Genomic DNA, 110,588 nt, shown 5'->3' with positions numbered 1-110,588 from the left:
GTCCAGAGCCCGGCCCCGGTCAGCCACCCCTCGGGCGCCGGGAGATGGGTCAGCCGCCGCCCCGTCGGCTGCCAGATGCCGACCCAGCTGTTGCCGAACGGCCCGTCGACGCGCAGCGCCACCGCGCAGTTCTCCGGCATCAGCGCCTGCCCGGGCTGGATCGCGAACGGCGTCACCGTGCAGTCCGGCACCCTGAGGCTCTCCGGGAAGCGCACCGGCAGCGTGCTGCCGAGCACGCCCCAGCCCCATCGTTCCTGCCCCGGCGAGGGCGCGTCCGAGGAGAGGAGCAGCAGCCCGCTGTCGGGGTCGGCGAGCAGCAGCCGGTCGTCGCTCCCGGCCGCGATCTGCAGCAGCGGCGAGACCTCGGCGCGCTCCAGGTCCACCACGACCGTCTTGACCGGTCCGCCGCCGAGATCCCGGTCCAGCGCCAGCATCCGCCCGGCGCGGTCCAGCCACACCCCGCCCGAGCAGCGCCCCGGCACCTCGGCGACCCCCTCGGGCCCGAACGGCCCGCCCGCCACCAGCCACACCACACTCGACCGCGGCCCGACCGCGAGGGCGTACGCCCGCACGCCCCCAGGTGCGGGCGGCAGCAGCGTGAGCCGGGTGCCGGGCTCGGGGCACTCCACCGCGCCCAGCGGCAGCTCACCGGTGCCGGGGCCGGTCGGGTACAGCAGCGAGAAGGCGTGCCGGCGCTCGACCAGCCGGTGGATCAGCACCCGGCCGTCGGACAGGGGCTGCACCTCGGTGCCGGGCTCCTCCGGCTGGTTGCCGGGCAGCGGCACCGCGTACGGCTCCGGGCCGTCCAGCGTCCAGCGCTCCGGGAACCAGCAGTCGCCGGCCGGCGCGAGCCGGGCCGCGTACGCGCCGTCCGCCGTCACGGCGAACGCCGTCCCCGGTACTCCGTCGGCCCCGCCCGTGGCCGCGGGTTCGATCGCACAGGCCGTCATCGCTCGGTCACCTCCGGTCACGAAGCTAGTTTTCGCTCGCACAGGCGTGGGACGGTCGGGCCCGGCTTCACACATACGGGTGGTGCAGAAGCGATTCACCTGAGGAAAGCGGGGCCTTTGTGCTGAGCCGGGCCAGACCGGACGGATGCGGTACGGCCGCCCGGACCAGCCAGGTAGCCTTACCTTCGTGCCCCGTCTGTCTGAAGTCATCGCCGCACTGGAGAACCTGTGGCCCGCCGAGCGGGCCGAGTCCTGGGACGCGGTCGGCACGGTCGTGGGCGACCCCGGCCAGGAGGTCACCCGGGTCCTGTTCGCCGTCGACCCCGTGCAGGAGATCGTCGACGAGGCGGTGAAGCTCGGCGCCGACCTGCTGGTCACCCACCACCCGCTCTATCTGCGGGGGACGACCACGGTCGCGGCGACCCACTTCAAGGGCCGTGTCGTGCACACACTGATCAAGAACGACATCGCGCTGCACGTCGCCCACACCAACGCCGACACGGCGGATCCGGGTGTCTCGGACGCCCTCGCGGGCGCGCTGGACCTTCGTGTCGTACGACCCCTGGTGCCGGACCCCACCGACCCCGAGGGCCGCCGCGGTCTCGGCCGCGTGTGCGAGCTGGACCACCCGCTGACCCTCCGCGAACTGGCCGCGCGCGCCGCCGAACGGCTGCCCGCCACCGCCCAGGGCATCCGGGTGGCCGGCGAGCCCGAGGCCGTCGTCCGCACGGTCGCCGTCAGCGGCGGCTCCGGCGACAGCCTCTTCGGGGAGGTGCGCGCCGCCGGGGTGGACGCCTTCCTCACCGCCGACCTGCGTCACCACCCGGCCTCCGAGGCCGTCGCCCACAGTCCCCTCGCGCTGCTCGACGCGGCGCACTGGGCCACCGAATGGCCCTGGTGCGAGCTGGCCGCGAGCCAGCTCGACGAGATCTCCGACCGCCACGGCTGGGACCTTCGCGTCCACGTCTCCAAGACGGTCACCGACCCCTGGACCGCCCACGCGGCGTCCACCACCACGTCTAACTAACAGGAGCCCCCAACTGAACGCCGCGCCCGCCGACCAGATCCGACTCCTCGACGTCCAGGATCTCGACGTCCGCCTGCAGCAGCTCGCGCACAAGCGGAGGTCGCTGCCCGAGCACGCCGAGATCGACTCGCTGAACAAGGACCTCACCCAGCTGCGCGACCTGCTCGTCGCCGCGCAGACCGAGGAGAGCGACACCGCCCGCGAGCAGACCAAGGCCGAGCAGGACGTGGACCAGGTGCGCCAGCGCGCCGCCCGCGACCAGCAGCGCCTGGACTCCGGCGCGGTCACCTCGCCCAAGGACCTGTCCAACCTCCAGCACGAGATCGCCTCCCTCGCCAAGCGCCAGGGCGACCTGGAGGACGTGGTCCTGGAGGTCATGGAGCGCCGCGAGGCCGCGCAGGAGCGGGTGACCGAGCTGACCGAGCGGGTCGCGTCGGTGCAGTCGAAGATCGACGACGCGAGCGGCCGCCGGGACGCCGCGTTCGAGGAGATCGACGGCGAGATGGCTACGGTGACGAAGGAGCGCGAGGTCATCGCGGGCAGCATCCCCGCGGACCTGCTCAAGCTCTACGACAAGCTGCGCGAGCAGCAGGGCGGCATCGGCGCCGCCAAGCTGTACGCCCGCACCTGCCAGGGCTGCCGCCAGGAGCTGGCGATCACCGAGCTGAACGAGATCCGCTCGGCGGCCCCGGACACCGTGGTGCGCTGCGAGAACTGCCGCCGCATCCTGGTGCGTACGGCCGAGTCGGGTCTGTAAGAGTCGGTAAGGGGCTTCAGGGGTGCGGGAGTTCATCGTCGAGGCGGACGGCGGGTCACGGGGCAACCCCGGGCCCGCCGGTTACGGCACGGTGGTCCGTGAGGCGACCACGGGCGAGCCGCTGGCGGAGGTGGCCGAGTACATCGGCGTCGCCACCAACAACGTCGCCGAGTACCGGGGCCTCGTGGCCGGTCTGCGCGCCGTCCACGCCCTCGACCCGGCCGCGATGGTGCACGTCCGCATGGACTCCAAGCTCGTCATCGAGCAGATGTCGGGCCGCTGGAAGATCAAGCACCCCGACATGAAGCCTTTGGCGACGGAGGCGAAGTCGATCTTCCCCCCGGAGCAGGTCACGTACGAGTGGATCCCCCGCGAGCAGAACAAACACGCGGACCGCTTGGCGAACGAGGCGATGGACGCGGGGTCGAGGGGCGAACAGTGGTCGCCCTCGGCGTCGACGGCAGCGCTGAAGACCACGTCGGGCGCCGCCGCACCTGCCAGCGAGCAGCGCCCGACCACCCCCGACGAGCAGCACGTCTCGACACCGGGTTGGGGCAGCGCCCCCGACCTCGGTGCACCGGCGACTTTCGTGCTGCTCCGGCACGGCGAAACCCCCCTCACCCCCCAGAAGCGCTTCTCCGGCAGCGGCGGCACCAATCCCTCCCTCTCCGCCGCTGGCCGCGAACAGGCGCGCCGCACGGCCGAGGCACTCGCCCGGCGCGGCACCATCCAGGCCGTCATCGCCTCCCCCCTCACCCGCACCCGCGAGACCGCGGCCGTCGTCGCCGCCCGCCTCGGCCTGGAGGTGACGATCGAAGACGGCCTGCGCGAAACGGACTTCGGCGCCTGGGAAGGCCTCACCTTCGGCGAGGTCCGCGACCGCTACCCCGACGACCTGAACGCCTGGCTCGCCGACCCGGAGGCCCACCCCACCGGCGGCGGTGAGAGCTTCGCCGAGACGGCCACCCGGATCGCCGCCACCCGCGACAAGCTGGTCGCCGCCCACGCCGGCCGCACGGTCCTGCTGGTCAGCCATGTGACCCCGATCAAGACCTTCGTCCGCCTCGCCCTCGGTGCCCCGCCCGAGTCCGTGTTCCGGATGGAACTGTCGGCGGCCTCCCTGTCGGCGGTGGCGTACTACGCGGACGGCAACGCGAGCGTACGGCTCTTCAACGACACGTCCCACCTGCGTCCCTGAGTCCGGCGAGCCCCGCCGCGCCCCGCGCCAGCTCCTCGATCCGCGCCCAGTCCCCGGCGGCCACCGCGTCCGCCGGGACCATCCAACTGCCGCCCACACAGCCGACGTTGGGAAGGCAGAGATACTCGGGCGCGTTCGCCGGACCGATCCCACCCGTGGGACAGAAACGCGCTTGCGGCAACGGCCCGGCCAGCGACCGCAGATACGCCGCACCGCCCGCCGCCTGAGCCGGGAAGAACTTCATCTCCCGGACCCCGCGCTCCAGCAGCGCCACGACCTCCGAGGTGGTCGACACCCCGGGCAGGAACGGCACCCCGGACCCGCGCATCGCCGCCAGGAGTACGTCCGTCCACCCGGGGCTGACCAGAAACCGCGCCCCCGCCGCCGTACCCGCGCTCACCTGCTCCGGCGTGATCACCGTGCCCGCGCCGACCACCGCCGAAGGCACCTCGGCGGCGATCGCGCGGATCGCGTCCAGCGCCGCCGGTGTCCGCAGCGTCACCTCGATCGCCGGCAGCCCGCCCGCCACCAGAGCCCGCGCCAGCGGTACGGCGTCGGCGGCGTCGGAGACGACCACCACTGGCACGACGGGGGCGAGATCCAGCACGGAGGCAGCCGAAGAGGAGGGCAGCGGTGAGGTCATGGCCTCATCGTGCCCAGCAGGTGCACCACACGCAATGAACGTTGCACATGCTGCAATGACGTGAAGGTCTTAGTGGATCTCCTCCACCAGGACGTCCAGCGACCACGCCCTGCCCGCCCTGCCCGGCGCCTCCGCCTCCACGACGTACCCCAGCTCCCGCAGCACCCCGACTAGCTCGGCGGGGTCCTGCGGAGCGGCGCCGGCTGTCAGCAGGCTCCGTACCATCCGGCCCTTGGTCGCCTTGTTGAAGTGGCTGACCACCTTCCGGGTCGGCGCGTGCAGCACCCGTACGGTCGCCGTGCGCCCCGCGAGCTCGCCCTTCGGCTTCCAGGCCGCCGAGTACGCGGAGGAACGCAGATCCAGCACCAGCCCCTCCCCGGCCGCCCCGGGCAGCACCTCTGCCATCGGCGCCCGCCAGTGCCCGGCCAGCGCGCCGAGCCCCGGCAGCTTCACGCCCATCGAGCAGCGGTAGGAGGGGATCGGGTCCGTGACCCGCACCGCGCCCCACAGCCCGGAGAACACCAGCAGCGAGTCCGCCGCCCGCCTGCGCGCCGCCGCGTCCAGCGTGGCCAGGCCGAGGGCGTCGTAGAGCACGCCGGTGTAGATCTCCCCGGCGGGGCGGGCGCCGGCCGTCGGCAGGCCGGCGTTCTTCGCGATCTCGCCGCGCAGCCCCTCGCTCAGCCCGAGCACCTCGCGCGCCTTCTCCTCGTCACCGGTGCACAGCTCGACCAGCTCGGTGAGCGCTGCCTGCCGTGCGGCGGTCAGCCCCGGCAGGGACAGCGAGGAAAGCTCCAGCGGGGCGCCCTCGCCCGAGTTCGCCTTGCCTTCCGAGGGCGGCAGCAGGACCAGCAACACGTACTCCTTACGTAGACCTCCGCGACAGGGTACGGCGTGCCGCCCCGGCGCCCCCGACCCACGCTCGCTGTATGCCCTGCCGCAAGATCCGCGTGACCGGTGCCCCCGAGGCGCCGTCGTGGCCGTCGTGGCCGTCGTGGCCGCCCTGCGCGCCGAACTCGGCATCCCGGACGCCTTCCCGCCGCAGGTACAGGCGGAGGCCGAGCGCGCCGCGAAGACGCCGCCCGCCCTGCCGTCGTACGACGCCACGGACATCCCCTTCTTCACGCTGGATCCCCCGGCCGCCACCGACCTCGACCAGGCCACCCACCTCGCCCGGCAGAGCACCGGCTACCGGGTCCGGTACGCCATCGCCGACGTCGCCGTCTTCGTCGTACCCGGTGGAGCGCTGGACACGGAGGCGCACCGCCGGGTGAACACCCTGCACACGGCATGGTCATCCTGGAGATCCACGGCCGGTTTTCGCGCGGACGCCGACCTGGACGCGGCATGGAAGCGGGGCCTGAAGGCGTTGCACCGCCAGGGAAGGGGTGGTGCCGCATGACGGAACAGGCACGGTGGACCAGGGCGAGACTGGGCCGGTGCGGCCCGCCGCTGGACCTGCTGACCGCGAACTTCCGACGGCACACCTACGCCCCGCACGCCCACGACGAGTACACGATCGGCGTCTGCGTGGGCGGCTCCGAGGTGATCGACTACCGGGGCGGCCACATCCGCACCGGCCCCGGCACGATCGTCGTCCTCGACCCCGGTGAGATGCACACCGGCGGCCCCGGCAACGCCACCGACGGCTACGCCTACCGGGCCCTGTACGCCGAGCCGTCCCTGCTGACCGACGGCACCCTCGGCGGCCTCCCGCACTTCCGCGAACCACTCCTCGACGACCCCGAACTGGCCACGGCCCTCCGCCTCGCCCACACCGAACTCAGCGCCTGCCCCGACCCGCTGGAGGCCGAATCCCGCCTGCCCTGGCTGCTGACGGCCCTGGCCCGCCGCCACTCCACCGCCAGGTCCCTGTCCGACGAGATCCCCGGCGCGGGCGCGATCGCCCTGACGGTCCGCGACCGGCTCGCCGACGAACTCACCGCGCCACCATCGCTGGCCGGCCTGGCCGCCGAGCTGGGCCTGTCCCGCTACCAGCTCCTGAGGGCCTTCCGTACGACGATGGGCATACCGCCGTACGCCTGGCTGGCCCAGTACCGGGTGCACCGGGCACGGGGGTTGCTTGAGGCGGGCCTGCGCCCGGCGGAGGTGGCGGGACTGGTGGGCTTCGCCGACCAGGCGCACCTGACCCGCTGGTTCCGCAGGGTGCTCGGGGTGACGCCGGCGGCATACCGCAACAGCGTTCAAGACGCCAGGTGAGGGACCGGCCGAAACTCGGCGTATGACTGCACGCGGCTGGTTCCTGTTCTCCCTCATGGGAGTGATCTGGGGCATCCCCTATCTCATGATCAAGGTGGCGGTGGCCGAGGTGTCCCCGCCGGTGCTGGTGTTCACACGCTGTGCGCTCGGCGCGGCCCTCCTGCTCCCGTTCGCCGTACGCCAAGGGGGCCTGCTCGCGAGCGTGCGCACCCACTGGCGCCCCATGCTGGCCTTCGCGTGCCTGGAGATCATGATCCCCTGGTTCACCCTCACCGACGCCGAACGGCACCTGTCCAGCTCGACATCGGGCCTGCTGATCGCCGGGGTGCCGATCGTGGGCGTGATCGCGGTCCGGCTCCTCGGCGACACCGAACACCTGGGCGCCCGCCGCCTGACGGGCCTCGCCCTCGGCCTGGCAGGCGTGACGGTGCTGACCCTGCCCCATCTGACCGGCGGCGACGCCCGCTCCCTGGTGGAGGTCCTGGCGACGGTCGTCGGCTACGCGACGGCTCCGCTGATAGCCGCGCGCCGGATGAAGGACGTCCCGTCGCTCCATCTGACATCGGCCTGCCTGACCCTGGCGGCGGTGGTCTACGCCCCGGTGGCCATCGCGACGCGCCCGTCCTCCGTCCCCTCCTCCTCCGTCCTCGCGGCACTGGCGGGCCTGGGCGTGCTCTGCACGGCGGTGGCGTTCGTGGCGTTCCTGGAACTGATCAAGGAGGCGGGCCCGACGCGGGCGACGGTGATCACGTACGTCAACCCGGCGGTGGCGGTGGCGGCGGGCGCGGTCTTCCTGAACGAACGCCTGACCGCGACGGTCCTGATGGCCTTCGCCCTGATCCTGACAGGCTCGGTCCTGGCGACGGCGGCTGCGGGTCCGCGCCGCTCCCGGCGCCCGGTACCATGGTCGACACGGCAGACGAGCCGGGCGGACGGCCGCGTGGAGTCCCCCTAGGGGGCTTCCCGAGGAACGTCCGGGCTCCACAGGGCAGGGTGGTGGCTAACGGCCACCCGGGGTGACCCGCGGGACAGTGCCACAGAAAGCAGACCGCCCGGGGCTGCGGCCCCTGGTAAGGGTGAAACGGTGGTGTAAGAGACCACCAGTGCCCAGGGTGACCTGGGCAGCTAGGTAAACCCCACCCGGAGCAAGGTCAAAAGGAAACACTCCGGTGTTTCTGCGCGGACGCTCGAGGGCTGCCCGCCCGAGTCCGCGGGTAGACCGCACGAGGCCGGTGGCAACACCGGCCCTAGATGGATGGCCGTCGCCCCGGGGGCCGCGAGGCCCCCGGGGAACAGAACCCGGCGTACAGCCCGACTCGTCTGCCACTCAGGGCTTCTGACCAGTAGAAACACCGGTCAGAGTCCGTCACCGTCCACGTCGAAAAGCCGACGGTTTCCAGGGCGGCATCGGCGCGTGCCGCCACCTGCGGGTCGAGCTCGATCGTGGGCGCGCCGCGCGCCCGCTGCCCAGCCCCTGCTGGAGGTGGCCTGCCGGATCGCCCGGCGGGGCGACAGCGCACTGTCCACCCGCCACTGGGTCGCGGCGGGATGTGTCGAAGCCTTCGACGGGCCTGGATCACGCCGAGTTGCCGGGCCGCAGCGGACGTGCGCTCACACGCGCCAGATGCCCCTCGAACACCTCCCGCGCCTGAGGTGTCAGCGTGCGCAGGGCCACCAGCGCCGTGATCACCACGTCGCACAGTTCCGCCTGGACGTCCTCCCAGGTGTGGGTGATGCCCTTGCGGGGGTTCTGGCCGGTCGTGCCGATGATCGCCTCGGCCACCTCGCCGACCTCCTCCGAGAGTTTCAGGACGCGCAGGAGGAGGCCCTCGGTGCCCGGGTGGGTACGGGTGGCCTCCAGGCGGGACCAGAGTTCGTCGATCGTCGGCCAGAGGGCGGCGGCGGTGCCGGTGGTGTCCTGATCGGTCATGCCGGGCAGCTTCCCATGCCCCGGCCCTGCGCCGTACCGGACCGCCTTGTCTCCGGCCCTGCGCCGTACCGGACCGCCTTGTCTCCGGCCCTGCGCCGTACCGGACCGCCTTGTCTCCGGCCCTGCGCCGTACCCGCCGCCCTGTCCCGGCGCCGCGCCGTACCGGTCACCCATTCGAGTCACTGCGCCGTACGGCTACTGTTCGAACAGCACCTCCTGCTCGCCCTCCGCCTTCGCCCGTACCCGCTGGTTGCGTGCCCCGATCACCACCGCCGTCGCCGCCGCCGTGACGCCGAGGGCCACCGGCACCATCCAGCCCCGGTCGAAGACGTGGCCCAGTGCGTGGTCGAGGGAGAGGCGGCCGGGGCCCGTCACCGCGAGGCCGGCTGCCGCCAGGCCCAGGCTCGCGGCGTGCTCGTAGCCGCCCTCCTGGGCGAAGAAGCCGTGGGGCATGTGGACCATCGCCGCCCCGGCCATCGCGCCGGCCGCCGCCGCGCCCGCCGCCGGGGTCGCGAGGCCCACGGCGAGGAGGGTGCCGCCGCCGGCTTCCGCGAGGCCCGCCGCCATGGCGCTCGCCTTGCCGGGCGCATAGCCGACGGACTCCATGAACTGGCCGGTGCCCTCCAGTCCGTGCCCGCCGAACCAGCCGAACAGCTTCTGCGCGCCGTGCGCGGCCAGCACCCCGCCGGTCCCCAGCCGGAGCAGCAGCAGGCCCAGATCACGTCGGTCGAAACAGCTCACGGTGACTCCCAAGCGGAGAAGCGGAGAAGCGGAGAAGCGGAGAGACGGAGAGGCGCAGGGGCTCGTGTGTCCACCGTCGCAGGTCCGACACCCGTCGGCCCGCCGTGGATGGCGTTCGGGTGGCGGGGCCGGGGCGGCGGTGTGACTCTGGCGCCATGACGATTCAGCCAGCCAAGCTCAGCGATCCGGCCGTCCGGGCCTTCGTGCACGCCGTCAACTCGCACGACAGAGAAGGCTTCCTGGCGCTGCTCGCCCCCGGCGCCACTATGGCCGACGACGGCTCCGACCGTGACCTCGCCGAGTGGATCGACCAGGAGATCTTCTCCTCCCACGGCCACATGGAGGTCGACAACGAGTCCTCCGGCGGCCGCGCCCTCATCGCCCGCTACCGCAACGACACCTGGGGCGAGATGCGCACCAAGTGGATCTTCACCGTGGAGGACGACGGGCGGATCTCGCGGTTCGAGACCGGGCAGGCGTAAAGGCTGGACCAGCGAGGACTTCAGGCCTGCCCCCCTGTGTCATCACCCGGTCCGGGATCTGGCTGGTCTTGCTGCTCGACTTCGCGTCGAACTGGAATCTCGGCCCCTGCGAGCTGCCCGCCGTCGGCGCCGGCCGGGCCTTGGTGACGGTCATGTCGGTGCCGAGGCCGTACAGCGATTTCAGGACCTTGTCCTGTGCCTGCGTCATGCCGGCCGACACCGAGTTGACGGTGATGACCAGCGCGATACCGAGCGCCAGACCCATCGCGATGACCAGAGCGGCCTTCTTGCGGCGGCTCAGCTCGCGGTTGAGACAGATGCCAAACCTCCCGTTCCTCAAAGGTTCTTGGCGCCCGCTGTGGGCGCTGCCACAAACCAGGGAGGACCTTTGAACCGCCCTGGGCAAAAGGTGTGCAAGTGCTGAGAAATGCGGGTAACTCATCGCAATTTCATAAGGTGGCAAATTCCACGGCGATGGCGGGCCCGCGGTGCGGAATCCGCTGCTGGGCGCGGTGTACCGTCCCCGGGTGCGCGAATGTTCCCGGCTCAGCCGACGTGCCGTCCTCGGACTGACGGCCGCCGCCCTCCCTCTGTCCGCGACCACCCCCGCGTCCGCCGCGACGGTGATCGGCGGCGAGCAACTGGCCCTTACCGGCGTCCAGGTGCGCGGTGCCTCCGGGCTGCCGCAGAAGCTCACCGCCCGCTCCTGGCTGATCGCCGACTGCGCGAGCGGCGAGGTGCTCGCCGCGTTCAACGCGCACCGGCGGCTCCCGCCCGCGTCCACGCTGAAGATGCTGTTCGCGGACACCGTGCTGAAGAAGTTCGACCGCACCCAGCGGTACACCGTCAAGGACTCCGATGTCGCCGACGTCCCGTTCGGCTCCAGCCTGGTCGGCATCAAGCCCGGCATCACCTACACCGTCGAGCAGTTGTGGCAGGGCGTGTTCCTGCGCTCCGGCAACGACGCCGTGCACGTGCTCGCCCATATGAACGGCGGCATCGCCAGGACCGTCGCCGAGATGCAGGCGAAGGCCGCGGACCTGCAGGCCCTGGACACCCATGTGGTCAGCCCCGACGGCTTCGACCACCCGGGTCAGATCTCCTCGGCGTACGACCTCACGCTGTTCGCCCGCCACGGCCTGAAGAACGCCGACTTCCGCGGCTACTGCGGCACGCGGACCGCCGACTTCCCGGCGGGCGGCAAGAAGACCTTCCAGATCCAGAACACCGACCGCCTGCTGACCGGGGCGTGGGGCCTGAAGACGTACGACGGCCTGATCGGCGTCAAGAACGGCTACACCAGCCATGCCGGCAACACCTTCACCGGCGCGGCCACCCGGGGCGGGCGCACCCTGCTGGTCACCGTGATGCATCCGGCCACCGGCAGCAACGCCGTCTACGAGCAGACCGCCGCGCTGCTCGACTGGGGCTTCGACCGCGGGCGTTCGGCGCGGGCGGTGGGGACGCTGGTCGATCCGCTGAGCGAGGGCGGGGCGAAGGCGAGCCCGGAGCCCTCGGGGGAGGCGGCGGCCGGCGCGCCGGACTCGGGCTCCGGTGGCCCCTCCACCGGTCGGCTGGTGGAGGGCGCGGGAGGTACGGCGCTGCTGCTTGCGGCGGCGGGGGCGCTGGTGGTCAAGCGGCGGCGCAGGGCGGTCGCGGCGGCGGCGACGGCCGAGGCGGCGCAGAGGTCAGAGCGGGCCGAGGGAGCCGAGGGGGGCGCGGAGCCCGGCGGCCGGCACCGGCGCTGAACAGTGCGGCGGCCGTTCCACCGACCGGCGTGCACCTCGCGTCCCTTGGCGAGGTCCACCCCCAACTCCGGTCGGGTGGAACGGCCGCCGCCTTCCCCCCTCGGTGGTGGCTGTGGAACCGTCGCGCTTCAACTGTGAAGCTCTCGTGAAGGGAAGTTGAGCATATAGGCCCGACGGGCCGCAATACCGCGGATGTTCGAATTCCGGTTGTGGTAATGGGGTCAACCCCGCCCGATGTACGGCATCGCCGTCGCCAGCACCGTCGCGAACTGCACGTTCGCCTCCAGCGGCAGCTCGGCCATGTGCCGCACGGTCCGAGCCACGTCGGCCACGTCCATCACCGGCTCCGGGACCACCTCGCCGTTCGCCTGCAACGCACCGGTCCGCATCCGGGCCGTCATGTCGGTCGCCGCGTTGCCGATGTCGATCTGCCCGACGGCGATGCGGTGCGGCCGCCCGTCCAGCGACAGCGACTTGGTGAGGCCGGTCAGGGCGTGCTTGGTCGCGGTGTAGGCCACCGAGAGCGGGCGCGGCGTGTGGGCCGAGATGGAGCCGTTGTTGATGATCCGGCCGCCCTGCGGATCCTGCTCCTTCATCCGCCGGTAGGCCGCCTGGGCGCACAGGAACGCCCCGTTGAGGTTGGTGTCCACCACGTGCCGCCAGGCGTCGTACGACAGTTCCTCGACCGGCACCCCGCCCGGCCCGAACGTCCCCGCGTTGTTGAACAGCAGGTCCACCCGCCCGAACCGGTCCACCGTCGCCGCGAACAGCGCGTCCACGTCCTCGGGCCGCGACACGTCGGTGCGTACGGCGAGGGAGGCGCCCTCCGGCACCAGCGCCGCCGTCGCCTCCAGTGTCTCGGTGCGCCGGCCGGCCAGCGCCACCGACCAGCCGGCCCCCAGCAGTTCCAGGGCGACGGCCCGCCCGATGCCGGAGCCGGCGCCGGTCACCACCGCGATCTTCGATTGCCTGTCGGTCATGGCACCGCAGCGTAGGCGGCAAGTCCGTCATGCGGAATGCCATGTCCGCCATACGGTTATCCGGCGGCGACGGCCACCGCCGCTCCGGGATACCGGTTCACACCGTCACCGCTACCGCGTCTCCCGGATACCGCACCCCGATCCGCTCCCGCACCGCGTCCAGCGTCCGCATCACCGCCAGCGAACCCTCCAGCGGCACCAGCGGCGACTCCTTCTCGCCCGCCCGCAGCGCCCGCATGACCTCGATCGCCTCGTGCCGCAGGGTGGTGCGCGGCCCGTCGGCCGGGGCGGCGGCGAACTCCTCCGGATCGCGGCCGTCGCGGCGCAGCACGAACCGCTCCGGGTGGAAGAAGCCGGACGGCACATCGATCCGGCCGCGCGAACCGGTCACCGACGCCGTGCCGCCCGTACCGCCGACGATCGAGCAGTGCAGCGCGGCCATCGCCCCGCTCTCCCAGGACAGCACCGCGCCCGTCTGCAGATCGACGCCCTCCGGCGACAGCAGCGCGCTCCCCGCCACCGCGTCCGGCTCACCGAGCAGCAACTGTGCGAACGACACCGGGTACACGCCCAGGTCCAGCAGTGCCCCGCCGCCCAGCGCCGGATCCCGCAGCCGGTGCGCCGGCGGGAAGGGACCGGCAAGGCCGAAGTCGGCCTGCACGGTGCGCACTTCGCCGATCGCCCCGTCGTCCACCAGCGCCTTCAGCCGCCGGACCAGCGGGTTGCAGTACATCCACATCGCCTCCATCAGGAAGCGGTCGTGCTGCCGCGCCAGCGCGACGAGTTCCTCCGTCTCGCGCAGGTTCAGCGTGAACGGCTTCTCGCACAGCACGTTGCGGCCCGCCTCCAGGCACAGCCCGGCCGCCGCGCGGTGCGCCGAGTGCGGAGTGGCGACGTAGACGACATCGATGTCCGGGTCCGCCGCCAGCGACTCCCAGTCGCCGTAGGCCCGCGCCGCCCCGAACCGCTCCGCGAACGCCTCCGCCGACTCCCGGCGCCGCGAGGCCACCGCCGCGATCTCCGCATCCGCCAGATCCACCAGGTCCGCCGCGAACGCCGCCGCGATCCCGCCCGTCGCCAGGATCCCCCAGCGCACCTTCCGCTCCACCATCGCCCCACCCATCGGTCATGTGTGCCCTGGCAGTGTGTACGAGCTGAGAGCATAGGTGCCGGTCGCTCTCGTCGGGCGGCCGCTTCACCAGAGGGAGGGGACGGATGCGCGAGCCCGCGGCGGCATCGACACCTCAGGCACGGCCCACGTCCGTGCCCGCCCGGCCGTCCGCCGCCACCCGCCGCACCGGCCTGCTCGTCACGCTCGTCCTCGGCGGCCTCACCGCGACACCACCGCTCGCGATGGACATGTACCTCCCGGCCCTGCCGGAGGTCACCGGGTCCCTGCACGCACCCGCCGCCACCGTCCAGCTCACCCTCACCGCCTGCCTGCTGGGCATGGCCCTCGGGCAGCTGGTCGTCGGCCCGATGAGCGACCGCTGGGGCCGCCGCCGCCCGCTGCTCGCCGGTCTCGCCGTCTACCTCCTCGCCACCGCCCTGTGCGCCCTCGCCCCCGACGCCGAGACGCTGGTCGCCCTCCGGCTGGCCCAGGGCCTCGCGGGCGCCGCCGGCATCGTGATCGCCCGGGCCGTCGTACGCGACCTGTACGACGGTGACGCCATGGCCCGCTTCTTCTCCACCCTGATGCTGATCTCCGGGGTCGCGCCGATCGTGGCGCCGCTGATCGGCGGGCAGATCCTGCGGGTGACCGACTGGCGGGGCGTGTTCGTCGTCCTGACGATGGTCGGCGTCGCGCTGGCCGTGCTCGTCCGGCTGCGGCTGCCGGAGACCCTGCCGCCGGAGGAACGGCACGACGGGGGAGTGGGGGCGGCCCTGCGCGCGATGCGCGGCCTGCTCGCCGACCCGCCCTTCACCGGCTACATGCTGACCGGCGGCTTCGCCTTCGCCGCGCTGTTCGCGTACATATCCGCCTCCCCCTACGTCATCCAGGAGATCTACGGCGCCTCCCCGCAGACCTTCAGCCTGCTCTTCGGCCTCAACTCGGTCGGCCTGGTGATCGCCGGGCAGGTCAACGGCAAGCTACTGGTCGGCCGGGTCGCCCTGGAGAAGGTGCTGGCCTGCGGCCTCGCGGTGATCGTGCTCGCCGCGGCCGCCCTGCTGCTGATGTCCACCGGCGCCCTCGGTGAGGTCGGTCTGCCGCCGGTCGCCGCCGCGCTCTTCGTCCTCATGTCCGCCATGGGCATCACCCTCCCCAACGCCCAGTCGCTCGCCCTGCTGCGCACCCGGCACGCCGCGGGCTCCGCCTCCGCCCTGCTCGGCACCTCCTCCTTCCTCGTCGGAGCGGTCGCCTCACCGCTCGTCGGCGTCGCCGGAGAGCACACCGCCGTACCCATGGCGGTGGTCCAACTGGTGGGAGCACTGGTCGCGGCGGCCTGCTTCATGGGAATGTGCCGTCCCTGGAGCACACGTGGGAACACACGTGCGGGGTCGGAGGGAGACGAGAACTGAGCGCACCGAGACTGCGCGCCGACACACCGGAACGGGCCGGGCTCGATCCCGCCGAACTCGGGCACCTGGTCGGCGAGGTGCACGCACTCACCGCCGGAGACCGCCCCTGGGCGGCCGGCGCCGTCGTGCTGGCCGCCCGCGGACCCGTGATCGCCGTGGCCGAGGCCGCGGGCTGGGCCGTCCGCTACTCCGGCTACGACCCCGAGACCGACAACGGTGTCGAACTGCCGCCCGCCGCCCGCGTCCCGGCCACCGTCGACACGCCCTTCGACCTGGCCTCCCTCACCAAGCTGTTCACCTCCGTCGCCGCCGTGCAGCAGATCGAGCGCGGCACCCTCGGCATGGACGCCCGGGTCGGCGACTACCTGCCCGACTTCCACGCCGCCGCCGCGCACGGCATCACCGTGCGGCAACTGCTCACCCACACCTCCGGGCTGCGCCCCGAGCTGCCGCTGTACGACTGCCCCGACGACGCCAGCCGGCTGGCCCTGCTGCGCGCCGAGGCCCCGACGGGTGAGCCGGGGCGCCATCTGTACTCGGACCTGAACATGCTCGTCCTCCAGTCCGTGCTGGAGCGCATCACCGGGCGTAGCCTCGACGTCCTCGTCCAGGACGGCATCACCCGGCCGCTCGGCATGACGGCGACCGGCTTCGGACCCTGCCCCGGCGCGGCCGCCACCGAGGACCAGCGGCGGCCCTGGGCCAAGGCGGACCGGGGGATGCTGCGGGGCGTGGTGCACGACGAGAACGCCTGGGCGCTGGGCGGCGTGGCCGGGCACGCCGGGCTCTTCTCCACCGCCCGCGACCTGGCCGTCTTCTGCCGCGCCCTGCTCGCCGGCGGCTCCTACGGCCCCGCCCGCATCCTCGGCCCCGACTTCGTCGAGCTCCTGCTCACCCCGCCGGGGCTGGGCTTCGCCGTCGACCAGCCGTGGTTCATGGGCGAACTCGCGGGCAGCGGGGCGGCCGGGCACACGGGTTTCACGGGTACGTCGCTCGTCCTCGACCCGAGGACGGACACGTTCCTGATCCTGCTGGCCAACACGGTGCATCCGCGGCGCAGGCCTGCGGACAGCGGGCCGAGGGCGAGACTTGCGACACGGCTGGCGAGGGCGGTGATCTGAGTCCGGCCCTCCGGCCGACGGTCGGGGGTCTGGGGGCGGAGCAGGCCCGGCCCCACACCGCCCAGCCATACAATCGGCAGGTGAACGACACCCTCCGTAGCACCCTCGCGGAGCTTCTCGACGGACTCCCGCCCACCCAGGCCGCCGGAGCGGTGGAACGGCTGATCGCCCACTACCGGGGCGACACCCCCACCCACGCCCCGATCCTCCGCGACCGCGCCGACGTGGCCGCCTACGCCGCCTACCGCATGCCCGCCACCTTCGAAGCGGTCCACTCGTCGCTGGAGGCGTTCGCACGGGCCGTCCCCGACTGGACACCCGGCAGCCATGTCGACGTGGGCGGCGGCACCGGCGCGGCGACCTGGGCCGTCACCGCGACCTGGCCCGGCGAGCGCAGCGTCACCGTGCTGGACTGGGCCGAGCCCGCCCTCGCCCTCGGCCGGGAGATCGCCGCCGCCAACCCGGCCCTGCGCGGCGCCCGCTGGCAGCGCGCCCGGATCGGCGCCGACCTCACCTTGGACGACACCGACCTCGTCACGGTGTCGTACGTCCTCAACGAACTCTCCGCGCCCGACCGCGCCGCCCTCGTCGACGCCGCCGCGACCGCCGCGCAGGCCGTGGTGATCGTGGAGGCCGGCACCCCGGCCGGCTACGCCCGCGTCATCGAGGCCCGCGACCGTCTGATCCGCGCCGGACTGCACGTCGTCGCCCCCTGCCCGCACAGCGCCGCCTGCCCCATAGAGCCCGGCCGGGACTGGTGCCACTTCTCCGCCCGGGTCGCCCGCTCCTCGCTGCACCGCCAGGTCAAGGGCGGCACCCTGCCGTACGAGGACGAGAAGTTCTCGTACGTCGCCGCCACCCGCCTGCCCGCCGCGCCGGCTCCCTCCCGGGTGATCCGGCGACCGCAGATCCGCAAGGGCCAGGTGCTCCTGGACCTGTGCGAGGCCGGCGAACGGCTGGCCCGTACGACGGTCACCAAACGCCACGGCCCCCTGTACAAGGCCGCCCGGGACGCCGAGTGGGGAGACCGGTGGCCGCCGGAGGACTCCCCGCGGGAGCCGTCCGCGTAGCCGCCGCGGCTTGTTAGCGTCGCCCCATGGTCAACAAGCCGGCCCCCGACGCCACCCGCCGCAGCGAGAAGTCCCGCAGAGCGATCTACGCCGCCGCCCTCGCCCTGGTCGGCGAGTTCGGGTACCCGAGGACCACCGTCGAGGGGATCGCCGCGCGGGCCGGGGTGGGCAAGCAGACGATCTACCGCTGGTGGTCCTCCAAGGCGGACGTCCTGCTGGAGGCGTTCCTCGACCTCTCCACGCAGGCGGCCCAGGACGCGGGACAGGTGCCGTACACCATCCCGGACACCGGCGACCTCGCCGCCGACCTCAAGGCGGGGCTGCGGATCACGGTGGACCAGTTGCTCGACCCGCGCTTCGCGGTACCGGCCCGCGCCCTGGCCGCCGAGGGCCTGGTCAACGAGCCGCTCGGCCGCCAGGTCGTCGCGGGACTCCTCGAACCCCAGCTCCAGCTGTACGTCGACCGGCTGCGCGCCGCGCAGGACGCCGGGGCGGTACGGGCCGACGTCGATCCACGCATCGCACTGGAACTGTTCGTCTCGCCGCTCGCGCAACGCTGGCTGCAACGGACCGGGCCGATCTCCTACGACTACACGGACACGCTGGTCGACTACGCGCTGCACGGAATCGGGACCCCAGACACCCCCAAGCGCACGAAGATGGGACGATAAGGCACACTGTCCGCACACCAGCGAGGCGACGACCAGACTGAGGGGATAGATGAGCGCGACGTTCGGCGGCCGGTCCGGCCGGCAGGGCAAACTCTCCCAGTGGCTGCGCGGACGCCGCCCGAAGGAGGCCGCCGACGACGGGGGCCGTGAGGCCCTGCTGCTGGCCGCCGCCGCCGCGGGCCTGCCGCTCGCCCCCGCCGCGCACCCCGCCCCCGGCTACCGCTGTTCCTGCGACCGCGTCGGCTGTCCCACCCCGGCCCGGCACCCGGTGTCGTTCGCCTGGCAGACGCAGTCCACCACCGATCGCGCGCAGATCGAGCGCTGGTCCCGGCACCAGCCGCAGGCCAACTTCATCACCGCGACCGGAATGGTCCACGACGTCCTCGACGTCCCCTTGGCAGCCGGGCGGGAGGCCCTGGAGCGGCTGCTCGCCTCCGGCGTCGAGGTGGGTCCCGTCGCCGAGAGCGACGACGGCCGCATGCTGTTCTTCACCCTCACCCGCGGCACCCCCGAGGACGAGGACGAGTGGTGGCCGTGCGAGCTGGACTGCCACCCGGAGACCATGGACGAGCACCCGGGGCTGCGCTGGCACTGCCGGGGGTCGTACGTCCTGGTGCCGCCCGCTCGGCTGCCCGGTGACGATCAGCAGGTGCGGTGGGCGCGCGGGCCGGAGCATGCGCTGCCCGATCCCCTGAGCCTGTTGGAAGCGCTCACCGATGCGTGTGCGCGGTTCGCTGCCGCGGGCGCCGGCCATCAGGGTGCGGCCTGGCCACTGCGGCACTAGGCGCCGACCGGGGTGCCGGGCGGGGCACTCTACTCGCCCTGCGCCGAGGTGAGACCCGGCACCCGCCCCAGCACCGACACCTTGCCGCTGCCCGCCGGGTCCAGGGCCACCTCCGCCGACATGAACTCCAGCGTCAGGGACTGTTTCACCTCGCCCTTGGTCAGGGCCTGGACGTCCTTGCTCTGAGGGGGCACCGTCGTGCCGGTGGCGGCGGTCTGCTTCTCGTAGTGGTGGGTGGTGAAGAACACCAGCGCCCCGCCGTCCGCCGTGCGCAGCGCCACCGGTGCGTAGCCGCCGTTCGTCAGCGGCGCGTCGATGAACTGGGTGACCAGGCCCGGCTTGCGGGCCCGCTTGGCCCGGTCGGCGCGCTCGACGCTGGTGTACCTGCCGGCGGCGAAGGCCTGGCCGCCCTTCTTCAGGTACGTCGTGTACTCCTGGCTCAGCTTGCCGGGCGCGACGGCGAGTTGAGCGGACCCGGCCGGCACCGCCTCGGCCCAGCCGTCCTGGTCCGTCTTGAACTGCGGTACGGCGGCGGGCGCCACGAGGGTGATGTACGCCACCCGCCAGCGCTGGCCCAGGTCGCCCCGGGTGAACACCATCAGCCAGCGCGCCGTGCCGGTCTTGTTGCCCTGGGCGTCGGCGACGAACCAGCGCGGCCAGCCCGTCTTCTTGGGGATCGTGATCTTCACGTCCGACAGCTTCAGCGGCACGTGGTTCGGGTTGCCCGAGGGGCTGTTGGCGTGCCCGGCCTTCAGCCGCGCGGCGGTGATGTCGCCGAACGGGCCGGTGAGGTAGGGCGCGTCCAGGGAGTTGTCGTAGGCCTTGTCGGCGTTGTTGTACGCGGCCGTGAACGCGGTGAGCGCCTTGGCGGCCTCGGCGCGGGTGGCGGCGGGGAGCACCTCGCGCTCCCCGTGCACCACCACGCATCCGCTCGCCGTCAGCGACAAAGCGGTCAGCGAGGCCGCTATGAGTGCGTTCCGGTCACGCCTGCGGAGCCTGCGCGGGCTGCGATCCCTGCTCATCCGGTCCCTTCACCTTCCCCTTTCCGGAGGCGAACCCTACCGGGGCCAGGAAGATCGCGAGTGTCGGGATCAGGTACAGCAGCCACACCGTGACCTGGAGGACGGTCGGGTCGGGCTGGAAGTTGAACACGCCCTTCAGCAAGGTGCCGTACCAGCTGTCCGGCGGGATGGTGTCGCCGATGTCGAAGGCCAGGCTGGTCAGGCCGGGCAGCCAGTTCGCCTCCTGCAGGTCGTGGAAGCCGTAGGCGAGGACGCCCGCCGCGACCACGACCAGCATGCCGCCGGTCCAGGTGAAGAACTTCGCCAGGTTGATCCTCAGGGCGCCCCGGTAGAACAGCCAGCCGAGGAGTACGGCCGTGGCGAGGCCCAGCGCCACGCCGATCAGCGGGCGCGGGGTGCCGTCGGACGCCGCGTGCACCGAGGCCCATACGAACAGCGCGGTCTCCAGGCCCTCCCGGCCGACGGCCAGGAAGGCGGTGGCGACCAGCGCGCCGGTGCCCATGGCGAGGGCCGCGTCCAGCCTGCCGTGCAGCTCCGACCTCAGGTGCCGGGCGGTGCGCCGCATCCAGAACACCATCCACGTCACCAGGCCGACGGCGATGACGGAGAGGGAGCCGCCGAGTGCCTCCTGCGCCTCGAACGTCAGCTCCTGGGAGCCGAATTCGAGGGCGCAGCCGAAGCCCATCGCGATGGCGATCGCGATGCCGATGCCGATCCAGATCGGCCTGATGGCCTCCCGGCGGCCGGTCTTGACGAGGTAGGCGATCAGGATGCAGACGACGAGCGACGCCTCCAGACCCTCGCGCAGGCCGATCAGGTAGTTGGAGAACACGGGCTACGCCTCCTCGGCAAACAGCGTGCGGCCCCACCAGTCGCCGGAGTCCCGGACGCCGGGCGGTATCGCGAAGACCGCCGAACCCACGTGCTGGATGTACTCGCCCAGAGCGTCGTGCGACGACAGCTTGCGCTGCAACGGGATGAAGCCCTTGCGCACGTCCCGCTGATAGGCAAGGAAGAACAGGCCGGCGTCGAGACGGCCGAGGCCGTCGGTGCCGTCGGTGAAGGAGTAGCCCCGGCGCAGGATGGTGATCCCGCCGTTGGCGTCCGGGTGCGCGAGCCGTACGTGCGCGGTCGGCTTCATCGCCTTCAGGAACGGCGCGTCGTGCTCCTCGGCCTTGCCGACCGGGGCGCCCTCGCGCTTGTCCCGGCCGAACACGTCCTCCTGCTCCCGCAGTGAAGTCCGGTCCCATGTCTCGATGTTCATGCGGATGCGCCGGGCGACGAGATACGACCCACCGGTCATCCAGGCCGGGCCGTCGCCGTCCCCGACCCACACGTGCTTGCTCAGCCGGTCCGTCTCCGTGCCCGCGATGTTGCGGGTGCCGTCCTTGAACCCGAAGAGGTTGCGCGGGGTCTGCGCGTCCGGGGTGGTCGAGGAGGTCTTGCCGAAGCCGAGCTGGGACCAGCGCACGGCGACCTTGCCGAAGCCGATGCGGGCGAGGTTGCGGATGGCGTGCACGGCGACCTGCGGATCGTCGGCGCAGGCCTGGATGCATAGGTCGCCGCCGGTGCGGGCCTTCTCCAGGTTGTCGCCGGGGAACCCGGGCAGGTCGGCCAGGGCCCCGGGCCGCCGGTCGGTCAGCTGGAACCTGTCGAACAGCGACGGCCCGAATCCGATGGTCAGCGTCAGCCGGGACGGCTTCAGCCCCATCGCCTCGCCGGTGTCGTCCGGCGGGGCCTCGGCGAGCCCGTCGAAGGCGCCCTCGCCGACGGGCTTTCCGGCGGTCATCCGCCGGGCCGCCGTCGTCCAGTCCTTCAGCATCCGGACGAACTCCTCGCGGTCGTCGGTCTTCACGTCGAACGCGGCGAAGTGCAGCCGGTCCTGCACCGGGGTGGCGATGCCCGCCTGGTGGGCGCCGTGGAACTCCACCGGGCCGCCTGCCTCGGCGGCCGCCGGGTCCATGTCGTTGCCGGCCTCGGCCATCGCCACGGCCCCGCCGGCCGCGGCGGCGCCGAGCGCGAGCCCGGCACCGCCCCAGCCGATCAGCGCGCGGCGCGACGGACCGCTGCCGTCGGTCTGCTCGGTCATGGCTGCTTCACCACCGCGGCGGCGAGCTTGGACAGCGGCTCGGCGAGCGCGTTCACCGCGTCCGACAGCTCCTTGCGCTGGTCCTTGGTGACCTCGTCGTAGGAGACGAAGTCGTACGACGCCTTGTCCGTGCGGTACTTGTCGAGCAGCGCGTTCAGTGCGGTGAACTGTTTGTCCAGTTCTCCGGTCAGCGCCGGGTCGTTCTCGGCGGCGACCGGCTTCAGCAGTCCGTAGGCCTTCTGGGCGCCCTCGACGTTGCCCTTGAAGTCGACCAGGTCGGTGTGCGCGTAGCGGTCCTCCTCGCCGGTGACCTTGCCGGTGGCGACCTCGTCCAGCAGTTCCTTGGCGCCGTTGGCCATGGAGGTCGGGGTGATCTCGGCCTTGCCGACCCGCTGCTGCCAGTCCTTCAGGTCGGTCACCAGCTGGCCGGCGAGCGCCTTCTCCTCCGCGCCGATCTTCTTGTCCTGCCAGAGGGCCTTCTCCAGCCGGTGCCAGCCGGTCCACTTCTGGCCGTCCTCCAGGCCGTCCTCGCGGACGTCGACCTTCGGGTCGATGTCCCCGAAGGACTCGGCGACCGGCTCGGTGCGTTCCCAGCCGAGGCGGGAGAGGCCGTAGGCCCGCTTCGCGGCGTCCAGGTCGCCGGCCCTGACCGCCCGGGCGAAGGCCTCGGCCTTCGGCAGCGTCTCGTCGGCCTGGTCCTGGGCGTACTGCCGGTACGCGGCGACGGCTGCATCCAGCTTGGGGTCCCGCTCGGCGGTCGTACCGCCATCGGTGACGGTGAGCTTCTGCCGGACGCCGTGGCCCTTCATGCCGGGGCGGCAGGCGATCTCGTACGATCCCGCCTTCACCTCGGCGGTCAGCGTGTACCTGGTGCCCGGCCCGATGTTCTCCTTCTCGGAGACGATCCGGTCGTCCGGGAAAAGGATCTCGATTTCGGTGGCCTTGGCGCCCTTGTTCTCGATCTTCAGCGTGACCTGGCCGGCCGGGACCGACTTCGCCGAGGTGTCGCACGTGGAGTCGGCGGCGGTGACCTGGATGGCGTCGCCGTCCTCGGCGTCGCTCTTCGCGGTGCAGGCCGAGAGGGCGGTCAGGGCGGCCACCGTGGTGGCGGCGGTGACGGTCAGTCGGGCGGCTCGCATGCGGGCTCCTGGCGCATCTGGTTTGGTGAGGCTGCCCTAACTTACCTGAGTCTTACCCGGCTCATACCCTTCGGGGTGGTGATCCAGGTCTCAAGAGCGTTCATGCGGCCGAGAGCGCCGCTGTGTGCGAAAGGCGTTCGATGGGTGGGAGGTGCACACTTCTGTAAGGTGGTGTGCATGACGGAGTTGACCTACTCGATCGTCGAAGCCCGTGCCCGCCTGGGTGCCATCGCGCGCACGGTCAGCGCCACCCGCGAACCGGTGGCCATCACCGACCACGGGCAGACCGTCGCGATACTGATGAGCCCCGCCGACGCCTTGGAGCTGGAGGAGTTGCGGGCGCTCGCGGCCTATCGTGCGCGCCAGGCCCGGGCCGAGGATGCCGGTGTCCCGCACGACGAGGCCTATCGGCGCGTGTTCGGCGAGGGTGAGGCGTGAGGTTCGAGGTCATCTGGGAGCCCGAGGCCCTCGTCCAGGCAGAGCGCTTCGCCAAGGACGACCCGCATGGGGTGCGGCAGGTGTTCAGCGCTGTCGACCGCCTCGGCGACAACCCGCGACCCGATGGCGCGTTCGGCGGCGCGGACCTGCTGCGCATCCACGTCGGCGCCTACCGCGTGATGTACGAGGTCAGCGACCGGCAGATCCGCGTGTCCGTGATCCACCTCGCGCGCGTGCGCTGACAGCGCCGACGGTGGGAGGGTGGCCGGCATGGGGAGCGCGCGCAGGGAGCTGTTGGGAGCCGGTGGCCTGGTGCTGGATGTGCGGCAGCGTCCGGGACCGCCGCCGCTCCGCTTTGAAGCGGCCGACGGCGGCAGAATGCTGCTGCGGCAGGGCGGGCGCGTCGTACTGCTGGGCCGGGTCGAGGAGTGGAACCAGGGGGTGCATCTGCACCGGTACGAGAACTACCGCCCACCCCTGCCGCCGATTCGCTCAGCGGCGATGCGAGGTTCCGTCAACTGGGTGCACATGTATGCGCGGTGGATGGAGGAGGCGGAGGAAGGCCCCCTGCACGACTCGCGCTGGCACCTGAGGGCGCGCGACGAGTTCCCGCCGTACGTCTGGCATGCGGAGGACTTCGTCCGGGACTGGCCCGCCTGCCATCTCGACTGGTCCGGTATGAGCTGGCACGGTGTCGTACCCCTGCGCCCGCTCTCGCCGCCGGACGCCGGGCGGGTGAAGGCCTACCGCAAGCACGCCCGTGACGGCACCCTGGCGCCGGTTCTGCTGTGGTGGGTCACCGCCCTCGACGGCTGGCTGCTCCTGGACGGGCACGACCGGGCCGTCGCGGCGCTCGCGGAGGGGCGGACGCCGCCCTGCGTGGTGCTGACCCGTCTGCCGGACGACGAGGACTGGCGTCGCACCGCCGAGGAAGTGGCCGACTGGCACGAGACGAGGCTGGCGCGGCTCGCCGCCCGCCCCGCCACCCGCGGCGTCGAGCGGCAGCGGGAGACCATGCTGCGGACGTACGCCGGCACCCTTTCCTCGCTGCCCTACGAGCCGGCCCGCACCTACTCCTGGCCCCTGCCCGGCGGCGCCCCCGCCTGGGACGCGCTCGCGGTTGCCGTGATGTTTCAATTCCCCCGTGACTGACTACGACGTACTCCGCGTCTTCTGCGGACCGAACGGTGGCTACGGCAACGAGCTCGGCGTCGTCCGCGACGGCTCGGTGCTGCCCGAGCGGAGCGACCGGCAGGAGCTGGCGGCCAAACTCGGCTTCAGCGAGACCGTGTTCGTGGACGACCCCGAGCGCGGCGTGATCGACATCTACACGCCCACTCTGCGGCTGCCCTTCGCCGGTCACCCCTGCGTCGGCACCGCCTGGCTGCTCGACGTGCCCGAACTGGTCACGCCCGCCGGGATCGTCGGCGCCCGGCTGGACGGCGAGTTCAGCTGGATCGAGGCGCGCGCGGAGTGGGCGCCGCCGCGCACCCTGCGCCAGTACGGCAGCGCCGCCGAGGTCGACGCCCTGGACGTACCGCCGCCGGGGGAGTGGATCTACGCCTGGGCCTGGGAGGACGAGGCGGCCGGCCGGATCCGCGCCCGCGCCTTCCCCGGCCGGAACGACGGCATCGACGAGGACGAGGCCACCGGCGCCGCCGCCCTCCTCCTCACCGACCGGCTGGGCCGCGCCCTGAACATCACCCAGGGCAAGGGCTCCCAGATCCTGACCGCGCCCCAGCCGGAGGGGTGGGTGGAGGTCGGGGGCCGGGTGTTCCTGGAGCGTTAGCCGCCCCCGAACGCTAGGCGCTCAGCGGGAACTCGTCCCCGAGCGCCCGGAACACCGCCGTGTTCAGGGCGAAAGCCCGCTGGCACTCCCCGACCACCCGCTGCTTCTCCAACTCGTCCACGTCCACGGCGTCCAGCAGCTCACGGTAACTCCGCTTGAACGCGGCCGGGTTGGAGACGGCCTCGAAGACGTAGAAGCGGACGCCGTCGCCCTTCTTCGCGAAGCCCCAGGTCTTCTCCGCCCGGTCGCGGATGATCTGGCCGCCGGACAGGTCGCCCAGATACCGGGTGTAGTGGTGGGCGACATAGCCGCCGGGCCAGCGCTCGGCGCACGCGCGGACCCGGGCCGCGTACTCCCGCGTGGCGGGCAGGGCGCTCAGGGTCGCCCGCCACTCCGGCCCCCGCAGATGCGCCAGGTCCCGCTCCAGCGCCGCCAGCCGGAACAGCTCGGGCCGGACGAACGGCCCCGCCACCGGGTCCGCCGCCAGCCGTCCGGCGCCGCTCTCCAGCGCCTCGTACACGAACCACAGCTGCTCGGTGTAGCGCGCGTAGGCGCTCACGCCCAGCCGGCCGCCCAGCAGGTCGCTCATGAACGACGATGTCTCCGCCTCCACGTGCGCCTCATGGGACGCGGTGCGGATGAGGGTCGAGAAGGAGGAGTCCATCAGGCCGTCCCATCTTGCCGACATCCTGTCGGTAAAAGAGTACAAGAGAAAGCCCGCCCTCGCAGAGGGCGGGCCGTGCGGTCGTGGCAGAGGCGAGCGCGGCGCTACGGCAAGGTGAGAATGTCCGCGCCGGTCTCCGTCACCACCAGCGTGTGCTCGAACTGGGCCGTCCGCCTGCGGTCCTTCGTCACGACCGTCCAGCCGTCGTCCCACATGTCGTACTCATGGGTGCCCAGCGTCAGCATCGGCTCGATCGTGAACGTCATGCCCGGCTGCATCACCGTCGTCGCGTGCGGGCTGTCGTAGTGCGGGATGATCAGCCCGGAGTGGAAGGACGTGCTGATGCCGTGGCCGGTGAAGTCACGGACGACTCCGTAGCCGAAACGCTTGGCGTAGGACTCGATGACCCGGCCGATGACATTGATCTGCCGGCCCGGCCGGACCGCCTTGATCGCGCGGTTCAGGGACTCCCGGGTCCGCTCAACCAGCAGCCGGGACTCCTCGTCCACGTCCCCGACCAGGTAGGTGGCGTTGTTGTCGCCGTGCACCCCGCCGATGTACGCCGTCACGTCCAGGTTGACGATGTCCCCGTCCCTGAGGACCGTCGAGTCCGGGATGCCGTGGCAGATGACCTCGTTGACCGACGTGCACAGGGACTTCGGGAAGCCGCGGTAGCCGAGCGTGGACGGGTAGGCGCCGTGGTCGCACATGTACTCGTGGGCGACCTTGTCCAGCTGGTCCGTGGTGACCCCCGGCGCGATGATCTTCGCGGCCTCCTCCATCGCCTGCGCGGCGATACGGCCGGCGGTCCGCATCGCCTCGATGGTCTCCGGGCTCTGCACCTCCGGGCCGGTGTACGGCGCCGGCGCGGGCTTGCCGACGTACTCGGGGCGGCGGATGTTTCCGGGGACCGAGCGGGTGGGGGACAGCTCCCCCGGTACGAGCAGCGACTGGCCAGACATGCGGCGAGTCTATCGAGCGGAGTTGGGGGATCATGTCGTTGGCGAGAGGAGCTGTCCATGCCCCTGTTCAAGAAGCGCACCGTCGGCAAGCCGGGCGAGTGGTTCTACTGCCTGGAGCACAAGAAGGTCGAGGAGGGCCCGGAGTGCCCGGGCAAGGACCGCTTCGGGCCGTACGCCTCCCCGGAGGAGGCCCGGCACGCGATGGAGACCGCCGCCGAGCGCAACCTCCAGTGGGAGAACGACCCGCGATGGCACGACGCGCCGGCCGGCGGGAGCAGCGACGAGGAGTGATCACGCCTGAGTGGGTACGGCGGCGGCACGGCGCTCGCGCATCCGTACCGCGTGCTCGTTGGTGCGGGCGTCGTACGTCATGAGTCCCGGCAGGCACAGCGCGAGCAGTCCCATCACGCCCGCGCACGCCAGCCCGCCGGAGACGACGGAGGTCCGCACGCCCGCCCAGGCGGCCAGGCCGCCCGCCCGGACCTGGCCGAGCTGCGGGCCGACCGAGTAGGACAGCAGTTCGATCCCGGCGAGCCGGCCGCGCAGCTCGTCCGGGATCGTCTGGTTCCACATGGCCGACCGGAAGATCCCGCTGACCATGTCGAAGCCACCGCCGACGGTCAGGAAGAGCAGGACCAGCCACACGTTCCCGCACAGGCCGGCCGCCGCGACCGCGAGACCCCAGCCGGCCGCCGACAGCACCACCATCAGACCGTGCCGGTGGATCCTCGACGCCCAGCCGCTGGTCAGACTCACCAGCATCGCGCCGGCCGGCACGGCGGCGTACATCAGGCCGAGCGCCCAGTCGGCGTGCAGCTCGTCGGCGAGGAACGGCAGCACCGCGAGCGGCATGGCCAGGAACATCGCCGCGAGGTCGACGACGTAGGTGCCGAGGAGCTCCTTGCGGCTCCAGGCGTACCGGGCGCCTTCCAGGATCGCCTGCAGAGAGGGCTTCGAGGCCTCGTGGGAGGCGGGGGAGGGGGTGATCCGGACGATGTACGCCAGCGAGACGACGAAGGTCAGCAGGTCGGCGCCGTACGCCCAGCCGAGGCCCGCGTAGGCGACGACCACGCCCGCGAGTGCCGGTCCCGCGACTCCGCCGACGGTCCAGCGCAGGGAGTTCAGCGAGGCCGCGGCGGGCATGTCGGCGTGGGCGACGATCCGGGGCCACAGGGAGTCGAGGGCCGGGCGCTGGACGGAGACCAGGGCGGAGGAGAGGGCGGCGACGGCGTACAGCGGCCAGACCGCCGGGTGCGGGAGCAGCGCGTTGACCAGCAGGGCTGCGCTGAGCAGGCCCTGCCCGGCCTCCGTCCACACGATGAGCTTCCGCTTGTCGAGCGCGTCGGCGAGGGCACCGCCGTAGAGTCCGCAGATGATGAGCGGCAGCAGCTCTACGGCCCCGATCGCGCCCACCGCTGCGGTCGACTCCGTCAGGTCCTTCAGCTGGACCGGCAGCGCGACGAAGGTCAGGAAGCTGCCGAAGTTGCTGATCAGGCCCGACTTCCTGAGGCGGCGGAAGTCCGCGGAGGCCTTCCAGGGTGAGAGGTCGGGGAGGAGGGCGCGGGTCACTGAGGCATGTTCTGCGGGCCGGGATCACCGGGCAACTGTTTTTCCCCGACGGCACGGCCGGCCGAGCAAGGTCACCAGGGGGCAGGTGGCGGGGCCGTCAGGATCTCCGCCAGCCTCGACAGACGGTCCCGGAAGCTCCGCCGAACCCTCGGAGAGGCCCCGCCCCCGTTCTCGCCGGCCGCCGCGCTGACCAGGTGCTGGACGGTGTCCAGGTCCAGCTCCGCCCCCTCTGGTACGGACAGGGAGTCATGGGCCAGCGCCGCGAGGTCGCCGGCGCAAGGCCCGAGGGCCAGCACGGTCACCCCGGCCCGGCGGGCGTCGTGCACCCGCTCAAGGAGCGGCGCGGGCTCCGAGGGAGCCACGACCAGCAGGGTCTCACCCCGCCGCGCCGCTTCGATCCGGCCGGGCCCCACGGCCAGATGGGCCGGGTCGCAGGGGCGCGCGTGATGTCGTACCAGGGTCGGCGCCAGCTCGGGCGTCCCCGACCACGCGGCCTCGTCCACCAGATGCGCCGCCAGATGCCACGGCTCGTACTCCGGCGTGCCCACCAGCAGCAGCCCGCCCCCGTGCGCCACCACCGACCCGCGCAGCACCCCCGCGAATCTCCGGGTGGCCTTCAGCCACTCGGTCCCGGCGAGCACTTCCCGCAGCAGCGCGACCCGTACGGCGTCCATGCGCCCGCATCCTGCCGCAACCGGTCACTCTTGACGCGGAGTTCACCCCGAACTCGCCCAACTATCCAGGCGCCGGGTTCACTCCTTGGGGTGGTGGGTTTGGAACATGTGGTGGGACGTCGCACGGATGTGTACGTTCGGTAATCGTGAAGCTGGTGGTGCAGGTCAAGCTCATACCGGATGCCGGGACACCTTCCGCTGTCGTCGGTGCGGCCTCGCTGGGCCGGCCGATGTCGTCGCCGGGGTCAGGGGCAGTCGGGGGCCTAAACGGAGCTCTGCCGGACCGAGCCAACACGCTCGGCCCCTGACGGCCGAGTAGTTGACCGCCTACGAGACCATCACCTTCCGCCGGGTGCCCGTGGGCGCCTCACTTGAGCGTGCCGCAAGCGCCACGGACGTAGGCTCGCCCCATGACCTCTACCGACAGTGCACAGACCCCGGCCAAGGCCCCCGCCAAGGACCCCTGGGACCTGCCCGACGTCTCCGGCCAGGTCGTCGGCGTGCTCGGCGGCACCGGGCCGCAGGGCAAGGGCCTCGCCTACCGGCTCGCCCGGGCCGGCCAGAAGGTGATCATCGGCTCCCGGTCCGCCGACCGCGCCCAGGCCGCCGCCCAGGAGTGCGGCCACGGCGTAGAGGGCGCCGACAACGCCGAGGCCGCGCGCCGCAGCGACATCGTGATCGTCGCCGTACCGTGGGACGGCCACGGCGACACGCTGAAGGCACTGCGCGACGAACTGGCCGGCAAGCTCGTCGTGGACTGCGTCAACCCGCTCGGCTTCGACAAGAAGGGCGCCTACGCGCTCAGGCCCGAGGAGGGCAGCGCCGCCGAGCAGGCCGCCGCCCTGCTGCCGGATTCCCGGGTCGCCGCCGCCTTCCACCACCTGTCCGCCGTGCTGCTCCAGGACCCGGAGATCGAGCAGATCGACACCGATGTGATGGTGCTGGGCGAGGAGCGGGCCGACGTCGAGATCGTGCAGGCCCTCGCCGGGCGCATCCCCGGCATGCGCGGCGTCTTCGCCGGGCGGCTGCGCAACGCCCACCAGGTCGAGTCGCTGGTCGCGAACCTGATCTCCGTCAACCGCCGCTACAAGGCACACGCCGGGCTCCGCGTCACCGACGTCTGAGCGGATGGGGGACACTGTTCGTCGTAGCAGTGTCCCCCGCAAGGAGCCGACCCCCATGCCCCGCATCGCCCTCTACGCCCTCGTCGTCTGCGTGCTCGCGGTGGCCGCCGCCGTCGTCTCGTTCGTCCAGGGCAGCTGGCTGGGGATCGTCTGGGTGCTGCTGGCGGGCCTGACGTCCAACATGACCTGGTACTACGTCAAGCGCGACCGGGCCGGCGCCGCGCAGGGCAAGTCCGTCACGGGCTGACCTGGCAGATCTCGGGCGTGCCCTGCCAGAAGCGGTACAGCTCCTGGCCGCAGTAGCGCGGGAAGTCGCCCACGCCCAGATGACGCAGGATGGCGTCGATCAGGTCGAAGAACACCGTGTTGACCGACGGCACCCACAGCAGCGCGAACACGAACAGCAGGCCGAACTGCGCGAACGGCTCCACCTGCCGCTTCACCCTGTACGACAGCCAGGGCTCGATGACGCCGTAGCCGTCCAGGCCCGGCACCGGCAGGAAGTTCAGGATCGCCGCCGTCACCTGGAGCAGGGCCAGGAACGCCAGCGCGTACTGAAAGCCGGCGGGCACGCCGTCCAGCGCGTGCAGCCAGAAAGGTGCCGTGCACACCGCCGCGAACAGCGCGTTCGTCAGCGGGCCCGCCGCCGAGATCAGGCTGTGCCGCCAGCGGCCCCGGATCCGGCCGCGCTCGATGAACACCGCGCCGCCGGGCAGACCGATACCGCCCATGATCACGAAGAGCACCGGGAGCACGATGCTCAGCAGCGCGTGCGTGTACTTCAGCGGGTTCAGGGTCAGATAGCCCTTCGCGCCGATCGTGATGTCGCCGCTGTGCAGGGCCGTGCGCGCGTGCGCGTACTCGTGCAGGCACAGGGAGACGATCCAGGCGGCCGTCACGAACAGGAACACCGCGATGCCCGGCTGTGCCGCATACCCCGTCCAGGTGGCCCAGCCCGTCACCGCCGTCACGGCCAGGATCCCGACGAACACGGGACTGACCCGGCGGTCGCCGCGGCGAGTGGTGGCGGTGGTCATCGGCGGGCTCCTGTGCGGTGGGGACGGTGCGGAGTGCGACCGTACCGGCCGCGCCCACGCGGGGGAAACGTCTCGCACTCGCCGTCCGGTTCCTGGACCCTGGGGGGATGCCACGGATGAGGGTGTTCTACGACGACTGGCAGATGGAGTGCTGCGGCGCCCCGTTCGCGGTGGGCGACGAGGTGTCCTGGAAGCTGGTCGCCTACGACGCCGAAGCCGTCCGGGAGGGCCGTGGGTACGGCGCCGAGGCGTGGGTGGAGAACCACGGCGGTCCTGACCGGCCGACCACCGGCAGGGTCCACGCCGTCGACCTGGTCCGCGAGGAGTACCGCTTCCGCCTGCCCGATCCGGAGCCCGAACCCGTGGAGCCGCCGCGGGGAGTCGTGCTCCGGAGCACGGGACGCGGCCTCGAACCGGTGCCCGGCACTCTCACGCTGGAGTCCTCCGACAGCTGTCCGAGGTGGTTCGAGGAGGTGGACCGCGGCACGGTGGACGGCCTCGGGAGGGTGCGCCGCACCCGGGGCGCTCTCGTCACCCTGGACGTCCCCGATGGCACGCCGCCGCAACCCGGTGACCATCGGTGACCGCACCGGCGACAATGGACCCCGTGCGCTTTTCGCTGCTCGGCACCACCCAGGTACTCCGCCCCGACGGCACGGCCGTCCCGGTCGGCGGGGCGCGGCTGCGTGCCCTGCTGGGCGTGCTCGCGCTCCGGCCGGGGCGAACCGTGCCCGTGGGCGTGCTGGTCGACGAGGTCTGGGGCGCGGACCCGCCCGCCGACGCCGCCGGGGCCCTCCAGGCGCTGGTCGGCCGGCTGCGCCGTACCCTCGGCGCGGACGCCGTCGCCTCCGCCGAGGGCGGCTACCGGCTCACCGCCGCGCCCGACGACGTCGACCTCACCCGCTTCGAGCGGCTGACCGGCGACGGCCTTCGGGCCCTCGCCGACGGCGACCCGGCCAAGGCCGCCACCGTCCTGGACGACGCGCTCGGCCTGTGGCGCGGCCCCGCGCTCGCCGACCTGCCCGACCACCACGCCGAGGCGGCCCGCTGGGAGACCCGCCGGCTGGACGCGCTGCGCGCCCGGCACACCGCCGCCCTCGCCCTCGGCCACGCCGAGCAGGTGCTGCCCGAGCTGACCGCCCTGTGCGACGACCATCCGCTGGACGAGCCGCTCCAGGCGCTGCGGCTGCGCGCCCTGCGCGACGCCGGCCGCCCGGCCCAGGCGCTCGCCGCCTACGAGGACGTACGACGGCTGCTCGCGGACCGGCTCGGCTCCGGCCCAGGCCCCGAACTGCGCGCCCTGCACGCCGAGCTGCTGGCCGCCGAGGAACCCCCGGCGCCGCGGCCCGGGCCGGCGGCCGTGGGCAATCTGCCCGCCCGGCTCACCTCCTTCGTCGGCCGGGAGACCGACATCGAGGCCATCGGCGCCGATCTGGCCGCCGCCCGCCTGGTCACCCTGCTCGGTCCGGGCGGCGCAGGGAAGACCCGGCTGTCCCAGGAGGCCGCCGAGGCGGTACGGCACACCGTCCGGGACGGGGTGTGGCTGGCCGAACTCGCTCCCGTGGACGACCCCGAGGCCGTACCGCAGGCCGTGCTCACCGCCATCGGTGCCCGTGACACCGTGCTGCACGGCGCCGGCGCCGAGAGCATCCGCGCGGTCACCGACCGGCACGACGACCCCCTCGAACGGATCGTGGAGCACTGCGCCCGGCGCCGGATGCTGATCGTCCTGGACAACTGCGAGCATGTGATCGAGGCCGCCGCCCACCTCACCGAGCGGCTGCTGGCCCGCTGCCCCCAGCTGACCGTCCTCGCCACCAGCCGAGAACCCCTCGGCGTGCCGGGGGAGCTGGTGCGCCCGGTGGAGCCGCTTCCGGAGCCGGTCGCGCTGCGGCTGCTCGCCGACCGGGGCGCGGCGGCCCGGCCCGGATTCCGCGTCCAGGACGACCCCGGGGCCTGTGCGGAGATCTGCCGGCGGCTCGACGGACTCCCGCTCGCGATCGAGCTGGCGGCGGCCCGGCTGCGGATGCTGAGCCCACGCCAGATAGCGGACCGCCTCGACGACCGGTTCCGGCTGCTCACCTCCGGCAGCCGCACCGTCCTGCCCCGCCAGCAGACCCTGCGGGCCGTCGTGGACTGGTCCTGGGAGCTGCTGGACGCGGACGAGCGGGACGTCCTCGCCCGGCTGTCGGTCTTCGCGGGCGGCTGCGACCTGGCCGCCGCCGAGGCCGTGTGCGGGCCCGTCGCGCTGGACGCGCTCGGCTCCCTGGTCGACAAGTCCCTGGTGGTGGCCGCCCCTTCGCCCGACGCCGGGATGCGCTACCGGCTCCTGGAGACCGTCGCCGAGTACGCCGGCGAACGGCTCGACGAGACCGGGCACCGCAGCGAGGCCGAGCGCGCCCATCTGACGTACTACCGCGAACTCGCCCGCACCACCGACCTGTTGCTGCGCGGCCCCGAGCAGCGCACCGCCATCGACCGGTTCCAGCTGGAGTACGAGAACCTGCGCACCGCGCTGCGGCACGCCGTCGCCGCGGGGGACGAGCAGGAGGCGCTGTGCCTGGTGCTGTCCCTGGTGGTCTTCTGGCAGATGCGGGACCAGCGCATCGAGACCCGCGCCTGGTGCGAGGAGGTCATGGCGCTCGGCCCCGAGCCCTTCGCCGCACCCGTACGGCCGGCCCTGCCGCTGTGGCAGCGCTGCACCGACGCCCCGCCCCCGTACACCGGCGAGGTCCTCGCCGAGGCCCGGCGCGGTGTCCACCTCGCCCACCTCGCCTGCATGGACCACGACCTGGAGTCGTGGCAGACGCCCGAGGCACAGGCCAAGCTGCGCGCCATCGCGGAGGCCTACGAGCCCGGCCTGCCGCAGACCTGCCGGGTGCCCGGCCTGCTCTGGTTCTTCGCCGTCATGCTGACCGGCGGCGCCGAGCAGATGTGGGCCGCCATCGACGCCTGCGTCCAGACCTGCCGCGACACCCCCGGGTTCGAGTGGGACCTGGCCAATACCCTGCAGCTGCGCGCCAACCTCCTCGCCAACCGCGCCGAATGGGCCGGCAACGCCACCCGCGACGCCGAGGAATCGCTGGAGATCTTCCGCCGCCTCGGGGACGTCTGGGGCCTCGCCGAGGCGTTGTCCGCCCGCGGCGAGGCCCACGAACGCCAGGGCGCCTACCGTGAGGCCGCCGCCGACTACCGGGCGGCCATCGGACACGCCGAACGCCTGGGCGCCCGCGGCCAGGTGGCCATTCTCCACGCCCGCCTCGGCAGCGTCCTCATGGAGACGGGTGACCTCGAGCGGGGCGAGCAACTGCTCCGGGACGTCGTCGCGAGCCAGGAGGGCTCCCACAACGAGGCGATGCCCGCCGCCCGGCTGTTCCTCGCCTGCTGGCTCGGCCTGACGGGCCGTACCGCCGAGGCCCGGGAGCAACTGCGGCTGCTGCGCGAGGAGTTCAAGATCGCGCACTTCGTCGTCTTCGACTCCATGATCCTCTGCCAGGAGGCCTGGCTGGACGCTCTCGACGGCCAAGCCGAGGCCGCTCTGGACCGGTCCCGGCGGGCCATGCGCCTCGCCCGCGACCCGCTGACCCAGACCATCGCCCCGCACCTGCACTGCGTGTGCCTCACCGCCGCGGCGATGGCCCTCGCGGCCCTGGACGGCGGCAACCGCGCCGCCGACGCCGCCCGCTGCCTGGGCGCCGCCCACGCCCTGCTGCCGGCCGGCCACATCCTCTCCGGCGTCGAGCTGCGGTGCCGCGACCTGACCGAGGCCCGGATCCGTCAGATCCTGGACGAACCCGACTACCGGGCCGCGTACGCCGAGGGCGGTGGCCTCTCCCTCGCGGAGGCCACCGCCCTGGTCTGACGCACGGCGCGGGCCGGCTCAGGTCTTGGTGCGGAACTTGTGGATCGCGACCGGCCCCATGACCGCCGTGATCGCCACCGACCAGGCCACGGTCACCCACAGGTCGTGCGTCACCGGGCCGCCGATCATCAGACCGCGGGCCGCGTCCGCGAGCGTGGACAGCGGGTTGTAGTCGGTGAAGTGCTGCAGCCAGCCCGGCATCGACTTCGTCGGCGCGAAGATCGACGAGCCGAACTGCAGCGGGAACAGCACCAGGAAGCCCATCGCCTGCACGGACTGCGCGTTCTTCAGGATCACGCCGAGGGTGAGGAACACCCACATGATCGAGGAGGCGAACAGCGCGGACAGTCCGACGGCCGCGAACAGGCCGGCCCAGTGGTGGATGTGGAAGCCGACCAGCACGGCGACGACCATCAGGACGGCCGTGGCGAACAGCATTCGGATCAGCTCGACGGCGATCTTCGCGAACAGCACGGACCCGCGCCCGATCGGCAGCGACCGGAAGCGGTCCATGACGCCGCTGTTGAAGTCCTGGCTGAACCCGGTGCCGACGCCCTGGGACAGCGTCATGCTCATCATGGCGATCATGCCCGGGATGACGTACTGCACGTACTGGCCCTGGCCGCCGCCGAGCGCCTGCCCGATGGACCCGCCGAAGACGTACACGAACAGCAGGGTGAAGACGACCGGCATCAGCAGCGCGTCGAACATCGACTCCGGGTCCTGGCGGATCCAGAGCAGATTGCGGCGGATGAGGGCGCCGGTGTGCCGCAGATGTCCGCGCAGCGGGATCCGGACGTCGGCGGTGGCGGTGGCGGTGGCGGTGATCGTAGGGGCGGCGGCGCTCATACGGCGACCTCCTCGCGGGAGTCGGCGGGCGTGGTGTCCTGGGGGGCACTGGCACGGTGGCCGGTGAGGGACAGGAACACCTCGTCCAGGCTGGGCAGTTCGGTGGTGATGGCGGAGATCGTGATGCCGCGCGCGGTGACGGCACCGACCACGGCGGTCAGCTGCTCGTCGCTGAGGATCGGCACCAGCAGGGTCCCGGCCTCGGTGTCCACGGTGGTGGTCGCGAGCCCGGTGATGCCCAGTTCGTCCAGCATGGCGGCGAGCGGGCGCAGTTGCTGCGGGTCGACGGGCCGGACGCGGAGGGTACGGCCGCCGACGCGGGCCTTCAGCTCCTCGATCCCGCCCGTGGCGATGACCTTGCCGCGGTCGACCACGGTCAGCTCGGAGGCGAGCTGCTCGGCCTCCTCCATGTACTGGGTGGTCAGCAGCACGGTGACGCCGTCGCCGACCATCGCCTTCACCTCGTCCCACACCTCGTTGCGGGTGCGGGGGTCGAGTCCGGTGGTCGGCTCGTCGAGGTAGAGGACGGCCGGGCGCCCGATCATCGAGGCGGCGAGATCGAGTCGCCGCCGCATACCGCCGGAGTACGTGCTCGCCGGCCGCCTGGCCGCCTCCGTGAGGGAGAACCGCTCCAGCAGCTCGTCGGCACGGGCGCGGGCGTCCTTGCGGGACAGGTCCAGCAGCCGGCCGATCATGTACAGGTTCTCCCAGCCGGGGAGCTTCTCGTCGACGGAGGCGTACTGGCCGGTGAGCCCTATGACCCGGCGCAACTGGCGGGGCTGCCGTACGACGTCGTAGCCGGCCACGGTGGCCTGGCCGGCGTCCGGGGTGATCAGGGTGGACAGGATCCGTACGAGGGTGGTCTTGCCGGCGCCGTTCGGACCGAGCACGCCCATCACGGTGCCCTCGCGCACGTCCAGGTCGACACCGTCCAGCGCCTTGGTCTCGCCGTAGTGCTTGACCAGTCCCCGTACCGTCACTGCGTGGCTCGCGCCGACGGGGTTTTCATGGATTCGCGTCATGCGGAAGACGGTGCCAGGGGCCACCGACAAACCACCGACAGGCCGCCGACAGCCACCGACAACTCACCGACGACCACCGCAACCATCAATTGAGGAACCACGACGGCGAGCAACCACCTCTCCGAGAGCGGCGCCGGTTCAGGCGCAAAAAGGGCAGCCCCGCTGACGGGGGAAGATCAGCGGGGCTGCCGGGGTGTTGCCGCGATGGCTCAGTGGACGGAGTGTTCCTCCAGCGGGAACGCCCCGGAGACGACCTCCTCGGCGAACGTCTTCACCGCGTCGCCCATGACCTCACGCAGGTCGGCGTACTTCTTGACGAACTTCGGCACCCGGCCGGGGGTCAGGCCCAGCATGTCCGTCCAGACCAGGACCTGCGCGTCCGTCTCGGGCCCGGCGCCGATCCCGACCGTCGGGATGTGCAGCACGCGCGTCACCTCGGCCGCCAGCTCCGCCGGGACCAGTTCCAGGACGACGGCGAAGGCGCCGGCGTCCTGCACGGCCTTCGCGTCGCGCAGCAGCTGCTGTGCCGCCTCCTCGCCCCGCCCCTGCACGCGGTAGCCCATCGCGTTGACGGACTGCGGGGTCAGCCCGATGTGCGCCATGACCGGGATGCCGGACTCGACCAGCAGCCGGATCTGCTCGTGCGACCGCTCGCCGCCCTCCAGCTTGACCGCGCCGACCCCGGCCTCCTTCACCAGCCGGGTCGCCGAGCGCAGCGCCTGCACCGGGCCCTCCTGGTAGGAGCCGAAGGGGAGGTCGCCCACGATCAGGGCGCGCTGCGTGCCGCGTACCACGGCCGCCGACAGCATGGTCATCTCGTCGAGGGTGACGGGCACGGTCGTCTCGTACCCGAGGTGGCAGTTGCCCGCCGAGTCGCCGACCAGGAGCACCGGGATCCCGGCCTCGTCGAAGACGGACGCGGTCATCGCGTCGTAGGCGGTGAGCATGGGCCACTTCTCGCCCCGCTCCTTGGCGAGGGCGATGTCGCGGACGGTGATGCGGCGAGTGCCCTTCCCCCCGTACAGCGTCTTGCTGCCGTCGGAGGGCTTGTTCTGGGCAGCCGAAAGCTGCGTCATGGCAACGGCTCCTTCAGTCATCTCGAGGCGCCCTGACGGCGTCCCCGGATCGCCTCCATGGTGGCACCTCGTGCCAGTCAGGGCCAGGGGGACCGCCTGTGATCCACAACCGTGGCTGAGACCGAGCTGTGTAAGGCCTTGGTAAAGGACTAAGATACGAGACCGTTCCGTATCGAAATGGTCGTAGGCTCGAACACATGACAAGTCCCGTCCCTGCCTCCCGGATACCGGAAGCGGTGCACCGGCGCCGCTGGGCGATCCTCGGCGTGCTGATGCTGAGCCTGCTGATCGTGGTGCTCGACAACTCGATCCTGAACGTCGCCATCAAGACCATCTCCAGCCCCGCGCCGACCGGCCTCGGCGCCTCCCAGGGGCAGATCGAGTGGGCGATCAACGCCTACACCCTCGTCTTCGCCGGCCTGCTGTTCACCGCGGGCCTCATCGGCGACCGCCTCGGCCGCAAGAAGGTGCTGCTCGGCGGCATCGCCGTGTTCGGCATCGGCTCCGCCCTGGCCGCCGAGTCCGGCTCGCCGGGCCAGCTGATCGCCTTCCGCGCCCTGATGGCCCTCGGTGCCGCCTTCGTCATGCCCGCCACCCTCGCCGTCCTGATGAACGTCTTCGAGCGCGAGGAGCAGCCCAGGGCCATCGGCATCTGGGCCGGCGGCGTCGGCCTCGCCATCGCCATCGGGCCGATCACCGGCGGCGCGCTCCTCGACCACTTCTGGTGGGGCTCGGTCTTCTTCGTCAACGTGCCGATCGTGATCGTCGCGCTGATCCTGATGACCTGGCTGGTGCCCGACTCCCGCGACCCCAAGCCCGGCCGCCTCGACCCCGTCGGCGTCGTCCTGTCCGTCGTCGGCCTGGTCCTGCTGGTCTACGGCATCATCAAGGGCGGCGAACTCGCCGACTTCACCGACGCCAAGGTGCTGGCGACCATCGTCGCCGGTCTCGCCGTCCTGACCGGGTTCGTCATCTTCGAGAAGCGCAGCGACCACCCGTCGCTCGACGTCACCTACTTCAAGAACAAGGTCTTCTCGGCCGCCATGAGCGCCATCGCGCTGGTCTTCTTCGCGCTGATGGGCGTCACGTTCTTCGGTGTCTTCTACACCCAGAGCGTGCGCGGCTACTCGCCGCTGGAGTCCGGTGTGCTGATGCTGCCGCTCGCCTGCTCCCAGCTGATCTTCGCGCCGCGCGCGCGGCTGCTGGTCGACCGGTTCGGCAACAAGGCCACCACCACCGCCGGCCTGGTGCTGATCGCCGCCACGCTGGCCGCGTTCGCCACGTTCCAGGCCGACACCCCGATCTGGATCCTGGAGGTCGTCTTCTTCCTCATGGGCACCGGCATGGCGCACATCATGACGCCGACCTCGGTCGTCATCATGCAGGCGCTGCCGCGCGAGAAGGCGGGCTCCGCCTCCGCGCTCAGCAACACCTTCCGCCAGGTCGGCGGCGCGCTCGGCATCGCCGTACTCGGCTCGGTGCTCGCCACGTCCTACCGGAACGGCATCGAGGGCAAGCTCGGCATGCTGCCGCCCGCCCTGCGCGACAAGGCGGCCGAGTCCATCGAGGCCACCCTCGGCATCGCCGGCAAGCTCGGCCTGCGGGGCAAGGCCCTGGTCACCCCGGCCGACGACGCGTTCCTGCACGCCATGCACGTCACCGCCCTGTGCGGAGTGGGTGTCGCGCTGATCGGCGCCATGGTGACGGCCCTGTTCCTGCCCGGCAAGCCGCCCGCCGCTCAAGCGGGCGAACGGGAGGCGGAGTTGGTCGCGGCCGCGGACTGACGCGGACCGACCGGCCACGGTTCAGACCGGGATTCCACGGGGGAGGGCGGTGGCTGCGGGACAATTCCCTCAGCAGACTGAGAGGACGGACGACGTGAGCCTTGCCGAGAGCCGGCCGCGACCGGACGGGCCCGTGCGGGGACGCCCCCGCAGCGAGGCCCTGGAACGGACCATTCTGGAAAGCGTGATGAAGCTCCTGGAGGACGGCGTACCGCTCGCCGAACTCTCCATGGAACGCGTCGCGCGCACGGCCGGGGTCGGCAAGGCCACCATCTACCGCCGCTGGAGCGGCAAGGAGGAACTGTTCGTCGACGTCGTACGGGCCGCCGAACCCCCCGACCCCGAACTCCCCGGCATCTCCCTGCGGGACGACCTCGTCGTGCTGCTGGAGTCCATGCGCCAGCGCGGACTCGTGCACCGCTCCTCGGCGCTCCTGCACAACGTCTACGCGCAGATGAAGCACAGCCCGAAGGTCTGGTCGGCGTACCAGGCCAGTGTCATCGCGCCGCGCCGCGAACTCGGGATGGAGGTGCTGCGCCGGGGCCGGGAGAACGGCGAACTGCGGCCGGACGTCGACCTGGACCTGGCCAACGACCTGTTCGTCGGCCCCATGCTCGTACGCACCGTCCTGCGCCCCGAGGGCGACCTGCCCGAGGGCCTGGCGGAACACATCGTCGACACGGTCCTGGAAGGCCTACGGCCCGTCAGCTCGACAGCCTCGTAGCACTTATGTGCGCGTTTCGTCACAAACCCCTGGTGCCCCGGGGGTAACGGAACTCCCTGTCCCGCTTCCTTCGTCCTCGTCTTCCGTACGGCCGTCATGGGACGGCGGGAGCGGAGCCGATCATCCCCTAGGGTCGGAAGAACACGGGGGAACGACGGTGTGCACGGCAGGCAGTGAGGCAGACGGTATGGCGCAGCAGGCGTACATGACGGAGACGGACAACGGCGGCTCGGGGCCCGAGCGACCCGGATCCCGGCTTCGGCGCCTGCTGCACCGCCTGCTCGCCGGCTGGCGCGGCGACCCACGCATCTGGCGCCGGGGCATCGTCCTCGCGGTCCTCGCCCTCCTGCTCGCCCTGGTGATGCTGCTGCACTCGCGCATCCCGAACCGGGTGGGCAACCTCGGCAGCCTCACCGAGACGTTTCTGCCGTGGCTGGGCCTCGCCATCCCGGTGCTGCTGCTCCTCGGGCTGCTGCGGAGGTCGGCGACCGCGCTGATCGCCGTACTCCTTCCGGCGATCGTGTGGCTGAACCTCTTCGGCGGGCTGCTCACCGACAAGACCGGTTCGGGCGGCGACCTGATGGTGGCGACCCACAACGTCAACGCCGAGAACCCCGACCCCGCCGGGACCGCCCGCGAGGTGGCCGCCTCCGGCGCCGACGTCCTCGCCCTGGAGGAGGTCCCGGGGACGGCCGTGTCCACCTACGAGAAGGCGCTCGCGCCGACCTTCAAGTACCACGGGGTCGAGGGCACGGTCGGCCTGTGGAGCAAGTACCCGATGAGCGATGTGCGGGCGGTGGACATCAAGCTCGGCTGGAAGCGCGCGATGCGGGCCACCGTCGCCACCCCGCAGGGCCCCGTCGCCGTGTACGTCGCCCACATGCCCTCGGTGCGGGTGAAGGTGAAGGCCGGGTTCACCGCCCGGGAGCGCGACAAGAGCGCCGACGCGCTCGGCGAGGCCATCGCCGACGAGCCGCTGAAGCGGGTGGTGCTGCTCGGCGACCTGAACGGCACGATGAACGACCGTTCGCTCAACGCCGTCACCTCCCAGATGCGCTCCACGCAGGGCGCGGCGGGCAGCGGCTTCGGGTTCAGCTGGCCGGCGGCGTTCCCGATGGCGCGGATCGACCAGATCATGGTCAGGGGTGTCGAACCGGAGAGCTCCTGGACCCTGCCGCGCACCGGCAGCGACCATCTGCCGGTGGCTGCGCGTGTGAAGCTGGACACGTCGTCGTAACCCGCTGGAATACTGGGCCTGAGAGGCTTTGTTCCGTAGCTGAACATATGCTGTGACGGAACTCCGCTCTCGTTGACTCTCACGTTGAAAGGCACAGGCCCTTCATGCCCCTGGCCCTGCTCGCTCTGGCCGTCGGCGCTTTCGGCATAGGTACGACCGAGTTCGTGATGATGGGCCTGCTGCCCGACGTCGCGGACGACCTGCACATCTCGATCCCCACCGCCGGGCACCTGGTGTCGGCGTACGCGCTGGGCGTGGTGATCGGCGCCCCGCTGCTGGCCGCGCTCACGGCCCGCATGTCCCGCCGCACGGTGCTGATCGCCCTGATGGCGCTGTTCGTCGCGGGCAACGCGCTCTCGGCGTGCGCCCCCGGCAACGACTCGCTGCTGGCCGCCCGCTTCCTCAGTGGCCTGCCGCACGGTGCCTTCTTCGGCGTAGGAGCGGTCGTCGCCACGACCATGGTCCCGCCGGAGCGCAAGGCCCGCTCGGTCTCCCTGATGTTCCTCGGCCTGACCGTCGCCAACATCGCGGGCGTGCCGGTGGCCACGCTGATGGGCCAGCACCTGGGCTGGCGGGCCACCTTCCTGGGCGTGAGCGCGATCGGCCTGGCGGCGATCGCGTCGCTGGCGCTGCTGATCCCGCATGACCGGGGGCAGGCCGCCTCGTCGACGGGCCTGCGCGGCGAGTTGGCCGCGCTCAGGTCCGTGCCGGTCTGGCTGGCACTGGGTACGACGGTGGCGGGCTTCGGCGCGCTCTTCGCGGCGTACAGCTACGTGACCCCGATGCTGACGGAGTCGGCCGGGTTCGCGGAGGGCAGCGTGACGCTGCTCCTGGCCCTGTTCGGGGTGGGCGCCACGGCGGGCAACCTGCTGGGCGGCCGCCTGGCGGACCACTCGCTGCGGGGGACGCTGTTCGGCGGGCTGGTGTCACTGGGGGTCGTGCTGCTGCTGTTCCCGGTGCTGATGCGGGCGGAGTGGAGCGCGGCGCTGGTGGTGACGCTGCTGGGTATGGCGGCGTTCATCACGGGTTCGCCGCTTCAGCTGATGGTGATGGAGAAGGCTTCGGCGGCCCCGTCCCTGGCATCCTCCGCCAACCAGGCGGCCTTCAACCTGGCCAACGCCGGCGGTGCCTGGATCGGCGGCCTGGCGCTCGCGGCGGGCTTCGGTACGACGTCCCCGGCGCTGGCCGGCGCGATGCTGGCGGTGCTGGGGCTGGGCGTGGCCGGCGTGGCGTACGCGGTGGACCGCCGCCGCGGGACTCCGTCGGTGGGGCGGGAGAGGGTGGTTGCCGCCCACTTGCCGGAGGAGTCGGGGGTGTTGCACCACTGACCTCGTTTGCCCACCCGCCCACCCGACTCGGTCGGCCGGGAGGCGAGCGACGGGTCGGCTGCCGCCGGGCCAGGCTTGCCAGTTGCCGTTGGGCCGCTCGCTTCTCGGTGATTGTCGGGCTTCCGTGAGGTCAGTCAAGGGTGGCCCGGAGGGTCATCGGCGAAGCCGACGCGTAGCGCCCTTGACGCACCTCGCGGAAGCACGACACTGGCCAAGAAGCGGGCGGCCCCACGGCAACTTCATAGCTCGCACCAGACCGTCTTCCTGTCCGCCCACTGCTCCACGCCCCACCGCTCGGCGAGCGCGTCGAGAAGAGCCAACCCCCGCCCTGACTCCTCCGCCTCCGTGGCGGACAGCAGGACAGGCAGGGCACCCGGCGCGGGGTCGGTCACCTCGATGCGGGTACGGCCGTGATCCGCCGCCGTACCGATGACGCGTACGGTCACCGGTGTGCCCTCGCCCAGGTGGTCGATGACGTTCGTCAGCAACTCCGTCGCGCACAGCCGGATGTCGTAGCTGTGCTCACGGAGTCGGTGCCGCAGCTCCGGCGCGGCCTTCGGCGTGGCGAGCAGGCGGAGTTCGAGCACCGTCCTCACCGGCCCGCCGTCTTCCTGAGCGCGGCGGCCAGCGCCCGCGCCGTGGCCGTGTTGCAGTTTCCGAGCGTGACGAGTCCGGCGGGGGGCGTGTACGTACTCGCGAAACTCGGCAGATCCACGCGGAGGGACGGGAGCGTGATGCCGTGCAGGGCTAGGGCCGAGCGGAGTTCCTCCACGCAGAGGGTGACGTCGTAGGCGGTGGGGGAGCGGTGGTCGGGCATGGACTCCTGCGCCCTTCTGTGCGGTGTGTGACGAACTCCTCACAGACTGTCCCTCTGCTGGCTACCGTAAAAGTGGTTTCGCGTTCGCGACCGGCGCAGCGAAAGGTGAGCGATGGCACGGCGCAAGGACATCGACGGCTCGATGAGCGTCCCGACCTTCTACGGCGCGGAGTTGCGCTGGAAGAGGGAGGCGGCGGGCCTGTCGCTGGAGGCGTTCCTCGAAGGCAGCTTCTACGGCAAGACCTACCTCAGCGACATCGAGCGCGGCGAGCGGAGGATGCCGCTCGACCTGGCCCGGCATGCGGACCGGGTCCTGAAGACCGACGGCTTCTTCGAGCGGCATTGCGAGGATGTGCGGAAGGCGCGGCGAGGGCCCCATGCCGCGTACTTCGAGAAGGTCCTGGAGGCCGAGAAGTACGCGGAATCCATTGAGGAATGGTGCCCCATCACCTTTCCTGGGCTGCTCCAGACGGCGCCGTATGCACGAGCGCTGGTCCGGTCGGCCCACCCGGCGACCTCCGACGAGTGGGTCGAGGAGAAGGTGACCGCCTGGCTCGCTCGTGCCCGCCTCTTCGAGGAGGACCACTCCACCCCGGAGTACTGGGCGATCCTGCACGAGTCGCTGATCACGGACCCGGTCCTTCCATCGCTGGAGACGGCCGAGCAGTTGGACCGGGTCGTGGAATTGGCCGAGCGGCGCCGGATCACACCGCAAATCGTCCTGCGGACGTGCGGTGCGTATCCCCTGATGGCCGCCTCCATCAAGGTCATGACGTTTCCGGACGCGCCGCCGCTGCTCTACGTCGAGGCGTCGTACAGCGGGGACACCATCGACGATCCGGCCCTCGTGAAGCAGTACCGCAAGGCATACGATCGGCTCAGGGCCGTCGCGCTGTCACCAGACACGTCCCTCGCCATGATCAAGGCAGCGGCAGAGGATTACCGAAATGGCAAGCAACCGGATCGACTTGAGTGACGCTCTCTGGTTCAAGAGCAGCTACAGCAATGGTGACGGCGGGGATTGCGTCGAGATCGCGAGCGACTTCCCCGGTGCCGCCCTCTGGCGAAAGTCGAGCCACAGCAACGGTGACGGCGGCACCTGTGTCGAAGTAGCCGACAACATTCCTGGCCTAGTCCCCGTCCGCGACTCCAAGACCCCCAGCGGCCCGGTCCTCTTCCTTCCCCCCACCGCCTGGGCCCCCTTCATCACCGCCCTGAAGTCCACGTAACGCAAAGGGGGCGTGAGGTCCTCAGGACCCCACGCCCCCCGCCCCTCAGCGGAGCGTCAGCGCTGTGTCAGTGCCTCTTGTACGACTGCACGTACCCGTTCGCCGGCGAGCCGACGCCCGTCACGTCGTCGTAGCCCTTGACCGCCGACAGGGAGCTGTCCTTGCCGAGGCTGCGGGCCGAGTAGAGCAGGCCGCCCGACGCGTCGAAGCCGTTGGCGAAGTCCACGCGGGCGACCGCCAGGCCGGAGCCGGTCGGGTTGTCCGTGACGTCGTGGAAGACGCCCTTGTCGTACTTGGCGTAGATCGTCGGGTTGGCGAAGCCGATCGCCTTGCCGCCGCGCGCCTCCTGGGCCAGAGCCTGGACCGCCGCGATGACCGGAGCGGCGAGCGAGGTGCCGCCGATGCGGTACTCGTTGTACTGCTGCGATCCGTCCGGGAAGGTCTGGGTCTGGCCGACCAGGAAGCCGGTGTTCGGGTCGGCGATGGCCGCGATGTCCGGGACGACGCGGTTGCCGTCGGCGCTGTTGGCCTTGGCGAGCGAGTCCGGGACGACGCCCTTCTGGTAGTACGGCTCGGCGACCGTCTTGCTGGTGCCGCCGCCCGCGCCCGAGGTGAAGGCGCCGGGGAAGTTGGTCCAGCTCTTGCCGTCGGCCGACAGGGTCGCCTTCTCGGTGCCCCAGCCGGTCTCCCACTCGTACGTGTCACCCTTGCCCACGGCCAGGGACGTACCGCCGACCGCCGTCACCCAGGCGGAGTTGGCGGGGGTGTCGACCTGCTTCGTGCCGGTGTGGGCGACCTCGTCGCCGTTGTCACCGGAGGAGAAGTAGAAGCCGATGCCCTGCACCGCGCCCAGCTGGAAGACCTGGTCGTAGGCGGCCGCGAGGTCCGGGGTCTGGTTGGCCTCGATGTCGCCCCAGGAGTTGGAGACGATGTCGGCCAGGTGGTTGTCCACGACCTTGCTGAGCGAGTCCAGCAGGTCGTCGTCGTAGCAGGAGGCCGCACCGACGTACGTGACGTCGGCGTCCGGAGCCACCGCGTGCACGGCCTCGACGTCGAGGGTCTCCTCGCCGTACCAGCCGGCCGCGCCGCACTCCTTGGTCTTGGTGTAGTTCTTCGGCAGCGCCTGGTGCAGCTGGCTGGTCTTCCAGGCCGCGTCACCGTGCTTGACCGCGTACGTGCCCGCGTCGTAGGCGATCGTCGGGGACGCGTAGGCGTCCGTGATCGCGACGCGGACGCCCTTGCCGGTGTAGTCGCCCGCGCCGTAGGCGGCGCGCAGCTGCTTGCCGGTGTAGCCCTTGATCGCGTACGGGATCTTGCCGCCGTACGCGTCCGGGAGGGTCGTCGCGATGTTCGAGCCGAAGTACGAGGAGAACGGCCCGGAGTTCTTGAACACGGCGTCCGGCGGCGGGAGCTGGTCGTCGTGGTTGGCCTTGTGTGGGGCATTGTCCAGGCCGGTGACGGTCAGGACGGTGCCCTTGAGGCCCTCCGGCACGGTTGCCGTCTGCGCCGGGGCGCGGTAAGTCGCCGAGCCCTTGGTGTAGTTGTGCAGCTGGGTGCCGAACGCCTTCTCGGCGGCGGCCACGTCACCGGAGACGGCGACGTAGTGCTGGGTGACCTCGGTGACCTTCAGGCCGGCCGACGTCAGCCAGGACTTGACGGCGGCCACCTGGGCCTTGGTGGCCCCGAAGGCGGCCTGCGCCTTCTTGGCGCTCAGGTACTTGCCGTAGAGCGGCGAGCTGGGGTCGGACACGGCCTTGGCGTAGCCGGCGAGGCCCGCCGCGTTCTTGCCGGCCAGGTAGACCCGGGCGTTCACCTGGGCGCTGTTCGAGGTCGCGCCCTTGTCCGCCTTGGCCGTGGCCCACAGCGGCTTGGTGCCCTTCAGTGCCTCACGAGCGGGGCTGTCCGCAGCGTGTGCCGCGGGTATGCCCAGCGCCAGCGCGCCTGCGACCATGGGCAGTGTCGCTGCCATGCTCATGGCGCGCAGCTTGGCGCGGTTGGATCTCATAGAACCCCCTGCGATGCGGTTCGCATGCATGTAGTGGTCGATACGTCATGCATCCGCGTGCCGGCCCGCGGCGGTTCGGCCAGCCGTATGGATCACACGATGGGGGTCACTCTTTCGATGAACCGTTCATGCCAGGGGAACGGAATGGTCAAGAGAAGCTCAAGTAACCGTCAGGTAGGGCGATTTGTGGCTTTTATCCTTACGGGCGGATTACGAAACGGCTTGCCCGCTGTTCACGAGCGCGGTTCGGCTCCGTTCACGAACGCGGTTTGGCGCCCCGCTCCTTGAGCATCTGGGCCATCACCTGGAGCTCGGACTGCTGCGCGTCGACCATGCCCTGCGCGAGCCGCTTCTCCACGCCGACGGTGCACTTGGCGACACAGCCCTCGGCCATGTGGATCCCGCCCTTGTGGTGGTCCGTCATCAGCTGGAGGTAGAGGATCTCGGCCTGCTCGCCGTTCAGCGACTGGAGCTTCCTCAGCTCCGTGTTCGTCGCCATGCCCGGCATCAGCGAGCCGTCCCCGCGCTCGGGCATGTCGCCCATGCCCATCCAGGCCATGGGCGGTTTCGGCGACACCTTCGGCAGCTCCCACAGGTCCAGCCAGCCGAGCAGCATGCCGCGCTGGTTGGCCTGTGTCTGCGCGATGTCGTAGGCGAGCCGCCGCACTTCCGTGTTCTTCGTGCGGTCCCGGACGATGTACGACATCTCGACGGCCTGCTGGTGGTGGACCGCCATGTCCCGGGCGAAACCGGCGTCCGCCGATTCGGCGGTCGGCGTCCGCACGGCCGAACCGCCGCTCGTGTCCTCGGCGACCGCGTAGGTGATCGCGCCGGCCGCCACGAGCGCCGCCGCCGCGGCCCCGGCGATCCAGCCCACGTGCCGGCGCTTCACTACATCGCCCCGCTGGTGCAGGCGGCGCCCGGCTCGGGGGTCTGCTTGCCCTGGACGTAGGTGGCGAAGAACTTGTCCACCTCGGGGTCGCCGGCGCTCTTGACGGTCACCTGGTGGCCCCAGGCCGACAGGATCAGCGGCGCCGCCTGGTCCTCGTACGGGCTCATCAGCGAGTACGGCGTCTTCTTCACCTTCGCCGCCAGCGCGTCGACGTCGGCCTTGCTCGCCTTGCTGGTGTACGTCACCCAGACCGCGCCGTGCTCCAGCGAGTGCACGGCGTTCTCGTCCTGCAGCGGCTTGGTGTAGACGGTGCCGTCACAGGTCGCCCAGACCGGGTTGTGGTTGCCGCCGACCGGGGGGTGCATCGGGTACGACACCTTGGTCTGCACGTGCGTCCGCGCCAGCTTGCCGGACCAGACCTGCACGCCGTCCTTGTCCGTGGTCCACTGCCCGGAGTCACCGGAACTCCCGGCGGCCTTGGAGTCGCTCGCCGTGTCCTTCTTCTTCCCGGACTGGGAGTTCACGAGGACGACACCGCCGACCACGAGGCCGGCGACGACCACCACGCTCGCGGCGATGGTCAGCACGCGGTTGCGGCGCTCGCGCGCACGCTCGGCACGGCGCATCTCCTCGATGCGCGCCTTGCGCGCCGCGCTGCTGTTCTTGGCGGAACCCATGAGGTGTCCTTTGGGGGAAAGGGCCGGCAACGGGAAGGGTGGGGCCCGCTGATCGTAGTGGGGAAGGGGGCGACTTCCGAAGGCAGGGCGCGGCAAAGGAGGCGGCCGAGCAATAATTTGAACCGTGGATGCGCATTACCTAGGCTTGTGATATGCGGCTTCTGCGCTCCACCGACCTGGCCCTGCGCGTCCTGATGCGACTGGCCGTGGCCGCCGAGGCCACGCCCACCACCCGCCAGGTCGCGGCGGACATGGACGTGCCCTACACGCACGCCGCGAAGGTCGTCGCCGAACTCCAGCACCTGGGCCTCGTCGACGCCCGGCGCGGCCGGGGCGGTGGCCTCGCCCTCACCGCCAAGGGCCGTTCCGCCTCGGTCGGCGCGGTGGTGCGCACCTTCGAGGGTGAGGGCGACGTGGTCGACTGCGAGGGTACGGCGGGTACGGCCCCGTGCCCGCTGAACTCCGCCTGCCGCCTGCGCGGTGCGCTGCGCAGGGCCCAGGAGGCGTTCTACGCGGCGCTGGACCCGGTCACGATCGACGAACTCGTCACCGACCCGACGGGCCCGCTGCTGCTGGGCATCTCCCGGGGGCCGCGGGGCGGTTGACGCCGGTGGCCGAAAGTCGACGCGCTGGAAGGCCTGGGGATATCGCCGGTGAACTGGAAGTGCCGAAGCGCGAGTTGACCCGCATCCCGCACGCGCGTACGGCGGATGTGGTCCGCCGTGTCCTCGCCGGCTCGGTCAACGCGATCGAGCAGGACGACGACGGAGTCCGGGTCGGCTATGAACGCGCGGAACCTGTCGTCTGCCTGCCTGGCCCACCTCGACCGCTGGTTCGAGGGCCGGTTCGTGCTGGTGGGGCGACGCCGGTCACTGCGTCGCCCCACCTCGGGCATGGGCACCTCTCGGGCCCTGGTCTCGCGCCCGCGCCCCCGCCCCGGTGATCCGGAGGCCGTAGGGCCGCAGGCGTGCCGCTGCTCAGCCCTGGGCCAGCCACAGGTCCGGGCCGAACACCTCGTAGTGGATGTCGGCCGGGGCCACGCCCTTCTCGATCAGCTGGGTGCGCACCGCGCGCATGAAGGGCAGCGGGCCGCACAGGTACGCGCGCGTGCCGGCCGGTACGGCGATGTCGGCGAGGTCGACCAGGCCGGCGCGGGTGCCCGGCTCGGCGTTCCGCTCGTAGAAGAAGTGCACGGACGCGTCCGCGAGCTTCCCGGCGTACGTCTCGTGGTCGGTGCGCAGGGGGTGGTCGGCGGGGGAGCGGTCGCCGTGGACGACGGTGACCGGGCCGCCGTGGCCGCCCGCCGCGAGGTCGGCCAGCATCGCGATCATGGGGGTCACGCCGATGCCGGCGGAGGCGAGCAGCATGGGGGTGTCGGCACCGGCGTCCAGGACGAGGTCGCCGTACGGCTCGGACAGGTCCAGGACGTCACCGGCGCGCACGCGCGCGTGGAGGTGGTTCGAGACCTCGCCGTCGGGGGCGTCGTCGCCGGTCACCCGCTTGACGCTGAACTGGCGGAGCGACTCGCCGGGCGCGCCGGAGAGGCTGTACTGCCGTATCTGCCGGGCGCCGTCGGGCAGCTCGACCTGGACGGAGACGTACTGGCCGGCGCGGAAGTCGCGCACCGGGCCGCCGTCGGCCGGGCGCAGCCGGAAGGTGACGACGTCCGCCGTCTCCTCGACGCGCTCCACGACCTCCCAGGGCCGGCGCTCGGTGCTGCCGCTCTCCTCGTACAGCCGCTTCTCGATGGCGATGAGCGCGTTGGCCATCAGCCAGTAGACCTCGGTCCAGGCGGCGGCGACCTCGGGCGTGACGGCCTCGCCGAGGACCTCGGCGATGGCGGCGAAGAGGTGCTCGTGCACGATCGGGTAGTGCTCGGGGGCCACGCCCAGGGAGGCGTGCTTGTGCGCGATGCGGCTGAGCATCGCGTCCGGCCGCTGGTCCGGGTGGTTGACCAGGTGCGTGGCGAAGGCGGCGATGGATCCGGCGAGGGCCTGCTTCTGGGCGCCGGAGGCCTGGTTGCCTCGGTTGAACAGGTCACGCAGCAGTTCGGGGTGGGCGGCGAAGAGGCGGGCGTAAAAGCGCTCGGTGATCTCGCCGATGGCCGCGCCGACGGCGGGAAGCGTGGCACGGACGGTGGCTGCGGACTGTTCGGTCAGCATCGGATCTCCTCGGATCTGGTCGGATCTCTTCACATCCCGGCTGATCGAAACGCTATGAAAAGTTGTATCTGAGATGCAAATTATCGAGACGTGCTTTCCCTCACGTCCGAAGCGGATCGGCCATTACGCATACCGGTCCGAGCAGGCAAGATGGGCGACATGGCAGTACATCTGCCGTACGAGAGGCGTTCAGGCCGAAGACGTATCCGCGATCAAGGTCCGCAACGCGCATGAAATGGTGTTGTGGTGGGATGCTCAGGTGCCCGACCGCCTCCCGCAGGACGGGGGACAGGCGGCCTGACCAGCAAGGATGGGGTAGCGGAAGATGGACAAGCAGCAGGAGTTCGTGCTCCGTACGTTGGAGGAGCGCGACATCCGGTTCGTACGCCTGTGGTTCACGGACGTGCTGGGCTTCCTCAAGTCCGTCGCCGTGGCCCCCGCCGAGCTGGAGCAGGCCTTCGACGAGGGCATCGGCTTCGACGGCTCGGCCATCGAGGGCTTCGCCCGCGTCTACGAGTCCGACATGATCGCCAAGCCGGACCCCTCCACCTTCCAGGTCCTGCCGTGGCGCGCGGAGACCCCCGGCACCGCCCGGATGTTCTGCGACATCCTCATGCCGGACGGCTCCCCGTCCTTCGCGGACCCCCGCTACGTGCTCAAGCGCGCCCTGGCCCGCACCTCCGACCTGGGCTTCACCTTCTACACCCACCCCGAGATCGAGTTCTTCCTGCTGAAGGACCGCCCGCTGGACGGCTCCCGCCCCACCCCGGCCGACAACTCGGGCTACTTCGACCACACGCCCACCAACGTCGGCATGGACTTCCGCCGCCAGGCGATCACCATGCTGGAGTCGATGGGCATCTCGGTGGAGTTCTCCCACCACGAGGGCGCGCCGGGCCAGCAGGAGATCGACCTGCGCTACGCCGACGCGCTCTCCACGGCGGACAACATCATGACGTTCCGCCTGGTCATGAAGCAGGTGGCGCTGGAGCAGGGGGTGCAGGCGACGTTCATGCCGAAGCCCTTCTCCGAGCACCCGGGCTCCGGCATGCACACCCACCTGTCCCTCTTCGAGGGCGACCGCAACGCGTTCTACGAGTCCGGCGCCGAGTACCAGCTCTCCAAGGTCGGCCGCTCCTTCATCGCGGGCCTGCTCAAGCACGCGGCGGAGATCTCCGCGGTCACCAACCAGTGGGTGAACTCCTACAAGCGCATCTGGGGCGGCTCCGAGCGCACGGCCGGCGCCGGCGGCGAGGCCCCGTCGTACATCTGCTGGGGCCACAACAACCGCAGCGCCCTGGTCCGCGTCCCCATGTACAAGCCCGGCAAGACCGGCTCGGCCCGCGTCGAGGTCCGCTCCCTGGACTCGGGCGCCAACCCCTACCTGGCCTACGCCGTGCTCCTGGCCGCGGGCCTGAAGGGCATCGAGGAGGGCTACGAGCTTCCGCCGGGCGCCGAGGACGACGTCTGGGCCCTCTCCGACGCCGAGCGCCGCGCGATGGGCATCGAGCCCCTCCCGCAGAACCTCGGCGAGTCCCTGACCCTCATGGAACGCAGCGACCTGGTCGCCGAAACCCTCGGCGAACACGTCTTCGACTTCTTCCTGCGCAACAAGCGCCAGGAGTGGGAGGAGTACCGGTCCGAGGTCACGGCCTTCGAGCTGCGGAAGAACCTGCCGGTGCTGTAGCGGCAGGTCAGAGGGAAGCACGCCGACACCCGGGCCGTGGGAGGGCCGGAGATCGTCGATTCGCCGCTCCGAGCGCCCTAGCATGCTCACTGCTCAGGGATTTCCGCGGACAGGACGGAGTCGGCGACGTGCCCTTCGCGGAGCCGGCGGGCGGCGGTGCGCCCGGGCGCACCGGACCGGCCTCGGCGGTCGCCCGGCGGTCCCCGGCGCCGCTGCTGGCCGTGTGCGCCGGGTACTTCATGGTCATCCTGGACGTCACGATCATCAACGTGGCCGTGCCGGTGGTGGGCCGGGAGCTGTCGGCCTCGCTCACCGGTATCCAGTGGATCACGGACGGGTACACCCTGGTCTTCGCCGGGCTCCTGATGACCGGCGGCGCGCTGGGCGACCGGCTGGGCAACCGGCGCGTCTTCTGCTGCGGTGTCGCGCTGTTCACGGTGTCCTCGGCCGCCTGCGCGCTCGCGCCGAGCGCCGCCGTCCTCGTGGCTGCACGCCTGGCGGAAGGGGGCGGCGCCGCGCTGATTGTGCCCGGCTCCCTCGCCCTGCTCCAGCAGGCCTATCCGGCGCCGGCGGCGCGCTCGCGCGCCTTCGGGCTGTGGGGGTCGATGGCGGGCATCGCGGCCTCCGCCGGACCGCTGCTCGGCGGGCTGCTGGTGTCCACGGTGGGCTGGCGGTGGGTCTTCCTCATCAATCTGCCCGTCGGCGCGGCCTGCCTGCTGCTGACACTGCGGTACGTCGCGCCCTCGCCGCGCAACGCCGCCCGGGCCCTGGACTGGCCGGCACAGTGCACCGTGGTCGCGGCGGTGGCCCTGCTGACCGCCGCGCTGAACGAGGCCGGACGGCGCGGCTGGTCCGATCCCGCCGTACTCGCCGGGCTGGGCCTGGCCGTGCTGGCCGTCGCGGCGTTCGCCCTGCGTGAGTGGCTCGCCCGGTCTCCCGCCCTTCCGCTGTGTCTGCTGCGATCGCGCCCGATGGGCGGTGCCGCCGTCGTCGGCCTGCTGTTCAACTTCGCCTTCTACGGCATGGTGTTCACCGCCAGCCTGGACTTCCAGCGCCGGCGCGGCCTCAGCGCCCTGGAGACCGGTCTGGCGCTGTTCCCGGCGGTGGCGATGACCATGTTCGCCTCCGTCCTGTCCGGACGGCTGAGCCGCGGCACCGGCGATCGCCCCCTGGTGGTCTCCGGGATGCTCCTGGGCGCCCTGGGGCTGGCCGGGTGGGCGGCGGCGGGACCCCGTCCGGCCTACGCCCTGCTGGTGGCCCCGATGATGGCCACCGGGTTCGGCACGTCCTTCGCCCTCACCGGCTCGACCGCCACCGTGATGGGCGCCGCACCGCCGGCATACGCGGGGGCCGCCTCCGCCCTGTTCAACACCACCCGTCAGATCGGCAGCGCCACCGGCGTGGCCCTCGGCGGCAGCCTGCTGGCGGCCGGCGCCGGAGTGCGCATCAGCATGGCCGTCGGCGCCCTCGCCTACCTGACCGCCGCGGCCCTCGCCTGGCGGTGTGTACCGGCGAAGGCGGACGTGGGCGACCGATGACCGGGGGCGCCGCGCCGGCTCGTCCGGGCGTCAGGGGACGTACGCGGGCGACACGGCAGCCGTACTGATCCGCCGAGCCACCCCCGACCCGTCCGCGGGCACCTGGTACAGATCGGCGCCGTAGTCACCCGGCAGCGCGTACACAACCGTACGGCCGTCCTTCCACACCACCTGGTCGTCCACACTCCGCCGCTCGGCCAGCGGGGTCTCCCGCATGGTCCGCAGGTCCAGGACGTACAGATGCCAAGGGGCGTCCTTCGGCAGGCCCTCGACCCGCTTCTTGTAGGCGATCCGGGTGCCGTCGGGTGACAGGGACGGGCACTCGACGTTCGCGTGCAGGGTCGTGACCGTACGGGCGCGCAGGTCGCCCCGGATCAGATAAGTGCGTCCCTTCGTCGCCAGCGTCGCGTAGAACGTGCGGTCGTCCGCCGCGAACGTCACGCCCCAGAAGTTGGCGTCCGCCGCGTGGTAGACGTGCCCGTCACTGACGATGCGGAAGGCCTCCAGGGACGGGATCAGCTCACCGCTCCTCGTGTCCACGATCGCCGCACGCGTGGAGAAGTGCGTACCGGCGTAGGAGTCGCCGCCCACGAACGCCGTCCAGGCGGCGAAGCGGCCGGTGGGGGAGACGCGGGCGCGGGACGGGATGCCCGGGACGTCGTACCGGTGGACGGTGCGCAGGCGGGCGTCCAGGATCAGTGCCCGGTAGGTGTCCGAGACCGGGCCGTGCACGGCCTGCAGGCAGACACCGGTGCCCGAAGCGGCATGGAAACGCAGGCACTTGACCCCGGACGCCGTCCGCGCCCCCGACGGATCGCCGGCCGGAACACTGACGAGTTCGTCCCGGTGCGGCCCCCACGCCATGTTCCGGAACACCATCCGCCCGTGCCCGGTCAGCGTCACCGCCCCCGCCATGACCCGCGGACCGCCCGCCTGCGCCTGGTCACGGCGGTCGGCGCGGGCCGAGGCGTGCAGCACGGACGCCAGTCCCACCGCCACGAGCACGGCGACGGCGCCGACCAGGATCAGGACGCGGTTGCGTACGGTCATGCGGGCACCGTCCCCTTCGGGCGCAGGGTGAGGGAGAAGGCGGCACACGCGGCCAGCGCCACCGCCGCGCCCGCCAGCGCCGCCCGGTCGCCCCACACCGTCCAGGCCGCGCCGAACAGCAGACTGCAGGCGAACCGGGCCGCGGCCTGCCCCGTCTGCACCAGGGCCAGCCCCGACGAGCGCAGCGCCTCCGGCACCCCGTCCGAGGCCGCCGCCATCAGCACCCCGTCGGTGGCCGCGTAGAAGGCGCCGTGCAGGGCGAGGACGACGTACGGCAGGGCCGAGCCGTGCCACGCGGTGAGCAGCAGCGCGTACGCGACCAGCAGAGCACCGTGCCCGCCCAAGAAGACCGCCCACCGGCCCACCCGGTCCGCGAGCCGTCCGAGCGGCACCGCCAGCAGCAGGAAGGAGGCGGCCGTACCGAGCGGCAGCAGCGCGAACCACCGGTCTGGGACGCCGAGACGGCGCTGGAGCAGCAGATACACGAACGAGTCACTGACCGTGGCCAGCCCCAGCAGAAGCGCGCACACCGCGATCCGCCGCAGCCCCCGCCGCCGCAACAGCCCCACCGCACCCCGCAGGGTGGGCCGCTCGTCCGCGACCGCGCCACCGCGCCCGCCCGGCACGAACAGCACCAGGACCAGCACGCCCAGCACCGCGATGCAGAAGCTGACGGTGAACACCGCGTCGTATCCGTCGACCGTCGCCCGCAGGATCAGGAAGGCCACCAGCGGTCCGAGCAGTGCACCGGCCGTGTCCATGGCCCGGTGCACCCCGAAGGCGCGCCCCCGGGTCTCCGCCGTACTGGACAGCGAGATGAGGGCGTCCCGGGGCGCCGTCCGCAGCCCCTTCCCCGTGCGGTCGGCGGCGAGGACCAGTCCGATCGGAGTCAGAGAATGGGCAACCAGCAGCAGCGGCTTGCACACGGCCGAGACCGCGTACCCCAACCCGGCGACCCACTTGTGCCGCCCGCCGCCGCGATCGGCGAGGTGCCCGCCCACCAGCCGTACGACCGCCGAGAACCCGTTGTAGACGCCGTCGAGCAGCCCGAACCCCAGCGGCGACAGACCGAGCCCGCTGACCAGGTACAACGGCAGTACGGCCGTGACCATCTCGGACGACACGTCCGTCACCAGACTGACCGTTCCGAGCGCGAGCACGGTCGGGGCGATCGCGGCACGACGCCGCCCGGCCAGTGGCCGGACGGCACCGTCCGCGGACGCCGGCGTACTCGCGCGGCTGTCCACTACGTACACGTCAGGACGCCCAGATGCCGGTGATGTCCTTGGCGGAGGCCGCGTTGCCCGCGTGCGAGGTCAGCCCCTGGGTGTCCTCCAGGGTGCGCAGCAGGTCGTAGTGGTTGTACGTGGTCGAGCTGGACGACCCGGCCGTCACCGGCTGCCCGTACAGCACGGTCGGAATCCGGTTGCCGCTCAGCCGGTTGTCCTCGTCGAACGTGACGACGAGCAGGCTGTTGTGGGTCTTGGCCCAGGTCGCGTAGGCACCCAGGTTGTTCTTCAGCCAGGTGTCACCGGTGGACACCGAGCAGTCGTGCATGTCGCTGCACAGGTTGGGGACCACGTACGACATCTGGGGCAGCGTCGAGAAGTCCGTCGGGAACTGGTCGAACGTCATGGCGCTGTCCGTCGGCACGTTGCTGAACCCGAACCACGGGTTGTGCTTCTGGGCGTAGTCGCCGCTGCCGCACGTGGTGTCACCCTGGCTGGGCAGATCCTCGTTGTAGCTGGCCCAGGTACGGCCGGCGTCGATCACCTCGGACGCCAGGTTGGGCTCCGAGGAGAATCCGGGCGTGACACAACTGTCGTCCGTGATGCCCTGGGTGTCGCCGGAGAACATCGCGTAGTAGTTCGGCTGGCTCGGGTGGGTCTCGGCGTATGACTGCGTCAGGTTGGCACCTCCCGACTTCAGCGAGTTGATGTACGGGGCGCGGGAGGAGCCGATGACCTGGCTGTACGCGTGGTTCTCGAAGACCACGACGACCACGTGGTCCGGGCTCGGCACGGCGCCCGCGGCGTGCGCGGACTCTGCGCCGATCCCGGTCCACAGCCCGAACGCGGTGGCGGCGAGGGCCGCTGTGGATGCCACGACGGTACGGGCACGGCGGTACACGGAACTGCCGGACACATCAACCTCCGGTGTGGGGGTGGGACGGGGTTGGCGGTGCGGACAGAGCATGCTCACGTCAATACTCCCCCGCCGTACGGCACCCAACCGGGACGGTGAAAACCAGATGAACTACTCCGGCTCCCCATGCGCGGGGCCGCGGCCGCGCACGGCGGGAAGGGGACGTTTCGGGTGGTGTCCGCCCGCAGCGGCCGGCGAAAACGCCTTGCAACACCCAACAAACAGCCCGCCGGCCCGAGGACGGACACCACCCGGCGCGGCACCGACTCACGGACAACGCCAGGCGCGACCCCAGCCACGACGCACCCGCACTGGCCGCCGCAGGCAGTGACCACACACCCGCACAGCACCACGCACCCGGACCGATCCCGCAGGGCGCAGGGCCCGCACTCGTACGACACCACGCACCCGGAATCCACCCACAGGACCCACCACATACCCGCGCCCCGCTCCGCATCGTCAACGCACCGGCACAGCCCCTCCCGCACACCGGCCCCGCAGGGCGCAGGCACCGGCAGAGCGCCACGCCACCCGAGCCGGCCCCGCAGGGCCCACGGACCGGCAGAGCACCACGCACTCGGACCCCCGCAGGGCCCCGCACCCACGCGACACCACGCCCCCGGACCGACCCCGCAGGGCCCACGCACCGGCAGGGCATCACGCATCGGACCCCGTAGGGCCCGCACCCGCACGGCACCACGCACCCCGAATCCACCCACAGGACCCAGGTACCCGCGCCCCGCTCCGCCCCCATCGTCCACGCACCGGCACAGCCCCCTCCCGCACCCGAACCGGTCCCGCAGGGCGCAGGCACCGGCACAGCTCCCCGCACCCGAACCGGCCCCGCAGGGCGTACGCACGGCAGCGCCTCACGCACCCGAGTCAACCCCGCAGGGCGCACGCACCGGCACAGCCCCCGCACCCGAACCCGCCCTCAAGGCCCCACACCGGCACAGCCCCCGCACCCGAACCCGCCCTCAAGGCCCCACACCGGCACAGCCCCCGCACCCGAACCCGCCCTCAACGCCCCACACCGGCACAGCCCCCGCACCCGACCCCCACCCCCGCCCCGCAGGCCCCGCATCCGACCCCGCCCCGCAGGAGCCCCCCGCTCGGCGAAGCCCCCCCGCCCCCCTCCGGTTAGGCTCTGGCCAGGACGATTCCGGTCCGAGACGCACGCACACGCATGCAGCCGCACCCAAGGGGAGGCACGGAGATGACGCCGGGGCGCAGAAGCAGTACCTTCACCCGCCTGCTCCGGCACGGCTTCACCGACCCCTCCGCGGCGGAGCGCCTCCTGGACGGCCCGGAACTCGCCGCCGTCCGCGACGACCCCGTCCTCCTGGAAGCCCTGGGCGCCACCGCCGACCCGGACCTCGCCCTGCACGGCCTGGTCCGCCTCCTGGAGGCCCAGGACGGCCCAACGGCCCACCGCGAACTGCTGGACACCCTCATCGCGGCCAAGCCGCTGCGCGACCGCCTCCTCGGCGTGCTCGGCGCCTCCGCCGCCCTCACCGACCACCTGGCCCGCCACCCCAGCGACTGGCACGCCCTGGTCACCTACGAGCCCCGGGACCTGCACCCCGGCGTCGAGGAGTTCGAGCGCGGCCTGGCCGAGGCCACCGACCCCGTCTCCCTCCGCGTCGCCTACCGCCGCTGTCTGCTCTCCATCGCCGCCCGCGACGTCTGCGGCACCACGGACGTCGCCGAGACGGCCGCCGAACTCGCCGACCTCGCCACCGCAACCCTCCGCACCGCGCTCGCCATAGCGAAGACGCACGCCCCCGAGGACGCCGCCGCCTGCCGCCTCGCGGTGATCGCGATGGGCAAGTGCGGCGGCCACGAACTGAACTACGTCTCCGACGTGGACGTGATCTTCGTGGCCGAAGCGGCCGAGGGGACCACCGAGGCCAAGGCGCTCACCGCCGCCACCCGCCTCGCCTCCCACCTCATGCGGATCTGCTCGGAGACCACCGTGGAGGGCTCCATCTGGCCGGTGGACGCCAACCTCCGCCCGGAGGGCCGCAACGGCCCCCTGGTCCGCACCCTGTCCTCCCACCTCGTCTACTACCAACGCTGGGCCAAGACCTGGGAGTTCCAGGCCCTCCTCAAGGCCCGCCCGGTGGCGGGGGACGCAGAACTCGGTCAAGCCTACGTAGACGCCCTCGAACCCCTCGTCTGGAAGGCGGCCGAGCGCGAGAACTTCGTGCCGGACGTCCAGAAGATGCGCCGGCGCGTGGTGGAGAACATCCCCGCGTCCGAGATCGAGCGCGAGCTCAAGCTCGGCCCGGGCGGCCTGCGCGACGTCGAATTCGCCGTCCAGCTCCTGCAGTTGGTGCACGGCCGCACCGACCAGGCCCTCCGCAGCGGCACCACCCTGGACGCCCTGCAGGCCCTGGCCGCCGGCGGCTATGTCGGCCGCGAGGACGCCGCCCGCCTGGACGAGGCGTACCGCTTCCTGCGCTCGATGGAGCACCGCATCCAGCTCTACCGCCTGCGCCGCACCCACCTCGTCCCGGTCGCCGAGGAGGACCAGCGGCGCCTCGGCCGCTCCCTCGGCCTGCGCACCGACCCGGTGGCCGAGCTGATCCGGGAGTGGAAGCGGCACACCGGTGTCGTACGCAGGCTCCACGAGAAGCTCTTCTACCGCCCGCTGCTCGACGCGGTCGCCCAGCTCGCCCCCGGCGAGGCCCGCCTGAGCCCCGAGGCGGCCCGCGAGCGCCTCGTCGCCCTCGGCTACGCCGACCCCGCCGCCGCCCTGCGCCACCTGGAGGCCCTGGCCTCCGGAGTGACCCGCAAGGCGGCGATCCAGCGCACCCTGCTCCCCGTCCTCCTCGGCTGGTTCGCCGACTCGGCGGACCCGGACGCGGGTCTGCTGAACTTCCGTAAGGTCTCCGACGCGCTCGGCAAGACCCCCTGGTATCTGCGCCTGCTCCGGGACGAAGGGGCGGCCGCGGAAAACCTGGCCCGCGTGCTGTCGGCGGGCCGCCTGGCGCCCGACCTGCTCATGCGCGCCCCCGAGGCGGTGGCCCTGCTGGGCGACGGGGACGGCGGCGGCCTCGACCCGCGCGGGCGCGCCCACCTGGAGCAGGAGATCCTGGCCGCGGTGGGCCGCGCGGAGAACGCCGAGCAGGGCGTCACCGCGGCCCGCGGCGTGCGCCGCCGGGAGCTGTTCCGTACGGCCGCCGCCGACATCGTCGGCTCCTACGGCACCGAGACCAACCCCGCCGAGGCCGACCAGGGCGCCCTGGTGGACCGGGTCGGCGCGGCGGTCTCCGACCTCACCGCCGCCACCCTCGCCGGCACCCTGCGCGCGGTGGTCCGGGACGGCTGGGGCGACACGCTGCCCACCCGGTTCGCGATCATAGGGATGGGCCGTTTCGGCGGCCACGAGCTGGGCTACGGCTCCGACGCGGACGTCGTCTTCGTGCACGAGCCGCAGGACGGTGTGGACGAGCACGAGGCGGCCACCGCCGCGAACAAGGTCGTCGCCGAGATGCGCCGCCTGCTCCAGCTGCCCAGCTCCGACCCGCCGCTGCTCATCGACGCCGACCTGCGCCCGGAGGGCAAGTCGGGCCCGCTGGTGCGCACCCTGAAGTCGTACGAGGCGTACTACCGCCGCTGGTCCCTGGTCTGGGAGTCCCAGGCGCTGCTGCGGGCGGAGCCGGTCGCCGGGGACGACGAGCTGGGCCGGCGCTTCACCGAGCTCATCGACCCGCTGCGCTACCCGCGGCGCGGGCTGCCGGAGGACGCGGTCCGCGAGATCCGCCGGCTGAAGGCCCGGATGGAGTCGGAGCGCCTGCCGCGCGGCGCCGACCCCAAACTGCACACCAAGCTCGGCCCGGGCGGGCTGTCCGACGTCGAGTGGACCGTCCAGCTGTACCAGCTCCGGCACGGCTGGGAGCAGCCCGGTCTGCGCACCACCCGCACCCGCCAGGCGCTGGCCGCCGCCCGCGAGGCCGGGCTGCTGTCCGCCGAGGAGGCGGAGATCCTGGACGAGGCCTGGGTGCTGGCGACGCGCGTGCGCAACGCGGTCATGCTGGTGCGCGGCCGGGCCGGGGACACCTTCCCCACCGAGCCGCGCGAGCTGGCCGCCGTGGGCCGCTACCTGGGCTACGGCGCCGGGCACGCCGGCGACATGCTGGACGCCTACCGCCGTACCGCCCGCCGGGCGCGCGCGGTGGTGGAGGAGTTGTTCTACGGCAACGGAGGGTGACGCCCGGCCGGAGCCGCGGCGCTCAGGCCCGGGCGCATACGGCAGCGCGCCGCCACCCGGGCTACGGCGCCGGGCACGCCGCCGTACCACCCGCGCCCGGCCGGAGCCGCGGCGCTCAGGCCCGGGCCGTCGCACGCTCCGGCTCGGGGCGCCGGGCCGGGAGCAGCCTGGGCAGGGCGTACGGCAGCGCGCCATACCACAGCCGCACCACCGTGAAGCCGAAGGACAGGCACAGCACACCGCCCACGGCGTCCAGCCAGAAATGGTTCGCCGTGGCAACGATGACCAGCAGGGTGGCCGCCGGGTAGAGCAGGCCCAGCGTCCGCACCCAGGGCACGGACGCCAGCGCGAAGATCGTCAGCCCGCACCACAGCGACCAGCCGATGTGCATCGACGGCATCGCCGCGTACTGGTTCGACATGTGCTTCAGATCGCCGGAGGCCATCGAGCCCCATGTGTGGTGCACCATCACGGTGTCCACGAAGCCCCCTCCGCGCATCAACCGAGGCGGCGCGAGCGGAAACAGATAGTAACCGAGCAGGGCCACACCGGTGGTCGAGAACAGCGCCAGCCGCGCCGCCGCGTAACGCCCCGGATGCCATCGGTACAGCCACACCAGCACACCGATCGTGACGATGAAGTGCAACGTGGCGTAGTAGTAGTTCATGCCGATGATCAGCCAAGTGACCGAGTTGGCGGCATGGTTGACGGACTGTTCGACGGCGACGCCCAGCTGGTGCTCGACCCGGAAGATCCAGTCGGCGTTGCGCAGCGCCTTGCCCCTCTGCTCCGGGACGGCGTTGCGGATCAGCGAGTAGGTCCAGTAACTCACCGCGATCAGAAGGACCTCGAACCAGAGCCGGGGCCGGCGCGGTCGCCGCAGCGGACCCCTGCCGTCCTCGCCCGTGACGGTGCGAGGAACGGCCACCTCCTCGCGACCTTCCGACTGCGTCACGGTCGAGTCACTCATAGGCATCAAGTCTGCCAGAAAAGGGTCCTTCGCCCGATCATCCCAAGGCCGGGTCCGCCGCGCACCTTCTACGACGTACGGACGACATGCGGCGCAGAAGCGGTCGAACCGCGCACCACCAGCTCCGGCATGAACACGAACTCGCTGTGCGGCGCGGGCGTCCCGCCGATCTCCTCCAGCAAGGTGCGCACCGCGGCCTGGCCCATCGCCGGTACCGGCTTGCGGACCGTGGTCAGCGGCGGGTCGGTGAAGGCGATCAGCGGGGAGTCGTCGAAGCCCACCACCGACACGTCCCGGGGCACGTCCAGACCCCGCTGCCGGGCGGCTCGTATGGCACCGAGCGCCATCATGTCGCTGGCGCACACCACGGCCGTGCAGTCCCGGTCGATCAGCGCGGTCGCGGCCGCCTGACCGCCCTCCAGTGTGTACAGCGAGTGCTGGATCAGCTCCGTCTCGATCACCGGGGCGTCCAGGCCCAACTGGTCCTGCACGGCCCGCACGAAGCCCTCGATCTTGCGCTGCACCGGCACGAACCGCTTCGGCCCGAGGGCGAGCCCGATCCGGGTGTGCCCGAGCGACACCAGATGGGTCACCGCGAGGGTCATCGCGGCCCGGTCGTCGGGGGAGATGAACGGCGCCTGCACCTTCGGCGAGAACCCGTCCACCAGCACGAACGGCACGCCCTGCGCCCGCAGCCGCTCATAGCGCTGCATGTCGGCGGTGGTGTCGGCGTGCAGCCCGGAGACATAGATGATCCCCGCGACCCCCCGGTCCACCAGCATCTCGGTCAGCTCGTCCTCGGTCGACCCGCCCGGCGTCTGGGTCGCGAGCACCGGCGTGTAGCCCTGGCGGGTCAGCGCCTGGCCGATGACCTGGGCCAGGGCCGGGAATATCGGGTTCTCCAGCTCCGGGGTGATCAGCCCGACCAGGCCCTCGCTGCGCTGCCGCAGCCGGACCGGGCGCTCATAGCCCAGCACGTCCAGCGCGGCCAGCACGGACTGGCGAGTGGTGGCGGCGACGCCCGGCTTCCCGTTGAGGACCCGGCTGACGGTCGCTTCGCTCACCCCCGCCTGCGCAGCGATGTCCGCAAGCCGTGTGGTCACGGCACTGGACTGTACCGGTCGTATGTCGCCTTGCACACCGACGGGACGCCGTGCACGAGCGGCCGGACGGCCCGCCCTGGGTTGCTGCCTCATCGGGCTCCCTCGAATTGGTGGCGGCAAGAGCTTGCAGAGTCTTGCACACGTGTCGTCTCTGCGCTGAGCGGTAACGACAGGGTAACCATCGTGTTCCCTTGCACTTTTTTTCTGCAAGGTCTTTCGCAACGCTTACAACGCTGTTACGTTCCTGGTCGCTCGGCGGCCGCAACGGCGCAGTCGGCATCACACGGGCTAAACCCTCAAGGAGAACTCATGCGGCGTGGCATAGCGGCCTCCGCGCTGGTGGCGTCCCTCGCCCTCGCGGCGACGGCCTGCGGCGGCGGGAGCAGCAGCGACAGCGGTAAGTCGGACGGCCCGGTGACCATCACCTGGTGGGACACCTCCAACGCCACGAACGAGGCGCCGACGTACCAGGCCCTGATCAAGCAGTTCGAGGCTGCCAACAAGAACATCAAGGTCAAGTACGTCAACGTCCCCTTCGACCAGGCGCAGAACAAGTTCGACACCGCGGCCGGCTCCAAGGGCGCCCCGGACGTGCTGCGCTCCGAGGTCGGCTGGACCCCGGCCTTCGCCAAGAAGGGCTACTTCCTGCCGCTGGACGGCACCGAGGCACTCGCCGACCAGGCCAAGTTCCAGCCCAGCCTGATCCAGCAGGCCCAGTACCAGGGCAAGACCTACGGCGTGCCGCTGGTCACCGACACCCTGGCCCTCGTCTACAACAAGGCCCTGTTCAAGAAGGCCGGCATCACCGAGGCCCCCAAGACCTGGGACGAGCTGAAGTCCGACGCCGCCAAGATCCAGGCCAAGACCGGCCAGTTCGGCTACTGGGGCTCCACCCAGGCCTACTACGCCCAGACCTTCCTCTACGGCGAGGGCACCGACACCGTCGACGCGACCGCCAAGAAGATCACCGTCGACTCGGCCGCCGCCAAGAAGGCCTACGGCACCTGGCTGAGCACGTTCTCCGGCAAGGGTCTGCACAAGGCCGACACCACCGCCGACGCCTACGCCCACATCCAGGACGCGTTCGTCAACGGCAAGGTCGCCGCGATCATCCAGGGCCCCTGGGAGATCACGAACTTCTACAAGGGCAGCGCCTTCACGGACAAGTCCAACCTCGGCATCGCCACCGTCCCGGCCGGCTCCTCCGGCAAGGCGGGCGCCCCGACCGGCGGCCACAACCTCGCGGTCTACGCCGGCTCGGACAAGTCCCACCAGGACGCGGCGCTGAAGTTCGTGAAGTTCATGACCTCGGCGGCCTCCCAGGAGACCATCGCGCTGAAGAACTCCACTCTGCCCACGCGTGAGGACGCCTACACCGCCCAGGTCAAGGCCGACCCCGGCATCGCCGGCTACCAGGCCGTCCTGCCCGCCGCCCAGCCCCGCCCGGCGCTGCCCGAGTACAGCAGCCTGTGGGGTCCGCTCGACACCGAGCTGCCGAAGGTCGCCGACGGCAAGGAGTCGCTGGACAAGGGTCTGAGCAACGCCGAGGTCGCCATCGCCAAGCTGGTGCCCGACTTCAGCAAGTGACGCCCGGGTGGCCGCCGGATCCTCTCGTCAGGAGGGGAAGGATCCGGCGGCCACCGCCCTGTGCCCGGCCAATCCCTGATCGTTTTGAAGGTGTCGAACCATGACAGTCGCCATCGACCGCGCGACCGGCAAGCGCCGCGGTGACCGCGCGCCTCGGCCCGGGCTGGGGCAGCGCATCAAGAACGGCTACCAGAGGTACTGGTACGCGTACGCGATGATCGCCCCGGTGGTCGTCGTGCTCGCCGTGATCGTGGGATATCCGCTGCTCCGCGGCGTCTACCTGACGCTCACCGACGCCAACAGCCTGAACTCGGCGCGCACGATCGGCGTCAACCACATCCCGGCCACCTACAAGTTCATCGGGTTCGGCAACTACAAGGACATCCTGTTCGGCCCGCTGTCCTACGACCGGTTCTGGTCGCACTTCCTGTGGACCGTGGTGTGGACCGCCGCCTGTGTGGCCCTGCACTACACCATCGGCCTGGGCCTCGCGCTCATGCTCAACGAGAAGCTGCGCGGCCGCACCTTCTACCGCGTGCTGCTGGTCCTGCCCTGGGCCGTGCCGACCTTCGTCACCGTCTTCTCCTGGCGGATCATGCTCTCCGACTCCGGCGTGATCAACCAGATCCTGCACGCGCTCCACATGCCCCAGCCGCAGTGGCTGGAGGACACCTTCTGGCAGCGCTTCGCCGCGATCATGGTCAACACCTGGTGCGGTGTGCCGTTCATGATGCTCTCGCTGCTCGGCGGACTGCAGTCCATCGACTCCTCGCTCTACGAGGCGGCCGAGATGGACGGCGCCAGTGCCTGGCAGCGCTTCCGGCACGTCACCCTGCCGGGCCTGAGGTCCGTCAGCTCCACCGTCGTACTCCTCGGCATCATCTGGACCTTCAACCAGTTCGCCATCATCTTCCTGCTGTTCGGCCCGACCAGCGCCCCCGACGCCCAGATCCTCGTCACCTGGGCGTACTTCCTGGGCTTCGGACAGCAGCCGCGCGACTTCGCCCAGTCCGCCGCGTACGGCGTACTGCTGCTGTCGATCATCACCGTCTTCACCTCCTTCTACTTCCGCTGGCTGAAGCGCAATGACCAGCTCGCCGTCTGACGCCGCAGGAGCCGCCGCCATGAGCACCACGACCCTGGAAAAGACCGAGGCCGGGCCCGTCCCCGCCGCGCAGTCCGCGCGCCGCGTCCGCCGGCGCGGCGAGCGCGGCCCGCTCGGCGCCGCCCTCCTGCACGGCGGCCTCGCCCTCGCGAGCCTGATCGCACTCGCCCCGGTGGCCTGGCTGATCTTCCTGTCGCTCGGCCCCGAGAAGGACGACTACCTGCACCCGGGCAAGATCCTGGGCAAGCTCAGCTTCTCCAACTACAGCTTCGTGCTGCAGCACACCGGCTTCTTCGACTGGTTCAAGTCGACGATGATCGTGGCCGGCGGCACCACCCTGATCGGCGTCTTCGTCGCCGCCACCACCGGCTACGCGGTCTCCCGGATGCGCTTCCCCGGCTACAAGCAGCTGATGTGGGTCCTGCTGCTCACCCAGGCCTTCCCGATCGCCATCCTGATCGTGCCGATGTACGAGATCTTCAGCCAGCTCGATCTCATCGACACCTACTGGGCGCTGATCGTCATCAACTGCACCACCGCCGTGCCGTACAGCGCCTGGCTGCTCAAGGGGTACTTCGACACCATCCCCTTCGAGATCGACGAGGCCGGACGCGTCGACGGACTGAGCCCCTTCGGCACCTTCTTCCGGCTGATCCTGCCGCTGGCCCGCCCGGGCCTGGCCGTCGCCGCGTTCTACAACTTCATCACCGCCGTCGGCGAGGTCGCCTTCGCGACCACCTTCATGCTGGACGACTCGAAGTACACCTTCGCCGTCGGTCTGCAGACCTTCGTCAGCGAGCACGACGCCCAGTGGAACTACATGGCCGCCACCGCGGTGCTGATCGCGATACCCGTGTCGGTGTTCTTCTACCTCGTGCAGAAGAACCTCGTCACCGGTCTCACCGCCGGCGGCACCAAGGGCTGACGCCCACCCCGGGACTCCCGCGCGCCTCACCGCGCGGGTAGGCGGCCGCGGTGCCCATCCGACCCCGCTGTCACCGCGGCCGCCTCGCACACGCACCCCCGGCCCACCGCATCCGCCGTCGTATCACCCACGCGCCCATGACCCGAACCCCGTTACACATCAAGGACGCCATGAGCCAGCAGCCCCCCGCCGCACCGGCCCACCACTCCGCCGTGGCCGCCGTCGCCGACCGCCGCCGTGACTGGTGGCGGGACGCGGTCATCTACCAGGTCTATCCGCGCAGCTTCGCCGACAGCAACGGCGACGGCATGGGCGACCTGGAAGGCGTACGCTCCCGCCTGCCCTATCTGCGTGACCTCGGCGTCGACGCCGTGTGGCTCAGCCCCTTCTACGCCTCTCCACAGGCCGACGCGGGCTACGACGTCGCCGACTACCGTGCCGTCGACCCGATGTTCGGCAACCTGCTCGACGCCGACGCCCTGATCCGCGACGCCCACGAGCTGGGACTCAGGATCATCGTCGACCTCGTGCCGAACCATTCCTCCGACCAGCACGAGTGGTTCAAGCGCGCCCTCGCCGAGGGCCCCGGCTCCCCGCTGCGCGAGCGCTACCACTTCCGCCCCGGCAAGGGGAAGAACGGCGAACTCCCGCCGAACGACTGGGAGTCCATCTTCGGCGGCCCCGCCTGGACGCGCGTGACCGAGCCGGACGGCACCCCGGGCGAGTGGTACCTGCACCTCTTCGCGCCCGAGCAGCCCGACTTCAACTGGGAACACCCGGCCGTCGGCGACGAGTTCCGCTCCATCCTGCGCTTCTGGCTGGACATGGGCGTGGACGGCTTCCGCATCGACGTGGCCCACGGCCTGGTCAAGGCCGACGGCCTGCCCGACCTCGGCTCCCGCGACCAGCTCAAGCTGCTGGGCAACGATGTCATGCCGTTCTTCGACCAGGACGGCGTCCACGCGATCTACCGCCAGTGGCGCCGGATCCTCGACGAATATGCCGGTGAGCGCATCTTCGTCGCCGAGGCCTGGACGCCGACCGTCGAGCGCACCGCGAACTACGTCCGCCCGGACGAACTGCACCAGGCCTTCAACTTCCAGTACCTGAGCACCGAGTGGGACGCGAAGGAGCTGCGTACGGTCATCGACCGCACGCTGGAGGCCATGCGCCCGGTCGGCGCGCCCGCCACCTGGGTGCTGTCCAACCACGATGTCACCCGGCACGCCACCCGCTTCGCCAACCCGCCCGGCCTCGGCACCCAGATCCGCACGGCGGGGGACAGGGGACTGGGCCTGCGCCGGGCCCGCGCCGCCACCCTCCTCATGCTCGCCCTGCCCGGCTCGGCGTACATCTACCAGGGCGAGGAACTGGGCCTGCCGGACGTCGTCGACCTGCCCGACGAGGTGCGCCAGGACCCGGCGTACTTCCGCGGCGCCGGCCAGGACGGCTTCCGCGACGGCTGCCGGGTGCCGATCCCGTGGACCCGCGAGGGCTCCTCGTACGGCTTCGGCGCAGGCGGCAGCTGGCTCCCGCAGCCCGCGAGCTGGGGCGAGCTGAGCGTGGAGGCGCAGACGGGCGTCCCCGGCTCGACGCTGGAGCTGTACCGCACGGCCCTGGCCGCCCGCCGGACGCAGCCCGACCTGGGCGCGGGCGACGCGGTGGAGTGGCTGCGGGCGTCCGAGGGCGTCCTGGCCTTCCGGCGCGGGGAGTTCGTCTGCGTCGCGAACACCACGGGGGAGTCGGTGGCGATTCCGGCGTACGGCCGGGTGCTGCTCGCCAGCGGTGAGGTGACCGAGGCCGACGACGAGACCAAGGTGCCCGCCGACACGACGGTGTGGTTCACGACCGTGTGACACAGGCGGCCTGACGGCCCGTCGACAAGTTCTTGCATCAACTTCACAACGGCCCGCTGTCTTTCAGGCAGCGGGCCTTTAACATCTGCGTCACCGCAAGTTTGCTGAAACATTGCAGCAAGCGCCTTCAGCGGTCTTTCCCCAGCCTTCAAGGACGAAGGACCCCCACATGGCACGCAGACACATGGCACGCAGAACCCTGCCCGCGGTGGCCGTCCTCACGGCCGCCGCCCTGGTTGGCATGAACCCGACCACCGCCGACGCCTCCCCGCCCGGCACCAAGGACGTCACCGCCGTCATGTTCGAGTGGAACTACGCCTCGGTGGCCCGCGAGTGCACCACCACCCTCGGCCCCGCCGGCTACGGATACGTCCAGGTCTCCCCGCCCGCCGAGCACATACAGGGCTCGCAGTGGTGGACGTCGTACCAGCCGGTGTCGTACAGGATCGCGGGCCGGCTCGGTGACCGGACCGCCTTCAAGAACATGATCGACACCTGTCACGCGGCCGGCCTGAAGGTCGTCGTCGACACCGTCGTCAACCACATGTCGGCGGGCAGCGGCACCGGCACCGGCGGCTCGGCGTACAGCAAGTACGACTATCCGGGTCTGTACTCGTACCCCGACTTCGACGACTGCACCTCCCAGGTCACCAACTACCAGGACCGCTGGAACGTCCAGCACTGCGAACTCGTCGGCCTGGCCGACCTGGACACCGGCGAGGAGTACGTCCGCAAGACCATCGCCGGCTACATGAACGACCTGCTCTCCCTGGGCGCCGACGGCTTCCGCATCGACGCGGCCAAGCACATCCCGGCGGACGACCTGGCCAACATCAAGAGCCGCCTGACGAACCCGTCCGTGTACTGGAAGCAGGAGGTCATCTACGGCGCGAACGAGGCCGTCCAGCCCTCCGAGTACACCGGCAACGGAGATGTCCAGGAGTTCCGCTACGCCTACGACCTCAAGCGCGTCTTCAACAACGAGAAGCTGGCCTACCTGAACAACTTCGGCGAGGGCTGGGGCTATCTGAGCAGTTCGGTGGCCGGCGTCTTCGTCGACAACCACGACACCGAGCGCAACGGCTCGACCCTGAACTACAAGGACGGCGCCAACTACACCTTGGCCAACGTCTTCATGCTCGCCTGGCCGTACGGCGCCCCCGACATCAACTCCGGCTACGAGTGGTCCGACGCGGACGCGGGCCCGCCCAACAACGGGCAGGTCAACGCCTGCTGGCAGGACGGCTGGAAGTGCCAGCACGCCTGGCCGGAGATCATCCGCATGGTCGCCTTCCGCAACGCGACCCGCGGCCAGGCCGTCTCCGACTGGTGGGACGACGGCAACAACGCGATCGCTTTCGGGCGGGGCGGCAAGGGATATGTGGCCATCAACCACGAGTCCGGCAGCCTGACCAGGACGTACCAGACCTCCCTGCCCGCGGGCACGTACTGCAACGTCCAGAACAACACCACGGTGACGGTGAACTCCAGTGGGCAGTTCACCGCCACCTTGGGCTCGAACACGGCGCTCGCGATCTACGCCGGGAAGTGGAGCTGCTGAGCCCGGACGACTACTTCCAGGTGTCGTTCGTCGTGTAGCCGGACGAACTGCCCGTCGTGTACGAGCGGTTCGTCCCGGACTCCCAGGTCACGTTCCCGGAGCCGTCCTTCTTGAGGTACTTGTACTCGAAGGCCGTGCTCTTGGGGACGATGACCAGCCTGCTCCACTTCGGGTAGGAGGCGGAGGACAGGGGGACGGCGTCGCTGGTGTTCCAGGAGCCGAGGGACGGGACGGAGCCGACGACGTAGACGTTGGTGCCCCAGCCGGTCGTCGCGTTCTCGTTGAAGGTGACGTCGGTGGCGTCGGCGTCCGCCACGTTCCAGGAGTTGTTGAGCGAGAGCGCCGACGTTGTCGTGGTCGCCGACCTGTTGGCGTTCGACTCCCACGTCACATTGCCCGAGCTGTCCTTCTTGATGAACTTGTAGGTGAAGGACGTGTTGACCGGCACGCTCACCTCGCCCGACCAGACCGGGTAGCCGGAGGACGACAGCTGGACCGCCTTCGAGGTGTCCCAGCCGCCCAGGGCCGGGATGGACCCGACGACGTACACGTTCGTGCCGGACGTCGTGGACGCGTACTCGTCGAAGGTCGCGCTGACCGTGTCGCCGGACCTGCCGCCCGCGTCGCCGCAGCCCACCGTGCAGGTGTAGGAGGAGTTGTAGAAGGCGACGGCGCTCTTCGCGGGGACGGTGATCGACGCGCTGCCGCCCGACACGGTCACCGTCGTCGCGCCACCGTCGACGACGTTCCTGTACGTGCCGTCCGCCATGCCCGTCGTGAAGGTGTACGTGGCCGGCGAGGTGCCGTTGTCGAGCGCGAAGAAGCCCTTGCCGCTGCGGCCGAAGCCGATCACGCTGGACGACTTGGTCTGCCAGTCGGAGACGGCCGCCGTGTCGGTCGCGTTGTGCCAGGCCACCATGCCGACCACGGCGGTGTCGCGGTCCAGGCAGTACCAGGCGCCACCGGAGCAGTCCGTGTCCGTGACGAAGCCCGCGGAGTTCGGCGGGGCCTGGTCGCTCTGGGTCCACTCCCAGCTGGCGTACACCGTGGGCGTGGACCACTTGTAGGCGAGCTCGAAGAGGTTGGCGAGCTTGTAGGTGTCGCCGTCCTTGTAGGAGAGATGGAGGCCGTTGCGCTCGGTGTCGTGGTTCGTCACGAAGGACACCGAGTTCGCGGCCGGCAGGATGCCGCTGCTCCCGATCGAGGCCAGGTCGCTGGCATTGCCCTGGAAGGCCGACTTCAGCTTGCTCGCGTAGGTGAAGTCCAGGACGTCACCGGAGGCGTAGTAGTCGGAGGGCTGCGGGGTCGTGCCCGGGTAGACCTCCTGGAAGACGTACGGCGCCGAGCCGGACGTGGTGTTGGTCAGCTTGGACTCGATCGCCGCGAGGTCGGCTTCGGGGATGTGCTTGGCGGCGTCCACGCGGAAGCCGTCCACGCCGAGCGCCAGCTGGGAGTTGAGGTAGTTCGCGAGGCCCGTGCGCACGGTGTCCGAGCCGGTCCTCAGGTCGGGCAGGCCGAGCAGTTCGCAGTTCTGGACCTGGGTGAGGTTGGAGTAGTCCTGGATGGTGAGGTCGGAGGTGGGGCAGTCGGAGGAGTCGTGGTAGTCCGAGCGGTCCCAGTCGGGGGTGGCGTACTTGTTGCTGATCGTCGTGCCGTTGTAGCCGGTGCCGGTCTGGGCGGCGGTGTGGTTGATCACCGCGTCCGTGTAGACCTTCACGCCCGCCTTGTGGCACGCCGTGATCATGGCGCTGAACTTCGCCTGGCTGCCGAACCGGCTGTTCAGGCTGTACGAGTAGGGCTGGTAGACGTCCCACCAGTAGTACGACGACTGCTTCAGGGACTCCTCCGGCGGTGCCACCTGGACCGCGCCGTAGCCGGCCGGGCCCAGCACGTTCGTGCACTCGGAGGCGATGGAGTCCCAGTTCCACTCCCACAGGTTGGCGATCACATCGCCCTTGGCGGTGGTGCCGGCCTGGGCGGGCGTCGCGGGAAGGGCGATGGCTCCGGCCAGTGCGAGGGCGCCCGCGGCTGCGGCGGTCGCGGTGCGGCGGAGGACACCCGGGGGTCGGTGTCTGCTCATGTGCGGCTCCGAAAGAAGGGGCAGCGTTCAACAACCCGTGAGCGTGAGGGAGTTGAGAGAGGCACGTCAAGGTTGACGCTGAAACTTCTTGCTATGAGTTTCAAGACTCTTGCTGTAAACCTTTCGGCGGCGATACGGTCGCGCGGGGTCGGACCCAAGGGATCCAAGAGAGCCGCATCCGCTAGGAGTTACCGCCTGTGATACCGAGAGCGAGACGGGCCGCGGCCGTCACCGCCGCAGCCCTCGCCGCCGCACTGATCCAGCCACTGGCCGCCCATGCGGCCACCCCGCCCGCGCCCCCCTCGGACGCGGCCCTGGCCGCCAAGCCCGCCCGGCACGACGACACCCGTGAGCAGTTCTACTTCGTCATGCCGGACCGTTTCGCCAACGGCGACACGTCCAACGACCGGGGCGGCCTGACCGGCTCCCGCCTCAGCACCGGCTACGACCCCAGCGACAAGGGCTTCTACCAGGGCGGCGACCTCAAGGGCCTGACCAGGAAGCTGGACTACATCAAGGGCCTCGGCACCACCGCCATCTGGATGGCCCCCATCTTCAAGAACCGCCCTGTGCAGGGCACCGGCGGCAACGCCTCCGCCGGCTACCACGGCTACTGGATCACCGACTTCACCCAGGTCGACCCGCACTTCGGCACCAACAAGGACCTCAAGACCCTCATCTCCAAGGCGCACGCCAAGGGCATGAAGGTCTTCTTCGACGTCATCACCAACCACACCGCCGACGTCGTGGACTACCAGGAGAAGTCCTACGACTACCTCTCCAAGGGCGCCTTCCCGTACCTCACCAAGGACGGCCGCCCCTTCGACGACGCCGACTACGCGGATGGCACCAGGAGGTTCCCGGCCGTCTCCAGCGCCTCCTTCCCGTACACCCCGAAGGTCACCAGCCGGTCCAAGGTCCCGGCCTGGCTCAACGACCCGACGATGTACCACAACCGGGGCGACTCGACGTACGCCGGCGAGTCCACCACCTACGGCGACTTCTCCGGCCTGGACGACCTGTGGACGGAGCGTCCCGAGGTCGTCCACGGCATGGAGACGATCTACGAGCGGTGGGTGAAGGACTTCGCCGTCGACGGCTTCCGGATCGACACCGTCAAGCACGTCGACATGCCGTTCTGGACCCAGTGGGCGACCGCGCTCGGCAAGTACGCCGCGGCGCACGGGCGGAGGAACTTCTTCATGTTCGGCGAGGTCTACTCCGCCGACACCTCCATCACCTCCCCGTACGTCACCCAGGGCCGCCTCGACGCCACCCTCGACTTCCCGTTCCAGGACGCGGCCCGCGCCTACGCCTCCCAGGGCGCGAGCGCCCAGAAGCTGGCGGGCGTCTTCGGCGACGACTACAAGTACACGACCGACAAGGCCAACGCGTACGAGCAGGTCACCTTCCTCGGCAACCACGACATGGGCCGCATCGGGTACTTCCTCAAGCAGGACAACCCGAAGGCCACCGACGCCGAGATCCTGAAGAAGGACGAGCTGGCCAACGAGCTGATGTTCCTCAGCCGCGGCAACCCGGTCGTCTACTACGGCGACGAGCAGGGCTTCACCGGCTCCGGCGGCGACAAGGACGCCCGCCAGACCATGTTCGCCTCCAAGGTCGCCGACTACCTCGACGACGACGAGATCGGCACCGACCGCACCCACGCCAGCGACTCGTACGACACCGGCGCGCCGCTGTACCGGCAGATCGCCGACCTCTCGAAGCTCCGCGAGGCCAACCCGGCCCTGACCGACGGGGTCCAGACCCAGCGCTACGCGGCCGACGGCGCCGGCGTCTACGCGTTCACCCGTACGGACGCGAAGACCGGGCAGGAGTACGTCGTCGCCCTCAACAACGCCGACTCGGCGCGGACGGCGACCTTCGCGACCGGCTCCGCCGGCATGGCGTACCGGGGCATCCACGGTGCCACCGACTCCGTGACGTCCGACGGCGACCGCAAGGTCACCGTCACCGTCCCGGCCGAGTCCGCCGTCGTCTACAAGGCCACCGGCACCCTCGCCAAGCCCGCCGCCGCACCGACGATCAGCCTGAAGGCGCCGGCCGCCGGAGCCACCGGCACCGTGGAGATCGGCGCCGATGTCGACGGCGGTCAGCTCAACCGGGTCGTCTTCGCCGCCCAGGTCGGAAACGCCAAGTGGCAGGTCCTGGGCTCCGCCGACCACGCCCCCTACAAGGTCACCCAGACCCTCGGCAAGGACGTGCCGGCCGGGACCGCGCTGCGCTACAAGGCCGTCGTGATCGACTCGGCCGCGCACACCGCGAGCACCACGGCGAGCAGCACCTCCGGCACCCCGCCCGCGCCCGAGGTCCCCACGGCCTCCGCCCGCGACTACGTGATCGTCCACTACAAGCGCACCGACGGCGACTACGACAACTGGGGCCTGTACGCCTGGGGCGACATCGCCGACGGCGAGGCCACCAACTGGCCCGCCAGCCACCCGTTCACCGGCCGGGACGCCTACGGCGCCTTCGCCTGGGTCAAGCTCAAGCCGGGCGCCTCCAACGTCGGCTTCCTGGTCATCGACAAGAACGGCAACAAGGACGTCTCCGCCGACCGGAGCATCGACGTCACCAGGACGGGTGAGGTCTGGGTCGAGCAGGGGAAGCCGGACGTACTGATGCAGAAGCCCGACTATCCGGCGCAGGACACGACCAAGGCGGTCATCCACTACCACCGGGCGGACGGCAACTACGACGGCTGGGGCCTGCACGTCTGGACGGGTGCCGCGAACCCCACCGACTGGTCGAACCCGCTGAAGCCGGTGAAGACTGATGCCTATGGCGCGGTCTTCGAGGTGCCGCTCACCGCGGGTGCCACCAGCCTCAGCTACATCATCCACAAGGGCGACGAGAAGGACCTGGCGGCGGACCAGTCCCTCGATCTCAAGGCCAACGGCCACGAGGTGTGGCTGTTGAACGGCCAGGAGAAATACCTGCTGCCGCAGCCGGCGGGCAGCTCGGCCGCCCTCGACCTGAGCACCTCCAAGGCGATCTGGATCGACCGGGACACGGTCGCCTGGAACGGCGCGGACGGCGCCGCCTCCACCCAGCTGCTGTACTCCCCGGACGGCTCGATCGCGGTCAAGGACGGGGCGCTGACCAGCGACGACGAGCGCTGGATCCGGCTGGAGAAGACCACGCTGACCGACGCCCAGAAGGCGAAGTTCCCGCACCTGAAGGACTACACCGCCTGGTCCGTCGACCCACGTGACCGGGACCGGGTGCGCGAGGCGCTGAAGGGCCAGCTCGTCGCCTCGCAGCGGGCCGCCAACGGTGCCGTCCTGGCCGCGACCGGCGTGCAGATCGCGGGGGCGCTGGACGACCTCCACCCCGGCGCGACCAAGGCCGCGCTCGGGCCGGTCTTCCACAACGGAAAGCCCACGCTCTCGGTGTGGGCGCCGACCGCGCAGAGCGTGTCACTGGAGCTGGACGGCTCCGACCACGCCATGCACCGCGACGACACCACCGGCGTCTGGTCCGTCACTGGCCCGGCGTCCTGGAAGGGCAAGCCCTACCGGTACGTCGTGAAGGTCTGGGCGCCCAGCGTCCGCAAGATGGTCACCAACAAGGTCACCGACCCCTACTCGGTCGCCCTCACCGCGAACTCCGAGCGCAGCCTCGTCGTCGACCTGAACGACAGGGCCCTCGCCCCGAGCGGCTGGTCGGCCCTGCACAAGCCCAAGGCCGTACCGCTGAAGGACGCGCAGATCCAGGAGCTGCACATCCGGGACTTCTCGGTCGCCGACAAGACCGTCCCGGCGACGGACCAGGGCACCTACCTGGCCTTCACCGACAAGAACAGCGACGGCTCCAGGCACCTGAGGGAGCTGGCCAGGGCGGGCACGTCGTACGTGCATCTGCTGCCCGCGTTCGACTTCGCCACGGTCCCCGAGAAGAAGGCCGACCAGGCGAGTCCCGACTGCGATCTGGCCTCCTACGCGGCCGACTCCGACCAGCAGCAGGCGTGCGTGGCGAAGACCGCCGCGAAGGACGCCTACAACTGGGGCTACGACCCGTACCACTACACGGTCCCCGAGGGCTCGTACGCCACCGACCCGGACGGCACCGCCCGTACGGTCCAGTTCCGCAGGATGGTCCAGGCGCTCAACCAGGACGGCCTGCGGGTCGTCATGGACGTCGTCTACAACCACACGGCGGCCAGCGGCCAGGCGGACACCTCCGTCCTCGACAAGATCGTGCCGGGCTACTACCAGCGGCTCCTGGCCGACGGATCGGTGGCCAACAGCACCTGCTGCGCCAACACCGCACCCGAGAACGCGATGATGGGCAAGCTGGTCGTGGACTCGATCGTCACCTGGGCCAAGGAGTACAAGGTCGACGGGTTCCGCTTCGACCTCATGGGCCACCACCCCAAGGCCAACATCCTCGCGGTCCGCAAGGCCCTCGACGCCCTGACCCTGGAGAAGGACGGCGTCGACGGCAAGAAGATCATCCTGTACGGCGAGGGCTGGAACTTCGGCGAGGTCGCGAACGACGCCCGCTTCGTGCAGGCCACGCAGGCGAACATGGCCGGCACCGGCATCGCCACCTTCTCCGACCGCGCCCGTGACGCGGTGCGCGGCGGCAGCCCCTTCGACTCCGACCCCGGCATCCAGGGCTTCGCGTCCGGGCTGTACACCGACCCCAACTCCGCCACCGCCAACGGCTCGAAGGAGGAGCAGAAGGCGCGCCTGCTGCACTACCAGGACCTGATCAAGGTCGGGCTGTCCGGAAACCTCGCGAAGTACCACTTCACGGACACCGACGGCAAGGAGGTCACGGGAGCGGAGATCGACTACAACGGCTCGCCCGCCGGCTACGCGGACGCACCCGGCGACGCCCTCGCCTATGTGGACGCGCACGACAACGAGTCCCTCTTCGACGCCCTGACCTACAAGCTCCCGAAGGGCACCTCCGCGTCCGACCGGGCCCGGATGCAGGTCCTGGCGATGGCCACGGCCGTCCTGTCGCAGGGGCCGGCCCTGTCCCAGGCGGGCACCGACCTGCTGCGCTCGAAGTCGCTGGACCGCAACTCCTTCGACAGCGGGGACTGGTTCAACGCCATCCACTGGAACTGCGCCGACGGCAACGGCTTCGGCCGCGGGCTGCCCATGGCGGCCGACAACCAGTCCAAGTGGGACTACGCCCGCCCGCTGCTGACCGGCGTGCGGGTCGGCTGCCCGCAGATCGACGGCGCCTCCGCCGCCTACCAGGACCTGCTGAGGATCCGCACGACCGAGAAGGCGTTCTCGCTCGGTACGGCCGCACAGGTGCAGGACCAGCTGTCCTTCCCGCTGTCCGGCAAGGACGAGACACCGGGTGTGATCACGATGAGGCTCGGTGACCTGGTCGTCGTCTTCAACGCCACCCCGGAGCGGCAGGAGCAGCGGATCGGCGACCTGGCCGGGACGCGGTACAAGCTGCACCCGGCGCAGGCCTCCGGCGCCGACCCGGTGGTGAAGACCTCCGCCTACGCGGCCGGGTCGGGCACGTTCAGCGTCCCGGCGCGGACGGTGGCGGTGTTCACCCGGGCGGGGAAGTAGGGTCGGGCTGACGTCGTAGAACAGGAGTGCGCATGCCGCAGATCACCATCGACTACTCGGACATCGCGGAGAACGCCTTCGACCGCGAGGGCTTCGCCCGGGCGCTGCACGAGGCGACCGTGGAGATCGCGGCGGCGAAGCCGGAGGCCTGCAAGACGCAGTTCCGGCCGAGCGCGTACACGGTGTACGGCTACGAGGACCCCGGGGCGCGCGGGCACGCCATCGTGCACGTGACGATCGGGCTCCTCGCCGGCCGCAGCGACGAGACGAAGGCGAAGCTGACGGACACGGCCCTGGAGCTGCTCCGGAAGCATGTGGCGGACGCGGGCATCGCCCTGCACGCCTCCGCCGAGGTCCGCGACCTCGACCCGTCCTACCGGAAGTTCGACCGGTGACGGTCTAGGCGCCGAGGGCGATGAGCCGGCCGACCAGCTCCGCGAAGGGGCCGTCGGCCGGCTCGTCCTTGACCATGGTCTTCAGCAGGGCCGCCATCTCCTCGTCGTAGGCGGCGCTGACGGCGGCCAGTGCGGCGAAGTCGTGCACGAGCTGGAGCTCCAGCTCGGCGCGCGGGATGCGCCGGCCGTCCAGCCAGATCAGGGCGGTCGACTCGGCGAGCGAGATCCAGGAGCGGACGACCAGCTCCAGCCGCGGGGGCGCCTCCGGGACCTGGAGGTGTGACAGGATCTGGTCGTAGGCGGCCTGCCGTACGGAGTCGATGAGCGCGTTGGTCGCCGACGAGCCGACCGCCGGGCCGCCGCGCATCAACGCCGAGAAACCTGGCCCGTGCTCGTCCACGAAGTCGAAGTAGCGGCGCATCACGCGCAGCAGCCGGGCGCCGAGCGGGCCCTCGTGCGGCTCGCCGAAGCGGCCCGCGAGATCCTCCGCAGCGCGCTTCAACGCCGCCTCGTACAGGCTGAGTTTGCCGGGGAAGTAGTGATACACGAGCGGGCGTGAGATGCCCGCGGCCGACGCTATCTCGTCGATGGAGACCTCGTCGGGCGAGCGTCGGCTGAACAGGTCGAGGGCGACGCCGATCAACTGCTGCCGCCGCTCCTCGACACCCATCCTGCGGCGAACCCCGGTACTCATGCGAACACCTTACCGATCGGATTCGGCCGCAGGTGATCACATGTCGAGCACCAAACGATCGCTGTTGGCCCGCGAGACGCAGATCAGCATCGAGTCGGCGCGCTCCGCGTCGGTCAGCAGCTCGTCCCGGTGGTCGATCTCCCCTTCCAGTACCCGCTGTTGGCAGGTCCCGCAGAAGCCCTGCTCGCACGAGTAGGCGGTGTCCGGCAGTTCGCCGCGTACGGCGGCGAGCACGGTGGAGTCGGCGGGGACGGTCAACGTCCGTCCGGTGCGCCGCAGTTCGACCTGGAACTCGGTGTTGCCGTCGGACGAGGTACGGGGCGCGAACCGTTCGAGACGGACGTCCGGGAAGCGTGCCGCGACGGCCGCCATGAGTCCCTCGGGACCGCAGCAGTAGACGGCGGCCCCCTCGCCCACCTCCAGCGCGTCGAGGTCCGGCCGCCCCTCCACGACAGTCACCCGGTCACCGCCCCGCTTCTCGACCTCCTCCAGGAACGGCATCGAGGCCCGGTCGCGCCCCGCGTAGAGCAGCCGCCAGTCGGCGTGCTCCGGCAGTGCCCGCAGCATCGGCAGCAACGGGGTGATCCCGATCCCGCCGGCGACGAAGACGTACGACTCCGCCTCGACCAGCGGAAAACGGTTCCGCGGCCCCCGCACCTCCAGTTCCATGCCCTCCGTGACCTGCTCGTGCACCTCCCGCGAGCCGCCCCGCCCGTCCGCGACCAGCAGGGTCGCGACGGTGTACGAGGAGGTGTCCTCGGGGTCCCCGCACAACGAGTACTGCCGGACAAGACCCGACGGCAGGACGAGGTCGAGATGCGCTCCGGGCTCCCAGCGGGGCAAGTGCCGCCCCTCCAGGCGGAGTTGCACGACCCCCTCGGCCACCGTCTCGCGGGAGGTCACCAGCAGCCGCAGCGCACGCGAGTGCGGCCGGCCCGAGGTGGGCTCCTCCAGCGCGGGCATCGGCCACAGCGGCGAGACCTGGATCCGGCGGCGCAGGGCCCCGCGGGCCAGCAGGGCGGCGCCCGCGACGAGCGCGACCGTACGCAGCTTCGGCATCAGGCGGCCCTCTTCTGTGCCGCCGTGGCCGCCGGGGAGGCGGTCAGATAGGCGACGGCCTGCTCGGTGTCGCCCTCCTGCGAGGGGTGGTAGTCGCGGCTCAGATAGCGGGGGATGGACCTGAGCATGTCCCCGGTCGCGGGCAGCAGGCCCAGCCTGCCCCGGACGTAGAAGTCCTTGAAGGAGGCCTTGCCGTCGATGAGGGTCGGGTCGTTCTCCATGAAGAACCGCGCCCCCCGCTGCCACAGGAACACCAGCGCCGAGAAGGCCGTCGCCCAGGTGCGAACGCGCCGGCGGTAGCCGCCGTCGACGTGCATGAACAGCTCGAAGGCGACGGAGCGGTGCTCGACCTCCTCCGCGCCGTGCCAGCGCAGCAGGTCCAGCATGGTCGGGTCGGCGCCGCGCCGGTCCAGCTCCTCGGCGTTGAGCACCCAGTTGCCGAGGAACGCGGTGTAGTGCTCGATGGCCGCGATGAGCGCGACCCGCTCCATCAGCCACCACCGGCGCGCCCTGCCCGGCGGCAGCGTCCGGTCGCCCAGCAGCTTCTCGAAGAACCAGTCGACCTGCGCGGTGTACGGCGTCGGGTCGAGCCCCTGCTCGCGCAGATGCGGCAGCACCTCGTCGTGGGCCTGGGAGTGCATGGCCTCCTGGCCGATGAACCCGATGACGTCCTCGCGGAGCCGCTCGTCGCGGATGTACGGCAGCACCTGCTTGTACACGTGCACGAACCACCGCTCACCGGCGGGCAGCAGCAGGTGCAGCACGTTGATGGTGTGCGTGGTGAAGGGATCCTCCGGCACCCAGTGCAACGGCGTGCCGTCCCAGGAGAAGGACACCTTGCGTGCCTTGAGCGGCACCCGGGCCTGCGTGTTGGACATGGCGTCAATGTACTGACGGGTAGGCGCCCTGAGAACCCCTCGGGCAAGCCTTATTTACGCCGCTGTCAGCAAAGGGCCTCTACCGCAACCCGCTGACCTCGGTCCCGTCCACCAGCGTGCCCTTCAGTGAGGCCTGAGCCCCCTTCTCGGCCCGGGCGACCAGGAACTGTCCCTGCCCGGCCGCGGTGACTCCACCGCCCGCCTGGATGGACGCCGTGTCCTTGTCGCCCGCCGCCAGCAGGTACCAGTGCCCGGCCGCGGACTTCCACAGCACCCCGGCCAGCACATGGGGATCGCGCGGCCCGCAGGCCCGCGCGTCCGTGCCCCTGGCGACCGCCGCCCCCACCGCCGCGCCCGGCGTGCGGAACTGGGCCAGCGCGGCCGTACCGTCGCCACGCCAGGTCTCGGCCCTGGTGCACACCCACCCGGCGGCCCCGCTGCCGTCGGGCAGCGGCTGGTCGGCGAACGCCCAGGCGTTGACGCTGCGCACCCCGGCGGAGCGCTCCGCCTGAAGCGAGCAGGCGAACGGCGCCCAGGCCGTCAGCCCGGCCCGGCCGGACGCCGCGCCCGCCGATCCCGGCCGCCCGGCGGTCAGCCGAGCCGGCACCAACTCGCCCAGGTCGGTGGTGAGTTCGGTGCCCGACGCGTCGGTCAGCTGGAGCACGGTCCAGGAGGTGCAGCTGCCGGGCCGCAGCGCCGGGCTGCCCAGCGGCCCGGTGATCCCGTCGGTGAGGGTCAACGGGGTCGCGGCCGCGTCCGGCTTCGTCAGGTCCCGCGAGGCCGCCTTCTTCACCCAGGGCGCGGTCAGATAGCGGACGTTGCCGTCGGAGCGGCCCAGCACCAGCGCGTTCGCCTCGGCGCCGGTCGCGCCGTCGACCCGGGCGAGGTCGAGGGCCGCGCCCTGGGTGCCGTCGACCGGCTCGGCGTAGCGGGCGATGCGCAGACCGTCGTAGAGCAGCACCAAGCGCGCGTTGTCGACCTGGCCCGCGTACAGCAGCTGGGGCGGGCCGGCCGGGCCGCCGGTCTGGGTGCCGGGGGTCGCCGAGACCCGGACCGTCGCGCCGGGGCGGGCCCATACCGCGAGGGCGCGGCGCAGCAGGGCCGTGTCGCCGGTGAGCGGTCCGCGCGCGGGCCACACCGAGAAGTCGGTGCGGGCGGCGGACTCCCAGTCGACGGGGGAGACCCGGATCAGCCGGGCGGGGTCGAGGGCGGCCTCGGCGGAGGGGTTCTCGGCGTAGACCGGCGCGGCGGCGCCGTCCGGGCCCCAGCCGTCACCCGGCAGGGCGAGCAGCGCCCCGCACACCGCGAGCGCCGCGGCGGCGGCGAGGGCGGCCTTGGTGTGCTGGCGGCGGCGCATCAGATCGGTGGGCCGGGCCTGGAGGAGACAGGGGTCGAACTCGGCGGAGGAGAGCAGCACGGGCTGCGTGGGCACGCCGTTCGCCGAGGCCAGCGCGCCGCCCGCGTCGTCCACCCCGGCCGCGGTGAGCAGCCCCCGGATCTCGGCGTCGGACAGCTTCTCCAGGCCGCGCAGCACATACGCGGCGCGGGCCGGGCCGGACAGGGCGGACAGCCGCTGGTCCAGGGCGAGTTCATCGGCGCCGCCCGAGCGCGGGAACAGCCTCAGGCCCCACACCTGGGGCAGCAGCGGCGGCAGCTGGGAGAGCCGGGGCAGGCCCTTGCGGGGCCGGGCCGCCTCCAGGGCCGTACGCAGGACGCGCTCGCGCAGGAAGGCGTACCCGGGGTCGCCCGCGCCCCCGGAGGCCTGGGCCGGGATCGCGGACCGCTGCCCCCGGCCTCTGGGCAGGGCGCGCTGGACGAGCGCGTGCGCGGTCAGCACCCGGCGGCTGCGGCCGCCGCTCGACGGCAGCACCAGGTAGGCGATCCGGACCAGCCGTGGATAGTGCTCGACGAGCGCGGCCTCGGCCTGCTCGACTTCGACCGGTCCGGAGTTCTTGGAGGTGAGTGCGTGACGCGGGGCTACATCCTGTGACTGCACGTCATGGAGAACGAGCCGGCAGTCGGTTGGTCACCACCGGATGGGTGATCCCCGGATTTGAGCGCACGGCGGCCCGGAGCCGTATCCGAAGGAGCTGAGGCATGCTTGGCCCACTGGACCGGAGGAACAGATGAAGGTGACACGACTGCTGCCGGCCGCCGTGGCCGTACTGGCGCTGGCGGGCTGCGGTTCGGGCGGGGACACCAAGGCGGTCCCGCCCACCGCGACCGGCAGCCTGGAGAGCCTGGCCGCCGAGGTGAAGTGCACACCGAACATGCAGATCGACTCCGACGAGGTCCGTCAGGCCATCTGCAAGAACCACGACGGCAGGTTCGTCTTCGCCACCTTCGCCACCGACCGCGGCCAGCGCGAGTGGATCAACGACGCGAAGGACTACGGCGGTTACTACCTCGTCGGCCGCAAGTGGGTGGCCGTCGGTGACGACGGCGTCGTCAAGGCGCTGCGCGGCACCCTCGGCGGGGACGTGGAGATGGGCACGAACCATGCGGCCCACGCCGGGCACGGCGGCTGAGACGTTCCGTCGAAGGGGGCGCGCACGGGAAAGGCCGGTGACGGGAGGGGGATCCGTCACCGGCCTCGCTCTGTGGCCCGTGTCAGGCGGTCAGGCGCAGTTCCGCCCGCTGTTGATGCAGTTGGCGATCCGGTTCGCCAGGCCACCGGTCGTGACGCTGATGAAGTCGTCGTGATCGGTGATCGCCTTGTGCAGCTCCTCCGGGAAGCCGTCGACCGCGTAGGCGTTCTTCACCGTGCCGTCCGCCTGGATGACGGGCTGCGGCACGTTGTACACCAGGCGCATCGTCAGCTGCGGGATCGCCTTGAAGCCGTTCGGGCAGACACCGCTCCCGGGATCGGCGAAGGCCACGTGCGTGCGGTGGTTGGCACTGTCGATGTTCTGGCCGTCCCAGCAGCTCTGGAAGGCGAACGAGCGCACCACCTTGCTGCCCGCCGGGCAGATCGGGTACTTGTCCGTCAGCTGAACCCTGTTCTCGAAGCCGGTGCAGCTCCAGTGCGCGTTGGCGTTGGCCGGGCCGTTGACGAAGGCCTTGGCGTCACCGGTGATGATCCGCAGGAACTGCGGCATCGCGACGACCTTGCTCGCCGGGCTGCCCACGTACTTGATCTGGGCCTGCTGGGCGACCAGGATCTTGCCGACGTTGAGGTCCTTGCCGCCGCCGTCCGCGTTGGCGTCCTTCTCCTGGGTGCCGTCCTGCTCGCGGATGACCGGCCAGTAGTACGCCGACAGGTCGTTCCGGTTCTGGCAGCTGGTGCCGCCCTGCAGGAACGTGTTGTTGCTGGCGAAGGCGTTGACCTTCTGGTTGCCGACGTAGTCGTGGACGTGGTGGGCGCCGTTGGTCACGCCGGGCGCGACGATCACGTTGTCGCTGTTGTGGTTCTGGTTCGCGTTCACACCGCAGCGCGTGGTGAACGTGCCCGTCGAGGCGTTGGGGGTCCGGTTCGGCTTGCCCTGGACGTTCGGCGCGACCTTGGTGATGTCCACGAAGTCCGCCGCGGAGGGTCCGTCACCGCCCTGACCACCGTTGTTGGCCTGCTGCTGACCGCCCTGCTGCTGGCCGCCATTGTTCTGTTGCTGGCCACCACCGTTCCCCCCGGCGGTGGTCTGGTTGGCGGTCTGCGTCGTACAGGCGGCGAGCTGCTGGATCGCGTTGTCGAAGGAACCGCCGACCCGCTGGATGTCGATCCGGATCCGGTCGATCGTCGCCGCCCGCTTCTCCTTGAGCGGACCGACGATCGCGTTCTGCACGAAGCTCGGATCCTTGGCCTGAGCGTCCCGCGTGGACGCGAGCCGGGTGTAGGCCTCGGTGATCTGCTTGTCCAGGTTGGCCAGCTCCGTCGCCACGCCCTGGCGTGCCGTGTTCGGCACGTTGGTCAGCTTCTGCTGGACGTCCGGGCAGGAGATGGTCGCGACCTGCGCCGTCGCGGCCTTCGTCTGGTTGCCTCCCCATGTCTGGTTGTTCGACTCGTGCGCAGAGGCGTAGAAGTTCGCCCAGATCAGCCCGCCCCCACCGAGCGCTAGGGCCGCCGATGCGGCTATGGCCTTGGCGGCCAGCGGCGTACGGCGTTTTCGTGTGTTGCGTCCCATGGAACTCCTCTGACTTCCTTGCGGGGCAGCATCGGGGCGCGCCCGACAGGAGTGAAGCGGCGCCCTTCCATACGGACGCCGCCCCAGAGGTGTTCACCCGTCTCACGAATTCTTCGCAGAAACAGGGGAGTTGGCTGGTCAGCGGTCCCGGTCCAGATAGGCGAGGACCGCCAGCACCCGACGGTTGTCGTCGTCCGACACCTCCAGGCCCAGCTTGGTGAAGATGTTGGAGGTGTGCTTGGCGATGGCGCGTTCGGTCACCACCAGCTGGGCCGCGATGCCCGCGTTCGACCGGCCCTGCGCCATCAGCTCCAGCACCTCCAGCTCGCGCGGGGTGAGACCCGAGAGCGGCCGGTCGCCGCCCGCCCGGCGGGACAGCAGCTGCTGGATCACCTGCGGGTCCATCGCCGTACCGCCGGCCGCGACCCGTCGTACGGCGTCCACGAACTGCTCGGCGTCGAACACCCGGTCCTTCAGCAGATACCCGATCCCGCCGTTGCCGTCCGCGAGCAGCTCGCGCGCGTACAGCTGCTCCACGTGCTGGGACAGGACCAGCACCGGCAGCCCGGGCCGCGCCTTGCGGGCCGCGAGCGCGCACTGCAGGCCCTCGTCGGTGTGCGTGGGCGGCAGCCGTACGTCCACCACGGCCACGTCCGGCTCCGACTCGGCCAGCGCCCGGGAGAGTTCGGGGCCGGACTCGACGGCGGCCGCGATCTCGAAGCCGAACGCCTCCAGCATGCGCACCAGTCCGTCGCGCAGCAGGAAGAGGTCTTCGGCTAGGACAACGCGCACGGGATCTCCATGGTCACCAGGGTGGGGCCGCCGACGGGGCTGCTGACGGCCAGGACGCCGTCGAATGTACCGAGCCGGCGTTCGACCCCGGCGAGCCCCGACCCGGCGCCGACCGCCGCGCCGCCCCTGCCGTTGTCGGTGACCGTGATCCGCAGCCGGCCCTCGGCATGGTGCACGTCGACCCAGACCCGGTCGGCGCCGGAGTGCTTGGCGGCGTTGGTGAGCACCTCGCTCACCGCGAAGTAGGCCGCCGACTCCACCGGCGCGTCCGCCCGGCCGGGCAGCTCCACGGTCACCTCGGCCGGCAGCGGCAGCCGCAGCGCCAGCGCCCGTACGGCGTCGCCGAGCCCGCGTTCGGCGAGGACCGGCGGGTGGATGCCGCGCACCAGGTCGCGGAGTTCCTCCAGGGCCTCGGCGGAGTTCTGGCGGGCCTGGGCGAGCAGCCGCTTCGCCTGGGCCGGGTCCCGCTCCACCAGCAACTCGATGGTGCCGAGGTCCATGCCCATGGCGACCAGCCGGGCCTGCGCCCCGTCGTGCAGATCGCGCTCGATGCGCCGCAGCTCGGCGGCCGAGGTGTCCACCGCGTCCCGCCGGGTCTCGGTCAACACCCGGACGCGCTCGGCGAGTTCACCGTCGGCCGGGCCGAGGACGGCCCGGGTGAGCCGGAAATGGACGGTCAGCAGGGCCGGGGTGTAGCGCCGGGCGACGCCTAGGAGGACGAGGGCGAGGACAGCCGCGCCGATGGCGCTCACCTCTCCGGTGACCGGGACGAACGCGTACCAGTAGGTGCCGCCGTGCGTGTACGGCCGCCACAGTCCGAAGGGCAGCATCAGCCCCTCGACGGGGAAGAACAGCAGCACGGCCGGGAGCAGTGCGGTGACGAAACCGGCCGTGACGTCCACCGGCAGCCAGCGCACGTCCCGCCAGGTCTGGGGGTCGCCCAGCATGGTGAAGGTGCGGGTCCACGGGTTGGTGCCGCGGGGGATCGGCCGGTACGCCGCCCGGACCCGCAGGCCGCACCACTCGCCCGCCAGCCTGCGGCGCACGTCCGCCAGCGCGCGAACGCCCGTCAGCACGGCCGGAGTCGTCACGAGTCCGACGCCGAGGGGGATGAAGGCGAGGGACAACGGGATCAGCACCAGGAACACTATGCCGAAAGGCAGCACGGTCACCGCCAGCACCAGCCCGCGCACGGCGGCCAGCAGGGCCTCTCGGCTGCGGCCGCTCTTGTCTTCGCTGCTCATGCGGCAAGTCTCGCCGACCCCGGGGTGGGGGTCACTGGCCCGAGGCCCCCTCCTGGGAGGTGGTGCCAGGTACACCCCGGCCGCCGGCCAGCACCGTCGCCTCCACCTCCGGATCGAGGCCCGGCGCCGCCCGGTCCGCTCGCACCGGTGCCGCGCCGCCGATCTCCGTGAGCCAGCGCCAGGTGTCCGCGACCGTCTGTCCGGCCGGGCGGCATTCCAGACCGGTGGCCAGGGCCCGTGACACGTCGGTGCGGTGGGCGCAGTCGTACAGCTCGGTGCCCGGCGGCGCCCACACCGGCAGCTCGGTCCACGGTTCGACCCCGGCGGCCAGGATCGCCTCCGGGTCGGTCCAGCGCAGCTCGGCGTCCGCGCCGGTGACCCGGACACACAGGTCGAGCAGCTCGCCCATGGTGCTGTGCCCCGGCGGGCCGATCAGGTCGTACGGCCCGCTCAGCGACTGTTCCACCGCTCCCAGGAGCCAGCCCGCCAGGTCACGGGCGTCGATGAACTGCACCGGCAGCTCGCGCGGCCCGGGCGCCAGCACCGGGCCACCACGGGCGATCCGGGTCAGCCACCAGGGCAGCCGGCCCACGTTCTCGTACGGTCCGAGGATCAGCCCGGCCCGCACCAGCAGCGAGTCCCGCTCGCCGAAGGCCTCGACGGCGGCCAGCTCGCCGCCCCGCTTGTCGCGGGCGTAGTCGGTCGGCCCCGCGTCGGCGGCGGCGCCCTCGACCGGCGCCCCGGCCTCGGCGGCCCCGCCCAGCGTGGGCCAGGGCCAGGCGTACACCGACCGGCTGGAGACGTACACGTACCGTCCGGCACGGCCCCGCAGCAACTGTGCCGCCGCGAGCACGGCACGCGGCTCGGCCGACCAGGTGTCGATCACGGCGTCCCAGGAGCCGGGGTCGGCGGCGAGCGTGGCGAGACCGTCCGGTGCGGTGCGGTCGCCGTGCAACGACCGCACCCCCGGCGGGGGTTGATGCCGTCCCCGGTGGAAGACGGTCACCTCCCAGCCGCGCCCCAGCGCGGCCTCGGCCACCGCCCGCCCCACGAACTCCGTACCGCCCAGCACCAGAAGTCTCATACCGGTGATCGTGCCCGCTCCGGCCGCCCGGCGGCAGGTGACTCTGCCGAGGGCAGAGCCGCTCTTCCGACCGCCGGTCAGCGGCCGGCCGGCGGAGTGTACTTGTAGCCGACCCGGCGCACCGTCTGGATCGTCTGACGGTGCTCGGCGCCCAGCTTGCGGCGCAGCCGGGCGATGTGCACGTCGACGGTGCGGCCGTCGCCGACATGGCCGTAGCCCCACACCGTGGTGACCAGCTGGTCGCGGGTGTGCACCCGGTGCGGATGGGCCACCAGGTGCGCGAGCAGCTCGAACTCCAGGTAGGTGAGGTCGAGTTCGCGGCCGTCGACGCGGGCGGTGCGCTGCACGGGGTCGATCCGCACCAGCGGCTCGGCGGCGCCCGCCCCGGCGGGCGTCTCCGGCTGGTCCGGCACCGCGACCGGCAGGAACGGCGGGTGCTGGTCGGCCGGGACCAGCACCAGGTAGCCGACCATCGGCGGCTGTCCGGGCAGGGTCGGCAGGGTGTGCTGCGGCGCGGGCAGCCAGGTGGCGCCCGGCGGCAGGAGGTCCGCGACGTCGACCACCTCGTCCCGGTCGACGGCGCGCAGCCGGTGCCGGGCGGGGGCGGTGAGGGTGGAGGCGGGGGAGAGAGAACGAGTGGTCGCCATGAGAGGTCAGCTCTTTCGCGCGAGAGGTTCGTCGATGGGAGCGGCGGCCGCGATTCGTGGTCGGGCGCGCCGGAGGACGTACGTCGTTTCGCGCTGGCCGAAGGCCGGGGGTTACGGCTTTAGAGGGCCCGCGCGTTCACCGCGCGGCAACACACCCGGTCGAAGTCGTGGTGCTGACGGGAAGGCCAGAAGGGCTCGAGGTCATGGCGACCCGTCGCGGTGTACTTCTGGAAGCTGGCCATGGGCCCATTGAAGCAGACGCGGGCGCCGGACAGGACCCCTGCGTGCAAGGTCGTCTCGGTATCCGGACAAGGGCCGTTCAGCCGACCACCGTCGCGGTCGCCGGCAGTTCCCGTACGGCGAACCCGGGAGGAGGCCGATCGCGGTGAGCGCGGGCAGGGCACCGGGCAGGGCGAAACCGCTTCAGGAGCGGTGGCCGACCAGCCATCGGGCGAACGGCTCCACCGTGTCCTCGGCCCGCCCGGCGGCCGTGCCCGCCTCCTTCAGGTGTTGCTCGATCATCGGCGGCAACGGCGCGGCGGCGGGCCCGGGCCGCCCCACGTGTGCCGCCACCGCCCGCAGCGTCCGAGCACCGAAGGCACCGGCGGCCGGGCCGAGCGCGCCGAGAAGGAGGGGCACGGAACACGGCAGGGGGGCGCCCGCCGTGACGGCGGGCGCCCCCCTGCGGGAAACCGGACGGATCAGACCTGGCCGGCCTTCTCCAGCGCGGAGCAGCAGGTGTCCACCAGCAGGCGGGTCACCACGTACGGGTCGACGTTGGCGTTCGGGCGGCGGTCCTCGATGTAGCCCTTACCGTCCTTCTCGACCTGCCACGGGATGCGCACCGAGGCACCACGGTTGGAGACGCCGTAGGAGAACTTGTCCCACGGGGCGGTCTCGTGCAGACCCGTCAGGCGCTCGTCGATGCCGGCGCCGTAGTTCTTGACGTGGTCCAGCGGCTTGGAGCCCTCGCCGAGCGACTCGCACGCGGTGATGATCGCGTCGTAGCCCTCGCGCATGGCCTTGGTGGAGAAGTTGGTGTGCGCGCCCGCGCCGTTCCAGTCGCCCTTGACCGGCTTCGGGTCCAGGGTGGCGGAGATGCCGAAGTCCTCGGCGGTGCGGTACAGCAGCCAGCGGGCCACCCACAGCTGGTCGGAGACCTCCAGCGGGGCGAGCGGGCCGACCTGGAACTCCCACTGGCCCGGCATGACCTCGGCGTTGATGCCGGAGATGCCGAGGCCGGCCTTCAGGCAGTTCTCCAGGTGGGCCTCGACGATCTCGCGGCCGAAGATCTCGTCGGCGCCGACACCGCAGTAGTAGCCGCCCTGCGGGGCCGGGAAGCCGCCCTCGGGGAAGCCCAGCGGGCGGGAGCCGTCGAAGAAGGTGTACTCCTGCTCGATGCCGAAGATCGGCTCCTGCGCGGCGAACTTCCCGGCGACCTCGGCCAGCGCGGCCCGGGTGTTGGACGGGTGCGGCTTCATGTCCGTGTCGAGGACCTCGCACAGCACCAGGATGTCGTCGCCGCCGCGGATCGGGTCCCCACAGGTGAAGACCGGCTTGAGCACGCAGTCCGAGGCGTGGCCCTCGGCCTGGTTGGTGGAGGAGCCGTCGAAGCCCCAGATCGGCAGCGCGTCGAGACCGGCCGGGGCACCCGTGATGATCTTCGTCTTGGAACGGAGCTTGGCCGTCGGCGCGGTGCCGTCGATCCAGATGTACTCAGCCTTGAAGGTCACGGGGCCACATCCTTAAGCGGTGGGTCGGGGCGCACTCGTCGTCGCGGGTGCTGCGGCGCTGCGGCACTGGGGCGCCGCTCGATCTGCCGGGCAGCCTGTCAACAGGCGATTTCCCGTCCATTGCTCTTGTGTGAACCCCGTGTTACCTGGTCGTTCTGTGTCCCGACTCACGTTGTGAGGTGCCGGTGGGCGGGGTATGGGGGGCCCTCCGCCGCGGCCTGCCGCACCCCGTCGAGGAAGTCCCGGATCGCGGCCCGCTGATGGTCGTCGTAGCCGCGCAGCAGCTCCAGCGAGCGCTCGATCAGCGGCCCGAAGTACGTCCAGCCGAGTTCCACTGCACTGTCCGTCACCTCCACGACGACCTTCCGCCGATCGCTCCGCCCGCGCGCCCGCCGTACCCGGCCCGCCCGCTCCAGCCGGTCCAGCAGCGCCGTCGTGCCGGCCGAGTTGAGCCCGAGCGTGGCCCCGAGCCGCCCGGCGGTCAGCTCCTCGCCCGCGCGCCGCGCGTCCATGAGCGCGATCAGGGCGCGTACGTCCGTGGGGTGCATGCCGTTCTGCTGGGCGAAGCGGCCGCTGTGCAGACCGAGTTCGACGGCGACGGCACGCAGCAGGTGGACGGTCTCCAGCTCGGATCGCACGGGGGCCTCCCTGACTGTCATCTCGCTCGGAGAGTATCTTGCTGAACGAGATGATAGGGGGCGGTTCCGTGGCCGGAGACACCGGATACGACAGCACGGCCTTCCGGGTTGCGTACGACAAGGTCCTGACGAAATGGCCCGCCGAGCGGGAGGCGCTGATGGTTGCCACGCCCTTCGGTGACACCCGCGTCACCTCCTGCGGGCCCCGCGAGGCGCCCCCGCTGCTCCTGCTCCCGGGCGGTGGTGGGGCCACCTCCGTCTCCTGGTACGCCCAGGTCGCGCAGCTGGCTCGGATTCGCCGGGTGCACGCGATCGATGTGATCGGCGCCCCGGGCCTGAGCGTCCCGGCCGGCGACCGCCACCCCCGTACGGTCGCCGACCTGATGCTCTGGCTGGACGCGGTCCTGGACGGCCTGGGTGCCGCCTCCGCCGACCTGGGCGGTCACTCGTACGGCGGCTGGATCGCCCTGCACTACGCCCTGCGCGCCCCCGCGCGGACACGCCGCCTGTTCCTCCTGGACCCGACCCAGTGCTTCGCCGGGTTCAAGGCGGCGTATCTGCTGCGCGCCCTGCCGATGCTGCTGCGGCCCGCGCCCCGCCGGGTCCGCGCCTTCCTGGAGTGGGAGACCGGGATGGGGGCCCCTCCCGCTCGAGCGAAGCCGAGAGTGGGGGAGCCGCTGGACCAGGACTGGCTCGCCCTGCAGGAGGCGGCCGCCGGTTTCCCGGCCGCGAAGCCGGTGACCGGCCCGCGCCCGGCGCCGGACGCGCTGCGGGCGCTGAAGACGCCGACCCTGTTGCTCGTGGCGGCGAACAGCAGGACCCATGAGGCTCGCGAGGTGGCTGCCAGGGCGGCCGCGCTGCTGCCGCACGTGGAGACGGCCGTACTGCCGGGCGTCTCGCACCACGCGCTGCCGCAGGCGGCCCCCGCCGCCCTGGCCGGCCGCCTCACCGATTTCCTGTCCGGTCCCTGAGCCTCACCCCACCTTCTCGATCCGGGCGTGGCGGATGAGGAACTTGCCGGGTTCCCTGACCTGTTCGAAGGCCGCGTTGTTGAGCAGCACGCAACTGCCGGACACCGAGGTCACCTTCACCGTCGTGGACTTGTTGTTGTCCAGGTTGGTCACCTTCAGGGTCGTACCCGCCGGGAACTGGTTGCTGGACGCGGCCGGTGCGCCGGCCTCACCGGAGAGCGTGACCGTGGAGCCGTTGCAGACCTGCTGACCGGAGGCCGCGGCGGCGCCACCACCGCTGTTCCCCGCGGCCGCGGACTGCGAGGGCTGCGCGCTCTGCTGTCCGGCACCCTGCTGTCCGGCCTGCTGACCGGCGCCCTGCTGTCCGGCGCCCTGCTGACCCGCCTGCTGTCCGGCGCCCTGCTGGCCGCTCTGCGCCTGCTGTCCGGTCTGGGAGCCCTGAGCCGACTCCCCAACCGTGCAACCGGCCGCCTTCTGCTGGACCTCGATCTGCTTGATGACCGCCTCACGGTTGGCGATCCGGGCTGCCGACTGTGCGTCCGGATGGGCCTTCTGGTCCGCGATGAACCGGTCGTTGTTGCCGTGGGCCGTGGCCAGTCCCTGGCACACCGTCGAGTTACCGGCGGACAGGGTCTTCGCGCCCTGCGCGGGCTGGGCGGCGTTGGACGTCGTGGCCAGCGCGAAGGCCCCGCCGCCCGCCACTGCCGCGGCACTGACGAGCAGCGCGATCTTCTTCTTCGTACCGAGAGTTCTCCTGCGCGACATGCGCGCCTCCTGAAGAGGTAGGGGAGCGTACGCCGCTATGTACGAGATACCGAACGGGGTTACTCAGTGGTTGCGGGAGTCGGTGAAGTGGGCTGCGTCACAGAGGAGTTGAGCGAGCTCAGGCCTTGTCGTGGGACAGGGCTTCCCGTACCGCGTCCTCGGAGCGGGCGACCAGGGCCGTTCCGTCTTCGGCGGTGATGATCGGCCGCTGGATGAGCTTGGGATGCTCGGCGAGCGCGGTGATCCACCGGCTCCTGGTGTCGGCGTCCCGCGCCCACTCCTTGAGACCCAGTTCCTTTGCTTCGGCCTCCTGGGTGCGGGTGATGTCCCATGGTTCGAGCCCCAGCCGCTCCAGTACGGCCCTGATCTCGTCCTCGCTCGGCACGTCCTCCAGATAGCGGCGGACGGTGTACTCGGCTCCCTCGGCGTCGAGCAGGCTGATGGCGCTGCGGCACTTGGAGCAGGCCGGGTTGATCCAGATTTCCATGCCGCACACGGTACTCGGCCCGCCCCTGTTCGAATTTCCGGCGTCCCGGCAGCCTCTTCCCGCTCCTCTGTCACGCGCCCCAAATCCCCGGCCTCACCTGGTCATTCGGCTGCTGTCGCGGACCTCCGACTGTCAGTGGCCGCCGGTAGACTGGAAGCAGTGTTCGAGACGGTCGCCGGAACCCCGGAGGCTGCCTGACCGCGACAGGAGGATGCCCGTGCCCGCTGCCGCCCTGAAGCCGAAGCCGTTGCCCACCCAGTCCACCGCCAAGCATCCCGTGCTGTTCGACTCGCCCTACGAGCCCGTGGTGAAGCGACCGCTGCCGGCCGGGCGGCCGCGCGAGTGGTACGTCACCCACAACCGCCGGCTGAAGGCCATGCGCCTGGCGATAGCCCTGCTCGACTCGGGCATCTACCTCCCGGCCCAGGCCCGCGACGACACGATCCGCAGCACCGCGGAGGAGATCGGCATGCGTCCGCCGTCCGACACGACCTGCCACATGGTGCGCGCGTTCATGCGCTACAGCCGCTGACCGCCCGCACCGGCGCCGGGTGCCCTTCCCTTCGGCGGGGCACCCGGCGCGCGCTCAGGCCGACACGGCCTCGACCGGCTCGCGCTCGGCCGACTCCGCCAGCAGGCGGGTCACGAACCTCCGCCGGTCCTCCGCATGGTCCTGGAACCAGAGCCCCAACCGGTGCTGGGCGTCGGGGAGTTCGAAGCGGGAGTACCGGGCCCGGGCGGACAACGCGTCCTGTACGGCCTCGGTCACGGCCGGCGGGATGACCGCGTCGCTGCCCGGGACCGCCAGCACCGCCCGGCCCTCGTACGCCCGGAACGCTTCCAGTGCCCGTGAACTCCGCCAGCCGTCCGGCGTGCGGATGATCTCGCTGAACCGGCCCTGGCCGTTCCCGAACGGCACCTCCCAGGCCTCGGGCGCGTAGACGGCCGGCGCGCACAGACCGACGGCCGCCACCCGTGGGCCGTAGTGCCGTACGAGATCGGCGACCGTCTGTCCGCTCATACTGAAGCCGACCAGGACCAGCGCGGCGTCCGCCGAGACCCGCGCGTCGATCACCGCCACCGCCTGCTCGAACCGGCGGCGCAGGCTCAGCTCCGCGAGGGATCCCGTGCTCTCGCCGTGGCCCGAGAAGTCGAACGCCAGGGCGTGGCAGCCGTTCCCGGCGAACTCCGTGAGCAGCGGCAGGAGGCGCTGTTTGCTGCCGTTGCCCGCGCCGTGCAGCAGCACCGCCGTGGCCCGGCCGGGTGGACCGGCCGTCAGGCCGCTGAGTCGTTCGCCGTCGAAGTCGCAAGTGAAATAGGAGAGTTCGTTCACGAGGTCATTCACTCACGGCGGGCCGCGCCGGGCGGAAAACGGGATGCGGTCCCCGCCACTGCCTCCCTACTCTGAACAAACGGCACGAAGCCGACACACTCCACCCCTGCCACACTCACCCCAACGGAGGTCCGTCATGCGTGGCATCGTCGCGTCCGGGACCGTCGTCCTGGTGATCCTCGGAATCGGAAACCATCTGTGGTGGCTCGCCGCCGTCGCGCTGCTGTACCTGTACGCGACGCACGGACGTGGTTCCCCCGGCACGCCACCGCCCGCCGGCGCGGGCACCCCGTCCACTCCGGAGAGCTACCGCGCCTACCGCGACCGCCGGGACCGGCTGGCGAAGTGGGAGCGCCGCTACCGCCGGGAACGGCCCTTCGAGACCCGCCGGCAGGAGCGTGAGAAGAGCAGGTGAAGGGCGTAGGGCGGCCCCGGTCACAGGCCGGGGGCGCCCCACACCGGGAACCAGCGGCTCAGGTCCTGCTCGATCCGCAGATCGCTCGCGAGCGTCGCCTTCACCTGGAGCTCCAGCGCGCCGTCCCGCCGCTCGGCGGTACCGGGCAGCGGGGCGAACGGGTAGAACGTGCCCCGCTTGTACAGGTAGACCAGCGCCAGCTTGCGGCCGCCGTCGTCCGTGAAGGCGGCCAGCGAGCACAGCAGCTGCGGGCCGAAGCCGTTGACCTCCATCGCGCTGTTCACCGCGTGCAGATCGTTGACCAGCTCCGGCAGCTGCTCGGGGCTGCGCGCGGACACCAGCCAGGAGTAGCCGTAGTCGTCCCGGCGCAGCTCCACCGGCGGACCGGAGCGGTCGGTGTCCGCGTCCAGCAGCGCCTGCACCTCCCGGTGGGTCTGCTCGAAGGCCGCGCCCTCCACCGTGGCGAAGCACACCGCGCCGGTCCCGGTCGGTGTGAAGCCGACCGCGGCCTGCAGGGTCACGGCCGCCGAGGGCAGCGCGAAGAGCTGGTCGAGATCGGGCGCGACCGGTTTCGTACGGCCCAGCAGGATGTCCAGCAGCCCCAATGCTCAGCCCGCCTTCCCGGGAGTGGTGGCCTCGCCCAGCTCCGCCGAGATCCGCCCGAGCTGCTCCAGCCGCTGCTCCAGGGTCGGGTGCGTGGAGAAGAACCGCTCGATGCCCGGCTCCTTCCCGGTGGCCGGGGTGAAGTAGAAGGCGTTGAAGGCCTGGGCGGTGCGCAGGTCCTTGGTCGGGATCCGGGCGATGTCCCCGGTGACCTTGGTGAGCGCCGAGGCCAGGGCCGACGGGCGGCCGGTGAGATGCGCCGCCGCGCGGTCGGCGGCCAGCTCGCGGTACCGCGACAGTGCCCGGATCAGCAGGAAGCTGATCGCGTACACCGCCGCGGAGACGCCCATGATCGCGGCGAACACGACGGCGGTGTTCTGGTCCCGGCGGCCCCCGCCGAAGAGCTGCGAGTAGAAGGCGAACCGCACGATCAGGCCCGCCAGCACACCGAGGAAGGACGCGACCGTGATCACGGCGACGTCCTTGTGCGCCACGTGCGACAGCTCGTGCGCCAGCACGCCCTCCAGCTCGGCCGGCTCCAGCCGCCGTAGCAGCCCCGTGGTCACGCAGACCACGGCGTGGTCGGGGTTACGGCCGGTCGCGAACGCGTTGGGCATGTCCATGTTGGACACCGCGACCACCGGTTTGGGCATGTCCGCGATCGCGCACAGCCGGTCGATCACCGCGTGCAGCTCGGGATACTCCTCGCGCTCCACGACCCGGCCGTGCATCGCGAACATGGCGATCCGGTCGGAGAACCAGAACTGTGCCACGAACATCGCCCCGACCAGCACGACGACCAGCACCCAGGACTTCAGCAGCGCGATCAGCGCGGCCACGAAGCCCACATACAACAGACCGAGCAGGAACATCGTCAGACCCATGCGCACGGTCAGCCGTCGGTCGCTCCGGAAGCGGCTCTGCATCTTGCATCACCCCGCAGTCAGGCACTCGTCCCGCTGTCCAGTGTGCACCAGCGGACTCCCATGAACAGGTCCCGAACGTCCCTAGGAGCAGCAAAACGTACCTGTGAGTCGGCCGGCTGTCGCTGAGCGTCCCCGGTCACCGTGCACCGGGTGGGGCCCGTCCTGGTCACGACGAGCCGAACTGCAGCAGCCCGATCAGCACCATGACCGCGACCACACAGCCGAAGACCATGGCCGTCGACGCCCATGACGCCCGGCGCGGCACCGGATCCGGGTCGGCGCGGAAGGGCGCCGGACTCGGCGGGTTCTCCTTCCAGCGTGCGGCCAGCATCCGGGCCCGGGCCGAGGGCTCCTTGTGCTCGGCGGAATTCGCCCAGCGATGATCGAACTCCCGCTCCCAGTCGTCGTGTTGCGTCATCCCCGTTCAACCTCTCTCGTCCGGCAGGGCCAGGAGGGATGATCCCCCGGAAGTAGGAAGTCCGGGAAGCGGGAAAAAGTTCCCCCGCCCGGTGGACGGGCACGAGGAAGGCCCCCCGGCTGAGCCGAGGGGCCTGTCCAGTCCGCGGGGGACCGTCTGTCACACGTCGAAGTACAGCTCGAACTCGTGCGGGTGCGGACGCAGCTGCAGCGGCGCGATCTCGTTGGTGCGCTTGAAGTCGATCCAGGTCTCGATCAGGTCCGGGGTGAACACGTCGCCCTGGAGGAGGAACTCGTGGTCGGCCTCGAGCGAGTCGAGAACGGCCGGAAGCGAGGTCGGCACCTGGGCCACGTTCGCGTGCTCCTCGGGAGCCAGCTCGTAGAGGTCCTTGTCGATCGGCTCGGCCGGCTCGATCTTGTTCTTGATGCCGTCCAGACCCGCCAGCAGCAGGGCGGAGAAGGCCAGGTACGGGTTGCCGGAGGAGTCCGGGGCGCGGAACTCGACGCGCTTGGCCTTCGGGTTGGAGCCGGTGATCGGGATACGCATGGCCGCGGAGCGGTTGCGCTGCGAGTACACCAGGTTGATCGGCGCCTCGAAGCCCGGCACCAGGCGGTGGTACGAGTTCACCGTCGGGTTGGTGAAGGCCAGCAGCGACGGAGCGTGCTTGAGGATGCCGCCGATGTAGTAGCGGGCGGTGTCCGACAGGCCCGCGTAACCGGCCTCGTCGTAGAACAGCGGGTCGCCGTTGCTCCACAGCGACTGGTGCACGTGCATGCCCGAGCCGTTGTCACCGAAGATCGGCTTCGGCATGAAGGTCGCGGTCTTGCCGTTGCGCCAGGCCACGTTCTTCACGATGTACTTGAAGAGCTGGAGGTCGTCGGCGGCGGCGAGCAGCGTGTTGAACTTGTAGTTGATCTCCGCCTGGCCGGCGGTGCCCACCTCGTGGTGCTGGCGCTCGACCTTCAGGCCGGACCGCTCCAGCTCCAGGGAGATCTCGGCGCGCAGGTCGGCGAAGTGGTCGACCGGCGGGACCGGGAAGTAGCCGCCCTTGTAGCGGACCTTGTAACCACGGTTGTCCTCCAGGGCGCCGGTGTTCCAGGCGCCCGCCTCGGAGTCGATGTGGTAGAAGCTCTCGTTCGCCGAGGTGGCGAAACGCACGCTGTCGAAGACGTAGAACTCGGCCTCGGGACCAAAGTACGCGGTGTCCGCGATACCGGTCGACGCGAGGTAGGCCTCGGCCTTCTTCGCCACGTTGCGCGGGTCACGGGAGTACTGCTCACCCGTGATCGGGTCGTGGATGAAGAAGTTGATGTTGAGGGTCTTGTCGCGGCGGAACGGGTCCACACGGGACGTGGACAGGTCCGCGCGCAGGGCCATGTCGGACTCGTGGATGGCCTGGAAACCACGGATCGACGATCCGTCGAAGGCGAGCTCCTCGTCCGGGTCGAACGCCTCAACGGGCACCGTGAAGTGCTGCATGACGCCCGGCAGGTCGCAGAAGCGGACGTCGATGAACTTGACGTCCTCGTCCGCGATGAACTTCTTGGCCTCGTCGGCGTTCTGGAACATCCAGCTCCTCCTACTCCCGACCGTCCTCGCCGGGGTGGTAGATCGTTCGTGCGGCCAGTGCGGTGGCACACGCTGGCCTCGACCCTAGGGACGGGTGATTTCTCGGGCGTGACCCATTTGTTTCGCAGAAGTTAACCGGCCACCTGTCCACACTAGCTCCGGGACACCCCGGCGTACCCCGGTCATTTCGGGCCCAGTACCGTTGACGGGTGGACAACAGGCAAGCACTCGGATCGTGGCTCTCCGGCCCTCGCGCGGCCATGGAAGAGGCCGGTGCGGACTTCGGCTACCGGGGCGAGCAGTTGGGTCTCCCCGAGGAGGGGCCGAAGTCCATAGCACGCCCGGGACGGCGGCTCGGCGCGCTCGCCGTGGACTGGGGACTGAGCGTTCTGATCGCATACGGCCTGATCACGAACGGCTACCGGGTGCCTGCGACGAGCAACTGGGCGCTCGGCGTCTTCTTCGTCATGAGCGTGCTGACCGTGGGCACGATCGGCTTCACCCCGGGCAAGCGGCTCTTCGGCATCCGGGTGCTGGCCCTGGAGACCGGTACGGTCAACCCGCTGCGGGCCTTGTTCCGCACGATCCTGCTGTGCCTTGCCATCCCGGCGCTGATCTGGGACCGGGACGGGCGCGGGCTGCACGATCGGCTGGCGAAGACCGTAGAGGTCCGGATCTGACCGTTCTCGGCTGCGGGCGCGCTGTGGCTGATCGCCCAGTTCCCCCCGCCCCTGGGACGCGGACCCGCACCCGGCGATCGTCCGGATGCCCCCCATCCGGTTGCCCGGTCACACCGTCGGCGGCATCGTCGCGGTATGACCGATGCTCAGGATGTGATGGCGGCAGAGGTGACACCGGAGAAGTTCCGGGACGCCATGGCGCGCTTTCCGTCGGGCGTGGTGGTGGTGACCGCCCGCTGTGAGGACGGCACCCCGCGCGGCTTCACGGCGAGCTCCTTCTGTTCCGTCTCCCTGGAGCCACCCCTGGTCCTGGTGTGTCTCGCGGACGCGGCCGACTCGGCGGCGGTCTTCGCACGGTGCGAGCACTTCGCGGTGAGCGTGCTGGCCCCGGAGCACCAGCCGCTGGCCCTGCTGTTCGCCACCAAGGGCGCGGACAAGTTCTCCGACGCCCTGCTGCAGCCGAACCCCTCCGGGCTGCCCGCGGTGCGGCAGGCGCCCGTGCAGCTGGACTGTGCCGCATACGCGCGTTACCCGGCCGGGGATCACACGATCCTGATCGGCCGGGTAACGGGAGTACGGCTGGGCGAGGGTTCGCCGATGGTCTACTGCGAGCGGGAGTTCCGCTCCCTGAACTGAGGAGCCTCAGCGGCCCTTCGGCATCCGCATGCCCTTGGGCATCGGGCCCTTCGGCAGCGGCATGTTGCTCATCGGGTCGCCCAGGGCCTGCAGCCGGTCGTTGGTGGCCGTCACCTGGGGGCCGGTGAGCACGCGCGGGAACTTCAGCATGGTCGTGCGCAGCTTCTTCAGCTCGACCTGGCCCTCGCCGTTGCCGACGATCAGGTCGTGCACCGGTACGTCCGCGACGATCCGGTTCATCTTCTTCTTCTCGGCGGCCAGCAGGCTCTTCACCCGGTTCGGGTTGCCCTCGGCGACCAGCACGATGCCGGCCTTGCCCACCGCCCGGTGCACCACGTCCTGGCTGCGGTTCATCGCCACCGCCGGAGTCGTCGTCCAGCCTCGGCCGATGTTGTCCAGCACGGCCGCTGCGGCGCCCGGCTGGCCCTCCATCTGGCCGAAGGCGGCGCGCTCTGCCCGGCGGCCGAACACGATCGCCGTCGCCAGCAGCGCGACCAGCAGGCCGAAGATGCCCAGATAAACGGGGTGGCCGAGCAAGAAGCCGATCACAAGGAAGACGGCGAGGGTGCCGATGCCGACGGCCCCGAGTACAAGGCCGATCTTCGTGTCGACCTTGCGGGTCATCTTGTATGTGAGAACGATCTGCTTCAGTCGTCCTGCGTTCGCGGCGTCCGCCGCGGTTTCCTTCCTCGCCATGTCACGAAGTCTACGTGGCCCCGGGAGCGCGGACGACGGCAGTGCCCGGGAGGAAGGCACGGGGGAGGGGTCAGGAGCGGCCGGCGGCCTGCTCCAGGAAGCGCTGCGCCTCTACCCGGTCCTTGGCGCGCCGGCGGTCCTCCAGCACGGAGGTCCACGCGTTGCGCCGGGCGGTGCGCTGACCGCCGCTCATGAGCAGGGACTCGACGGCGCGGAGAGCGTCGGTGAAGGACGGGATGGCGGTGGCGCGTACGGGCGCGGCCTGCATGATCGAGGTCCCCCCTCGGATCGATGGTGTACGAGCGGTGATACCAGAGTCACTGATTGGTGTTACCAGGGCGTGTCCGACCGGTCAAACGCCAATGAAGCCTTGATACAGGGCACTGAAACGCCGACGCGGCCCCGACGGCCGCCCTCATCAGCGAGGACGGTCAGGACCGCGTCGTCTCGGCCATTACTGACCGGTAGCTACTTGTGCGCGAATTCACACGCTCGGCTCATGCGCCGGGCTCAGACCGCCTGGGTGGCGACGAACGAGCCGCGCTTCTCGATGGCCATCTGGTACAGCCGCCCGGCCCGGTAGGAGGACCGCACCAGCGGACCCGACATCACACCGGAGAAGCCGATCTGCTCGGCCTCCTCCTTCAGCTCCACGAACTCCTGCGGCTTCACCCAGCGCTCGACGGGGTGGTGCCGGACGGAGGGGCGCAGGTACTGGGTGATGGTGACCAGCTCGCAGCCCGCGTCGTGCAGCTGCTTCAGCGCCTCGCCGACCTCCTCGCGGGTCTCGCCCATGCCGAGGATCAGGTTGGACTTGGTCACCAGGCCGTGGTCGCGGGCCTCGGTGATGACCTTCAGGGAGCGCTCGTAGCGGAAGCCGGGGCGGATCCGCTTGAAGATCCGGGGAACCGTCTCGACGTTGTGCGCGAAGACCTCGGGGCGGGCGGAGAAGACCTCGGCGAGCTGCTCGGGGACCGCGTTGAAGTCGGGAGCGAGCAGCTCGACCTTCGTACGGCCGCCCTCCCGGTCCGCCGTCTGCCGGTGGATCTGGCGCACGGTCTCGGCGTACAGCCAGGCGCCGCCGTCCTCCAGGTCGTCGCGGGCGACGCCGGTGATGGTGGCGTAGTTCAGGTCCATCGTGACCACGGACTCGCCGACGCGGCGGGGCTCGTCGCGGTCCAGGGCCTCGGGCTTGCCGGTGTCGATCTGGCAGAAGTCGCAGCGCCGGGTGCACTGGTCGCCGCCGATGAGGAAGGTCGCCTCGCGGTCTTCCCAGCACTCGTAGATGTTCGGGCAGCCGGCTTCCTGGCAGACCGTGTGCAGGCCCTCGCTCTTCACGAGGTTCTGCATCTTCGTGTACTCGGGACCCATTTTCGCCCGGGTCTTGATCCACTCGGGCTTGCGCTCGATGGGGGTCTGGCTGTTGCGGACCTCCAGGCGCAGCATCTTGCGTCCGTCGGGTGCGACTGCGGACACGACCGGCTCCCTGCTGTTCGACTTACGTAGTCTTCGATTCCTCGGCGTACCCCAGCCTACGCCCGTGTTCATTGCGCCCTGCCGACGAGATCAACCTCGCGGTCGCAGGGCGCATTCCCCCGGACGGCCGATGGCTCAGGCGGACGCCTTCTCGATCACCCGCGGCTTGAGGTCCGCGTTCTCCAGGACGTCCTTCAGGTGCTTCTCGACCACCGGCAGGACCTCCTCGATGCTGACGTCCCGGCCCAGCTCGCTCGCGAGGGAGGCGACTCCCGCGTCCCGGATCCCGCACGGGATGATCCGGTCGAACCACTTGTTGTCGGGATTCACGTTGAGCGCGAAGCCGTGCATCGTGACGCCCTTGGCGACCCGGATGCCGATCGCGGCGATCTTGCGGTCCTCGCGGCGCTGGCCCGCGTTGGAGGGGGCGTACTCGGGGCCGTTGAGGCGGGGGTCGAACTCCGGGTCGCTGATCCGCGGGTCGAAGTCCAGGGAGAGCCCGCCTAGGGAGGGCCGCTGCTCGATCGGGTCGCCCAGCACCCACACACCGCTGCGGCCCTCGACCCGGGTGGTCTCCACGCCGAACTCGGCGCAGGTGCGGATGAGCGCTTCCTCGAGCCGCCGTACGTGGGCGACCACGTCCACCGGGCGCGGGAGCTTCTGGATCGGATAGCCCACCAGCTGGCCGGGGCCGTGCCAGGTGATCTTGCCGCCGCGGTCCACGTCGATGACCGGGGTGCCGTCCAGAGGGCGCTCGCTGTCCTCCGTGCGGCGGCCCGCCGTGTACACCGGGGGATGTTCCAGGAGGATCACGGTGTCCGGGACCTCGTCGGCGAACCGGGCCGCGTGCACCCGGCGCTGCTCGTCCCAGGCCTCCTGGTAATCGACGGCATCCGCACCGAACCCCATGCGGACGAACCGCAACTCACTCACGGCAAGCGCCTCCCTCAGCGACCGAGCAATCGGTGTGTCAGGCACGTAAAGCGCCCACGCCACTGTACGTCCGTCCGGCGTACGTCAGCCCTCCGGGCGTTTCTCACACGATCGGATGAATGCCAGGCGGAATGTGCGATCGCCTGCTCACTCTCCGCTACATTCACGCCGTTCGTGAGGCCATAAGGGCTGCTCAAAGGCAAACCGGGCACATCGTCGGGCCCGGAAGGCAGGAGACCGCACCGCAGATGACGGACCGACCCGCGCAGCGCACCCCCAACCGCCAACTCGCCGCGCTCATCGCAGAAGCGGGGTTCTCCAACGCGGGGCTGGCCCGTCGCGTCGATCAGCTCGGCCTGGAGCACGGGCTGGACCTCAGATACGACAAGACCTCGGTCACCCGCTGGCTGCGCGGACAGCAGCCCAGGGGTACGACCCCCGCCCTGATCGCCGAGGTCTTCACACGCCGGCTCGGGCGCCGGCTCACGGCCCAGGATCTCGGCCTGGACGCCTGCGCGCCGGTGTACGCCGGGCTGGAGTTCGCGGCCACCCCGGAGGAGGCCGTCGACATCGTCAGCGGTTTGTGGCGCAAGGACTCCGGCAGCCACGCCGAGCTGCGCAAGATCGCCTTCACCCCGGCGGGGCTCGTGGTCCCCAGCCGGGACTGGCTGATCGGCAAGGCCGACGACAAGGTGGCCCGCGAACCGGCACCCCGGGTGCCCGCGCAGAGCCGCTCCGCCCCGGCCAAACCCCAGGTCCGGCCGGTGCTGCCGATGCCGCCCCGGGCGCGCGGGCACGCCGAGCGCGCCCCCGGGAACAAGGTCACGGGCGGCGACATCAGCGCGCTGCGCTCGGTCGGCGAGCTGTTCCGCACCCTCGACGACCGGTACGGCGGCGGCCACGCCCGGCAGGCCCTGGTGCGCTACCTGGAGCACGAGTGCGAGCCGATGCTCCGCGGCGCCTACGACGAGCAGACCGGCCGCAAGCTGTTCGCCGCCGCCGCCGACCTCACCCGGCTCGCGGGCTGGACCTCGTACGACATCGCGGCCCACGGACTCGCCCAGCGCTACTTCGTGCAGGCCCTGCGGCTCGCCCAGGCGGCCGGCGACCGGGCGTACGGCTCCTACGTCCTGGTCACCATGAGCCGCCAGGCCGTCTATCTCGGCCACGGCAGGGAGGCCGTACAGCTGGCGCGGGTCGCCCAGCAGGGCATGGGCACCGGCGGCCCGCCGGTCGTGCAGGCGCTGCTCCACGCGTCCGAGGCGAGGGCGCACGGCGTGCTCGGGGAGGTGCGGGCGTGCACGGCGGCGCTCGTGCGGGCCGAGCGCGCCCTGGAGGCGGCCCGGCCCGGGGACGAGGTGCCGTACTGGGCCAAGCCTTTCGACGAGGCCCAGCTGGCCGACGAGTTCGGGCACTGCCACCGAGATCTGCAGCAGTTCCGGGCGTCCGCCCAGCACGCAGAGCGCTCGCTGCAGCTCCGCGCGCCCTCCTTCGCCCGCAGCCGGCTCTTCTGCCGTGTCGTCCTCGCCACGGCCCGCCTCGGCCTCGGCGAACTCGACCAGGCGTGCGCGCTGGCCGCGGAGGCCGCCGGGCAGGCCGCGGAGATGCGGAGCGCTCGCGCCGTGGAGTACGTGCGGGACTTCGAGCGCCGGCTCGAGCCTTATCGCGATGCGGCACCTGTGCGGGGGTATCGGGAGAAGGTGGCGGCGTTGGGGTAGTCCGTTGCTACTCGCCGTTCGGGTTTGGGTTGTCTGTTCAGTTCGCGCCGTCGTGGCTTGTCGCGCAGTTCCCCGCGCCCCTTCGGGGGGCGCCTTACGCCGCCCTTGGCAGAGTAGGTGCCGGGTCTGCGCGATTCAGGGAACCCGCCGCGCCCAGGTCGGCCAGGATCGCTGCCGTCGCCCTGTGGGCCGAGTGCAGGGCGCCCTGGACCGTGCTGGTGTCGCGGTGGTCGCCGCAGACGTAGAGGCCGGCCAGGAGGCGGACGGGGCGGCGCAGGTCGTGCGGGGGGCGCATGGCCGGGACCGCTTCCGGGGTGTGGTGGACCGCCAGCGTCTCCCAGCGGCGCGTCGAGGTGCGGTAGAGACGGGAGAGGTGGATGCGGACGGCGGTGTCGATCCCTTCCGGCGGAGTCCCGAGCACCGTCGAGGAGATCAGTACCCGGCCGACCGGGGCCCGGCTCGGGTCCACGTTGCTGAGCACCGCCGTGTGGGCGACCGGGCCGCCGCGGTCGGCGTCCAGCAGCAGTGAGGTGCCGGTCGCGAAGGCGGGCGCCGGGTCGTCGGTGGTGTGGTGGACCACGGTCACCGGGTGGAAGTCGGGCACCCTCAGGCCCGGCAGCAGCTCCGCCGCCGCCCGCGCGTCCGTCGCCAGCAGCACCGCCCGGCAGCGGATCGCGCCGTGCTCGGCGGTGGCCACCGAGGTCGTGGACACCGAGGTGACCCGCACCCCGGTGTGCACGGTGCTGGGCGGCAGCGCGCGCGCCAGCAGCTCCGGCAGCACCTCCGCGCCGCCCTCCGGCACACACAGACGGCCGCTCGCGAAGGCGCGCAGCGCGAGGTCGGCGCACCGGCTGGACGTGGTCAGCTCCGGGTCGCACAGCAGGGCGGCGAGCAGCGGGCGCAGAAAGCCGTCGACCGTGCGCGGCGGCAACCCGCGCTGGGCGAGCGCCTGGCGGGCGGGCATCTCGGGCCGGGCCAGGATGCGTTCGACCGGGGTGGCGGCGATCCGGCCCAGCGCGGCGCCGAGCCGGGCCTGGTCGACCGCGCCGCCCACCGGCGCGCCCACCCGGCCGGGGGTGGCCGCCGGACCCCTGGGGGTGCTTGCGAGGGCGCGCACCACATGGAGTGCGCCCCTTGCGCCCCTTGTGCTCCCTCCGGTCGCCGGTGCGCCCGTGCGCTGGGTGCGTCCGTCGCGGTGCAGCAGGACGCCCGGCGCGTAGGTGCGCAGGACCAGGGAGTCCAGGCCCGGGGTCGTGCGGAGTTCGGGGTAGGACGTGGACAGCAACTGTCCGATGCGGTCGAGCCGGAAGCCGTCGACCTTCTCCGTCGACATGCGGCCGCCGGCGTAAGGGGCGGCCTCGAGAACTGCGGTCGAGATTCCTGCGCTGGTCAGCCGGTGAGCCGCCGAGAGTCCGGCGATTCCGGCTCCCACGATGACGACGTCCACCTGGTACGCGGGCTCAAGCACGAGGCCCCTCCTGTGGGTTGCGCGGCCGGTGGAGACGTCATGCCCCCAACTGGCTCCGTGGATACCCGAGTTCGGGACGAGGTTAGGTCCGTGATCGGTCGCAAACAGTCGCGCATCAACAGGGCACGGTCGCATAGAGGTCGCATACGGTCACAACAGGTCTCAGGGGATCGCAGGAGGCCGCACGAGATCTCGTGCGCACATCAGGCCGCCCGGATGGCTTCGTCGATCCCCGGGAACGCGAACCGGAACCCCGACTCCAACAGCCGCTTCGGCACCACCCGTTGGCTGCCCAGCACATCCCCGGCCAGCTCGCCCAGCGCCGCCCGCAGGACCGGTGCCGGCACCGCGAACGGCGTCGGCCGGTGCAGCACCCGGCCCATCGCCGTGGTGATCTCACGGTTCGTCAACGGCTCGGGCGCGGTCACATTGAACGGCCCGGACAGCTCGTCGTGGTCGATCAGGTGCCGGATCGCGGCGACCTCGTCGTGCAGCGCGATGTACGACCAGTACTGCCGCCCGTCGCCCAGCCGCCCCCCGAGCCCCGCCCGGAACAGCGGGAACAGCCGCCCCCAGGCCCCGCCGCCCCGCGCCACCACAAGCCCCGTGCGCGGGAACACCGTCCGCACGCCCGCCTCCTGCGCGGGCGCCGCCGCCTCCTCCCACTCCACGCACAGCGAGGGCAGGAAACCGTCGCCCGGTGGCGCCTCCTCGTCCACCACCCGGTCGCCGGTGTCGCCGTAGATGCCGATCGCGCTGCCGCTGACGAAGACCCGCGGCGGCTCGGGCAGCGCGGCCACCGCCTCCGCCAGCGCGGCCGTACCCAGCACCCGGCTGTCCCGCAGCCGCCGCTTGTACGACGCGGTCCAGCGCCGGTCGCCGATCCCGGCGCCGGCCAGGTTCACCACCACGGCACAGCCGGTCAGCCCGCGCGCGTCGACGTACTGGCCCTCGGGGTCCCAGCAGACCTCGTCCGGGCCCTCGGCTCCCCGTCGCACCAGTCGTACCACCTCGTGCCCGTCCGCGGTCAGGGACCGCACCAGGGCGCTGCCGATGAGCCCGGACGCGCCGGCCACGGCGATTCGCATACGCTCCATGGCCCCAGCATGCCCGCGCGAAAACCCCGTGAGGCGCTCCGACGGCCCGCCTTAGGGTGATCGTCATGCCGGAGCCGTACATACGCATCGCCGTGCCCGCCGACGACGAGGAACTGGTCCTCCTCGACCGGTCCACCTGGTCCACCCTGCACGCCGTGTCGCCCCCGCCGCAGGGGCCGTTCTTCGACGAGCGCCACCTCCCGGAGGACTACCTGGTCGCCGAGACCGACAGGCGGATCGTCGGCTATGTCCGCATCGGCCGCCCGACCCCGCTCGCCTCCAACGCGCACGTCCTGCAGATCCAGGGCCTCGCCGTCGCCGAGGCGGCGCGCGGGCGGGGCCTTGGGCGCATGCTGCTGCGGGCCGCCGTCGAGGAGGCGCGCGAGCGCGGGGCGCGGCGCCTCACCCTGCGCGTGCTCGGGCACAACGCCCCGGCCCGCGCGCTGTACGAGTCCGAGGGGTTCGTCGTCGAGGGGGTGCAGCCGGAGGAGTTCCTCCTCGACGGCGCCTACGTCGACGACGTGTTCATGGGCCGGCGCCTGTGACCGTCAGGAGCTGACCAGCTGGCCCGTGTCCACCGGCACCGTCGCCGTGGCCGCGCGCTGGGCGTCGCCCGCCACCTCGTCCGCCGTCAGCGCATACCCCGTCTCGGCGTCCGAGGTGGAGCGCGCGAAGACCACCCCGAACACCTTGCCGCCCGTGGTCAGCAGCGGGCCGCCGGAGTTGCCCGGCCGGACCGTGGACCGGATCGAGTAGATGTCCCGGGTGACCGTGCTGTCGTTGTAGATGTTCTGCCCGATCGCCCGCACCCGGCTCGCCACCGTCGCCGCCTGCAGGTTCAGGCCGCCGTCCTGCGGATAGCCCGCGACCACGGCAGAGTCCCCGCGCGCCGCGCTGGAGTCGAAGTGCAGCACCGGGGCGCGCAGCCCGGGCACGTACAGCACCGCCACGTCCCGGTCGGGGTCGAAGAGCACCACCCGGGCCGCGTACGTCCGCCCGACGCCGCCGATCCGCACGCTCGGGTGGTCGATGCCCGCCACCACGTGCGCGTTGGTCATCACATGCTGCGCGGAGAAGGCGAAACCGCTGCCCTCCCGGCCCTCGTTGCCCGAGACGCCCTCGATCTTCACCGTGCTCAGCTTCGCGGCGCTCGTCGCGGCCGGGGTGACGCTGTCCCCGGAGGGGCGGGCCACCTGGGCCGTCGACTCGTTCTCGAACGGGTTGAAGACCTGCGGGAAACCCGCCTCGGTCAGCGCCGACGTGGCCCGCGAGAACCACGCGGGCGTGGTGTCCGGCATCGCGTCCTGCACCGCGCCCAGCAGCGTCGAGTTCCGGATCGCCGTGTTCAGCGTCTGCGACGGGGCCGCGCCCAGCACGCTCGCCGCCACCCAGGCCACGATCAGCACCGCGACCGAATTCGCCGCCGCGCCCCCTATCCCGTCCAGCACCCGCAGCGGGCCCCGGTCCAGCTCCCCGCGCAGCCGCAGCGCCAGCCGGCCCGCCAGCTCGTGGCCCACCACCGCGGGCACCAGCACCGTCGCCACCGCGAGCGCCGTCGCCTGCGTCGTACCGCGCTCCACCAGGCCGGTCACCCAGGGCAGCACCCACACGCCGACGACGGCACCGCCGACGAACCCGGCCAGCGAGACACAGCCGGCCACCAGACCGCGCCGGTAACCGGACACCGCGTAGCCGAGCATCACCAGCACAAGCACCAGGTCGAGCAGGTCCACGGAGCCGCCTTTCTCTCGGACCCCTCAGTACGGACGGGACGGGCCCGGTGATCAGTCACCCACACACGGGCACGGCCGCCGGACGGCGAACCGGCCACTTTGTATGTACCCCCAGAAACGTCCTGGACCGGGATGATGGTTCCGCCAGGTGGCAGAGTGCACATCGCGGGCACGGCCCGGCCGCCCGAGAGTGGTGCTCATGCACGCCGTCCGAAGAACACTGGAGACGCCCCGGCACCGCCACAGGCGGGGCGCGTCGGGGACGCAGGACATACCGGCAGAGCCGGAGACATGTGACGCCTCGGGGACCCCGGGGCCGTCGGAGCCGTCGGAGAGCCGGGAAACCCCCAAGACGCCGGAGCCGTCCGGGCCCCGCAAGGCGTCGCGGCCCTGGAGACTTCCGGTACTCATCGGCCGCCGGGCCCTCCGCAGAGCCTGCGGCGGCCGGCAGCCGATGGGAACACCCGGGATACCCGAGGCACCCCAGGCACCCGGAGCTTCGCGGCCCCAGCGGCCCCCCGCGGCGTCCGCGGACTCGCCGAAGCCACCGGCACCGGCGCATTCGCCGGAGCCACCCGGGGTGTCGGCCATACCGAGGATGCCGTCGGACAAGCCGGGACCGTCGGCCATACCGGCCACGCTGTCCGATACACCGGCGGCGCCGGTCACGCCGGAGACGCTGTCGGTTCCGCCGGGGCCGTCTGTCATTCCGGCCACGCCGTCGGACGCACCGCAACCGCCGACGGCACCGGAAACGCCGTCGGACAGGCTGGGGCCGTCGGTCATACCGGGGACGCTGTCCGATACGCCCGGGGTGCCGGTCACGCCGGAGACGCTGTCGGTCACGCCGGGACCGTCGGTCGTACCGGCCACGCTGTCGGTCACGCCGGGGCCGTCTGTCATTCCGGCCACGCCGTCGGACGCACCGCAACCGCCGACGGCACCGGAAACGCCGTCGGACAGGCTGGGGCCGTCGGTC

General features: G+C 71.4%; 102 protein-coding genes, 1 other RNA gene and 4 pseudogenes (1 of these 107 running past the window's edge). 49 read left to right on the top strand and 58 right to left on the bottom strand.

What is annotated here, in order from left to right:
• On the bottom strand, positions 1 to 950 hold the 5' portion of the coding sequence (locus ACFYOH_RS06510) for a hypothetical protein (RefSeq protein WP_388621800.1). It extends 367 nt beyond the left edge of the window; the window shows 950 of its 1,317 coding nt (coding positions 1-950); it begins with the start codon at positions 948 to 950; the stop codon falls past the left edge of the window.
• A 187-nt stretch (positions 951 to 1,137) separates the two neighbouring features.
• On the opposite strand from ACFYOH_RS06510, the gene ACFYOH_RS06505 reads away from it, so the two are divergent.
• Genes ACFYOH_RS06505 through ACFYOH_RS06495 form a run of 3 tightly spaced genes read left to right on the top strand, consistent with a single transcriptional unit; the run spans position 1,138 to position 3,932 of the window.
• Positions 1,138 to 1,977 (top strand): Nif3-like dinuclear metal center hexameric protein, encoded by an 840-nt coding sequence (locus tag ACFYOH_RS06505; RefSeq protein ID WP_388621798.1) that lies wholly within the window; start codon positions 1,138 to 1,140, stop codon positions 1,975 to 1,977.
• Positions 1,978 to 1,990: 13 nt separating this feature from the next.
• Positions 1,991 to 2,734 (top strand): zinc ribbon domain-containing protein, encoded by a 744-nt coding sequence (locus ACFYOH_RS06500; protein WP_388622333.1) that lies wholly within the window; start codon positions 1,991 to 1,993, stop codon positions 2,732 to 2,734.
• Between the two features lie 22 nt (positions 2,735 to 2,756).
• A complete protein-coding gene (locus ACFYOH_RS06495) occupies positions 2,757 to 3,932 on the top strand; it encodes a bifunctional RNase H/acid phosphatase (RefSeq protein ID WP_388621789.1) in 1,176 nt (391 codons plus the stop codon).
• Here the strand turns inward: ACFYOH_RS06495 and eda are convergent.
• Positions 3,904 to 4,575 (bottom strand): bifunctional 4-hydroxy-2-oxoglutarate aldolase/2-dehydro-3-deoxy-phosphogluconate aldolase, encoded by a 672-nt coding sequence (eda, locus tag ACFYOH_RS06490; protein WP_388621787.1) that lies wholly within the window; start codon positions 4,573 to 4,575, stop codon positions 3,904 to 3,906. The two genes, ACFYOH_RS06495 and eda, sit on opposite strands and share 29 nt — an antisense overlap.
• Before the next feature lie 69 nt (positions 4,576 to 4,644).
• Positions 4,645 to 5,427, bottom strand: coding sequence for a peroxide stress protein YaaA (gene yaaA, locus ACFYOH_RS06485; protein ID WP_388622331.1), 783 nt, complete (start codon positions 5,425 to 5,427; stop codon positions 4,645 to 4,647).
• A gap of 74 nt (positions 5,428 to 5,501) precedes the next feature.
• Between yaaA and ACFYOH_RS06480 the strand changes: the two are divergent.
• The 4 genes and pseudogenes from ACFYOH_RS06480 to rnpB form a co-directional block, all read left to right on the top strand.
• A pseudogene (locus ACFYOH_RS06480) lies at positions 5,502 to 5,857 on the top strand (RNB domain-containing ribonuclease); the annotation flags it as partial.
• Between the two features lie 113 nt (positions 5,858 to 5,970).
• Entirely contained in the window at positions 5,971 to 6,792 is an 822-nt protein-coding gene (locus tag ACFYOH_RS06475) for an AraC family transcriptional regulator (protein WP_388621785.1), read from the top strand.
• Between the two features lie 22 nt (positions 6,793 to 6,814).
• Positions 6,815 to 7,594 (top strand): annotated as a pseudogene (locus ACFYOH_RS06470) (DMT family transporter); the annotation flags it as partial.
• A gap of 118 nt (positions 7,595 to 7,712) precedes the next feature.
• An RNA gene (gene rnpB / locus ACFYOH_RS06465) (RNase P RNA component class A) lies at positions 7,713 to 8,115 on the top strand.
• Positions 8,116 to 8,368: 253 nt separating this feature from the next.
• Here the strand turns inward: rnpB and ACFYOH_RS06460 are convergent.
• Together ACFYOH_RS06460 and ACFYOH_RS06455 are read right to left on the bottom strand one after the other, a co-directional pair.
• Positions 8,369 to 8,722, bottom strand: coding sequence for a MazG-like family protein (locus ACFYOH_RS06460; RefSeq protein ID WP_388621783.1), 354 nt, complete (start codon positions 8,720 to 8,722; stop codon positions 8,369 to 8,371).
• A 195-nt stretch (positions 8,723 to 8,917) separates the two neighbouring features.
• A complete protein-coding gene (locus tag ACFYOH_RS06455; protein ID WP_388621781.1) occupies positions 8,918 to 9,463 on the bottom strand; it encodes a DoxX family protein in 546 nt (181 codons plus the stop codon).
• A 155-nt stretch (positions 9,464 to 9,618) separates the two neighbouring features.
• On the opposite strand from ACFYOH_RS06455, the gene ACFYOH_RS06450 reads away from it, so the two are divergent.
• A complete protein-coding gene (locus tag ACFYOH_RS06450) occupies positions 9,619 to 9,945 on the top strand; it encodes a nuclear transport factor 2 family protein (RefSeq protein ID WP_388621780.1) in 327 nt (108 codons plus the stop codon).
• A 25-nt stretch (positions 9,946 to 9,970) separates the two neighbouring features.
• Here ACFYOH_RS06450 and ACFYOH_RS06445 read toward each other — a convergent pair.
• Positions 9,971 to 10,285 (bottom strand): annotated as a pseudogene (locus ACFYOH_RS06445) (ABC transporter permease); the annotation flags it as partial.
• Positions 10,286 to 10,472: 187 nt separating this feature from the next.
• On the opposite strand from ACFYOH_RS06445, the gene ACFYOH_RS06440 reads away from it, so the two are divergent.
• On the top strand, positions 10,473 to 11,693 hold the full coding sequence (locus ACFYOH_RS06440; protein WP_388621778.1) for a D-alanyl-D-alanine carboxypeptidase family protein: 1,221 nt from the start codon (positions 10,473 to 10,475) through the stop codon (positions 11,691 to 11,693).
• A 221-nt stretch (positions 11,694 to 11,914) separates the two neighbouring features.
• On the opposite strand, the gene ACFYOH_RS06435 is transcribed toward ACFYOH_RS06440, so the two are convergent.
• Positions 11,915 to 12,673 (bottom strand): SDR family oxidoreductase, encoded by a 759-nt coding sequence (locus tag ACFYOH_RS06435; protein WP_388621777.1) that lies wholly within the window; start codon positions 12,671 to 12,673, stop codon positions 11,915 to 11,917.
• A 97-nt stretch (positions 12,674 to 12,770) separates the two neighbouring features.
• The gene (locus ACFYOH_RS06430; protein WP_388622329.1) at positions 12,771 to 13,784 is read right to left on the bottom strand and encodes a Gfo/Idh/MocA family protein; all 1,014 of its coding nucleotides are present in this window, start codon (positions 13,782 to 13,784) and stop codon (positions 12,771 to 12,773) included.
• Between the two features lie 104 nt (positions 13,785 to 13,888).
• Here ACFYOH_RS06430 and ACFYOH_RS06425 point away from each other — a divergent pair, with 104 nt between their 5' ends.
• From ACFYOH_RS06425 to ACFYOH_RS06405, 5 genes are all read left to right on the top strand, one after another.
• Positions 13,889 to 15,193: a multidrug effflux MFS transporter gene (locus tag ACFYOH_RS06425; RefSeq protein ID WP_388621775.1), complete on the top strand. Its 1,305-nt coding sequence runs from the start codon at positions 13,889 to 13,891 to the stop codon at positions 15,191 to 15,193.
• Positions 15,133 to 16,314 carry a serine hydrolase domain-containing protein gene (locus ACFYOH_RS06420; RefSeq protein WP_388621773.1) on the top strand — a complete coding sequence of 394 codons (1,182 nt, stop codon included), beginning with the start codon at positions 15,133 to 15,135 and terminating at the stop codon, positions 16,312 to 16,314. Before ACFYOH_RS06425 ends, ACFYOH_RS06420 begins: the two co-directional genes overlap by 61 nt.
• A gap of 80 nt (positions 16,315 to 16,394) precedes the next feature.
• Positions 16,395 to 17,384 (top strand): small ribosomal subunit Rsm22 family protein, encoded by a 990-nt coding sequence (locus tag ACFYOH_RS06415; protein WP_388621771.1) that lies wholly within the window; start codon positions 16,395 to 16,397, stop codon positions 17,382 to 17,384.
• 26 nt (positions 17,385 to 17,410) lie between these two features.
• Entirely contained in the window at positions 17,411 to 18,055 is a 645-nt protein-coding gene (locus ACFYOH_RS06410) for a TetR/AcrR family transcriptional regulator (RefSeq protein WP_388621769.1), read from the top strand.
• 49 nt (positions 18,056 to 18,104) lie between these two features.
• Positions 18,105 to 18,839 carry a bifunctional DNA primase/polymerase gene (locus ACFYOH_RS06405; RefSeq protein ID WP_388621767.1) on the top strand — a complete coding sequence of 245 codons (735 nt, stop codon included), beginning with the start codon at positions 18,105 to 18,107 and terminating at the stop codon, positions 18,837 to 18,839.
• A 29-nt stretch (positions 18,840 to 18,868) separates the two neighbouring features.
• On the opposite strand, the gene ACFYOH_RS06400 is transcribed toward ACFYOH_RS06405, so the two are convergent.
• From ACFYOH_RS06400 to efeO, 4 genes are read right to left on the bottom strand one after another with little or no spacing between them, the layout of a single operon-like run.
• Positions 18,869 to 19,861 (bottom strand): hypothetical protein, encoded by a 993-nt coding sequence (locus tag ACFYOH_RS06400; RefSeq protein WP_388621765.1) that lies wholly within the window; start codon positions 19,859 to 19,861, stop codon positions 18,869 to 18,871.
• Positions 19,821 to 20,693, bottom strand: a complete 873-nt coding sequence (efeU, locus tag ACFYOH_RS06395) for an iron uptake transporter permease EfeU (RefSeq protein WP_388621763.1) — start codon at positions 20,691 to 20,693, stop codon at positions 19,821 to 19,823. Before efeU ends, ACFYOH_RS06400 begins: the two co-directional genes overlap by 41 nt.
• Before the next feature lie 3 nt (positions 20,694 to 20,696).
• Positions 20,697 to 21,950 (bottom strand): iron uptake transporter deferrochelatase/peroxidase subunit, encoded by a 1,254-nt coding sequence (gene efeB / locus ACFYOH_RS06390; RefSeq protein WP_388621761.1) that lies wholly within the window; start codon positions 21,948 to 21,950, stop codon positions 20,697 to 20,699.
• Positions 21,947 to 23,089, bottom strand: a complete 1,143-nt coding sequence (gene efeO, locus ACFYOH_RS06385; protein ID WP_388621760.1) for an iron uptake system protein EfeO — start codon at positions 23,087 to 23,089, stop codon at positions 21,947 to 21,949. Before efeO ends, efeB begins: the two co-directional genes overlap by 4 nt.
• Before the next feature lie 177 nt (positions 23,090 to 23,266).
• Here efeO and ACFYOH_RS06380 point away from each other — a divergent pair, with 177 nt between their 5' ends.
• Genes ACFYOH_RS06380 through ACFYOH_RS06365 form a run of 4 tightly spaced genes read left to right on the top strand, consistent with a single transcriptional unit; the run spans position 23,267 to position 25,316 of the window.
• Positions 23,267 to 23,527 (top strand): type II toxin-antitoxin system Phd/YefM family antitoxin, encoded by a 261-nt coding sequence (locus ACFYOH_RS06380; protein WP_388621758.1) that lies wholly within the window; start codon positions 23,267 to 23,269, stop codon positions 23,525 to 23,527.
• Positions 23,524 to 23,769 carry a type II toxin-antitoxin system RelE/ParE family toxin gene (locus tag ACFYOH_RS06375; RefSeq protein ID WP_388621756.1) on the top strand — a complete coding sequence of 82 codons (246 nt, stop codon included), beginning with the start codon at positions 23,524 to 23,526 and terminating at the stop codon, positions 23,767 to 23,769. The genes ACFYOH_RS06380 and ACFYOH_RS06375 overlap by 4 nt, the downstream gene beginning before the upstream one ends.
• Positions 23,770 to 23,797: 28 nt before the next feature.
• A complete protein-coding gene (locus ACFYOH_RS06370) occupies positions 23,798 to 24,679 on the top strand; it encodes a hypothetical protein (RefSeq protein ID WP_388621754.1) in 882 nt (293 codons plus the stop codon).
• Positions 24,672 to 25,316, top strand: coding sequence for a PhzF family phenazine biosynthesis protein (locus ACFYOH_RS06365; protein WP_388621752.1), 645 nt, complete (start codon positions 24,672 to 24,674; stop codon positions 25,314 to 25,316). The genes ACFYOH_RS06370 and ACFYOH_RS06365 overlap by 8 nt, the downstream gene beginning before the upstream one ends.
• Before the next feature lie 13 nt (positions 25,317 to 25,329).
• Here ACFYOH_RS06365 and ACFYOH_RS06360 read toward each other — a convergent pair whose 3' ends face one another.
• Together ACFYOH_RS06360 and map are read right to left on the bottom strand one after the other, a co-directional pair.
• Positions 25,330 to 25,980: a heme oxygenase (biliverdin-producing) gene (locus tag ACFYOH_RS06360; protein ID WP_388621750.1), complete on the bottom strand. Its 651-nt coding sequence runs from the start codon at positions 25,978 to 25,980 to the stop codon at positions 25,330 to 25,332.
• Positions 25,981 to 26,084: 104 nt separating this feature from the next.
• Positions 26,085 to 26,942: a type I methionyl aminopeptidase gene (gene map, locus ACFYOH_RS06355; protein ID WP_388621748.1), complete on the bottom strand. Its 858-nt coding sequence runs from the start codon at positions 26,940 to 26,942 to the stop codon at positions 26,085 to 26,087.
• A 57-nt stretch (positions 26,943 to 26,999) separates the two neighbouring features.
• On the opposite strand from map, the gene ACFYOH_RS06350 reads away from it, so the two are divergent.
• Positions 27,000 to 27,233, top strand: coding sequence for a hypothetical protein (locus ACFYOH_RS06350; protein WP_388621746.1), 234 nt, complete (start codon positions 27,000 to 27,002; stop codon positions 27,231 to 27,233).
• On the opposite strand, the gene ACFYOH_RS06345 is transcribed toward ACFYOH_RS06350, so the two are convergent.
• Together ACFYOH_RS06345 and ACFYOH_RS06340 are read right to left on the bottom strand one after the other, a co-directional pair.
• Positions 27,234 to 28,511, bottom strand: a complete 1,278-nt coding sequence (locus tag ACFYOH_RS06345) for an MFS transporter (protein WP_388621744.1) — start codon at positions 28,509 to 28,511, stop codon at positions 27,234 to 27,236. It abuts the gene before it with no gap.
• Between the two features lie 71 nt (positions 28,512 to 28,582).
• Positions 28,583 to 29,185, bottom strand: coding sequence for a hypothetical protein (locus ACFYOH_RS06340; protein WP_388621742.1), 603 nt, complete (start codon positions 29,183 to 29,185; stop codon positions 28,583 to 28,585).
• A gap of 410 nt (positions 29,186 to 29,595) precedes the next feature.
• Here ACFYOH_RS06340 and npdG point away from each other — a divergent pair, with 410 nt between their 5' ends.
• Complete coding sequence (gene npdG / locus ACFYOH_RS06335; RefSeq protein WP_388621740.1) at positions 29,596 to 30,309, top strand: NADPH-dependent F420 reductase; 714 nt, start codon at positions 29,596 to 29,598, stop codon at positions 30,307 to 30,309.
• A 4-nt stretch (positions 30,310 to 30,313) separates the two neighbouring features.
• Complete coding sequence (locus ACFYOH_RS06330; RefSeq protein ID WP_388621738.1) at positions 30,314 to 30,556, top strand: hypothetical protein; 243 nt, start codon at positions 30,314 to 30,316, stop codon at positions 30,554 to 30,556.
• Here ACFYOH_RS06330 and ACFYOH_RS06325 read toward each other — a convergent pair.
• Positions 30,546 to 31,346 carry a site-2 protease family protein gene (locus ACFYOH_RS06325; protein WP_388621736.1) on the bottom strand — a complete coding sequence of 267 codons (801 nt, stop codon included), beginning with the start codon at positions 31,344 to 31,346 and terminating at the stop codon, positions 30,546 to 30,548. The genes ACFYOH_RS06330 and ACFYOH_RS06325 overlap by 11 nt on opposite strands.
• A 107-nt stretch (positions 31,347 to 31,453) precedes the next feature.
• On the opposite strand from ACFYOH_RS06325, the gene ACFYOH_RS06320 reads away from it, so the two are divergent.
• Together ACFYOH_RS06320 and ACFYOH_RS06315 are read left to right on the top strand one after the other, a co-directional pair.
• Positions 31,454 to 31,930 carry a DUF6578 domain-containing protein gene (locus ACFYOH_RS06320; RefSeq protein ID WP_388621735.1) on the top strand — a complete coding sequence of 159 codons (477 nt, stop codon included), beginning with the start codon at positions 31,454 to 31,456 and terminating at the stop codon, positions 31,928 to 31,930.
• A gap of 14 nt (positions 31,931 to 31,944) precedes the next feature.
• Complete coding sequence (locus ACFYOH_RS06315) at positions 31,945 to 35,208, top strand: BTAD domain-containing putative transcriptional regulator (RefSeq protein ID WP_388622328.1); 3,264 nt, start codon at positions 31,945 to 31,947, stop codon at positions 35,206 to 35,208.
• Between the two features lie 18 nt (positions 35,209 to 35,226).
• On the opposite strand, the gene ACFYOH_RS06310 is transcribed toward ACFYOH_RS06315, so the two are convergent.
• From ACFYOH_RS06310 to panB, 3 genes are all read right to left on the bottom strand, one after another.
• Entirely contained in the window at positions 35,227 to 36,057 is an 831-nt protein-coding gene (locus tag ACFYOH_RS06310; protein WP_388621733.1) for an ABC transporter permease, read from the bottom strand.
• Complete coding sequence (locus ACFYOH_RS06305) at positions 36,054 to 37,079, bottom strand: ATP-binding cassette domain-containing protein (RefSeq protein ID WP_388621731.1); 1,026 nt, start codon at positions 37,077 to 37,079, stop codon at positions 36,054 to 36,056. The genes ACFYOH_RS06310 and ACFYOH_RS06305 overlap by 4 nt, the downstream gene beginning before the upstream one ends.
• A 209-nt stretch (positions 37,080 to 37,288) precedes the next feature.
• A complete protein-coding gene (gene panB / locus ACFYOH_RS06300) occupies positions 37,289 to 38,155 on the bottom strand; it encodes a 3-methyl-2-oxobutanoate hydroxymethyltransferase (protein WP_388621729.1) in 867 nt (288 codons plus the stop codon).
• A 197-nt stretch (positions 38,156 to 38,352) separates the two neighbouring features.
• Between panB and ACFYOH_RS06295 the strand changes: the two genes are divergently transcribed.
• The 4 genes from ACFYOH_RS06295 (at position 38,353) to ACFYOH_RS06280 (ending at position 43,228) form a co-directional block, all read left to right on the top strand.
• Positions 38,353 to 39,939: an MFS transporter gene (locus tag ACFYOH_RS06295; protein ID WP_388621725.1), complete on the top strand. Its 1,587-nt coding sequence runs from the start codon at positions 38,353 to 38,355 to the stop codon at positions 39,937 to 39,939.
• A gap of 94 nt (positions 39,940 to 40,033) precedes the next feature.
• Positions 40,034 to 40,663, top strand: a complete 630-nt coding sequence (locus ACFYOH_RS06290; RefSeq protein WP_388621724.1) for a TetR/AcrR family transcriptional regulator — start codon at positions 40,034 to 40,036, stop codon at positions 40,661 to 40,663.
• Positions 40,664 to 40,850: 187 nt separating this feature from the next.
• Positions 40,851 to 41,900, top strand: a complete 1,050-nt coding sequence (locus ACFYOH_RS06285; protein WP_388621722.1) for an endonuclease/exonuclease/phosphatase family protein — start codon at positions 40,851 to 40,853, stop codon at positions 41,898 to 41,900.
• Positions 41,901 to 42,004: 104 nt separating this feature from the next.
• Positions 42,005 to 43,228, top strand: coding sequence for an MFS transporter (locus tag ACFYOH_RS06280; RefSeq protein WP_388621720.1), 1,224 nt, complete (start codon positions 42,005 to 42,007; stop codon positions 43,226 to 43,228).
• 239 nt (positions 43,229 to 43,467) lie between these two features.
• Here ACFYOH_RS06280 and ACFYOH_RS06275 read toward each other — a convergent pair whose 3' ends face one another.
• Positions 43,468 to 43,824 carry an ATP-binding protein gene (locus tag ACFYOH_RS06275; RefSeq protein WP_388621718.1) on the bottom strand — a complete coding sequence of 119 codons (357 nt, stop codon included), beginning with the start codon at positions 43,822 to 43,824 and terminating at the stop codon, positions 43,468 to 43,470.
• Positions 43,821 to 44,045 carry a hypothetical protein gene (locus ACFYOH_RS06270; RefSeq protein ID WP_388621716.1) on the bottom strand — a complete coding sequence of 75 codons (225 nt, stop codon included), beginning with the start codon at positions 44,043 to 44,045 and terminating at the stop codon, positions 43,821 to 43,823. The genes ACFYOH_RS06275 and ACFYOH_RS06270 overlap by 4 nt, the downstream gene beginning before the upstream one ends.
• Before the next feature lie 112 nt (positions 44,046 to 44,157).
• Between ACFYOH_RS06270 and ACFYOH_RS06265 the strand changes: the two genes are divergently transcribed.
• Both ACFYOH_RS06265 and ACFYOH_RS06260 read left to right on the top strand, forming a co-directional pair.
• Positions 44,158 to 45,021: a helix-turn-helix transcriptional regulator gene (locus ACFYOH_RS06265; RefSeq protein ID WP_388621714.1), complete on the top strand. Its 864-nt coding sequence runs from the start codon at positions 44,158 to 44,160 to the stop codon at positions 45,019 to 45,021.
• Positions 44,993 to 45,274, top strand: a complete 282-nt coding sequence (locus ACFYOH_RS06260) for a DUF397 domain-containing protein (protein WP_388621712.1) — start codon at positions 44,993 to 44,995, stop codon at positions 45,272 to 45,274. The genes ACFYOH_RS06265 and ACFYOH_RS06260 overlap by 29 nt, the downstream gene beginning before the upstream one ends.
• A 67-nt stretch (positions 45,275 to 45,341) precedes the next feature.
• Here the strand turns inward: ACFYOH_RS06260 and ACFYOH_RS06255 are convergent, their stop codons facing one another.
• The 3 genes from ACFYOH_RS06255 to ACFYOH_RS06245 all read right to left on the bottom strand — a co-directional run bounded on the left by ACFYOH_RS06255 (position 45,342) and on the right by ACFYOH_RS06245 (position 48,848).
• Positions 45,342 to 47,243 (bottom strand): protease pro-enzyme activation domain-containing protein, encoded by a 1,902-nt coding sequence (locus ACFYOH_RS06255; protein ID WP_388622326.1) that lies wholly within the window; start codon positions 47,241 to 47,243, stop codon positions 45,342 to 45,344.
• A gap of 292 nt (positions 47,244 to 47,535) precedes the next feature.
• Positions 47,536 to 48,171 carry a DUF305 domain-containing protein gene (locus ACFYOH_RS06250; RefSeq protein WP_388621710.1) on the bottom strand — a complete coding sequence of 212 codons (636 nt, stop codon included), beginning with the start codon at positions 48,169 to 48,171 and terminating at the stop codon, positions 47,536 to 47,538.
• Positions 48,171 to 48,848: a DUF3105 domain-containing protein gene (locus ACFYOH_RS06245; RefSeq protein WP_388621708.1), complete on the bottom strand. Its 678-nt coding sequence runs from the start codon at positions 48,846 to 48,848 to the stop codon at positions 48,171 to 48,173. Before ACFYOH_RS06245 ends, ACFYOH_RS06250 begins: the two co-directional genes overlap by 1 nt.
• A 152-nt stretch (positions 48,849 to 49,000) precedes the next feature.
• Here ACFYOH_RS06245 and ACFYOH_RS06240 point away from each other — a divergent pair, with 152 nt between their 5' ends.
• Positions 49,001 to 49,453, top strand: coding sequence for an RrF2 family transcriptional regulator (locus ACFYOH_RS06240; RefSeq protein ID WP_388621706.1), 453 nt, complete (start codon positions 49,001 to 49,003; stop codon positions 49,451 to 49,453).
• A 372-nt stretch (positions 49,454 to 49,825) separates the two neighbouring features.
• Here ACFYOH_RS06240 and ACFYOH_RS06235 read toward each other — a convergent pair whose 3' ends face one another.
• Complete coding sequence (locus tag ACFYOH_RS06235; RefSeq protein ID WP_388621704.1) at positions 49,826 to 51,010, bottom strand: globin domain-containing protein; 1,185 nt, start codon at positions 51,008 to 51,010, stop codon at positions 49,826 to 49,828.
• 325 nt (positions 51,011 to 51,335) lie between these two features.
• Between ACFYOH_RS06235 and glnA (ACFYOH_RS06230) the strand changes: the two genes are divergently transcribed.
• Positions 51,336 to 52,697 (top strand): type I glutamate--ammonia ligase, encoded by a 1,362-nt coding sequence (gene glnA, locus ACFYOH_RS06230; protein ID WP_356303289.1) that lies wholly within the window; start codon positions 51,336 to 51,338, stop codon positions 52,695 to 52,697.
• 128 nt (positions 52,698 to 52,825) lie between these two features.
• Positions 52,826 to 54,235, top strand: coding sequence for an MFS transporter (locus tag ACFYOH_RS06225; RefSeq protein ID WP_388621702.1), 1,410 nt, complete (start codon positions 52,826 to 52,828; stop codon positions 54,233 to 54,235).
• Positions 54,236 to 54,265: 30 nt separating this feature from the next.
• Here ACFYOH_RS06225 and ACFYOH_RS06220 read toward each other — a convergent pair whose 3' ends face one another.
• Genes ACFYOH_RS06220 through ACFYOH_RS06210 form a run of 3 tightly spaced genes read right to left on the bottom strand, consistent with a single transcriptional unit; the run spans position 54,266 to position 57,430 of the window.
• Positions 54,266 to 55,285, bottom strand: coding sequence for a TolB family protein (locus tag ACFYOH_RS06220; protein ID WP_388621700.1), 1,020 nt, complete (start codon positions 55,283 to 55,285; stop codon positions 54,266 to 54,268).
• Positions 55,282 to 56,541, bottom strand: coding sequence for an MFS transporter (locus ACFYOH_RS06215; RefSeq protein WP_388621698.1), 1,260 nt, complete (start codon positions 56,539 to 56,541; stop codon positions 55,282 to 55,284). Before ACFYOH_RS06215 ends, ACFYOH_RS06220 begins: the two co-directional genes overlap by 4 nt.
• 1 nt (position 56,542) lies before the next feature.
• Positions 56,543 to 57,430 carry an alkaline phosphatase family protein gene (locus tag ACFYOH_RS06210; protein WP_388621696.1) on the bottom strand — a complete coding sequence of 296 codons (888 nt, stop codon included), beginning with the start codon at positions 57,428 to 57,430 and terminating at the stop codon, positions 56,543 to 56,545.
• A 1,216-nt stretch (positions 57,431 to 58,646) separates the two neighbouring features.
• Between ACFYOH_RS06210 and ACFYOH_RS06205 the strand changes: the two genes are divergently transcribed.
• Entirely contained in the window at positions 58,647 to 61,646 is a 3,000-nt protein-coding gene (locus ACFYOH_RS06205) for a bifunctional [glutamine synthetase] adenylyltransferase/[glutamine synthetase]-adenylyl-L-tyrosine phosphorylase (protein ID WP_388621694.1), read from the top strand.
• Positions 61,647 to 61,761: 115 nt separating this feature from the next.
• Here the strand turns inward: ACFYOH_RS06205 and ACFYOH_RS06200 are convergent, their stop codons facing one another.
• Together ACFYOH_RS06200 and ACFYOH_RS06195 are read right to left on the bottom strand one after the other, a co-directional pair.
• Entirely contained in the window at positions 61,762 to 62,616 is an 855-nt protein-coding gene (locus tag ACFYOH_RS06200; protein ID WP_388621692.1) for a phosphatase PAP2 family protein, read from the bottom strand.
• A 68-nt stretch (positions 62,617 to 62,684) separates the two neighbouring features.
• Positions 62,685 to 63,719, bottom strand: coding sequence for a LacI family DNA-binding transcriptional regulator (locus ACFYOH_RS06195; RefSeq protein WP_388621690.1), 1,035 nt, complete (start codon positions 63,717 to 63,719; stop codon positions 62,685 to 62,687).
• Positions 63,720 to 64,028: 309 nt separating this feature from the next.
• Between ACFYOH_RS06195 and ACFYOH_RS06190 the strand changes: the two genes are divergently transcribed.
• From ACFYOH_RS06190 to ACFYOH_RS06170, 5 genes are all read left to right on the top strand, one after another.
• Positions 64,029 to 65,306: an extracellular solute-binding protein gene (locus tag ACFYOH_RS06190; RefSeq protein WP_388621688.1), complete on the top strand. Its 1,278-nt coding sequence runs from the start codon at positions 64,029 to 64,031 to the stop codon at positions 65,304 to 65,306.
• 100 nt (positions 65,307 to 65,406) lie between these two features.
• Positions 65,407 to 66,411 carry a carbohydrate ABC transporter permease gene (locus ACFYOH_RS06185; RefSeq protein ID WP_388621686.1) on the top strand — a complete coding sequence of 335 codons (1,005 nt, stop codon included), beginning with the start codon at positions 65,407 to 65,409 and terminating at the stop codon, positions 66,409 to 66,411.
• A gap of 19 nt (positions 66,412 to 66,430) precedes the next feature.
• Positions 66,431 to 67,336, top strand: a complete 906-nt coding sequence (locus ACFYOH_RS06180) for a sugar ABC transporter permease (RefSeq protein WP_388621684.1) — start codon at positions 66,431 to 66,433, stop codon at positions 67,334 to 67,336.
• A gap of 170 nt (positions 67,337 to 67,506) precedes the next feature.
• Complete coding sequence (locus tag ACFYOH_RS06175) at positions 67,507 to 69,192, top strand: glycoside hydrolase family 13 protein (protein ID WP_388621682.1); 1,686 nt, start codon at positions 67,507 to 67,509, stop codon at positions 69,190 to 69,192.
• A 184-nt stretch (positions 69,193 to 69,376) separates the two neighbouring features.
• Positions 69,377 to 70,753 (top strand): alpha-amylase family protein, encoded by a 1,377-nt coding sequence (locus tag ACFYOH_RS06170; RefSeq protein ID WP_388622324.1) that lies wholly within the window; start codon positions 69,377 to 69,379, stop codon positions 70,751 to 70,753.
• A 10-nt stretch (positions 70,754 to 70,763) separates the two neighbouring features.
• Here the strand turns inward: ACFYOH_RS06170 and ACFYOH_RS06165 are convergent, their stop codons facing one another.
• A complete protein-coding gene (locus ACFYOH_RS06165) occupies positions 70,764 to 72,833 on the bottom strand; it encodes a carbohydrate-binding module family 20 domain-containing protein (protein ID WP_388621681.1) in 2,070 nt (689 codons plus the stop codon).
• Between the two features lie 197 nt (positions 72,834 to 73,030).
• Here ACFYOH_RS06165 and pulA point away from each other — a divergent pair, with 197 nt between their 5' ends.
• Positions 73,031 to 78,403: a pullulanase-type alpha-1,6-glucosidase gene (pulA, locus tag ACFYOH_RS06160; RefSeq protein WP_388621679.1), complete on the top strand. Its 5,373-nt coding sequence runs from the start codon at positions 73,031 to 73,033 to the stop codon at positions 78,401 to 78,403.
• 32 nt (positions 78,404 to 78,435) lie between these two features.
• Positions 78,436 to 78,798, top strand: a complete 363-nt coding sequence (locus tag ACFYOH_RS06155) for a 5-carboxymethyl-2-hydroxymuconate Delta-isomerase (RefSeq protein ID WP_388621677.1) — start codon at positions 78,436 to 78,438, stop codon at positions 78,796 to 78,798.
• Positions 78,799 to 78,802: 4 nt separating this feature from the next.
• On the opposite strand, the gene ACFYOH_RS06150 is transcribed toward ACFYOH_RS06155, so the two are convergent.
• The 4 genes from ACFYOH_RS06150 to ACFYOH_RS06135 all read right to left on the bottom strand — a co-directional run bounded on the left by ACFYOH_RS06150 (position 78,803) and on the right by ACFYOH_RS06135 (position 83,425).
• Entirely contained in the window at positions 78,803 to 79,492 is a 690-nt protein-coding gene (locus tag ACFYOH_RS06150) for a TetR/AcrR family transcriptional regulator (protein WP_388621675.1), read from the bottom strand.
• 36 nt (positions 79,493 to 79,528) lie between these two features.
• Positions 79,529 to 80,551 carry a PDR/VanB family oxidoreductase gene (locus ACFYOH_RS06145; RefSeq protein ID WP_388621673.1) on the bottom strand — a complete coding sequence of 341 codons (1,023 nt, stop codon included), beginning with the start codon at positions 80,549 to 80,551 and terminating at the stop codon, positions 79,529 to 79,531.
• Positions 80,551 to 81,429, bottom strand: coding sequence for a metal-dependent hydrolase (locus tag ACFYOH_RS06140; protein WP_388621671.1), 879 nt, complete (start codon positions 81,427 to 81,429; stop codon positions 80,551 to 80,553). The genes ACFYOH_RS06145 and ACFYOH_RS06140 overlap by 1 nt, the downstream gene beginning before the upstream one ends.
• A gap of 79 nt (positions 81,430 to 81,508) precedes the next feature.
• Positions 81,509 to 83,425 carry a hypothetical protein gene (locus tag ACFYOH_RS06135; RefSeq protein ID WP_388621669.1) on the bottom strand — a complete coding sequence of 639 codons (1,917 nt, stop codon included), beginning with the start codon at positions 83,423 to 83,425 and terminating at the stop codon, positions 81,509 to 81,511.
• 130 nt (positions 83,426 to 83,555) lie between these two features.
• Here ACFYOH_RS06135 and ACFYOH_RS06130 point away from each other — a divergent pair, with 130 nt between their 5' ends.
• The gene (locus ACFYOH_RS06130) at positions 83,556 to 83,957 is read left to right on the top strand and encodes a hypothetical protein (protein ID WP_388621667.1); all 402 of its coding nucleotides are present in this window, start codon (positions 83,556 to 83,558) and stop codon (positions 83,955 to 83,957) included.
• A gap of 90 nt (positions 83,958 to 84,047) precedes the next feature.
• Here ACFYOH_RS06130 and ACFYOH_RS06125 read toward each other — a convergent pair whose 3' ends face one another.
• The 8 genes from ACFYOH_RS06125 to ACFYOH_RS06090 all read right to left on the bottom strand — a co-directional run bounded on the left by ACFYOH_RS06125 (position 84,048) and on the right by ACFYOH_RS06090 (position 91,706).
• Positions 84,048 to 85,547 (bottom strand): DUF1996 domain-containing protein, encoded by a 1,500-nt coding sequence (locus ACFYOH_RS06125; protein ID WP_388621665.1) that lies wholly within the window; start codon positions 85,545 to 85,547, stop codon positions 84,048 to 84,050.
• A 138-nt stretch (positions 85,548 to 85,685) separates the two neighbouring features.
• Positions 85,686 to 86,339, bottom strand: a complete 654-nt coding sequence (locus ACFYOH_RS06120) for a LuxR C-terminal-related transcriptional regulator (RefSeq protein WP_388621663.1) — start codon at positions 86,337 to 86,339, stop codon at positions 85,686 to 85,688.
• A complete protein-coding gene (locus ACFYOH_RS06115; protein ID WP_388621661.1) occupies positions 86,324 to 87,583 on the bottom strand; it encodes a sensor histidine kinase in 1,260 nt (419 codons plus the stop codon). Before ACFYOH_RS06115 ends, ACFYOH_RS06120 begins: the two co-directional genes overlap by 16 nt.
• Before the next feature lie 31 nt (positions 87,584 to 87,614).
• Positions 87,615 to 88,667, bottom strand: coding sequence for an NAD-dependent epimerase/dehydratase family protein (locus ACFYOH_RS06110; protein ID WP_388621660.1), 1,053 nt, complete (start codon positions 88,665 to 88,667; stop codon positions 87,615 to 87,617).
• A 77-nt stretch (positions 88,668 to 88,744) separates the two neighbouring features.
• Positions 88,745 to 89,314, bottom strand: a complete 570-nt coding sequence (locus tag ACFYOH_RS06105; RefSeq protein ID WP_388621658.1) for a winged helix-turn-helix domain-containing protein — start codon at positions 89,312 to 89,314, stop codon at positions 88,745 to 88,747.
• Between the two features lie 423 nt (positions 89,315 to 89,737).
• Complete coding sequence (locus ACFYOH_RS06100; RefSeq protein WP_388621656.1) at positions 89,738 to 89,953, bottom strand: hypothetical protein; 216 nt, start codon at positions 89,951 to 89,953, stop codon at positions 89,738 to 89,740.
• Positions 89,954 to 90,015: 62 nt separating this feature from the next.
• The gene (gene glnII / locus ACFYOH_RS06095; RefSeq protein WP_388621654.1) at positions 90,016 to 91,047 is read right to left on the bottom strand and encodes a glutamine synthetase; all 1,032 of its coding nucleotides are present in this window, start codon (positions 91,045 to 91,047) and stop codon (positions 90,016 to 90,018) included.
• 167 nt (positions 91,048 to 91,214) lie between these two features.
• On the bottom strand, positions 91,215 to 91,706 hold the full coding sequence (locus ACFYOH_RS06090; RefSeq protein ID WP_388621652.1) for a MarR family transcriptional regulator: 492 nt from the start codon (positions 91,704 to 91,706) through the stop codon (positions 91,215 to 91,217).
• A 29-nt stretch (positions 91,707 to 91,735) separates the two neighbouring features.
• Here ACFYOH_RS06090 and ACFYOH_RS06085 point away from each other — a divergent pair, with 29 nt between their 5' ends.
• Positions 91,736 to 92,656, top strand: a complete 921-nt coding sequence (locus ACFYOH_RS06085; protein ID WP_388622322.1) for an alpha/beta fold hydrolase — start codon at positions 91,736 to 91,738, stop codon at positions 92,654 to 92,656.
• Positions 92,657 to 92,659: 3 nt separating this feature from the next.
• Here the strand turns inward: ACFYOH_RS06085 and ACFYOH_RS06080 are convergent, their stop codons facing one another.
• Both ACFYOH_RS06080 and ACFYOH_RS06075 read right to left on the bottom strand, forming a co-directional pair.
• Positions 92,660 to 93,421 carry a hypothetical protein gene (locus tag ACFYOH_RS06080; protein ID WP_388621651.1) on the bottom strand — a complete coding sequence of 254 codons (762 nt, stop codon included), beginning with the start codon at positions 93,419 to 93,421 and terminating at the stop codon, positions 92,660 to 92,662.
• A gap of 118 nt (positions 93,422 to 93,539) precedes the next feature.
• Positions 93,540 to 93,908 carry an arsenate reductase family protein gene (locus tag ACFYOH_RS06075; protein ID WP_388621649.1) on the bottom strand — a complete coding sequence of 123 codons (369 nt, stop codon included), beginning with the start codon at positions 93,906 to 93,908 and terminating at the stop codon, positions 93,540 to 93,542.
• A gap of 217 nt (positions 93,909 to 94,125) precedes the next feature.
• Between ACFYOH_RS06075 and ACFYOH_RS06070 the strand changes: the two genes are divergently transcribed.
• Positions 94,126 to 94,440 carry a hypothetical protein gene (locus ACFYOH_RS06070; protein ID WP_388621647.1) on the top strand — a complete coding sequence of 105 codons (315 nt, stop codon included), beginning with the start codon at positions 94,126 to 94,128 and terminating at the stop codon, positions 94,438 to 94,440.
• A 54-nt stretch (positions 94,441 to 94,494) separates the two neighbouring features.
• Here ACFYOH_RS06070 and ACFYOH_RS06065 read toward each other — a convergent pair whose 3' ends face one another.
• On the bottom strand, positions 94,495 to 95,241 hold the full coding sequence (locus ACFYOH_RS06065; protein ID WP_388621646.1) for an alpha/beta hydrolase: 747 nt from the start codon (positions 95,239 to 95,241) through the stop codon (positions 94,495 to 94,497).
• 136 nt (positions 95,242 to 95,377) lie between these two features.
• Between ACFYOH_RS06065 and ACFYOH_RS06060 the strand changes: the two genes are divergently transcribed.
• Positions 95,378 to 95,656, top strand: coding sequence for a hypothetical protein (locus ACFYOH_RS06060; RefSeq protein WP_388621644.1), 279 nt, complete (start codon positions 95,378 to 95,380; stop codon positions 95,654 to 95,656).
• Positions 95,657 to 95,676: 20 nt separating this feature from the next.
• On the opposite strand, the gene ACFYOH_RS06055 is transcribed toward ACFYOH_RS06060, so the two are convergent.
• The 4 genes from ACFYOH_RS06055 to glnA (ACFYOH_RS06040) form a co-directional block, all read right to left on the bottom strand.
• Positions 95,677 to 96,261: a hypothetical protein gene (locus tag ACFYOH_RS06055; RefSeq protein ID WP_388621643.1), complete on the bottom strand. Its 585-nt coding sequence runs from the start codon at positions 96,259 to 96,261 to the stop codon at positions 95,677 to 95,679.
• 3 nt (positions 96,262 to 96,264) lie between these two features.
• Complete coding sequence (gene htpX, locus ACFYOH_RS06050) at positions 96,265 to 97,185, bottom strand: zinc metalloprotease HtpX (RefSeq protein WP_388621641.1); 921 nt, start codon at positions 97,183 to 97,185, stop codon at positions 96,265 to 96,267.
• Positions 97,186 to 97,351: 166 nt separating this feature from the next.
• Entirely contained in the window at positions 97,352 to 97,603 is a 252-nt protein-coding gene (locus tag ACFYOH_RS06045) for a hypothetical protein (RefSeq protein ID WP_388621639.1), read from the bottom strand.
• A 159-nt stretch (positions 97,604 to 97,762) separates the two neighbouring features.
• Complete coding sequence (gene glnA, locus ACFYOH_RS06040) at positions 97,763 to 99,172, bottom strand: type I glutamate--ammonia ligase (RefSeq protein WP_388621637.1); 1,410 nt, start codon at positions 99,170 to 99,172, stop codon at positions 97,763 to 97,765.
• Between the two features lie 209 nt (positions 99,173 to 99,381).
• On the opposite strand from glnA (ACFYOH_RS06040), the gene ACFYOH_RS06035 reads away from it, so the two are divergent.
• Positions 99,382 to 99,852, top strand: coding sequence for an RDD family protein (locus ACFYOH_RS06035; protein ID WP_388621635.1), 471 nt, complete (start codon positions 99,382 to 99,384; stop codon positions 99,850 to 99,852).
• A 135-nt stretch (positions 99,853 to 99,987) separates the two neighbouring features.
• A complete protein-coding gene (locus ACFYOH_RS06030) occupies positions 99,988 to 100,488 on the top strand; it encodes a flavin reductase family protein (RefSeq protein WP_388621633.1) in 501 nt (166 codons plus the stop codon).
• A 6-nt stretch (positions 100,489 to 100,494) separates the two neighbouring features.
• Here the strand turns inward: ACFYOH_RS06030 and ACFYOH_RS06025 are convergent, their stop codons facing one another.
• From ACFYOH_RS06025 to lipB, 4 genes are all read right to left on the bottom strand, one after another.
• Positions 100,495 to 101,184 (bottom strand): DUF4191 domain-containing protein, encoded by a 690-nt coding sequence (locus ACFYOH_RS06025; RefSeq protein ID WP_388621631.1) that lies wholly within the window; start codon positions 101,182 to 101,184, stop codon positions 100,495 to 100,497.
• Between the two features lie 70 nt (positions 101,185 to 101,254).
• Positions 101,255 to 101,452 carry a hypothetical protein gene (locus tag ACFYOH_RS06020; protein ID WP_208901281.1) on the bottom strand — a complete coding sequence of 66 codons (198 nt, stop codon included), beginning with the start codon at positions 101,450 to 101,452 and terminating at the stop codon, positions 101,255 to 101,257.
• Between the two features lie 242 nt (positions 101,453 to 101,694).
• Positions 101,695 to 102,660, bottom strand: a complete 966-nt coding sequence (gene lipA, locus ACFYOH_RS06015) for a lipoyl synthase (RefSeq protein ID WP_388621629.1) — start codon at positions 102,658 to 102,660, stop codon at positions 101,695 to 101,697.
• A gap of 135 nt (positions 102,661 to 102,795) precedes the next feature.
• Positions 102,796 to 103,593, bottom strand: a complete 798-nt coding sequence (gene lipB / locus ACFYOH_RS06010) for a lipoyl(octanoyl) transferase LipB (protein ID WP_388621627.1) — start codon at positions 103,591 to 103,593, stop codon at positions 102,796 to 102,798.
• 248 nt (positions 103,594 to 103,841) lie between these two features.
• On the opposite strand from lipB, the gene ACFYOH_RS06005 reads away from it, so the two are divergent.
• The gene (locus ACFYOH_RS06005; RefSeq protein ID WP_388621625.1) at positions 103,842 to 105,311 is read left to right on the top strand and encodes a regulator; all 1,470 of its coding nucleotides are present in this window, start codon (positions 103,842 to 103,844) and stop codon (positions 105,309 to 105,311) included.
• A 94-nt stretch (positions 105,312 to 105,405) separates the two neighbouring features.
• On the opposite strand, the gene ACFYOH_RS06000 is transcribed toward ACFYOH_RS06005, so the two are convergent.
• Entirely contained in the window at positions 105,406 to 106,779 is a 1,374-nt protein-coding gene (locus tag ACFYOH_RS06000; protein ID WP_388621623.1) for an NAD(P)/FAD-dependent oxidoreductase, read from the bottom strand.
• A gap of 203 nt (positions 106,780 to 106,982) precedes the next feature.
• A complete protein-coding gene (locus ACFYOH_RS05995) occupies positions 106,983 to 107,876 on the bottom strand; it encodes a TIGR01777 family oxidoreductase (RefSeq protein ID WP_388621621.1) in 894 nt (297 codons plus the stop codon).
• A gap of 65 nt (positions 107,877 to 107,941) precedes the next feature.
• Here ACFYOH_RS05995 and ACFYOH_RS05990 point away from each other — a divergent pair, with 65 nt between their 5' ends.
• Entirely contained in the window at positions 107,942 to 108,421 is a 480-nt protein-coding gene (locus ACFYOH_RS05990) for a GNAT family N-acetyltransferase (RefSeq protein WP_388621619.1), read from the top strand.
• A 3-nt stretch (positions 108,422 to 108,424) separates the two neighbouring features.
• On the opposite strand, the gene ACFYOH_RS05985 is transcribed toward ACFYOH_RS05990, so the two are convergent.
• Positions 108,425 to 109,609: a MarP family serine protease gene (locus tag ACFYOH_RS05985; protein WP_388621617.1), complete on the bottom strand. Its 1,185-nt coding sequence runs from the start codon at positions 109,607 to 109,609 to the stop codon at positions 108,425 to 108,427.
• 598 nt (positions 109,610 to 110,207) lie between these two features.
• Here ACFYOH_RS05985 and ACFYOH_RS05980 point away from each other — a divergent pair.
• Positions 110,208 to 110,588: pseudogene (locus ACFYOH_RS05980) on the top strand (hypothetical protein); the annotation flags it as partial.

The organism is Streptomyces sp. NPDC007856 (genome assembly GCF_042868225.1).
GTDB lineage: Bacteria > Actinomycetota > Actinomycetes > Streptomycetales > Streptomycetaceae > Streptomyces.
This window is presented reverse-complemented; position numbering and strand designations above follow the sequence as displayed.

What these genes read in the sequence shown, in the direction of transcription:
- eda (WP_388621787.1), bottom strand. Translation starts at nt 4,575, where the DNA reads ATGACCTCACCGCTGCCCTCCTCTTCGGCTGCCTCCGTGCTGGATCTC.
- ACFYOH_RS06475 (WP_388621785.1), top strand. Translation starts at nt 5,971, where the DNA reads ATGACGGAACAGGCACGGTGGACCAGGGCGAGACTGGGCCGGTGCGGC.
- ACFYOH_RS06460 (WP_388621783.1), bottom strand. Translation starts at nt 8,722, where the DNA reads ATGACCGATCAGGACACCACCGGCACCGCCGCCGCCCTCTGGCCGACG.
- ACFYOH_RS06450 (WP_388621780.1), top strand. Translation starts at nt 9,619, where the DNA reads ATGACGATTCAGCCAGCCAAGCTCAGCGATCCGGCCGTCCGGGCCTTC.
- ACFYOH_RS06435 (WP_388621777.1), bottom strand. Translation starts at nt 12,673, where the DNA reads ATGACCGACAGGCAATCGAAGATCGCGGTGGTGACCGGCGCCGGCTCC.
- ACFYOH_RS06430 (WP_388622329.1), bottom strand. Translation starts at nt 13,784, where the DNA reads ATGGTGGAGCGGAAGGTGCGCTGGGGGATCCTGGCGACGGGCGGGATC.
- ACFYOH_RS06425 (WP_388621775.1), top strand. Translation starts at nt 13,889, where the DNA reads ATGCGCGAGCCCGCGGCGGCATCGACACCTCAGGCACGGCCCACGTCC.
- ACFYOH_RS06410 (WP_388621769.1), top strand. Translation starts at nt 17,411, where the DNA reads ATGGTCAACAAGCCGGCCCCCGACGCCACCCGCCGCAGCGAGAAGTCC.
- ACFYOH_RS06405 (WP_388621767.1), top strand. Translation starts at nt 18,105, where the DNA reads ATGAGCGCGACGTTCGGCGGCCGGTCCGGCCGGCAGGGCAAACTCTCC.
- ACFYOH_RS06400 (WP_388621765.1), bottom strand. Translation starts at nt 19,861, where the DNA reads ATGAGCAGGGATCGCAGCCCGCGCAGGCTCCGCAGGCGTGACCGGAAC.
- efeB (WP_388621761.1), bottom strand. Translation starts at nt 21,950, where the DNA reads ATGACCGAGCAGACCGACGGCAGCGGTCCGTCGCGCCGCGCGCTGATC.
- efeO (WP_388621760.1), bottom strand. Translation starts at nt 23,089, where the DNA reads ATGCGAGCCGCCCGACTGACCGTCACCGCCGCCACCACGGTGGCCGCC.
- ACFYOH_RS06380 (WP_388621758.1), top strand. Translation starts at nt 23,267, where the DNA reads ATGACGGAGTTGACCTACTCGATCGTCGAAGCCCGTGCCCGCCTGGGT.
- ACFYOH_RS06370 (WP_388621754.1), top strand. Translation starts at nt 23,798, where the DNA reads ATGGGGAGCGCGCGCAGGGAGCTGTTGGGAGCCGGTGGCCTGGTGCTG.
- ACFYOH_RS06360 (WP_388621750.1), bottom strand. Translation starts at nt 25,980, where the DNA reads ATGGACTCCTCCTTCTCGACCCTCATCCGCACCGCGTCCCATGAGGCG.
- map (WP_388621748.1), bottom strand. Translation starts at nt 26,942, where the DNA reads ATGTCTGGCCAGTCGCTGCTCGTACCGGGGGAGCTGTCCCCCACCCGC.
- ACFYOH_RS06350 (WP_388621746.1), top strand. Translation starts at nt 27,000, where the DNA reads ATGCCCCTGTTCAAGAAGCGCACCGTCGGCAAGCCGGGCGAGTGGTTC.
- ACFYOH_RS06340 (WP_388621742.1), bottom strand. Translation starts at nt 29,185, where the DNA reads ATGGACGCCGTACGGGTCGCGCTGCTGCGGGAAGTGCTCGCCGGGACC.
- npdG (WP_388621740.1), top strand. Translation starts at nt 29,596, where the DNA reads ATGACCTCTACCGACAGTGCACAGACCCCGGCCAAGGCCCCCGCCAAG.
- ACFYOH_RS06330 (WP_388621738.1), top strand. Translation starts at nt 30,314, where the DNA reads ATGGGGGACACTGTTCGTCGTAGCAGTGTCCCCCGCAAGGAGCCGACC.
- ACFYOH_RS06325 (WP_388621736.1), bottom strand. Translation starts at nt 31,346, where the DNA reads ATGACCACCGCCACCACTCGCCGCGGCGACCGCCGGGTCAGTCCCGTG.
- ACFYOH_RS06320 (WP_388621735.1), top strand. Translation starts at nt 31,454, where the DNA reads ATGCCACGGATGAGGGTGTTCTACGACGACTGGCAGATGGAGTGCTGC.
- ACFYOH_RS06315 (WP_388622328.1), top strand. Translation starts at nt 31,945, where the DNA reads ATGGACCCCGTGCGCTTTTCGCTGCTCGGCACCACCCAGGTACTCCGC.
- ACFYOH_RS06310 (WP_388621733.1), bottom strand. Translation starts at nt 36,057, where the DNA reads ATGAGCGCCGCCGCCCCTACGATCACCGCCACCGCCACCGCCACCGCC.
- ACFYOH_RS06305 (WP_388621731.1), bottom strand. Translation starts at nt 37,079, where the DNA reads ATGACGCGAATCCATGAAAACCCCGTCGGCGCGAGCCACGCAGTGACG.
- panB (WP_388621729.1), bottom strand. Translation starts at nt 38,155, where the DNA reads ATGACGCAGCTTTCGGCTGCCCAGAACAAGCCCTCCGACGGCAGCAAG.
- ACFYOH_RS06295 (WP_388621725.1), top strand. Translation starts at nt 38,353, where the DNA reads ATGACAAGTCCCGTCCCTGCCTCCCGGATACCGGAAGCGGTGCACCGG.
- ACFYOH_RS06285 (WP_388621722.1), top strand. Translation starts at nt 40,851, where the DNA reads ATGGCGCAGCAGGCGTACATGACGGAGACGGACAACGGCGGCTCGGGG.
- ACFYOH_RS06280 (WP_388621720.1), top strand. Translation starts at nt 42,005, where the DNA reads ATGCCCCTGGCCCTGCTCGCTCTGGCCGTCGGCGCTTTCGGCATAGGT.
- ACFYOH_RS06270 (WP_388621716.1), bottom strand. Translation starts at nt 44,045, where the DNA reads ATGCCCGACCACCGCTCCCCCACCGCCTACGACGTCACCCTCTGCGTG.
- ACFYOH_RS06265 (WP_388621714.1), top strand. Translation starts at nt 44,158, where the DNA reads ATGGCACGGCGCAAGGACATCGACGGCTCGATGAGCGTCCCGACCTTC.
- ACFYOH_RS06260 (WP_388621712.1), top strand. Translation starts at nt 44,993, where the DNA reads ATGGCAAGCAACCGGATCGACTTGAGTGACGCTCTCTGGTTCAAGAGC.
- ACFYOH_RS06255 (WP_388622326.1), bottom strand. Translation starts at nt 47,243, where the DNA reads ATGGCAGCGACACTGCCCATGGTCGCAGGCGCGCTGGCGCTGGGCATA.
- ACFYOH_RS06245 (WP_388621708.1), bottom strand. Translation starts at nt 48,848, where the DNA reads ATGGGTTCCGCCAAGAACAGCAGCGCGGCGCGCAAGGCGCGCATCGAG.
- ACFYOH_RS06240 (WP_388621706.1), top strand. Translation starts at nt 49,001, where the DNA reads ATGCGGCTTCTGCGCTCCACCGACCTGGCCCTGCGCGTCCTGATGCGA.
- ACFYOH_RS06235 (WP_388621704.1), bottom strand. Translation starts at nt 51,010, where the DNA reads ATGCTGACCGAACAGTCCGCAGCCACCGTCCGTGCCACGCTTCCCGCC.
- glnA (WP_356303289.1), top strand. Translation starts at nt 51,336, where the DNA reads ATGGACAAGCAGCAGGAGTTCGTGCTCCGTACGTTGGAGGAGCGCGAC.
- ACFYOH_RS06220 (WP_388621700.1), bottom strand. Translation starts at nt 55,285, where the DNA reads ATGACCGTACGCAACCGCGTCCTGATCCTGGTCGGCGCCGTCGCCGTG.
- ACFYOH_RS06205 (WP_388621694.1), top strand. Translation starts at nt 58,647, where the DNA reads ATGACGCCGGGGCGCAGAAGCAGTACCTTCACCCGCCTGCTCCGGCAC.
- ACFYOH_RS06200 (WP_388621692.1), bottom strand. Translation starts at nt 62,616, where the DNA reads ATGAGTGACTCGACCGTGACGCAGTCGGAAGGTCGCGAGGAGGTGGCC.
- ACFYOH_RS06190 (WP_388621688.1), top strand. Translation starts at nt 64,029, where the DNA reads ATGCGGCGTGGCATAGCGGCCTCCGCGCTGGTGGCGTCCCTCGCCCTC.
- ACFYOH_RS06185 (WP_388621686.1), top strand. Translation starts at nt 65,407, where the DNA reads ATGACAGTCGCCATCGACCGCGCGACCGGCAAGCGCCGCGGTGACCGC.
- ACFYOH_RS06180 (WP_388621684.1), top strand. Translation starts at nt 66,431, where the DNA reads ATGAGCACCACGACCCTGGAAAAGACCGAGGCCGGGCCCGTCCCCGCC.
- ACFYOH_RS06175 (WP_388621682.1), top strand. Translation starts at nt 67,507, where the DNA reads ATGAGCCAGCAGCCCCCCGCCGCACCGGCCCACCACTCCGCCGTGGCC.
- ACFYOH_RS06170 (WP_388622324.1), top strand. Translation starts at nt 69,377, where the DNA reads ATGGCACGCAGAACCCTGCCCGCGGTGGCCGTCCTCACGGCCGCCGCC.
- ACFYOH_RS06165 (WP_388621681.1), bottom strand. Translation starts at nt 72,833, where the DNA reads ATGAGCAGACACCGACCCCCGGGTGTCCTCCGCCGCACCGCGACCGCC.
- ACFYOH_RS06155 (WP_388621677.1), top strand. Translation starts at nt 78,436, where the DNA reads ATGCCGCAGATCACCATCGACTACTCGGACATCGCGGAGAACGCCTTC.
- ACFYOH_RS06150 (WP_388621675.1), bottom strand. Translation starts at nt 79,492, where the DNA reads ATGAGTACCGGGGTTCGCCGCAGGATGGGTGTCGAGGAGCGGCGGCAG.
- ACFYOH_RS06145 (WP_388621673.1), bottom strand. Translation starts at nt 80,551, where the DNA reads ATGCCGAAGCTGCGTACGGTCGCGCTCGTCGCGGGCGCCGCCCTGCTG.
- ACFYOH_RS06140 (WP_388621671.1), bottom strand. Translation starts at nt 81,429, where the DNA reads ATGTCCAACACGCAGGCCCGGGTGCCGCTCAAGGCACGCAAGGTGTCC.
- ACFYOH_RS06130 (WP_388621667.1), top strand. Translation starts at nt 83,556, where the DNA reads ATGAAGGTGACACGACTGCTGCCGGCCGCCGTGGCCGTACTGGCGCTG.
- ACFYOH_RS06125 (WP_388621665.1), bottom strand. Translation starts at nt 85,547, where the DNA reads ATGGGACGCAACACACGAAAACGCCGTACGCCGCTGGCCGCCAAGGCC.
- ACFYOH_RS06115 (WP_388621661.1), bottom strand. Translation starts at nt 87,583, where the DNA reads ATGAGCAGCGAAGACAAGAGCGGCCGCAGCCGAGAGGCCCTGCTGGCC.
- ACFYOH_RS06110 (WP_388621660.1), bottom strand. Translation starts at nt 88,667, where the DNA reads ATGAGACTTCTGGTGCTGGGCGGTACGGAGTTCGTGGGGCGGGCGGTG.
- ACFYOH_RS06105 (WP_388621658.1), bottom strand. Translation starts at nt 89,314, where the DNA reads ATGGCGACCACTCGTTCTCTCTCCCCCGCCTCCACCCTCACCGCCCCC.
- ACFYOH_RS06090 (WP_388621652.1), bottom strand. Translation starts at nt 91,706, where the DNA reads ATGACAGTCAGGGAGGCCCCCGTGCGATCCGAGCTGGAGACCGTCCAC.
- ACFYOH_RS06085 (WP_388622322.1), top strand. Translation starts at nt 91,736, where the DNA reads ATGATAGGGGGCGGTTCCGTGGCCGGAGACACCGGATACGACAGCACG.
- ACFYOH_RS06080 (WP_388621651.1), bottom strand. Translation starts at nt 93,421, where the DNA reads ATGTCGCGCAGGAGAACTCTCGGTACGAAGAAGAAGATCGCGCTGCTC.
- ACFYOH_RS06075 (WP_388621649.1), bottom strand. Translation starts at nt 93,908, where the DNA reads ATGGAAATCTGGATCAACCCGGCCTGCTCCAAGTGCCGCAGCGCCATC.
- ACFYOH_RS06060 (WP_388621644.1), top strand. Translation starts at nt 95,378, where the DNA reads ATGCGTGGCATCGTCGCGTCCGGGACCGTCGTCCTGGTGATCCTCGGA.
- htpX (WP_388621641.1), bottom strand. Translation starts at nt 97,185, where the DNA reads ATGCAGAGCCGCTTCCGGAGCGACCGACGGCTGACCGTGCGCATGGGT.
- ACFYOH_RS06045 (WP_388621639.1), bottom strand. Translation starts at nt 97,603, where the DNA reads ATGACGCAACACGACGACTGGGAGCGGGAGTTCGATCATCGCTGGGCG.
- glnA (WP_388621637.1), bottom strand. Translation starts at nt 99,172, where the DNA reads ATGTTCCAGAACGCCGACGAGGCCAAGAAGTTCATCGCGGACGAGGAC.
- ACFYOH_RS06030 (WP_388621633.1), top strand. Translation starts at nt 99,988, where the DNA reads ATGACCGATGCTCAGGATGTGATGGCGGCAGAGGTGACACCGGAGAAG.
- ACFYOH_RS06025 (WP_388621631.1), bottom strand. Translation starts at nt 101,184, where the DNA reads ATGGCGAGGAAGGAAACCGCGGCGGACGCCGCGAACGCAGGACGACTG.
- ACFYOH_RS06020 (WP_208901281.1), bottom strand. Translation starts at nt 101,452, where the DNA reads ATGCAGGCCGCGCCCGTACGCGCCACCGCCATCCCGTCCTTCACCGAC.
- ACFYOH_RS06005 (WP_388621625.1), top strand. Translation starts at nt 103,842, where the DNA reads ATGACGGACCGACCCGCGCAGCGCACCCCCAACCGCCAACTCGCCGCG.
- ACFYOH_RS05995 (WP_388621621.1), bottom strand. Translation starts at nt 107,876, where the DNA reads ATGGAGCGTATGCGAATCGCCGTGGCCGGCGCGTCCGGGCTCATCGGC.
- ACFYOH_RS05990 (WP_388621619.1), top strand. Translation starts at nt 107,942, where the DNA reads ATGCCGGAGCCGTACATACGCATCGCCGTGCCCGCCGACGACGAGGAA.